Source organism: Coleofasciculus sp. B1-GNL1-01 (assembly GCF_040220235.1).
Lineage (GTDB): Bacteria > Cyanobacteriota > Cyanobacteriia > Cyanobacteriales > Coleofasciculaceae > Coleofasciculus.
Genome location: NZ_JAVJTO010000118.1, coordinates 1 through 97,643 on the forward strand (window position 1 = coordinate 1; position 97,643 = coordinate 97,643).

Here is a 97,643-nt window from a genome sequence, read left to right on the forward strand (position 1 = left end):
CCTTGCCGTAGTGCGTTTAGCGAAGCCATGCCGCAGGCTTTGCATCTTGCTCGCTACATTGAGCATCTTGCTCGCTACATTGAGCATCTTGCTCGCTACATTGAGCATCTTGCTCGCTACATTGAGCATCTTGCTCGCTACCCATTCCCAATTTAAATGCGTGACAGCTTAATCACCTTGATGGGTAAGGGCTTCTTCACTTGTGCAGCAAGCCCGAATTAACCTTACGCCCGGAAACCTTAGGGAACCCACGCTTTGCGCCCGATTCAATAGTAAAATCTATCCCTCCCAGAGGTTTATCCTCCGAAGCGTTGAATTTCAATGAGATAGCCATTGGGATCACGCAAGAAGCAGTGGTAAATCTTGTACGTTTCATTGAACGTCGGCGGCTTTTCAAAGACAACACCGTGCTGCTGAAGATAGTCAAACCACTCGTCCACCTGTGGTGTTACCAAGGTAAAAATTACATTTGATTGCTTGTCAGTGAGTGGTGTTTTGGTGCCGCTACTTTGGCACACACCCACGTACCCATCACAACTCACCTGATAAATCCGACAACTGCCTTGATCAAGCCATAACTCCAAACCCAACACATCTTCGTAGAACCGTGCCGACATGTCAAGGTCATGGGTGTAGAAAAAGGTGATTGAAGACTCAATCGGCGGGTGGGACATCGCTTCACTTGTTCCAATAACTGGTCAGATAATCGAAAGCAGCAATCAGTCTGTTATTTGTTCTCCAAAAGTATTAAATACCCACCAGCCAACATTAAATTTCACTGGTGGGATATGTTCGCTACGAAGGTCTAGCTTTTTTTCATAAAGCCCAACGTTAAGCTATCCGGTGCGAGGAAATGGTTCAAATGATAAGCCCGTTCCTCCGTTTTCAACAGGATTTGTTCATACAAATAGCGGGTGGCGCGATCGCCTAAACTTTCCGCTTGTGACGCCTGACGCCGAATTAACTGGATTATAGCTTGCTCGGCTGCCAAGTCATTCTCGATCATCTGACGCGATGAAAAAATGCCATCGGCTTCTGGAGAGAAGCAACATAACTGCGCCAGGGTGCTAAAACTAGCGGCGGGAACTCCACCTAATCCATTGAGTCGTTCTCCCAAATCGTGGACATATTCCTGCGCCTGTTCGTAGCTTTCTTGAAAGAAGTCATGCAGGGAAGAAAATTCTGCACCTTCTACGACAAAGTGATGTTTTTGGTATTGCAGATAGAGGGCTTGGAAGCTTGCTAATGCAATATTTAGTCCTTCACAAACCGGAGCGGTGACTCCTTGCTCCAGTAGGATGGGATTATCGTGGACTTCACCAAATGCCTGGACTAAACCCTGAGTATCTGGCATGGTTGTGTTCTCCTTCTCATTAAGTTGGCGTTATTGCCAGTGTCTAGAGTTACTTTAGCACGCTTGTTTGAATCAGGTTAGTAACTAAGGGAAGAGATTGGGAGAGGAGAGATGAGGGAGAGGGGCTTCCACCCTCCCGCTCTTTCCTGTGAGAGAATAAGAGACGGTGTTCTCCTATGTCAGCAGCAACTATGCAAACCAGCGATCGCACAGCTATCAATTCCCAGTCTCAGCATCCTCTATTCCCCGCCCGGACAGCAACCGTGAGACGTACCACGGGTGAAACCGATGTCCAGGTTAGCCTGAATTTCGATGGTACAGGAACTTGTCGTGCGGACACAGGTATCCCCTTTTTGGATCACATGTTGCATCAGCTATCCTCTCATGGGTTAATTGATTTAGACGTGAAAGCCACGGGTGACATCGAAATTGATGATCACCATACCAACGAAGACGTGGGCATTACACTGGGACAGGCGTTTGCTCAGGCATTAAGCGATCGCAAAGGGATTGTCCGCTTTGGTCATTTTATCGCCCCCTTGGATGAGGCATTAGTCCAAGTGGCACTGGATTTTTCGGGGCGTCCTCATTTAAGCTATGGCTTAGAGATTCCCACTCAACGGGTTGGCACCTATGACACGCAACTGGTGCGGGAATTCTTTGTTGCATTGGTGAACCATAGCCAAATGACGTTGCACATCCGCCAACTGGATGGAATTAATTCTCATCATATTATCGAAGCCACGTTTAAAGCCTTTGCGCGATCAGTCCGTATGGCAACAGAAATCGATCCCCGTCGTGCTGAAATGATTCCCAGTTCTAAGGGGGTTTTGTGACTTAATGGTCATTTGTCTTATGTCGTTTGTCAAGACTATTTTCGAGCCAGAGAAATAGAGTTATCCTCTAATCATCGACTTGTGATGCAAACCGATACTTGTCAAGACGAAATGATAAATCATCATATAAATCATCAAAAGTTATACAGTATATAATATATGCTTAGAATTCACGATCAGGTTTTGCTGACGCCAAGCTAACCTCGTTTTCTCTCTAAATTTTAAATTCTCATTCCTGCCAATAATGAGTAATCCCATATAGTCAATTGATCGGCTATTAAATCTGTTTTCATAATCATTTGTCTTTTCCAAGTCATCAAGCTTCCAAAACCAATCTATGATTTGGCTAATTTGCTATGAGCAAAGACTTCCAATCTCTCTTTCATCAAAATATCTAATATTTCGATTTGTGTAGATAACTGGTCACTTAATTGGCTTGGGTCGCCCTCTCTCCATGTTAACCCAGATAATAAAGGGTTGATGACAGGTAATCAAGTATAAACTATAGGTAACCATGGAGAATTGGCAACATTTCTTTTTTCTCTTGAGGAAGCGAGTCAACTTCACTCTTGTAGCACTCTTAACTTTTTGGCTTATACTCTTAATCGGAATTCGAGGTGACACCATTCTAGAAATTGATATCCTTCAAAACGCAGCCAACCAAGCCGCCTACTATCTGGTTCAACAGACAAAAGATGATGGCAGGTTTGAGTATCGTCTCAACATGAATTCTGCCGTGAAAGTCAAGGAAAAGTATAATATTCTCCGTCATGCTGGCACAATCTACGCCCTAGGGATGTATTATCAGCGACACCCCGATCCCCAGGTGCGTTCTACCCTAGAAAAAGCCAGTCAATATCTGCGAGATGAATCTATTTATCCTCTACCGGATCAGAATAACGTATTAGCGGTTTGGTCAGATCCCAAGGTTAATCACAGCGGAAACCCCCTCCAAGCCAAGCTAGGGGGGACAGGACTTGGGTTAGTCGCTTTATTAAGTATGGAGAAAATTCAGCCCGAATTTACCCCCCTCTCCGATTTACAAAGGTTAGGGCAATTTCTCGTGTATATGCAAAAAGAAGAGGGCAATTTTTACTCAAAATATATCCCGTCGCAGGGAGGACGTTGGAATAAATGGCAATCGCTTTATTATCCGGGTGAGGCGGCTTTAGGACTAGCGATGCTTTACGAACAGGATGGTTCTGAAATTTGGCTTAATGCGGCGGCTAAAGCGTTAGCCTATCTCGCTCATTCTCGTGAAGGGCAAACGAATATATCAGCGGATCATTGGGCTATCCTGGCGACGGCTAAGCTATTCTCCCTAACTAATCAAAAGAACTTACCTGTATCGAGAGAATTGTTAGTGAATCATGCTATCCAGATTTGCGAAACGATACTCCAAGAGCAAATTAAAGATCCTCAGCATCCTAACTATCACGGCGGCTTTTCCAAACAGGGTAAAGTTACTCCCACCGCCACCCGTTTAGAAGGATTGCAAGCGGCTCTGACGTTCCTTCCGGCTAGTCAGGAAATACGACAACGTATTGAGTCTACTATACCTGATGGTCTAAACTTTTTACTCCGCGCCCAGGTTAAGGACTCAAAATTCCTCGGCGCTTTTCCTAGGGCTGTCGATCAAATAGCCGCAGATACTCCTGATGCCGAAAAGTTTAATCGTCGCGTTACTGAAGTACGAATTGATTATGTACAACATGCATTGAGTGCGATCATTCAATATTTAGAATTAGTAGAAGGCTAAGCTAGCATGAAAATCCTATATCACAGAGCAGGATTGAGAATTTGGGCGGCGGTTAACCGCAACGCTTTGAATGTAGGCGATCGAATTTCATCACTACCCAAAAACTCTGTGGTATCGTAGAAGCCTTCCACCAGTTGACAAATTGTGATTTTATTCGCTAAGGGATCAACTACCCAGTATTCGGGAATTCCTAATACGGTGTACTCAGCGCGTTTGGCTCGATAATCTACAGTCTTAGTTGATTCGCTTACCACCTCAACAACTAGTAAAGGGGGGGGTTCATCCAACGTAATGACCGCTTCTTTTTTATCACGTAGCTGTTGCCATTGTTCTAGAGGTAAAACGGTTACATCAGGAATGCGAGAGGTGTGCCATTGTCCCCGTTGCGGCGACTGAATACCAACCGTCATTTGTTTACCTGTCCAGGGAAGTCCTAGCCGTTTAATTTCAGCGCGAAACTCGTCGTGTAGAAATTCCGCAATATCACCATGTAAACCACTACCAAGACTCATCGGAATTAATTTACCCTCAACTAGCTCATAAACCGTATCGGTTCCATCTGTATAGGTTAGATATTCTTGAAAGGTTAGCCGCTGGAGTGCAATTACCATCTTTATCCCTCTAGCGTATTCCGGACTATGATGAATCCATTATAGTTTTGTACCGTTTCGTTGACAAATGACGAATGACGTAGCTTGCTTCTCGATGAAAGCGAGTATGACAAATGACAAATGACAAATGACAAATGACAAATGACCAATGACAAATGACCAATGACAAATGACCAATGACCAATTAAGCCATTGGCGGAATCGTTAATCCTTTAAGCGATCGCGCTTTTTCCAGACTCAACCCCTTACCCTGCACTAGCACTGTAAAACCGCCCAATCCCGTGGGGTCAATCAGTTGATGTAATGCATCCCGACGCTGCATAATTCTAATCACATCCTGCGCCCCCGCGATCGCTTGTCCCTGATGGCTTCCTAATCCTGACAATGCCGAGATGCGATCGCCTAATCCTAATGCCATTAAAAATAATCCTTGTTTGGTCAATTCTACGGTTTGTAATCCAGACAATTCTCCTTGCCGTTCCAATGCCGTAAAATTCACATGAGCGGTAATATCTTGCTGTCCAATATTTACATAAGGATTATCATGATGGCGGTGACGATAATAGCATTTTAATGTTCCCTGATGTCGGACGGGTAAATAATAGCGATCGGCAGAATACCCATAATCAATCGTGAGCAAAAACCCTTGTTTCAGCTTATTAGCAATTGTCTTGATCCAATCCAACGCTGCCAAATTCACTTCAGTTCGATAGCCATCTGGATACGCCCCCGAATATAAATTAATTCCCATCCATTGAAAATACTTGTTTAACTCCAGTGTAGAAAGATCATCGATAACTTCCCCCAAATGAATCTCATTGGTTTCCGTCGTTACCGTTGTCACATACACTTCCTGAAGCTGTCCCTTCTCCAGCACAACTTGATGCACTGGAAATGCATCGACGAGTTCATTAGAAAAACAACACCCGATGATTGAGTTGTCTAATATTTCATCAAAGGTACACCAGCGTAACGGTAAACCAGGTAAGTTCAACTGCTTGAAAACTTGCTGCTGTTTACTGATCAATCCCGCTGCTTTTTCAACAATGATATAGTCTAACGCCGCAAAACAGTCTGGATACTGTCGATATAAATGACTCAAAACATCAGCCGCAACCAATCCTTGACCCGCCCCCATTTCCACCAATGTAAAGGGTTCGGGGTGTCCCAGAATCTGCCAGATTTGGGCAAACTGTTCCGCCAGTAACTCACCAAAATCATGACCCAGATGGGATGAGGTAAAAAAGTCTCCTTCAGAGCCAATATTAACTGCACCCGTAGCATAATATCCCTGTTGGGGATGATAGAGGACTAAATCCATATATTCGGCAAATGAAATACGCCGATTTGGTGTCGCCGCAATTTTATTAGCAATTAGGTGTCTCAAGGATTTCTCTTGGGGGGATAATGACATGAGTGCAGATTGGGTAACGAAGTAGCAATGTAGAGACGTGCCATGGCACGTCTGGGAGATGGGGGAGATGAGGGAGTTAGCTGAAAACTTAATCAGGGCGGGTTTAATACCATTAAGGTGACAAAAAAGGATAATAGTCAAACCCACCCCTACAAGCCCTTTTTAATACCTGTTCCCTGTTCCCTAACCCATGACGAATATTGTCAATCCGCCAAATAGCTGAAAAAAGTTACGAGAAATGGCTGAGGCAGTCGCATCCGGATGCCGAAGACAATTATAGATAACTTTCTTAACAAACTGAAGAATTAGTATCAGGGTTTTCTTTTTTCAGAGCTATATCATTCCTATAAAGTGTATCTGCTGTCGCCAGTAATTGCTTCCTTACCCCATAATAAAAATGACAACTGAAGGAAAAGTCCTCGCTATTCTTTTGATGCAATTTAGTCTTCCTCCTGTCCCCGCCATGAAAGCTGTGGACGCTTGGTTAAAAGAGCATCCCCAGGAAAATTGGGACAGGTTGAAAGAATTATTACACCAGAAAAAAATAACCCTGGTTAACGGAAAGCTGGCAACAATAACCCAACAGAGTGTCCCAAATTCAGGTAAGGGTGTCACCCCCTCTCAAGGGAAGCAAGCTGTCCATTATTCTCAGTCACGACAACCTCAGCCACCATCGGTTAAAACATTTCGATTTCGTGGGGTCACGTATCATAAAGTTGAAATGCCTCCAATTCAGCACTTTACGATGATTGATCCAACCATTCCACCGGACGTTTCCCAACCCAACCCTAATGATGATATACCCGCCTCTGATCCTCAAATCGTGAACTTTCATGAATACGCAGAACGCAAGAAGCGATCGCAGGAAAATCAGTTGAATCAGACAGAGCGATCGCAACAACAGGGGTAATCACAGGGAAACCGTTACCCGTTTTCTTTGAGAAATGCGTCCACCTCGCGTCGGGTTGGTTGAGCCGCGATCGCACCGGGTTTGAGTGTCGTTAGTCCACCCACAGCACTGGCGTATTTGACCACATCTCGTGCTGACTCTGGCGTCGCTAGACATTTTAATCCCTTCTGACACAGTTGGTGAATCAAGCCCGCGACAAAACCATCACCCGCCCCTGTGGTATCTTGCACATTCATAGTAAAGGGTGAGAATGTACCTTCCTGTTCACCGAGACAGTAGGTTATATCTTGATCTCCATTCGTCACCAACACACCTTCCACTGAATCCAGACGATGGGTAATCGCCCCTGCATCCGAGGTATCAAAGAATAACTCCCCTTCTTCTTTGGCTATTTTGAGAAAATCGATTTCCTTGACAAATTCTTCAATCAGTGGTTTTGCTTCACTGGGATCTGACCAAAACATGGGACGCCAGTTAATATCCACTAAAACTTTGACATCGTAGCGATTGGCGAGATCCAAGGCTTGGTAAATCGCTTGTCGGGTTTGGGGATAGGCTAACTCCAGGGTACCCAAAACTAAATAATCAGCTCCCTCAAATAAGGATTCGGGTAACTTAGACACATCAAGGAAAGAGTCAGCAAATTGGGAAGTGTCAAAATCACCAAATCCAGCAAATTCGCGATCGCCCTTTTCTGAGCGCAGGACGTAAACCTGTCGGGTTGGTGCGGTAGGATGGCGCTGGACACCACTACTATCCACCCCGACATCTTCTAATAATTGGACAAGCTGGTTTCCTGGCTCATCAACTCCCACAGCTCCGATAAACGCCGCTGGGGTTCCCAACTTAACCAATGCACAAGCCACATTCGCTGGCGCTCCCCCAGGATAAGGTGTCCAGGATTCGACTTGTTCTAGGGATCGCCCCACCTGATTAGCTAGGCGATCGAATAAAATTTCACCGAGGCAGAGAACACGAGGATTAGTCACGGCAATATACACCTCAACGTTTCCCTCAGACTACCAGAGGCTTAACCTTTGGTTAAAAAGAATCTCTCAAACCAGGATGAGTTATGGCGTGTAGGTATCCCATAGTTCGTTAGAATTAAAAAGGTATAAGTAGATTTACCAAGGGCAAAATACCTATGGCTGGTGGCAAGTCGGATAAGTCTGTTTCTCTCTCAGACCGGGAATTACAAATTGTAGACCTGGTCGCCGCTGGTTTAACCAATCAGGAGATTGCCCAGGACTTGGAAATCAGTAAGCGCACTGTCGATAACCATATTAGTAATATTTTGCAGAAGACCCATACCGATAATCGAGTCGCACTGGTGCGTTGGGCGTTGCAGTGGGGTAAAGTTTGTTTGAATGATATTAACTGTTGTACCTTACCTCCCAAGCCCAATAATAATGATGAGGTGGTTTCCTAGAACAGAGAGCCGGGGGAGCCATCACGAGACGCGCCATGACCCATCTATGTGTAGGGGCGGGTTTAGGGACAATATTGAATGTTATCCCCAGCTTGGCTACAAAACCCGCCCTGTCTAAATTATGTTGTATTCCCTGTTCCCTGTTCCCTGTTCCCTGTTCCCTGTTCCCTGACAAATGACTCAACTATCGAGCAAACCGTGGTGGAAAATTCCTCTATTAAATCGCTCCGGAGCCATCCGACTCGCTATACTGAGTATCATTCTCTTGATTGTCATTGTTGGCGCGTGGTTCCTAATGATCCGAATGCCTGGAGAAAGTTATAACGGTGAACTCCCACCCCTAACCCAGAAAGAAATCGCCTTGCAAAATGCGCTTCAGCAAGATGTGGAAAAACTGGCGGGGGAAATTGGGCGACGCAACTATTTGCACTATGACGGTTTAATCGCGGCGACTGATTTTTTGGAACAGCATCTATCAGAATCTGGGTATCAAGTCAAGCGACAAGGATACGAGATTGATAATCAAACGTATTACAATCTTGAAGTCGAAATTATTGGCACTGAAAAACCCCAGGAAATCGTTGTCGTTGGCGGTCACTACGATTCAGTCTATACCAGTCCGGCGGCGAATGATAACGGTACTGGCGCAGCCGCAACCTTAGAGTTAGCGCGTTTATTTGCCGGAAAACAGCCAGCTAGAACGCTGCGGTTTGTGGAGTTTGTCAATGAAGAACCGCCATTTTTCCAGACGGATCAGATGGGGAGTTTCGTCTATGCTAAACAATGCCGCGATCGCAATGAGAATATTGTGGCGATGCTGAGTTTAGAAACGATGGGATATTACTCCGATAAAATTGGGTCTCAGCGCTATCCGTTTCCCTTAGACAAGATTTATCCCTTACAAGGAAATTTTATCGGGTTTATCGGTAATTTAGGGTCAAGAAAACTCGTTCACAACGTCGTTGAATCCTTCCGCCGCCATGCCAAATTTCCCTCTGAAGGTGCGACGTTACCCCCGATGATTCCGGGTGTGGGTTGGTCAGATCAGTGGGCATTTTGGCAGCAGGGGTATCCGGGTGTAATGGTTACGGATACAGCCCCCTTTCGCTATCCTTACTATCATACTGACGAAGATACACCCGATAAAGTAGACTATGAACGATTAGCGCGAGTTGTTGCTGGGTTGGAGCAGGTAATTACAGAGTTAGCTGGAAGTAAAGTTCCCTAATAAAAATTCTTCAGGGATTATAGCAGACAAACTCAGGAAGACGGTTCTGAATCGCATTCCATTCCCTGGCTAGATTCGTTTCCCCCGGACGAATTTTGCGTTCATTAAGTTCAGGATGACGGGCGTAGAAAACGGCATCAGCAACTTCATTCGGATTATAATTAACCACATCATATCCATCCGACTCAGGCGGTTGTTCACAGTCTCGTGGCGTCCACCTAACTTTATCCGCGATCGCGCGACGAATAGCAACCCACTCTTGCTGTAATTGAGTTTGGGAAGGTTGAAGTTTCTCGCCTTGCATTTGGGGGTAAAGGCGATAGAAGAAAAAATCTGTCCAAGCGTTAACAGCGGAGGAAGGTGCTTCTGCTAAGAGTCTTCTACATTCATAAAGAATTTGTTGAAAATCAATATTAGATTGAATGTTTTCTAATGGTATTTTTTTGTAGTTGTTTAGATTGATGTTTTCGTTCTCATCAAATTCCCATGATTCACGGACAGAGTTAACAATTGGTTTGGCTGACGCAGCATCAGTGACGAAGTTGCCGTTTGCTGTGCCTCGCCAACAATAACTCAATTCAGTTCTATATTTATAGGTATAACCAACGACTAGGTTGCCTCTTTTTTCCAAAATCAGATAATTTTGGTCATCGGAAATGTCTCGGAAAAAATGAAAGCCGCTTGGTAATGCGTCAAGATTAACGCCTCCTCCTGATTGAGCCAACAGATCGCCTCCAGATTGAGCCACCCCAGGTTGAGGCTGGAAACCTTGGCTACTCGATTTGGCGGGCGCGATCGCGATCGCAGTAGTCAGGCTCAGGACAATGAGAGAAAGTTGGGTGATTGCGCGGGTGTTCATGTTTCAGCACCCCCATTACTGGACGACAACAATACTTTTACAAGTATATATATTCTACAATGAATCTCTATTTATCGAAACTCAGTAGTTCATAATCAACAATTCATTAATCTGTCCTCGCTGCATTGCCTTACTATTAATATTACGTTTCGCTTTTACTCGTTTTATAGCGTATCCTGCATAAGCACTGTCAAAAAACTCATCTGTCGAATCTTCATTTTTGGGGTCAGAGTTACTCAAAATTAACTTAGCCCCCTTCTGATCAAGCACTTGAAAAAAATCTCGTAATCTTAATTGTGACGAATCATCGAAAATTTCTTGAGAATAGGACGTAAAATTTGCCGTTTTGCTTAGAGGTCTATAGGGAGGATCGAAATAAACTAGAGAGTGATTATCCACAAACGCTTCAGAGTCGGTGAAATCTCCATAATGAATCTGAGTATTTTTCAGAATTTGAGCCACCGCTATCAGGTTATCTGTCTGACAAATTTTTGGATTTTTATAGCGACCGATTGGAACATTAAATTCTCCTTTGGAATTAACTCGGAACAATCCATTAAAACAGGTGCGGTTGAGAAAAATTAGGTGAGCGGTTCTCTCAACCCAGTCTGGATAATAGGTATGAAAGTCTATTTGTTGACGCTGTAGATTGAATTGAGAGCGGATTTGATAGAAATATTGCTTTCGTTCTTCGGCATCGAAAGATAAATATTTGTCTTGAAGCTTTGACAAAAGTTTAATCAAGTCTTCTACATTTTTCTGAATCGTCTTATACGCTAGAATGAGTTCAGGATTAATATCACAAATAAAAAACTCTTCAATTTTACCCAACTGGGCAATATATAGAAATACTGCCCCACCACCGACAAAAGGTTCAATATATCGATTGATTTTTCCCTGATTCAACTCCTCAGGCAAATTTTTATCAATTTCTTTAATGAGTTGGCTTTTCCCACCTGCCCATTTTAAAAAGGGTCTGGCTTGCATGGAATTTTTCATTAACTAGAGAGATAAGATATAATTTTTCCGAGAATAGTGAAACCTGTTTTATTTTAGAATAAAATTCTAAATAATGAAAGCAAGGCTTTACCCAAAATTTACACATAAACAAATCAGTCAATATTTGAGGAAGGGCGACCCGAAAAAATTGAGTGGATTGGAATTTCTCATTGGTGCGGCGGGTCGCCCCTACATATCTTAATTTTATTAAATTCCTGGAAACTGTGGAAGAGATTGATACCTCGGACAGTACCGCCTTTAATGATATCAATCTGTCCAACAAGAGTAACAATGGAACGTTCTACCCCCAATGTGTCATCCGGTGTAATCTGAGTCAGGGTGGGATCAGGGAAAGACGCGATCGCACTCAACATCCCCAAGCCCCCAATTAACCACCAGCACCAGGATTGGCGGATTGTAGCTGCTGCACTTTTGATATCCATGTTTCGGCTTTTGCACCCTCAGTGAAGATCTGGATTTGCGATCGCCTATTGCGATACTCTGTTATTTTGCGGTTATCGAAGTAATGAAGTATACTTGTTTTCTTTGTTCCCCGTTCCCTATTCCCTAAATCTTAAACCTTTATCTCTAGATGTTCGCGTTTCTGCCCATTTTTCACCTCGCCCAAGCTACCCCTACACCTCCACCCCCAGTGGAGATTGTACAGTCGCAAGATGTGCGTCCGTTACCGGGACAATTGGATCAGGTTCCGGTTTTCAATAGCAATAGTCCCGAACTTGTGCAAACCGAGGGAATTTTACTCTCGACATTTCCTGGAAACAACAAAGCCACTCCTAGCGCCCACTTAAACTTTCCCTTTCAGGGGCGTTTTGATATCTTTGCCCATCATGTTGCTAAAGCGCCAACACCGGATGATTTACGGACGCTATATTTGGGACTACTTGTGCATAATCCCGGTGAAGAATCGGTCACGGTTGATATTCTGCAAGCGGCTAGTTACTTAAGTCAACCCGATGCACCGTTTATCCAGTTACCGTCTCAGGTTAAGAATCCCCAAGGTACAGTATATGCAGGTCCTGGTAGTCGGGTAATGAGTGATATATTGAGAGGCTATCGCCAAGCCGAGTTTCCGCCGCAAGTGGTGATTCCGCCTCAACAAAGCCGCCTATTACTCAATTTACCGATTCCAGTGAAATCCTTGGAACCGCCAATTAATGGGCGTTCCACGTTAATGCGGTTACGCAGTAATGGACAGGTATATCTAGCCAGTCTCGCCCGTTATGCACCCACCGATGAGACGGGAAATGAACGCGCCCCCACCCTGGTAGAATGGCAACAGCTATTGGATACAGGGGAATTAGCTAGACCACGCGATCGCGCCCCAACTCCACCAGACTCAACTACGGGTAATATTATCTATGGGCGGGTTGCAGGTGTGGCTCAAGGATCACAGTGGCAAACTCAGTTAACTGATAGTCCGAGTTCCCAGGTTTTGACGATTCCTGAACCGGGAAAAGCCTTTTCTTATGGATTAAGTACCTTACCCGGTGGACGTTTAGGTACTGATCAAAGCCAGAGTGCGAGGATGCTGGTACGTTATCCTGATACTGCCTATTTTGCCCATGGTAATTATGGCGTGCAATATAGTTTAACCTTACCGTTGGTGAATCCAACTCAGGAGACAAAAACAGTTACCGTATCCTTACAAACGCCTCTAAAACAAGAAGAAATTGAGGACGGATTACGGTTTCTAGAACCTCCAGCCAACCAAGTCTTTTTCCGAGGAACAGTGCGACTCCGCTATAACGATGATGCGGGAGTTCCGCGCACAGGATATTGGCATTTAGTTCAACAGCGAGGACAAGAGGGGGAACCGTTAGTGACGCTAAAAATGCCCCCATCCAGTCAAAGATTAGTGCAATTTGATTTTTTGTATCCACCCGATGCAACGCCACCACAAGTTTTAACAGTGGAAACGTTAGGTGTTAAGTAGGGCTTACTGCACAACCCGGAAACCCTGATCCATCAATACTTTGAGGCGTCTGGACAGTGGATAAAGTGCTAAGTAAGCTGTTCGGCATTTAAACCTTAATGTCAATAATGGTGAAATCCTTGTAGTGCGTTTAGCGAAGCCATGCCGAAGGCTTTAGCGAAGCCATGCCGCAGGCTTTGCATCTTGCTCGCTACTAATACCCAATTTAAATGCATAACAGCTTATGGCATCACCTTGCTCAGGGAAAATGTACCCTTGCTCCCCCAGCTCCCCCAGCTCCCCCAGCTTCCCCTGCTCCCCCTCACCTCACCACTTATTCAGCAAGCCCTAAGTAGGTGGGGACAATTAAAGTTGTTATTTGTCTTATGTCTTATGTCATTGTTTTTTGATAAAATTGCCAGGTTTGTTCGATATCCTGTCTCATGCGCTGTCGCAACTCATTCGGGAACATGACTTCTACCTTGGGTCCCCAAGCGCGGAGTCGCATGATTACGGTATTGTCCTGATGCCGATAGCGAAGTGCGTAATAAGCGGCATCAGAATAGGTGTGAATATGAGCTAGGATCTGTCGGGGATTGGGTAAGTTTAAGTGTTCAATTAATACCAGTGCTTCTTGGTAACTATCCAGTTTCTCAAAAGTCGGATGACGGAAGGAGTTGTCGATGTAACGCTGGGCAAAATCAGCATCAAACCGCAGCAGGGTTAAGTCGGATTTTTCATAGAAATCAAAGCCATAAGCGGCGTCTAATTCCTGTTGAATATAAGCAGGCGCATAGTTTTCCGGATGGTTGATAATCTCTGATTTTGAGAAAGGGAGATCGGGAGTATCCCAAGGCAGTTTTTGATACTTGCTTATCCGTTCTAAACGGTAGTTATACCATCCCACTGGCGCTTGGGTTGCTGTTTTATGCGGTCTTTGACCAAAGGCGCAGAGGTAGTAAGCTCTCTGATAATAATACAGGCAAACTGGATAAATGGTGTAGTTTTTAGTTTGATTTAAGGAAGCACTGTGATAGGCAATTTGCAGCGGTGGGGTAGGCGTCTCTTGCCAAATTTCTTTGAGGCGATCGGCTAAATCCGCTGAGGTTTCCCGCAATTCTTCCTTAACTACATAGTCATGATGGATAAATAAGCGTTGTTCGCCATTAATTTTTGTGAATAACAGTTGGGCAATAGTCGATACATCATTGGTAAAAAATCCTAAGGTTCCTGCATAGGAAAAATTAGGGTCGGTCGTGAATGGTTCAAGGATAGCAGCCGTTGACCGTTTGCGGAATTTGTGAATTGGCTTTTTGGTTGTTGTTTGGGGATTGATCAGTTGTCGCTCTAGGAACGGAGTTTTAAGTTGAGACAACTGAGTTAGGTGATTGCGTAAGGTACGGTCAGTTGCCGAAAAAATGGCAGTTGATAAGAGTTTGTCAATATCATTTCCCTCTAACGTATATCGAGATTTTAAGGTAGCAATGAATTGATTGGTGAAGGATTCGGTATATTCGGGAAATAGCCAATCGGAGAAAGAACGAGTTTTATAATGATCAACTTTTTCCTTGAACTTCTTTAACCAATCCGCACAGTTAAAGAGTTCAGTTTCAAATTCGATAAAGAAGTGACTATCGCGGTCATACAACGACCGGATCATGACCCACCGTCGAGCGTCACAGGCTAAAAGTGTGAGGCAATTTTTGGATTGGGTTGGAGCCGATGGATGATTAGAAACTTGCAATAGTTCTGGTACAAGGGTTTCTAAGCAGTGGACGGTGGGCAGAAATTCTTCAGCAGACATGGAGTGATGGGAGGTAATGACTAGCTTCTGATTATAGTCGTTGCTGGTAGCCCCCTTTTCCAACAGATTTAATGTCTATATGTAGTGGACTGACACACAGGACTTACGCAAAAACGCTACATATAGTAGGGGCACGGCAATGCCCATTGGTGTCAACTTAAGCTCAACCCCTCTCCCCCAGCCCCTCTCCCACGCCGGGGCTATGCATTACCCACATCTTTCTTAAACATTGTGCGATCGCGTCGCGATCTGGCTGGACTGAGCAGAGTTGTGCAGTCTAAGTCAGTACAGTTTCTGGTTTTGGGATGCGATCGCGTTTCGGGATGGGATTGCCTGACTGGATGTATCAGGAGCCAGAGCCTATAATTCCTGCTTGTGGCATTCGCATCTGAAAATAAATAAATGAAAGAACTTCGATGGGCAGCCCAAGAATTGCGGTACACCAACTTAGGTGATGCTCGGCGAAATCAACGCCTGGTTAAAATTGTCGAAGACTTAGCCGAACAGCCTAATGAAAGCATTCCAACGGCTTGTGGAAATTGGGCAGCAACCAAAGCTACCTACAACTTGTGGAAATCACCACGCATCAAACCCGATGACATCCGTTCGTCTCATCAAATCAGTACTGTGGAGCGGTCAAAAGAGCATAGTATTGTCTTGGCAATACAAGACACAACAGATCTCAACTTCACTCACCATGAAAGTCAATGCTGGCTAAGTGCTTCCGTTGCGACCGAGTTAGCCTTACCTGAAGACATAGAGGTGGTGACGATTGCCGATCGCGAAGCGGATATTTACGATTTATTTGCCATGACTCGTCAAACGCGATCGCATCTATTGATCCGAGGTACTCATAATCGTCGTGTTGACCATCAAGCCAAGTATTTGCACGCCAGCATTGAGCAAGCGCCAGTAGCTGGATTTGTCACCATTACTGTACCTCGTAACGGGAGGGCGACCCCAGAGGCAAGCTACCCTAACCGTTCGCTTTGCTACCCTAGATATACAACCACCTCGCCATCATCTTCAAAGAGCTAAACTCTCTCCAGTTACTCTTCAAGTGGTATTAGCCACGCTCATCTAATCCACCCAAGGATACCACACCCATTTGCTGGTTATTGTTAACAACCCTACCTGTCAATAGTTTTGATGAAGCTGTCCAATGTATACGATGGTACTCTTTTCGCTGGCTGATTGAACGCTATCACTACGTTCTTAAAAGCGGTTGTCACCTCGAACAACTACAATTGGAAACACGAGAGCGTATTGAGTGTGCTTTGGCTACTTATTCCATTGTTGCTTGGCGCTTATTGTGGCTCACTTATCAAGCTCGCTCTAGTCCTGATACACCTTGCGATACGGTTTTACAGACCCATGAGTGGCAAGCTCTCTATTGTACTATTCACTCTCAACCTATACCTCCACAACAACCTCCTTCTCTCCGGCAAGCCGTTGGTTGGATTGCTCAACTCGGCGGTTTCTTAGGGCGTAAACATGATGGTGAACCTGGAGTCAAAACTATTTGGCGCGGTGAAGAGAGACTACAAGATATCGCTGCTACCTGGCAGTTACTTCACTCCTAGCTATTAAGTTCCATTTTAACTAACGGCTTGAAAACGCGATCGCACAATGTTTAAGAAAGATGTGGGTAATGCATAGCCCACCAGGGGAGAGGGGAGCAAGAAAGATAAAAGGGTGTTCTTTTCCCTGATACTAGAAGCGGTTTTATGTAATGGTTCCCCTTCTTTCCCCCCCCATTTCAAAGAGGTAGAAAGAAGAGAGAGGAGAGCAGCGATAACCTTTCAACACTATCCGCCCTTGCCTAAATTAGCAGTAGATTGGGTCGGAAATAATCGACAATAAACAAGAATTTATTTCAGCCTCAAAGAAGCGAAAAATTTGTGATAGCTTGCGCTTTTTTTAGGGGACGATGGAACAATAAGTAGTCGGACAAAAGAAAACGGTACGCTCCAACAAGTGCAAGTAAATCGCCGTCAAACCCTTACTGTTCCCGGTTAAGAGTTCCCTAATCTCATTTGAGTAACCGCCGCTACACAGACCGAATCCGTGATTTTTTTCTATTTCCGCGTCGGCGGACTTTTTTGGTAGGGTTCCGCGATTTTAATGGCTAAAGCTGTAATGCATTTAAATGGGGTATTAGTAGCGAGCAAGATGCTCAATGTAGTGAGCAAGATGCTCACACTACGACAAGGATCTCGCAATTCTTGACATTATGGTTTAAATGCCGAACAGCTCAAAGCTTTGTCAACACTGACATCATCTAGGTTCGTAGTCAGCACTTTAGTGCCTTAAGCGCTGAAGCGCTGACTACAAACTTTTAAATTAGCGACATTCACCTCCTAACAAGAGGTTATGACCCGACATTCGGATGTTCGTCAAGGCTGACTTTGCCAGGTTTTAACACCTTTACCTCCTCACAGAGGTCGTGACCCCTCCATTTAAAACCCTTACCCCGCCTAATGTCCAGAGGCAGTTTGCGAAGCTTACCGATTTTGTCCTTCCAAACCCCCCACAATTCCCGAAAAAAATCGCTAGAATCCTTACCAGACAAGGCGGCGAAGTTTCCAACGAAAGAATAGGCATTTCAGCGATTTTGGTTAACCCTCGCAATTTGTGCAATGGTCACAAGACCCGAAACAACCCATTGAGTCAAGCTATAGTTGAAAAAGTATCATCCGGCTACCCCCCAACTATCATGCTACCCTTACCCACAGAACTCCCCCAGTGGTACACCGTTGAACCCACAGAAGAGAAAGGATGGACTCCCAAAACCAGTGACATTCTAGAAAAGCCGGAAAATCAAGATATCATTCAGGCGTGGAAAGGAACATTTGAACCAAACCCCTCCCATACCTACACCATTCGTCTAGATAACCTACAAGTTATCAGTCCCATTCAAGTCGGAGGTGGACGCTTTCCTGAAGGTGGCATATTACCCGCCCAAATTAGCGGTGTTCCCTATATTCCGGGTTCCAGTGTTCGAGGTGCTTTCCTGCATTGGCTACAGGTGAAATGGCAGGATTTATCCACGGCTGAACAAGAATTTTGGTCAACTCTATTGACCGCTAATCGCCAAAGCTGGCAACCGCGAACGATTCGATTTGAAAGTATTCGTTTAAAAAACCTTAAACCCTTTCCCCTAAATCCGCAACAACCCTGGCAGGTTTTCAATCAAAAAAGCAACAAACTAGGGATACAATGGCAAGTTTCCCCTCACCATCCGCTTCGTCCTAGTCCCGATAGATTCTGTCTGCAAGTCTTACTCCACGATAATCCCACTCCTGAACAAAAATCTTGGCTGGAAAACCGACTCACAGAAATGTTACAAGAACAAGGACTTGGACGAGGTACAGCTTCCGGTTTTGGTCGCTTAGCCAAATCTGTACCATCGGGACAGTGGGAACTCCAATTAACTGGAATGAAACCCGGTGTTCAACCCCACAGTCCCAAAGATAAACAAATAGGCAAATATCGTTGGAGTCCGCAAGTGCTACGGGCTAACTTACGCGGTTATTTTACTCGTTTAGCCCTTTATTTATTAAACCGCGATCGCGCCGAAAAATTGACGAGTATAATTTTTGGGGGGTTGGGGTGTCCGGCTCAATTAAGGTTAACCAGTTACCTGAAGCAGGTTGTCAAACCCCGTCCTGGAGATATACCCAGCAATAGTTACACCAATATTCCCGCCCAAGATGCTCATCAAACCTGGCGAATTTCTGTTAACTGTAATTCCCCCTTTCAAGACTTAGTGGGTGGATTACTGGATTTAGCGAGTCGTTTGGGGGGAATGGGTCCGGGTTGGCGCAGACCCCCGCATCAGTTGGAACGGTTTAATGGGTTTCGGGGGAGTGAATTTACCGTCACGCCTGCGAACTCTGAGCAACTGTTAAATGAGTTAATTGATTCTCTCAAAGATGTGATTAGGAATTTGGCGCAAAGGTATGGCTTACGGCTTTTGCCTAATCCAGTTTCTGTTCCAGGTAGTATTATCAGCATTTGGCGGGGAAAATCAGACCAGTGGCGCGATATTGTCCATGGTGTTTGCAGTACCACGGCTAAGAATCGTCCGGATTGGTGTGGAAATACTCAGAATCGCCCGTCGGGTTATGCTGTGCGACACTATGAAAGTTATTGTCTGATTACTGTATTTGATTCTAGGGTGGAAGCGACGTTAAGACGACAAGGTTTTCAGTCGATTTGGTCGGGGATATCTTGATTGAGCAACGTAATAGGTTTCTAATGTAAATTAGGATGGGTGGCGAAGACAGCGCTTACTACGAACGCCTAAGTAATAGGTCTCTAGTGTAAATTAGGACAAGTAGCGCTAAAGCGCTTACTACGAACGGAGTTTGATCATGCCACGTTATTTAATTCTGCAAGTTTTGGGGAGTAGCGATATTCTTGTCGATTCGGAATCAGGGACTAAAAAGTTAGAGGCTTGTTATACTTTGGCAGATGTCCAGGCGGCACAACAATGGAATGATGAGGACTTTATTCATCAACTCGAACGGGTGGATTTTCCTCTGATTCGCCAAGTTTGGCAAGAACAGAAAAATCAGGCTGAACTGTATTGGGGAATTATTTTAACCAATCAGGTGGACTGGATGCAACACCAGGATGAGTCGGGTGAAGGGTGGAATGATATTGTTACCTCGGATGGATATTGGTGGCGCAATATCTTAGAAAACTGGTGTCAGCAGCAGGGGATTAATTATTATCCGATTTTCCTTAATGTTGGTGCTGATATTCCCAAAGGGGCGGCGGATTGGGACGGAATGGCAAAGCAGATTGATCCTTTATTAAACGGATTAATTCAATTTGAGTCGAGTCGGATAGTTTTTACTCCCCCAGCGGGACAAACAATTCCAGTTGATCAGATTCTTGTCCAGCACAGCAGTGGAACTCCGGCTTTGAGTAGTGCGCTGTACCTTTGGGGAATTGAGCAAAAGTTAGCTAAACGAGAGATTGAATTTATCTATATTTCTCGACAAGACTCAATTTCGTATTTCCATTCTGGCACTCATTGGCAGTGGCGATTAAAAGTGCCTCAAATTAGGCAGTTGTTGGCAATTCAAGATTTCGCTGGGGCGAATGAATTGTTAGCGGATCATCCCGATCAAACGCTGCGGGAAACCTGCCAATATCTCGATCGCGCGGTCTCCTTTAATCTCGCCCAACTCAATCTAGGCTTAACTCCCCAAGATGAAGTCATCGAACGGATCAGTATTGCTTTGTGGAGTGAACAAGCCTTTCGCGATCGCGGACAGTGGATGCATTGGTATTTGAGAGTGGCGGGGGCGTTTGAACTCGCGATCGCTTGTTTAATTATTCAGCGAGGATCGGGGAATTATCGATGGAATAAAGAGAAGGGTAAGACGTTCTTAGAGTACACTGACCCGAATACAGGAAATACGGATAAATTTAATCGGAATATTGGCATTAAAAAGAGAGTGACTGATTTATTAAGTCACGGATCAACGTCAAAATATAAGGTTGACAAAATTCAGTCTAACCCCGATTGGGATAAGTTCAAGGAGTTTTACTGTGATAACCAGTGGCAACTCGATGCTCAAACCCAAAACAGTTTTATCTATCTCAGAAATGACTTATACCATGCTTTGCTGGGGGACAGTATTGATAAAATTTTAGATGCTCAAAAAGAAGCTTGCGGATCAGTCAATCATCCCGATCATCCCTCAGAAGTTGCCGTGCAGCAACTGCGCTATATTATCGAATTGGCGGGGTTATCGTCCCAGGTACAGCAGCGAGTTCAGGCGTATGAATGTAAGGTTAATGATATTAAAATATGCCTCTAAGGTTAAAATACCAGAGGACGACCTGACCCCATGGAAAGGGCGACCCGATCCCATTGAACTGATATCTTGTACCTTTTTCAGTAAGCCCTAACATCCGCCAAGAACTCAAGTTCTTGGCTAAAAGCTCAAGTCCACTAAAGTGGACTCAAATTCTTAAGTAGTCGGATAAAAGAAAACAGGACTCATGAAGTTTTGTAAATAGCCCCTAAACCCTTAACAATGACGTAGCTTCTGGCGAAAGCAATTTCTCCACTGTTAACTTTAATGATATCCACTTACTTATCTAGTCAGCTTTAGCTGACTTTAGCTTTCAGCCTTGGGTTTAAACCCAAGGCGGTTGGTGAGACTTTTTTCTCCCATCTCCCTAATCCAAATCAACCTGATCTAAATCAAAGCCAATGAATCTGCAAGATTGGTTAATTAAGCAGCAAAACTTATATCCAATTCTTCCGCAAGCCGAACCTCTCCTATCTACCCATCCCGTGAGTGGAGAATGGCAAAATTCCTCTCATCTAAAAAACCAGGTTTGGTGGGGAGGTGGGGCGAGTCAGGAGGCTTGTCAGCAAATTGATTTGGGCAATACTCCTACCCTGACCCAGATTGGAGTAATTAGCTTTGGTCCAGTTCAATCCTTTCTGGGGGGTGGACAACGGCTGAGAGATTGGGCGGTGGCGTCTTGGTTGTGTCATTACCTATCTGCTGTTCTCATTTATCGCTGGGAGGAGTGGGGTGGTAAGGTGTTGTTACCCCTGCACCATTCCTCCCCCTTGGTCAATTGGTTGCGAGGTTCTACCTCAGTTGATCAGCGGTTTTGGCGTCCGGAATTGCCCAATGTGGTGACGGGAGTATTTCCCGAATCCGATAGTTGGTTAGAGAACGTCCAGTCACTGATCCAACAGGAATGGGGACGATTACTCAAAGGTTTAGAACAAGCCGCGATCGCACACAATTCCCAACTCCTCAATGGGATTGGCTGGCGGGTGATTCATCGCGATCATCAATGTCTGTGGTCAGTTTACACTGAGTCTACTCCCATCCGCGTGGGACAGATTGTTGAGGATATCGCCAACCTACACCAAGGAATTGAATCTCAGAAACTGGGTCGCGATTGGCAAGGAACCTGGTGGGGGGGACGAACTAGCCCAAGTGCAGGTCATTTATCCATTTGGCATCCCGGCTTGCAACCGATTGACCAAGGCGGAACCTGGGGATTAGAGAAACCCATCCTGGATCAATGGTGGGAACGGGCGGCAAAAGAGAGTAAACTCAAAGGACTCTTTTCAGAAAGCGATCGCCTCAACAGTATTGAAATGCTGAAGCGGTTAGCCTCAGTGCCAGATATTATTGTGCCAACCCTAAAACAACTCTGGGGGAAAACGCCACCGGATTGTCCTTGGGGACAATTTCCCGATCGCACAGCGGCGGCGGCGGCTTGGATACCCACCCAGCCTCAGGTTAATCTCGATTTGTGGAATCAAACCCTGCAAGGGCTAGAACGGGATTATTTTTCAACCTTACCCCAAAAAACCCAATGGGGTATGCCCAGGGCAGATCAAAACGGACAATTTACTCATCCCCGTAGCTTAGAACGGCGCAATATAGAGGATAAAGAACTCTTAGAAATTTGGCAAAGCGACATCCCCAACAGTTGGCAAAGCACCATTGAATGGACAGTCGGCTGGCGGGGAGATGGGGACAATATGGGCAAATGGCTGTCTGGCAAACAGTATCAAACCCTGAAATTACCTTGGTCAAAATGGCATCCGAACGCTGAACAGATCACCCACTATAACTTAGGCATCCAACCGCCGAACGTACCCAACCAAGCCCGACAACTAGAGTTACCCCACATCCTCGACTTGTCCCTATTATTCAGTTTATGGAATGAACTTCTCTATGCTTTAACCGAAGTGCATCACGATAGCAAAGTCATTTTTGCTGGTGGGGATGATTTCCTCTTACTCGGACCCCTCACCGAAGCCATTTCCCTAACCCATGACCTACACGCCCTTTGGACAGGCAAACCCTCTCCCTTAATTCAACCTCTCACTCCCCCAGTAGACGGCTGGGTACAGTATCAGGATCAACTCTATCCGATACCGGGGGAAAAAATGCACTTCAGCTTAGGTATTGTCATTGCCCAACGGCGAATTCCCCAATCCCTTTGGCATCGCGGCTTAAATCAGGCATATAAACAGGCAAAATCTCAAGGACGTAACCGCGTCTGTATCCAAGTTTTATTTAATAGTGGTCAATCATTACAGTGGGTTTGTCCCTGGTCTTTATGGAATTTACTCATGCCCATTGAACCCACAAAAGAAGGCAAAACCGAACTCAATGCTTGGGAGAAACTATTAACCTATTTGGAAAGCACCCGCTTGCGGGATGTATCTATCTTTACAGTGGGAGACTTAATCGATACTCTCTGGGCGAGTGTGGGTATTCCCCTCACCTGGGAACAGGTATTAACAGTAGGTCGCCGCGATTATCATGTTTATCTGCGCTGGTTGAAATTAAACAATGTCCAGCATTGCACCGATACTTTACCCCGACCCGAACAAATCCCCAATAATCGGCTGATTATAGTACCCGATGATAGCATTAACATCATCGTCGATATGGGATTAGTGCGGCAACCGAGGGTCAGTTTAAAAAACCTGGATGAGATTGATCAAGCCGCAGAACGTCAAGAGAATCCCGATGAAAACACCAGTTTAGTCAATAATCTGTTTTCAGTCGAAGGCTTTCCTCCAGGGGCAGTCTTTCTGATTAGTTGGACACCCAGGGGTAAGGTGGAAGAGATAGAGAAATGGGAGAAATTTCTCGACGATGAACATTTTCTGGGGGGATTGTGGAGTGTGGGGTATGGGCGAATTCAGATTTCTCAGATTGAGTAGGCTACGTTTCACTTACATTATAAAATGGTCTTATTTTAATTATTGATATGCCCAGAAAACCTGTCGAAACCTATGAATTAGATCGAGAAGTCTTTCAACGGCTTAAACAAGGAAAAGATACCTTTGATGATTGGCAGGGGGCAGCTAGTGGGATTGGGGATTATGTCGCGAGTTGGGGTGTAGAACGCTTCTGGGCGATGTCTCGTTCGCCAATTTTACGAGGAGGAGAAACCTCCAAAGAAAAGGATGAGAACGAGGGGCGGCGTTATTTTGCCTGGGGAGTGGCGCGAGAAGTCTTATGTAAAATTGTCGGGAATGATTTAAGAATTCGTCAGGATATGACGACAGAAGAGTTTCAGAATCGATTTAGAGATTTGGAGTTTAATCAGCAGGTTTTGTTAACGGATTTACTCATGGAAATTTCTGAAACGATTCAGTTTTGGACGATGCGATTAAAAGATGCCCGTGAGAGTAAAATTGAGCCTTAGTCGGTCAGTAATTGTAGGTTGGGTTGACGAAGGAAACCCAACTTATTAGCAACAGAAGCAGAATATCTCTCAAATTAGGAAACTGGCGACCAACCCAAGCCGGGACAAATTTGTTACCTGTTCCCTGTTAAGAGTTCCCTTTCCTAACCAAAATGTCCAGCCCTCATGGGCGAGGGGGTCTGATTTTGTGCCGACAAATGCCCAAAAATCTGCTCCAAAAATCGCTGAAACCCTTACAGGACAAGGCAGCGAGAGAGTCTACGAAAGAATCAGCCTTTCAGCCATTTGCCCACCCCCTCGCCGAAACTCTACTCTATGCGCGATCGCTCCCTATAGATACAACTTTCTCACCTCTAGGTTATTGCCAAGATTACATCCCAGGTGGCAAAATTAATTTAATCTATCAATTCAACGAAAACAATGCTGAAAGCCGTAGTTGTAGTTCTAGTGGTGGCAGAGCTAGTATTATTGACTGCGTTCCGACTAGCTCCAGCGCAAGCAACACCCTCTGATTCCCAAGTGTATACCTGGGGATTTTTACGTCCCGGAAGTCAACAATTAGTTTGTAAGCAGATTACTATCCATCCTGAAAAAGAGGTTGTTTCCCAAACCTCGCACCATAAATCGATAAAGATGTCCTCTAAATCTAAAATTGTTGAGGATAGCTACTGTTCCCATTTAACCAAACCGTTTGCATAGCGTCGATTGTTGTAACAGGCGGTTGACAATACAAGCAGAGGATGAACCAACTCCAGAAAAAGGGCGACCCGACCCCATTGAGTGGATTGGTGTTGTTCATTGATGCAGGCGGGTCGCCCCTACAGGTCGGATTAATTTGTATTACACGCTACATTATCCTTCAGAGGCAAAATGCGCGATCGCAAGCCGTTTCTGTCTACTGAATGTAAGAATAGTTTGATAAGCTATCTAGGAAGCTGACCTAGGGTCAGTCCTAAAGTTTTCACGGCTCAAAAATCGGGTTGGGATTGAGAGACACCATGGAATGGCACGGAACAGATGCTCAAAGTTTGGCAATTATCGATCGCGAAATTGGCGCTCATACCTTTTCACCCGCCGAATACGAAATTGTGCGCCGGGTGATTTATGCAACAGCCGACTTTGAGTATCAAAAGCTGATTCGGTTTTCCGAACGTGCGTTACAAGCAGGCGCGGCGGCGCTAGCGGCTCGGACTACAATTGTGGTAGATGTGCCGATGGTACAGGTGGGAATTACGCCTCACATTCAAGAAACCTTTGCCAATCCCGTCTATTGCAGCATGGAAGCCATCACCCGCCCGCAAAAAGACAAAACGAAGGCGGCTTGGGGAATTCAAACCCTAGCCAGACGTTACCCAGAGGGGATTTTTGTGGTGGGTCAAGCACAAACGGCGCTAACAGCATTGGTGGAACTGATTGAAGCAGAGGAAATCCGTCCCGCCTTAGTCATTGGCACACCTTCAGGATTTGTTGAGGTCGATGTTGCCAAATCCCGACTCGAAGATTCCTTAGTGCCTCATATTCGCATAGAAGGGCGTAAAGGGTCATCAGTTGTCGCGGCGGCTATTGTTAATGGACTGGTAGACTTAGCATGGCAGGCGTATGGGCAGGATAGTACCAGTGTAAATTGAATCCTTCGAGGGTATGGGTTGTAGGGGCGGGTTTAGGGAATTACATTTCGTTGATTGATAATAACGTTTGTTCAAAACCCGCCCTGACCAATTTTGTAGGGGCGGGTTTTATTACTATCGTTTCTTTCCTTACCCAAATGTAACTAAACCCGCCCTGACTAATGCAGCTTGGCAGAAATCATCAAACAGCTAAAACCTTCCCCGCTTCCCAGACGCGCCATGGCGCGTCTCTACATGCTTCCCCATCTCAACGCCGACGACGCCGAGTCTTGACCACACGGTTAGCTGGATAATCGTCCTCCTCGGTTTGAGTTAACTGGCGACTAACCTGATTAAACACAGTGCGCTGTACATAAGGATAGTCACTTACCCAGATATTCAAGCGAGGAATATAAATATCACTACTCTTAGCAATACGGGATAAATCAGGCTGATTCGACATCACCACCATCTGGGCAATTTGACCAGGAACAATGCCTTTGTGAGTGCGGCGTAGCGGTGCTTGTAGCAGAGTGCTAAATCCGCTCTCGTCACCGACTTCTAAATTCAGGCGTCGCTCCCGATTTTCCACAATCACCAACTCGCCCCGATTGTTGACATTTTCTTCAGTACCAATCAATTCTTCGGTGACAAAAACATCCAAGACTCGACCTTGCCAGAAGCCACTATATTTATAGCGACGTATCTCAATATTACGCCGACTTGCCCAGTAGACCGGACTCCAAAACCAGTACAACCCAGCGATAATTCCTAAGAGAAAGAGCAAGGGATCAAACCCCTCACCTAACAAGAGTCCTAAGAGCAATACAACGACAACAGCGACAACCGAAATCAGCAGTCGCTTTAAAAAGTCTGGGAATTTTCCCCAGTAATAAGCATACTGGGAACTTGTAGCAATCACAGGAATGAGTTGCTCAAAGCTCTGGCGGGTAAGTGGTACTAGCATGGGTTTTAGTCATTGGTCATTTGTGGCAGGGAACAGGGAACAGGGAACGGAGAATTCATTATTTATTACAATATTTTATCCAATCCGTAGACGAGAGATTTGAGCTGAGTCACTTGGCGAATAGCAAGCAAGACACCTGGCATATAACAAGAGCGATCGCTAGTATCATGACGTAGGGTGTAGATTTGACCGGTAGCTCCAAAGATGACTTCTTGGTGAGCGATTAAACCGGGTAAGCGGACACTATGAATGCGAATGTTGTCATTGGCGACACTTCCCCTCGCCCCCGCCAGTTTTTCGGTTTCTTCTACTTTAGCGGGATTATAGGTTTTGCCGAGTCCGGCTAATTGTTGAGCGGTTTGAATCGCTGTACCGCTTGGGGCGTCGGCTTTTTGATTGTGGTGGAGTTCGATAATTTCAACGTGGTCAAAATACTGGGAGGCTTGAATGGCGGCTTGTTGCAATAAGACCATGCCAATGGAAAAATTGGGAATGATTAGAGCACCTGTGCTAGCTTTTTCGGCAAATTCGCCCAAGTCTTTGATTTGATCACTCGTGAGTCCCGTTGTACCGACAACCGGACGAACCCCATAAGCGATCGCGGTGCGAACATTCTCATAAACGCTGTCAGGGTGGGTAAAATCCACCATCACCCCTTGCACTTGTTCCTGAGTCGCCATGACTAGCGTAGCTTGCAGATCATTCAGAATCGGAATTTCCAATGCACCACAACCTGCGATTTCGCCAACATCTTGACCCATATAGTTCGGGTTATGATCGACGGCACCAATCAAGGTCATATCATCGGCTTGACTGACCGCCTTAATCACTTCACGACCCATTTTACCCGCCGCACCGTTGACAACAACGGGGATGGGAGATGCATTTGTCATGGTTTTGCTCTATCCTTGAGACTCGTCAAGGGAATTTTAGCTTCTTTTGGCGATAGGCGGCGTTGTAGAACACAATGGTAGGGGCACGGCATTGCCGTGCCCCTACAGGTATTGCCGTGCTTTATGTCCAAATCTTTATCCATTATCGGCTGGCGGGAACGAGTCGCCTTGCCGGATCTAGGAATTTCCCAGATTAAAGCTAAAATTGACACCGGGGCGCGTTCCTCCGCCTTACACGCCTTTGATGTCGAAACCTTTTCACGGGATGACAAAACCATGGTTCGGTTCAAAGTCCATCCCTATCAACGCGATACCCATCGCACCGTATCCGCCGAAGCGGAACTGATTGACCAGCGACAGGTTCGCAATTCTGGGGGTCACGCCCAGTTACGACCCGTGATCCAAACTATGGTAGAACTAAACGGGGAGCGCTGGTTGATTGAACTCACCCTGACGAACCGAGATGTCATGGGATTCCGAATGCTGTTAGGGCGTCAAGCTGTCCGCAAACGCTTTTTAGTGGATGCGGGTCGGTCTTTTGTCCAAAGTGCAACCGGGAAGCGCAAACTTAAGCAAACGACTCTATAGTTCTTGATATGAAAATAGCTATCTTGTCCCAAGATGCTTCGCTATATTCCACGCGACGCCTCAAGGAAGCGGGGGAAGCGCGGGGTCATGACATGCGGGTGATTAATTACCTGCGTTGTTATATGAATATTACGTCTCATAAGCCCAAAGTGGTGTATCAAGGGAAAGTTTTGGAAGAGTTAGATGCGATTATTCCTCGCATCGGTGCGTCTAAGACGTTTTATGGGACGGCTGTGGTGCGCCAATTTGAAGTGATGGGGGTGTTTACGGCGAATGAATCCCAAGCCATTTCTCGTTCTCGCGATAAGTTACGCTGTCTTCAGATTCTCTCCCGTGAAGGTGTGGGACTTCCGGTGACGGGGTTTGCTAATTCGACTCAAGATATTGATGGGTTAATTGAGATTGTTGGCGGTGCGCCTCTGGTGATTAAATTGCTGGAAGGGACTCAAGGGATTGGGGTGGTTCTCGCGGAAACTCATCAAGCGGCGAAGTCGGTGATTGAGGCGTTTCGCGGTTTAGATGCCAATATTTTGGTGCAGGAGTTTATTAAAGAAGCGGGGGGTATGGATATTCGCTGCTTTGTGATTGATAACAAAGTTGTGGCGTCGATGAAGCGACAAGGCGCACCGGGGGAATTTCGTTCCAATCTGCATCGGGGTGGTAATGCTGCACAAATTAAGTTAACTCCTGAGGAACGTAGTACGGCGGTACGGGCGGCGAAAGCGATGGGATTGAGAGTGGCGGGTGTGGATTTGTTGCGATCTAATCATGGTCCGGTGGTGATGGAAGTTAACTCATCCCCTGGTTTAGAAGGGATTGAAAACGCGACGGGTGTGGATGTGGCGGGGAAAATTATTGACTTTTTGCAGAAAAATGCAGCATCAGGAAAAACCCGCGATCGCATTCAGTATTAGTTTGTCCTTTGTCCTTCGTCATTTGTCCTTTGTTGGTTGTATGCAAAAGTTTAGTTAAAGAAAGGGTGAGGGAAGAAATGATAATCGTGAAACCCGCCCCTACACACAGACGCGCCATGGCACGTCTCTACATTGAACTGTGAATCATGAAACTCTAACAATTGGTGGGATTACGGTTGCGCCTGGAGAACGGAAGCGCACAGAAATTCCGGTTGCCCGCTTACCTACGCAAACGCTGCTTTCATTACCGATTACTGTGATTAATGGTGTGCAGGCGGGTCCACGATTGTGGATGAGTGCGGCGATTCATGGGGATGAAATTAATGGGGTGGAAATTATTCGCCAAGTCTTAGAACGGATTAATCCGTCTCAACTTCATGGTGTCCTGATTGCGGTGCCAATTGTTAATGTTTTTGGCTTTATTGAACAATCCCGTTATTTACCCGATCGCAGAGATTTAAATCGTTCCTTTCCTGGTTCCCCCCGTGGTTCTCTAGCCTCTCGTTTGGCAGACTTGTTTATGACTGAAGTAGTGAGTCGCTGTACCCATGGGATTGACTTGCATACGGCGGCTCAACATCGCACAAATTTACCCCAAATTCGGGCGAATTTGGATGACTCAGAAACCTATTCCTGTGCTAAAGCCTTTGCTGCACCCCTGCTGATGCATTCAACGGTACGGGATGGATCATTGCGTCAAGCGGTAACCAAGCGAGGTATCCCGATTCTCTTGTATGAGGGGGGTGAGGCGTTGCGATTTGATCCGGATGCGATCGCAATCGGTGTAGAGGGTATCCTCCGGATGATGGTGGGGTTAAAGATGATTGAGTTGACGTTCTCTGAGTCTTTGCACCCATCACTAGAAGTTAAGCAAAGTAAGTGGGTACGAGCGCCTCGGAGTGGGATTTTGCGCCTCACTGTTAAATTGGGTCAGCGCGTTGACAAAAAGCAAATTTTATGCATTATTTCCGATGCCTTTGGTGAGAATAGCATTAAAGCGTATGCACCCTTTGATGGTTTAGTGATTGGTCACACGCAGAATCCGTTGGTGAATCAGGGGGATGGGATTTTGCATTTAGCGGTTTTGAGGGATTAGGGGGCAGGGAACACCTCGGCTTCGCTCGGTTTGTCTTAGGCAATAGGCAATAGGCAATAAAAGATGACACAACTCATTTAAAACCGTTACATTATAAATTGTTTTAGCGTTTTTTAGATTTTTGTTGCTAGAGGAAAAATTAAGCCGAACACTGGGATAAAATTCAGTTGGTCTGTGCCAGGAACAATCAACCTGATGAAATCTACTCAGTGGTGCAAAATCTGCCTGTTAACTCTCTTAGCTGGAACAGTAAGACTGGTAATAGCTGCTCCAGTATTGGCTCAATCCATTATCGAAGCCACAGGCGTTAACAGTACTGGAACAACTGTTATTCAAAATGGCGATAACTTTGATATTCAAGGTGGCAGTTTGTCAAAGGATGGAGCGAATTTATTCCACAGTTTCCAAGAATTTGGCATTGATTCAGATCAAATTGCTAATTTTCTGGCAACGCCGGAACTGAGAAATATTCTGGGACGAGTGATTGGCGAAAATCCTTCTATTATTGACGGCTTGATTCAGGTAACCGGGGGAACAGCAAATTTATATTTAATGAATCCGGCGGGAATTATTTTTGGCGCGAATGCTCAACTGAATGTCCCGGCTGATTTTACCGCAACAACGGCGACAGGAATTGGGTTTGGCAATAACTGGTTTAATGCATTGGGTGATAATAATTATCGGGACTTGGTTGGAGAACCCAGTCAATTTGCCTTTGATTTATCCCAACGGGGAATCATTATTAATGCAGGCAAATTAGCAGTTGAACCTGGACGGGATTTAGCCCTATTGGGTGGACAAGTGGTGAATACAGGAACGTTGACGGCATCTGGGGGAAGGATTGCAATCGCGGCGGTGCCGAATTCTCGTTTGGTGAAAATCTCTCAATCGGGACAAGTGTTAAGTTTTGAGGTGGAGTTACCGAGGAGTAATGCGGGGTTAATGTTACCGACAAACCCTCTGGATTTAGCCGCGTTGTTAACAGGTCCAGGGAATACCGTGGAAACTGGGGTCGAGGTAACCCCATCGGCAGAGATACAGACGGATGCTGGGGGAATTATACCGAATCAGGTTGGGGTTGCGATCGCGTCAGGAAAAGTTGAGTCGGGTACAGGTCATATTTCAATTATCGGTAGGGGTGGAACCGAGGAGAATACGATTTTAGGTATTCCCGGTATCCAAATTAGTCAGGGTAGCCGTGTCGAAGCAATTGGACAAGGAACAATTACTCTCAACGGTACAGGAGGAAGCGGGGGAATTTTCAGCGAAGATAATCCAGGAAATCGGGGAATTTGGATTAAGAATACTACAGTATCTTCCCAAGATGGCACCATTCATTTCATTGGCACTGGGGGTTCTGGGGACAATGGCTTACATTATGGTGTTTCTATTGGTAATCAGGGGGGAATTGTCCAGTCAACGGGAACAGGAACGATTATTTTTGAGGGGATTGGCGGGAATGGAGGAGAAGGCACGTTACATGGTAGTCAAGGGATCAAACTTGACCAAGCGGGTTTAGTTCGTACCCAAGATGGGGATATTCAGCTAATTGGTGAGGGGGGAACTGGTTCAAATCAATTTAACCATGGGGTTGAACTGTTTCGCAGTTCTATTGTTGAGGTAACCGGAACAGGAAGTATTACGATTGAGGGAACTGCTGGCGCGGGAATAACAGAAAATCATGGGATTAGGGTTCAGGAAATAGATTCTAACCAGAGTAATACCTCTCGAATTACCGCCAGGAATGGTGCGATTTCTCTAATTGGTGTGGGTAAGGGAACAGGAGACAATAACTATGGCATTGATTTAAGAGGGGGTGGTGTGGAGACAACCGTCGGTGGAAATCTAACCCTTGAGGGAATCGGTGCTAATGGTGCAGCCGGAATTAATGTGCAAGATGGTTTTATTCAAGCCAGAGGAACGGGAGAGAGTACGACAACGTTGATTGCGGATCAAGTTCAGGTGATTGATGATCCGAATTTCCCGCAAACGCCACAAGTCCAAGGAACAGGAATGGTGGTGTTATCTCCTCTTGACCCGACTGTCGATATAACCATTGGAGATACAACGAATAGTAATAGTAATACTTGGAATCTGGATGCCGAGAAACTGAATCTATTCCAAGATGGATTTGAGCAACTTGTGATTGGTGGGGAAGAGAATCAGGGTACAATTACGGTGGCAGATGACATCACCTTTAAGGTTCCAGTAATTTTGCGATCGCCTGTTGGTTCAGGGGCAATTGATACCACAGGCTTCACGATAACGGGTACTCAAGATGCCACGATTACACTGCAAGCGAATCAACGGATTACGACAGGTACAATTATTAATCCAGGTCGGGCAATTACTTTAACCAGTAACGGGTCGATTGATACTCGTAGCGGCATCCTCGATAGTCATGCTCAAACTAACAATGGGGGAACGATTAGTTTAAGCGCTGTTCAAGATATTACCACGGGCGATATTAATGCCAGTTCGGGAAATGGTCAAGGGGCAACGATTACATTAACCAGTCGTGATGGAGAAATTAATACGAATGATCTCAACAGTTCTGGATTCAGTGGCGGTGATATTTTAATTGATGCGGCGACAGCAATTACAACCGGAAAAATTAATAGTAGTGGTACTATCGGTGATGGTGGTAATGTTACTTTAGACCCTATTGGCGATATCCAAGTTACCTGGATCAACGCCCAAGGCGGAAATAATGGTCAAGGCGGTCAAGTTGATATCACTGCTGGTCAATTTTTCCGCGCTACGGGAACATTTATTGACCGGAATGGGATTAGCGCTAGCATCTCTACGGCTGGAGGATTGGGTGGAGATTCTATCACGTTGAGACATGGTGGAAATGGTGTCATTCCCTTTATCGTGGGTGATGGGACAACGAATGGAACCAGGGGAACGATTACCAGTGGCGATTTCACGATTTCTCCAACTCAATCTTTTCTATTTACTCATCAGGTGGGCAATATTCAAATTATCAGCGTTGATTCTCCACCAATTTTGCCTCCGGAGTCCCCCACTTCAGAAACTAACGCTTCTATCAATCCTGTTAATTTACTCAAACCTCTGACTGAACCCACTTTACCTCCCGACAAAGACGAACCGCCGGAAATCGAAATTGACACCCAGGTTGCTAAATGGGAGGAATCGTTAACCCGTGACTATGAAACCTATTTAGGACTCCAAGATACTGCCATTTTGACTCTGGCAGATGCCCGGGCAACTTTACATCGTATCGAACAAGCTACAGGGGCTAAACCTGCACTTATCTACGCCGTTTTTGTACCCACCACAGTAGCGCCCCAAACTCGCAGCCAAGACAGTCAATCTTCAGCCAAGGAGTCTCCCTCACGAGATAGTGATCAACTCGAAATTATCCTCGTCACCGCCAATGGAGAACTCATACGCCGCCCTATACCGGGTGCAACCCGCGAAAAAGTAATGGATACTGCCAAAAAATTGCGCCGCGCCGTTACGGATACTCGCATTCCTCGTCCCTATCAACGTTATGCCCAACAGTTGTATCAGTGGTTAATTGCACCCTTAGAAACAGAATTAAAGACGCAAGAGATTAATAATCTAGCCTTCATTATGGATCAGGGATTACGTTCCCTACCTCTGGCTGTTTTGCATGATGGGGATAAATTTATCATTGAACAATATAGTATCGGTTTCATGCCTAGTCTTTCGCTTACCGATACCCGCTATCGGGATGTGAGAGATGTGCAGGTTTTAGCTATGGGTGCGTCTCAATTTACGGATCAAAATCCCTTACCGGCTGTACCTACTGAATTATCCGCGATCGCGACTCAATTATGGCAGGGGAAATCGTTCCTTAATGAAACCTTTACCGCCGCTAATTTGAAAACAGCCAGGGCATCTCAACCCTTTGGAATCATCCATTTAGCCACCCATGGTGAATTTAAATCGGGTCAACCCAGTTCTTCTTATATTCAGTTTTGGGATCGTAAACTCAGACTGAGTGATATCCGCCAATTGGGATTACATGACCCCACGGCTGAACTGATGGTATTAAGTGCTTGTCGGACGGCTTTAGGGAATGAAGAAGCGGAGTTAGGATTTACGGGATTAGCGGTACAAACTGGGGTTAAATCTGCCCTAGGAAGTTTATGGTATGTCAGTGATGAAGGCACGTTAGCCTTAATGACAGGTTTTTATGAACAATTACAGCAATCACCTCTGAAAGCCGAAGCATTACGACAGGCACAATTAGCGATGATTCGCGGACAAGTGCGATTAAAAGATGGTTACTTGATCACGCCAAATCGTCGAATTGCTTTACCGCCAGCATTAGCTAATTTGTCAAAAAAGGAACTCACTCATCCTTATTATTGGAGTGCGTTTACTTTAGTTGGAAGTCCGTGGTGAGAGAGTTTTGAACCACCGCTAAGCCCTATTGCTGTCCAATATTATGGCAAATCAAACTAACAATTTAGCACACTAAGTATAGCAACCGCCATAGCGGTTAGGACACATCATTTATGTAGAGACGCGCCATGGCGCGTCTCTACAATGGTGCTATTGCCTATTGCCTATTGCCTATTCCCTGGCGCGTAGCGCTATAACTGCTCTCGACTCGCCCTGCTCGCCCTGCCAAATGTGGTAGTTTCCGATAATTAATTATACGCAATTTAGGGTTACATAGAGAAAATTAACACTTTATTTTTAGGCAATGGTTTATGTCGATTTTCCTTGGTTTTTCTGATACCTGATGTAGGGCGACCCGATAAAATTTATAGGTCAATTGTGTTCATTTTTGCAGCGGGTCGCCCCTACCATTCAATAAACGCTTACCTGACAAGGGATTGAGCGATTTAAATTTTTCTTGATATGTCCTAACCTTAATGCGTAGTGCTATACATAAGAAGAATGACGATTACTCCTCTGGATTAGTAATTAACCGAGTGCCACGATTCCGGGTGAAATAACTCCATGCCCATTGCACCATAACGATGATTTTATTATCAAATTCAATTAGGAAAAAGATATGCACAAAAATCCAGCTTAACCACGCCAAAAAGCCGGAGAATTTCACAAATCCGAGATTCACCACCGCCGCATTGCGTCCAATCACGGCTAAACTACCATAGTCTGTATAGTGAAATTGAGGTAATGTTTCTCCTTTGAGACGTTTTTGGATTAAATTGGCTACATATTGCCCCTCTTGCATGGCAACGGGGGCGACACCGGGTAAGGGTTTGCCGTCGTCGTATTGGTGGGGGAAATTGGCTAAGTCACCGATGACAAAAATATTGGCATATCCTGGTACAGTCAGATCAGGATTAACAATTACTCGTCCAGCGCGATCGCACTCTACCCCTGTAGCCTTTGCCAGTACCTCTCCGATGGGGGAGGCTTTCATCCCAGCAGCCCAGAGGATCGTTTTTGCGGTAATCTGTTCAGTGCGATCGCCGCTTTTAATCGTCACCTGATCCTCGTCTATATTGGTAACCAGCGTCTTTGTCTGTACCTGAACCCCTAAATGCTCAAGTTCCGCTTGCGCTTCGGCAGATAATTGGGGTGGATAGGGAGGCAATACTCGATCCATTCCTTCTAATAAAATAATCTGAGTTTCTGCGGTATCAATGTGGCGGAAATCCTGGTTTAATGTACTATGAGCCAGTTCTGCTAATGCCCCTGCCAATTCTACTCCTGTCGGTCCACCGCCGACAATCACAAAGGTTAACCACGCCCGACGTTGATCAGGATCAGCTTCTTTTTCTGCCGTTTCAAATGCCGATAAAATGCGTCGCCGTATTTCTAACGCATCTTCAATGGTTTTTAATCCAGGTGCTTTCTCTGCCCATTGATCGTTGCCGAAATAGTGATGACTTACACCTGTCGCCACAATTAAAGTATCATACTTAATCGTGTTACCATCCTTAAGTTTAATCAAGCAATCCTGAGGATTGATATCGATCACTTCTCCCATTAATACTTGCGTATTTTTCTGACGCTTCAGTACGGCGCGTAGGGGAGAAGCAATATCGCCAGGAGATAAACCACCTGTAGCCACTTGGTACAACAGAGGCTGAAATAAATGAAAATTACGTTTATCAATTAACGTTACTTGAACCGATGCCCTCGCCAGCGATTGGGCGGCATAAAGTCCACCAAACCCACCACCTATAATTACTACATGTTCAGGGGATTGATTATCAATTGCTGCATTAACCATCAGTTATCGTTTCGTTCCTAACTCAGTTGGCAAAATTATAGGTTGTCATTTGTTCCTGGTAAGATATTGAACCCGTTTTAACGGGTTTAATGCTCTCTCTAACGCCGCTTCAACGCTAAAGTTAATCCATCAGCAATCGGGACTAAACTTAAAATAACCTGTTCATCTTGACTAATGGCTTGGTTAAATGCTCGAATCGCGGCGGTATTTTTATCTTGCATCTGAGGATCAGCAACTCGTCCCCTCCAAAGGACATTATCAATAGCAATTAAACCCCCCGGACGAATTAATTGCAGCGATCGCTCATAGTATGCCAGATAATTTACTTTATCAGCATCGATAAACGCAAAATCAAACGTTTCTGCTTGCCCTGCTGCCAATAATTCATCCAAAGTCTCCAAAGCAGGCGCTAATCGTAAGTCTATTTTATCTGAGACTCCGGCGGCATCCCAGTAACGGCGGGCAATGGCGGTATAGTCTTCACTCACATCACAGGCGACAATCTTGCCATCCTTGGGTAAGGCTAAGGCGACAGCTAAAGCACTGTAGCCTGTGAATACGCCAATTTCTAAGGTTTTCTTAGCACCCATAAGCTGAATTAATAATGCCATAAACTGCCCTTGTTCTGGGGCGATTTGCATGGCGCTATCTGGATGGGTGGCGGTTTCTTGTCGTAATTTTTGCAGGATATCGGGTTCTCGCAAGGATACCGATAATAGGTATTTATACAGTGGAGTATCTAAACCGAGGGTTTTATTAGACATAGGCAATAGGGAACAGGGAATAGGGAGCAGGGGAAGCTGGGTTCGTAGTAGGCACTTTAGTGCCAGAAGCGCTTTAGCGCTTACTACAAACTCTAAAGTCAGTGACATTCGACTTAAGGGCGTAGCCGCGATCGCAGGATGCAGATATTGATATCTATCCGATCTAACTCTGTTATGTTGACTTTTAGCATATTTTCCAATACATGCCAATCTACCTAAGGGTCAAGTCAGGGCGGGTTTAGTTACATTGGGGTGAGATAAGACACAATAGTAGTCAAACCCGCCCCTACACCCTAGCCACTTTAGCGAGAAATGGAACCACAAACCTACGCCCAACTTCAACAACGAAACCAACTCTTAGAGAATATTTATCAAGGCGTTGCTCATCCGATTATAGTAATTGATGTTTTACCGTCTGGTGAATTTCGTGTCGTGGAGATGAATCGAGCATCTGAACGATGGATGGAAAAAAATCTGGCGGAGATGAAAGACAAGTCTCCTGAGCAAATTTTTCCGGCGGATGAAGCTACCGCTATTTTGGATAATTATACCCGATGCGTTCAAGAGGGACGTGTGATTGTCTATGAAACCTATTGCCAATCTCAAGATAGTTGGTGGTTAACCACGCTCACACCTTTGTATAATCAAGAGTCGCGGATTTATCGCCTAATTAGTAGTAGCCTGGATATTAGCGAACGCAGAAAAACAGAAGTTAACGTCTCTCATTTTTTCAACAAGATATTGATATCTAACCTGAATCAACGCACCATTGATTTACGCCATACCAGTCAAAAACTGGTTCAAGAAATTCAATATTGTCAGCACGTCAACCGTAAACTCAAAGAAAATGAACAGAACTTGCGCCAAATTGCGGAAACCCTTCGGGAAGTCTTATTTATCCGCACTGTTAATCAGATGATTTATGTTAGTCCAGCTTACGAAAAAATCTGGGGACTCTCTTGTGAATCTCTCTATCAACAGCCAGAATCTTGGCAAGATGTGATTCATCCAGACGATCGCGATCGCATAATTACCGAATGGCAAACTCACGTCTGGGACAAACCCTTTGAACAAGAATATCGGATTATCCAACCCAATGGTGAACAGCGTTGGATTTGGGCGCGGACTTTGCCAATTCTCGATGACTTTGGACAAGTTAACCGCAATGTGGGAATTGCTGAAGATATCACCGATCGCAAGCAAGTTGAGGAACATTTACGTCAAAGCCAAGCCAAACTTGCTGAAGCAGAAGAAATGGCTCATCTGGGTCATTGGCATTATGATATGATGACTCATAAAATTACTTGGTCAGCCGAAACATTCCGGATTTTTGGTCGAGATCCGGATCACGGTGAACCAACTTATGCACAACTGGTACACCAGATTACTCATCCCGATGACCGCAAATATTTTACTCAAACCGTTGCCCATAGTATCCAATATAAACAACCCTATAAATTAGACTATCGACTGATTCGTCCCAATGGTTCGATTCGCCACATTTTCGCTAAAGGGAAACCGATTTTAAACTCAGACAACCAGATAATTGGTGTATTTGGTACAATTCTCGACATCACAAATCTCAAGCAAACTGAATCAGCATTGCGCCAGAGTGAAGAAACGTTCCGTCAGTTTGCAGAGAATATTCAAGATGTTTTCTGGATGACAAATGTAGAGAAAACCCAAAATATTTATATTAGTCCGGCTTACGAAACAATTTGGGGTCAACCCTGTGCTTCTTGGTATACTGATTGCCTATCATGGTTGGATACAATTCACCCCGATGATCGCGATCGCATCCGCAGCGCTATCAACAAAGAGGTATTAGGCGAGTATGATGAAGAGTATCGGATACTACGACCCGATGGAGAAATGCGTTGGATTTGCGATCGCGCTTTTCCCATCTACAATGAACAAGGTGAAATGTACCGCATTGCTGGAATTGCTCAGGATATCACCGAGCGTAAACAAACAGAACTTGCCTTACAAAAAAGTGAGCAACGATTCCGGCAAATTTTTGATCATGCTCCCATTGGCATGTCTCTGATCAACTTTCATACCCATCAGTTTATTCAAGTCAATCCGGCTTATTATCAGACACTGGGATATTCGGAATCAGAAATCATGTCGCTTACCTTTGACGATTTTACCCATCCTGATGATCTAGGGCATGATTTACACTACATGGAACAAATTGATCAGAGGGAAATCGATAGTTTCCGGATGCCGAAACGCTATTTTAAAAAGAATGGTGAGATTGTCTGGGCAAATCTAACCGTTGCGGTGCTGCGCGACTTGATTGGCGAACCTGTATTTTGTGTTGCCATGATCGAAGATATTAGTCACCAGCAACAGTTACAAGATGAATTAACCCAAAGTGAACAACGATTCCAAACCTCGCTGGATAATATATTAGATTGCTTTGGGTTGTATAAACCTATTCGCGATGATTCGGGTCAAATTATTGATTTTGTCATTGAGTATGTCAATGATGCTACTAATCAGTATCACTGTTTTACTCAACCCGTACAAAGAGGTCAACGAATCTACTCGATTTTGCTTCCTCCTTATCAAGATGAGTTATTCGATGCCTACTGTCAGGTTGTGGAAACAGGTCAACCATTGGTTAAAGAATTACTCTTCTATGATGATTTATCCCATCCACAAAATTTGAGACAAGCCTTTGATATTCGTGCTGTTCGTTTCGATGAGGGGTTAGCCATAACCTGGCGCGATATTACCCAACGAAAGCAAGGAGAAGCGCAAATTAAAGCGTCCTTAATCGAAAAAGAAACCTTGCTCAAAGAAATTCATCATCGAGTCAAGAATAATCTACAAATTATCTCCAGCTTATTGCGCTTACAGGCAAGAAAAATGAAAGCACCCGAAATACTAGAACTCTTGCAAGAAAGTCAAAATCGCGTGCAAGCAATGGCACTGATTCACGAAAAACTATATCAGTCTGAGAATTTATCCCAGATTAACTTTGGCGCTTATATCCAAAGTCTGGTTGACTCTCTCTCTCGTTGCTATGGAGCAAGGCAAAAAGGAATTACCTTTAATCTGACAATTGCTCCCGTCTCGCTGTCGATTGATACCGCTATTCCCTGTGGATTAATTGTTAATGAATTAATATCCAATTCCCTAAAATATGCCTTTCCTGACTCTCGCAATGGTGAAATTAGCATCACTCTCCAGACGAGAGGAGGAACTAATGAAGGCGAAGGGGAGGATCAGGGAGATAGGGGGAATGTCGCTGACTTAAGCTGGGTTCGTAGTACGCACTTTAGTGCCATAAGCGCTGAAGCGCTGACTACAAACTCTAAAGTCAGTGCCATTGGAGATGGGGAAGATGGGGAAAACAACTTAACAAACGCCACTTCAGACTCTCTATCCTCTGTTCACCAAAAACAATTATGCTTGACCATCGGTGATAATGGCATTGGTTTCCCAGAGGACGTGGATTTCAGGCAAACCTCGTCTCTAGGCTTACAGCTTGTGTGTCGGTTGACTAAGCAACTCAACGGTGAGATAAAACTTGATCGCAATCAGGGAACTTTATTTATAATAGTATTCAACCGGAGTTGCTAATCCTCTCAGATCAGAGCAGATAAACTTTAAGTGGTTTGGGTTTCCCTATGCTATGTATCAAAAAATACATCGATAGTTCTTTGGGTATTCATAAGATACTATAACTTATAGCACCAACAATATAAAGCTGTCTAAAACAACCAATCTGAGTTAAGTTGACCAACTCTTTACTAGCAAGGAAACAATCATCATGATATCGAATGCGAGGCTGCTTATTGTCGAAGACGAAGAAATCGTGGCTTTTGATATTGAAACCACTTTGCAGACATTAGGGTATGACGTTGTGGGGATAGTGACGACGGGAGAAGAGGCGATCGCCACGGCGACTCAAACTAAACCTGACTTAGTTCTCATGGATATTCGACTCCCCGGAAAACTGGATGGAGTTGAAGCGGCTGAGGAGATTAGTCAACGTCTGAATATTCCCGTCGTCTATCTGACTGCCCATGGTGATGGACATACCTTAGAGCGAGCCAAAATAACCGCCCCCTTTGGTTATCTGCTCAAACCCTTCCAAGAAGACGAACTGCAAACCACGATTGAAATTGCCCTCTCGCGCCATCAGTCTGAAGAACGGCTGCGGTTTGCCTTAGCCAAAGAAAAAGAATTAAACCAACTGAAAACACAGTTTATCGCCATCACCTCCCATGAATTCCGCACTCCTCTCACCACAATTAGTTCCTCAAACGATCTGCTGGAACGCTATTGTCGAGATACCATGGATACTAAAAAAGAAAAGCATTTGCGGCAAATTAAACTATCTGTGAACCAGATGATTCAGTTGTTGGATGATGTTTTACTGCTCGGTAGAGCTGACTCGGGAAAAGTTGAACTACAACTTATTCCCGTAGATATCGTTGAATTTGGTCATAACTTAGTCGAAGAAATCCAGACCAATGCTGGGGAAGAATACCAAATTATCTTTAACCCCCAAGGTGAATTCACCGAGACTTGTCTGGATGTTAACCTATTGCGTCCCATCCTCTGTAATTTGCTGGCAAATGCGGTAAAATACTCCCCCCAAGGTGGCGTGGTCAAGTTTAATTTATTCAGTAGCGATACAAGTGTCACGTTCCAGATTAAAGACAGTGGAATTGGCATTCCCCCAGAAGCACAAAAGCACTTGTTTGAATCCTTCCATCGTGCCAGCAATGTCGGTAAAATTAAAGGAACAGGATTAGGACTTTCCATCGTCAAGCGCTGTGTGGACATTCATGGCGGTGAAATTAGCGTAGAGAGTGAAGTTAATGTCGGCACAACCTTTACCGTTACCTTACCGTTGAAATAGTGTTGATGGTTGATGGTTGATGGTTGACCCATACCTTTGATGGAACCGGGTGTCTGTGTAGGGGCGGGTTTCACTACTATCGTTTCTCACTTCACCCAGATGTAACTAAACCCGCCCAGACCGCACAACCTTTACCGTAACATCACCGTTGAAATAGTGTTGATTGTTGATGATTGACCCATACCTTTGATGAAGGTGTCTGTGTAGGGGCGGGTTTCACTATTATCGTTTTTCACCTCACAACAGATGTAACTAAACCCGCCCAGACCATACAAGGTTTACCGTGACATCACCCACGCCAGCCCTCACCCCCAGCCCCTCTCCCAAGCTTGGGAGAGGGGAGCAAGAGAATCCGATTTATCGCACTACGGGCATAGGTTAGGACATTCCCCTATTGCCTATTCCCTATTGCCTATTCCCTATTGCCTATTCCCTATTCCCTTTTTACCCAATTTTATTGTCCTAACCTCAATGCGTATTGCTATAACCAATGACAAATCATTTCACACAATTAAGCATTCGCACCGTCGCCGCCGCCGCATAATTTCGTTGGGCTTGACTATTGGGATAAAAAGCACTCCCCCTTTCATTCAACGGAGACGCCACTCGACAATAAGCCGACATTTGAGTAATCAGGGCATCTGCCCAATGACCCTGAATATCGCTAAACTCTAAAGCAGACTGATTAGCTGTCAGCGTCGGTTGTTGACCTTGCAGGGTTAAGGCAAACTCCGCCGCCCGTCGTTCCATTGCCATCAGTTCAGCGCGAGTCACTGGTTGTGTAGGTCGAAATTTTCCATCCGCATAACCACTGATGATATTATTATCCCGCGCCCATTGAATTTTTGCCGCACTCCATCGGGAGGGATTAACATCAGGATAAGGGGCAAAGGTCACTTGCTCAGGAAGTTCTAAATCGGCGTTGGGGAGTTGATTCAATGCTTCAAAAATAATCGAAACCAATTGTTCACGAGTTAACGCCGCTTGGGGTCTGAATGTGTTATCTTCTCTGAATCCAGCAATAAATCCCATTGCCACGGCTTGCTGAATTTCATTGGCATAAATGTCATTGGCAACATCGGGAAAGGTTACGACTGGATTGCCAGTCCCTGAACCTGTGCCTGGATTAGCACCTGTATTAGACCCCGTACCGGAACCTGTGTCTGGATTAGAACCTGTACCGGAACCGCCACCTGTACCAATACTGCTTAAGGGTTGACTACTTGCCAGATAAATATGACCCAATGGTTTACCTTGATAGGAACGTCGGGCAAAGTCCCAACCGGGTTCTAAAACTATCTTGACAAACCCATTGGCTAATCCTTGGGTTCTACCCACTATAACTTCTGGGGCGCTGCGATCGCGGCTATTGGTTCCTATCAGTACCAATTCACCATTGCGTTCAACGATTCTGAGTAAATAATCTAAGCCCAAATCTTCACCCGCCATGCGGATGGAATAGCCATTACTATCCGTACTACGTCCGCAAATCCCACTAAAGTCAAAGTTTAATAATAAGGGATCTACGGTAACCGGATTACTGCCACTTTCACTCCAACACTGCCGCGCATTGCTTTTTTGTTCAATAATCAGCAGTTGATGGGAACTCTCGCCAAAAGGTGCAGCCACGGCAATAAATTTATTTTGATCAACTGGAATTTGCTCAAATGTCGCCGCCACTGATTTATTCGCGATTAGGCTAGATAGGGCGATCGTGGCTAGGGTGGCTACTTGTGTAAAAAATGCACGCTTTCTCATCTTGTCTACTTCGATCCTTTGATTGTGTAGTCCTTCAACTTTCCTCTGCACAAAGCCTTTGATGACTCTTGTGTATAAAAGTTTCCCAGATTCCTCGGTACTTAGCGTGTATTTAATATCTCGTAACAATCAACCGGATCAGGTGTACCCCTGTGAAACAAAAGAAAGTATCACAAGCTGAACCCCTGTCCCTGGAACCCTTACCCATGATCGGGGAAAACGTTTCACACTTACAGGTCACAGGATATGTTATTTAACTTTATCGGATGGAGTGGCGCATTGGGAATCATCACCCTACTGATATTTGGCATCCTGCAATGGTTGCATATCAGCGCCGGACATTTTCTGGATTGGGTGATTGGAGTGGCTAGCTTTTGGTGGCTGTTGGTGGTTGTGACAGTTCCCTGGAATGTCCACTTTGAAGCCAAGTCGGTTTTGGCAGATGCGGCGCAATCGGCGGAAAAGGGGATTCAGATAGACACCAAACAGGTTAATTATGCTCAAGTGGTAGCAACGCGATCGCTCTGGGTGGCGATAGCCTTACATATTCTATCTGCGATTGGGCTTTATACGTTAGCGGCGATGGGGATTAGTGCGGTAGGGTATGTGAGTTCGGGTGCAGCATTGTTGTTAACCGCCTTACGCCCAGCGATTCGACTCTATGAGTATTTAGCCGCCCGTTTAGCGATGATTCGCCAGGAGTTTAAGTATCCGCGTGAGGATGTGTACCAATTGCGCGATCGCGTCTCAAATTTAGAACAGGATATCAGACAGATTCAACCCCAACTCGATCCCGAAAATGAGCATTCCTGGGTGGCGATGCAGAACCGTAACTGGGAAGAAAGCCGTAAAGATATCGCCCGACTCCGCGCTTCTTTTGATCAACTCGAAGCCCAGAATGAGGCTGAACACAGGCGTTTAGCCCGGGAAGCCCAACAAGCGATCGCGCAATTAACCACAGATAGTCAATTCCTGGATCATGTTCGCGAAATTATTCGCTTTTTCAAGACAGCTTAATTTGTCATTCGTCATTCGTTATTTGGTTCAAATCGAAACGACAAGAGGGCGGGTTTTGTTGATCAGTTGTGGGTACACCCGTTCAGTAAACGGCTAAACCCGCCCCTACAATTAACCGTCTCTAACCATCCAAATTAGAAATCCGAGAATCTGATCAACTGGGGGTAACGGATAATCAGTTAGCGCGATCGTTACCGTTTGTCCCTCCAGAAACAAAAAGAGGGCGGGTTTTGTTGATCAGTTATGGGTACACCCGTTCAGTAAACGGCTAAACCCGCCCCTACAATTAACCGTCTCTAACCATCCAAATTAGAAATCCCAGAATCTGATCAACTGGAGGTAACGGATAATCAGTTAGCGCGATCGTTACTGTTTGTCCCTCCAAAAACAAAAAGAGGGCGGGTTTTGTTGATCAGTTGTGGGTAAACCCCTTCAGTAAACGGCTAAACCCGCCCCTACAATTAACCGTCTCTAACCATCCAAATTAGAAATCCCAGAATCTGATCAACTGGAGGTAACGGATAATCGGTTAGCGCGATCGTTACTGTTTGTCCCTCCAAAAACAAAAAGAGGGCGGGTTTTGTTGATCAGTTGTGGGTAAACTCGTTCAGTAAACGGCTAAACCCGCCCCTACAATTAACCGTCTCTAACCATCCAAATTAGAAATCCCAGAATCTGATCAACTGGAGGTAACGGATAATCAGTTAGCGCGATCGTTACTGTTTGTCCCTCCAGCTTCTAACGTTCGGTTGAATACCCATAATTATGGTGAGGGGGTGAGGGGGTGAGGGGGAGAAGTTTTTATTATGGGTGATGAAGCCGGACAGCATATAACTTGTCCCAGTCCGTTTTAACGGACTTTAGCTATAAGCCTTTAAATTGATTTCAAGGCGGTGGAACTTATTTCTACTCTTCATTCAAATCTAGAGGAATCTCAATCACAAATTCTGTCCCTTTTCCCCGTTGACTATTCATCTGTAACTGACCTTTATGCTTTTCGACAATAATCTGATAACTAATAGCCAAACCTAAACCTGTTCCTGAACCCACAGGCTTTGTCGTAAAAAAGGGATCAAAGACTTGGCGTTTGACCTCATCCTTCATCCCTGAACCATTATCGGCAATTTTAATCACCACATTGGTATTGTCTTTAATTTCTGTACAAATCCAAATCGTTGGTGTTGGCGGATTCGATTCAAACCCATTGTTTCCTGTTCTCCATTTCTCTTTCTCCTGATCAATGGCTTCAATGGCATTGGTGATAATAGACGTAAATACTTGGTTAAGCTGACCCCCATAACAGCCAATTTTAGGCAGATCGCTATACTCTTTAATCACTCGAATAGCTGGTCGGTCTGACTGAGATTTAAGACAGTGCTGTAACAAAAACAGGGTATTATCAATTCCTTGATGAATATCCGTTAACTTAAATTCTGATTCATCCAAATGGGAAAAACTCCGCAGCAACAGAATAATCTGACAGATTCGTTCCGCCCCCACTTGCATTGAGTTAAGGATTTTGGGTAAATCGGACTGCAAAAAAGCCAGGTCAATGGCTTCAGTTTCTGCAACAATCTCGGGGCTAGGATTGTTGTAGGTACGTTGATAAGAATGAAGTAAATGTAAAAGTTCTTCCAGATAAGTTTTTGTAATCGAGGCATTACTGTAGATAAAATTCAACGGATTATTAATCTCATGGGCGATTCCGGCAACCATCCGACCCAAACTTGACATTTTTTCGGATTGAATAAGTTGAAGTTGGGTTTGTTGTAATTTCTTTAATGCCTGCTCAAGTTCTAAGGATCGTTGCCGTTCTTTCTCTTGTGAATATAATAGTTTTTGATTTTGGTCAAGGAGTCGCTTTTGTAGATTTCTCAAGGCGAGATGGGTTTGGACACGACATAATACTTCTTCGGGTTGTAGGGGTTTAGTGATATAATCAACCGCACCAATTTTAAATCCTTGAACTTTATCGACGGTATCGGAGAGTGCGGTCATAAAAATTACGGGAATATCTTGAGTCGATGGATCAGATTTTAGACATTTACAGGTTGTAAATCCATCCAATCCCGGCATCATTACATCTAATAAAATCAGATCCGGCTGGGCATATTGCACTTGTTCAATCGCACTTTCTCCATCTAAGGCGACTAAGACTTTGAAGTCAGATTTCGTTAAATACTCAAAGAGAAACCCTAAATTAGTGGGGTTATCATCGACAATAAGCAGTTTGCTTTTATCTGGAAGTTGAAGGATCATAAGGAATAATAAATGATGAAACAAGCAACCAACCAAGACATATAGTGATTAATAGGGTAATGGTTTGGCTAAAAAGATGTAATTAAGAATTCCCAGAATACCCCTGATGGCTGAATAATGGATTTGCCTTAGAGGAGAAGGAATACAATGAACCATGAACCATAAACTATCAACCATCACCAAGATGATCTTGAATCAGTTCCCGTAGTTGTTTCAATCGAAACCCTCTCGCTAACTGGCAAATTTGGCTGGTTAAGGGTTCAAATTGCGAATTGTGTTGGGCTAGAGATTCAGCGCGTTCGATAATGCCTTGGATATCCCCCATTTTAACTAAATCAGCTAACGCCTTAATTTCTGATGAAGGTAGGGAAATAATCGGCGTCTGCGTTAGAGTAGCCGCCTCAGTTGGGGAGGGGAATTGAGGTTGGGAATAAATCCATTCTAGGTTTAAATGGTGCGCGATCGCATCGAGAAGTTGCTGGGTTTCCACAGGCTTGGCGAGAAAACCTCGACACCCGGCGGCGAGACTCTCCTGCTGAATCTGGGGGTAGACACTGGCAGAAAGCGCGATCGCGACGATATCCTTATCCTGAAGTTGGGGTAATGCTAGCATTCGGCGTGTGGTTTCCAATCCATCCATTTCTGGCATCACTAAGTCGATTAAAATTAGATCAGGATAACATTCGACAACCTTCTGCAAACAGTCTAGACCATTAACCGCCTCTATTATTTCAAACCCTAAAGGCTTTAGCATCGCCCGCAAGAGAGTACGATTCACTCTATTATCATCTACAATCATTAATTTCCGTTTGTCCCCTTTGAAGCCTGTAATCCGGCGTTTATTAGAAGGATTCGGTTCGTGCCATCCTGAGACTAAGGGTAAATTAATATCAAACCAGAATGTACTGCCGTTACCGGGAATACTCTTAACTTTAATTTCACTCCCCATCAGTTGAATTAATTTCTGGCTAATCGCCAATCCCAATCCCGTTCCTTCAGTCGCATGGCTATGATCACTGACTTGATGGAAGGGTAAAAAGATTTTGGTTAATTGACTCAAATCAATGCCCACACCTGTATCTTTAACTTGAAAACGAATGGTTTGAAAGTGTTGACCCTTCCCCACCATCGAGTAAACCGAGTTTGTCGGGGCGGGTTTAGGGACTTGATTGTGACTATTGATGGTATCCTTTGTATAAAACCCGCCCTGACTAAGTTTTGATTCAAGGGCAGAATTTCTACAAGCCGATTTTACATCGGTTCGATTAACAACACTCACCGTAAATGTTACCTCACCCCCATCCGTAAACTTAATCGCATTACTGAGTAAATTACACAGAACCTGTCGCAATCGTTTGTTATCTGCCATCACCCCATTAGGAAGTGGTGAAAGCACTTGATAGGTAAAGATAATATCTTTTTGTTGGGCACGTAACTGGAACAAATCAGCCAGACTATGGAGAAAGTTGGGCAAGTGAAACTCTGTGGGATAGAGTTCCATCTTTTGCGCTTCAATTTTAGCTAAGTCGAGAATGTCATTAATTAACGTGAGTAGGTGTTCACCACATTGGTGAATAATGTTCAAATTATGGTGCTGTGGATTGGTTAACGTTGTATCTTGTTTGAGCAGTTGAGCATACCCTAAAATACCATTCAATGGCGTGCGGAGTTCATGACTCATATTAGTCAAGAATTCGCTTTTGGCACGGTTGGCAATTTCGCTGCGTTTGGCTTCTCGAACTGCCACTTCTTTCGCTTGCTGGAGGGCTTCTTCGGCTTGCTTGCGTTCGGTAATATCTAAATAGGCAACAACGACACCCGAATCGCGTAACGGAATCGGTGAAGCTGTCGCACTAATCCAGGTAATTTTTCCATCTGGCTTAACGATTCCAGCTTCATGGTTTTTGATCACTTGGTTTTGAATTAAGGCTTTGACATTGGCAAATTCTGATCGGGGCATTATTGTGCCATCGGGTCGGATCACGTTCAATTGTGGCGTCACATATTTAGCATTAATTCGGTCAGAAACCGATAAGCCTAAAATTTTCTCACTCGCCGCATTCGCTTCAATCAAATTCCCCTGTTTATCGGTGATTGAAATCCCAATCGGTAAGATTTGAAACAGGGTTTTATATTTTTGTTGGCTTTCCCGTAATGCCTTTTCCATGCGCTTGCGATCGCTAACGTCAATGTAGGCAATGGCAACGCCATAATCAGCGAGAGGAATGGGGGCGGCGGTGACGCTAATCCAAGTGATTTTATCCTTGGCTTTAACGATTCCCATTTCCATATTTTCAATGACTCGGTTTTCGGTTAAAGCGCGAACACTAGCAAATTCAGAGGCTGGCATGGGCGTACCATCGAGTCGAATAATAGACCAATTGGGAGCATCATAAGTGCGACTGGTGTGTTCTTGGCGGGATAATCCTAAAATTTCCTCACTGGCGGAATTGGCTTCAATAATATTTCCCCCTTTATCAGTAATGGAAATACCAATCGGAAAGATTTGAAACAGGGTTTTATATTTCTGCTGACTTTCTCGCAATACTTCTTCCATTTGTTTGCGATCATTGATATCCTCACAAACCACGGCAATATATCGGGGTGAACCCTCTTCATCTTTAATCATCGATACCGTGATCCGCCCCCAAACACAAGCACCATCTTGGCGCAGATAGCGTTTATCAATGGTGTAGTTTGTGCGTTTTCCGCACACGATTGAATCAAATAAGTCGGTATCCAGAGATAAGTCTTCCGGGTGAGTCAAACCCGAAAAATGCATCCCGACGATTTCATCCGGGGAGTAGCCTAAGAACCGACAATTGGCTTCGTTTGCTGTCAGAATATACCCGTTGAGATCTAGCAGGGCAATTCCCACCGAGACATTCTCAAAAATAGATCGAAATTGTTCTTCACTCTCTCGTAACGTTTTTTCCGCCTGTTGGCGATCGCGAATTTCCCGTTTGAGTTCTTCGTTAGCTTGCTGTAAGGCTTCGGTGCGTTCTTTCACCCGTTGTTCTAATTCAGCATTCAAGCTTAATATTTTTGCTTCGGCTAATTTTATTGTGGTAATATCGGTAGCGACACCTAAAATTTGTTGGGGTGTGCCATCGGGAGTTTTGGCAAACACTGTATCTCGGCTATAAAGCCAGCACCATTCCCCATTCGCCCGACGCATTCGGTATTCAGTTTCAATAATTTCGCGATCGGAAGCTGTCGCCAAGCGTTCAATTCGTGCCGACAATTTGGCTAAATCCTCCGGGTGCATCAGTTGAGGAAACAGGCTTTCTCCCATGGCTTGTACTGTTTCCGGAGAATAGCCCAAAATTTCAGTAATCGTCCGATTACTATAGATATTCCGCTGTTCGATGATGTCGTAAATATAAACAATAGCGGAAATAGATTGACTGATTTGTTCAACGAAATTCTGGGATTGCCGTAATGCCTTTTCCGCTTGCTGATGTTCAGTTACATCTCGCAACACTAATAGATGATGATCCGGCAACATATTGGCAGTACCTTCTAACTCTACATCTCGTTGAGTTCCATCGGCACGCCACAGACAAAAGTTATAGGTGATTCGCCCTTGGGCGAGAAAGGAACGCCAGTTGTGAAGACTAATTGGAGTAGTTTCCACTATAGTGCGATGCAGCAGTTGATCCTCAGACAATTTAAATAACTCACCCGCCGCCCGATTGACTCTGAGGAATTTTCCCTGGCTATCAGCAACCACCATAGCATCCAGGGAGTCATTGAAGATTGCTAGAAACGCACAAGCCTCAGAATCCCCCTTTTGTTCCTGAAACGGGCATGACGTCGGGTTGGCGGGTTGGCTTTGACTGGGGTTGCTAGCAGAGTAATGGATAACCATACTGTATTCTTGCGATCGCGTGCGTAACGTTTGCCCAAACCCGGCATTCCGCCATTGATGCGGCAGATCCTGGGTCGAGGCATACTATTATCTACAGTGCGATCGTCATCGAATCCCTATTTTGACGCCCCAGTTTAACACTGTGACCCCTGAGCCGCCTGATTGCCTACCACAAAAATAAATGGAATAGCTTTTATTTAATATTCTTTTAATACTCTTGTCTAATTCGCTACAGTCAAGACACTATAAACTTTTGAAACAGCTTTGTATCCTCAGAATTTCCTCAGATTTCGGTTTTAGTCTAGAGATAAAGCAGAGTTGTCGTAGATTGTATCACACCCTACAGTCTCGTCAAACCACGCCAATAACGGTATCGTACCGGAATTGAACTCTACTGCAAATAGGAAGGAAAAAGATGTTTAGTCATACTTGTCTTTGTTGTTCACACACCTTACTCAGGCACATTCGATCTCACCAAATTTACTGGTTCTGTCCCCATTGTTACCAATCCATGCCTGAATCCATTGAACCCTACTCACGGCTGAATGCATCCCAGCTTTTCGAGCTTTCTGTTGTCAAATCTTATAAAGTTGGTAATAGCCCACGCCAACAAGTGACCCAAGTTCCTCAAACATGCAATGTCGCCTAAGGATGAAAACGTTAATTCAATCCTTTTCTTGAAAAATTAAGATCATATTCGGTTCAATATATATAATCGAAACAAAGGAGAGAGCAGACAATCAATATCGTTTTTTAGGTTCCCCCATCGTCTAATCGTTGATTCAACCTGGGGGAACGTTTTCTAAAATACAATCTGCCTGTAAAACCACAGTTTCCTCAGTTTGGAAAATCGTACACCGTTCCATCATTGTCGCCAAAACAGGTATTTTTCCTTGCTGCAATTGGGTCAATGCTTCAGTGGCAATCGGTTGATACTGTTGCAGCCAGCTATTATTCACTAAATAATCCGATGTAAAGGCTGAACGATCCAGTAACCAGAAGTCTATTTCATATTTTTTAATCACGTCCTGTACCTGGGCTAAATCTGCACTATATTGAGCGGTTAGCAAATCGATCACTCGTTGACGAAACGGCTGGTAGTAGCCCTGATGATAAGGAATTGCATATTCCCGACTCACCAAAATTGAGCGCCCAGAAAAGGTGGGTAAGTTATCCGCTTCTCGCGACAGGGAGGCGATCAGGCTATCCTGAGGCTGACTCGCGAAAAATTCGTAGAGTTCGGGGGCGTTTCCCTGTTTGTAAGCCGTTTTGGGAAACTCTTCGACAAAACTGGGATACCCAATCAGCAAAACTCCCACGAATGCAGCAAATCCTAGCGCCAGCGATCGCGATCCGATTTTAGAAAGACGAGATTGGGTTGTTTGTGCCGCCCAATGGAAAATCCCATCCAATAAAATAGTCAAGGCTATCCCAGCCGCTAGGGAAAGAATCAGTCGGAAACTATGTTGAGTATAGCGACTGGGTAAATGCAGTTTGAAGAGTAAGGCATGAGCCACAAAAAACAGACTGAGGGAGACGAGGAGGGTTTGCGGTAAAAGGAATACCCCAGGTTTAACCCGCCGACTCAGAGGAAATTGAGACGGATATCGCAGCAGCAACGGCAAGAGAAACGCCGCGTAAAGCAGGATAGGCAGAGACTCGCGACGGGGAAGAATACCACTGCGATCGCCATTCAGCCAGAACTCCCAGAAATTATCCTCAAAAAAGGTAGTGCGTCCTCCGGGCAAAAACTCAGCCATGTTCCTCGCTTGAGTCGCACTAACAATTGGACCAAACTCCGAGGTTGTCAAAGCATAGGGTAACATAACCACAAATGCTACAACCAATCCCGACAGACAAAATAGATAATCCCCCCGTTTTTGAGACCAATGAATTCTCCCCCCTTCCCACTTAAATAGCTGTAGAATCAGTATTCCGGCTGAAATGAATACTGTTTGAGGATAAAACAGTCCTTGCAGCGCCAATGCGCCTAGACAAGGCAGGAGCGATCGCCGTAGACAATAGTACCAAAATGCCAACAGCAACGGATAAACAAACGCCCTAGGTGTAGCTGATACTAAATCATTGTAACTCCACAGCGTTTGATTTAACAGCAGTGAGCTAATAAATGCGGCTATTGGTACAGGTATTATTTGTAAAATAAACTTAAAACAGTAACCTGTAGTAATCAGCGTCAGGAATAGGGGCAGAAATTTGTTAAAAATCAGAGGTTCAATTCCAATACCTGCCATGAATCGATACAGGCTAGTATACCCAGTCGGTGCCACAGATTGAAAATAGTTAGCAATCCAGTTATCCGGAAATAGCTGGGGTTCTAAAAATCGCTGCATCCAAAATACATGTTGTCGTGCATCATCTTGAACAACATACGGACTACTGAATGCTTGCTGTAATCCTAAAATTCCATAGACTACTGCAACGGTTAGGCTTAAAGTAATCCAGAACTTAGTTTTTGATTTGTTAGAGAATTTTAATATTGAACAAATGTCCACTTCACCTCATTTTAATTTTAGAAATAGAATAACAATGATACCAAGCTTGAGCGCATCAAGATAATTGGCTTGTACCTGTCGTTTCTTTTTGTTGAAGGGGACTAATTGTCTCATATAGTATCTGCACCGTAGCCGTCATATCATGTTCTGATTGATGATTTGATTGGATTGCCCCTAGTTGCAACGCCCTATACCAAGGAGTTTGAGCCATTTTCATTGTAGTTGACATGAGATGCGATCATTTGACATAATCAAAGTCAATATTTGAGACTTTATCTGGCATCATTTCAGAGTAAGTTAATGTTATGTAGACTGGGCAATAGTGAGCCATTTTTGAAAACTTATGTTGTCATTAGTTATGCCTGCTATTTTTGAGTAGATTTAACTATACATTTTGTTTGTAAAACAACCAAGTTTTTCGTTTCAAACACCGAGCATTTATCCAGAAAACCAGACAAGACTGGTAGAGTTCCTTGCTCAAGAGTTGCCACGGCTTCTCTTGATACGGAAAACTGCATCAGCCAATTATTCCCCCTAATATATTCAGGTGTAAACGCTCTACGATTCAACAACAAAAAATCTACTCCATAAGTTTTAATAAACTGTCGCACATCAGTTAATTCTGGACTATACTGAGCGCGAATTAAATCAACTGTTCGTTGACGAATCTGATTGTAGTAACCGACATGATAGGGAATCGCATACATTTCACTGACTAAAACCGGCTGCTGGGAAAACGTCGGCAAATTATTAGCTTCTTCATCAAGGGAAGCAATCAGACTCGGCTGCGGTTGTTGAGCCAAAAATTCGTATAAACTAGGATATTGACCTTGTTTATATCGGGTAAACGGGAAACTCACAAAACAGGGATAGAAAATCAGTATCATCCCCAAAACTGCTGTAACTGCCCAGGCGAAGTATCGTCTAAAGCGGTGAGAGGTAACCCTTGCCCAATAAACCAATGCATCTACGACTACCACAAACGCGATCGCACTCGCCAATGCCATGACGATTCGCAGGCTATGGGTAGTATACCGAATCGGCAGATGCAGCCTAAACAAGAAGATGTGGGCGAGAATAAACGTCACACCCGCCGTTATCACCATCTGAGGTAAAATCGCCACACCCCTCCTCACCTGTTTCACCAACCGGAAGCGGGAAGGATAGCGCCACAGCAGCGGAAGTAGCAACCCCAGATACAGTAACGGCGGTAGAGACAATCCGCCCAAAAAACTACTACGCTTACCAAACAGCCAAAACTCCCAAGGATTCTCATCAAAAAAAGGGGTTCTCCCCTCCGGCATAAATTCCGGTAACCCTCTCGCCACAGACGCCGCGATCGCAGGTCCAAATTCATTAGACTGTAAAGCGTAGGGTAGCAGTACCAGAATCGCCACCGCCAATCCCAACCCGCCCAACCAATAATCCCAGCGATTCCCCGAAAGCCGCCATCGCCCCCCTTGCCAGTCTCCCATCTGTAAAAGCATGATTCCCGCACAGATCAACACATACTGAGGATAGAATACCCCCAAAAGCGCGATCGCACCCAGACAAGGAAATAGTGAACGCCGCAACACATAGTACAAAAACGCCAACACAATTGGATAAACAAACGCTCTCGGCGTACCCGAAATTAGAGTATAGGTTGTCCAAAGATTTTGATTCAGCAGTAGAGATGCCGTAAATCCAGCAATTGGCACAGGTAACAATTCCAAACCAATACCAAAACAGTAACCCGTAGTAATCAACCCCAAAATAGTCGGCACCAGCTTATTAAATACCAAGGGATGAATCCCAAAACCTGCCATAATCTGATACAGCGTTGCATATCCAACTGGCGCAACCGACTGATGATAATCGGCAATTAAATCATCGCCGAATAGCCCTGGCTCTAAAAACCGTTGCATCCAGAATACATGTTGTCTGGCATCACTATCCACCAAATAGTCACTACTAAACGCCTGCTGAAGTGCCAAAAGACTATAAACCACAGAAAATGTCAAACTGAGACTTAACCAAACGATAATCTGAGAACGGGATACCTTATTTGTCATTTGTCAGTGAACAGTTAACAGTGAACAGTTAACAGTAACGAATGTCCTAACCTGCCTTAATACGGCTATAAAACCCGCTCCTAAACCAAAACATACCATTTTCATTGAGAACATCCTCCTCCCCAAAACCGCGACTCGCCCTATTAACATACCGCAAAAACCTCTGCGCCCCTCTGCGCTTCCCTCTGCGTTCCTCTGCGTTAAAAATAAAATCATGAGACAACAGACTTAACCCAACAAAATACTAATAACTAATCCCCCAAACAATCCGCCGACAAAACAACCAACCCCTCCCTCTCAAACACCCGACATCGTTCCATCCTTGCCGCCAAAACCGGAACCCCTCCTCCTTGCAAACTCAACCTCGCCCCCGTCGCCGCCGCCTCATACTCTTGAATCCAACGATTACCCATCACATACTCCAGCGTAAACGCCCCCCGTTCCACTAACCATAAATCCACCCCATACCGCCGAATAAAATCTTGCACCACTCCCTTATCTAAACTATACTGAGCCTCAATCAAATCAACCGTCCGTTGATACATTTCATCGTAATAATCCAAATGATAAGGTAACGCATATCCCTCTCCCCCCACTAAAATCGAGCGCTGGGCAAACGTCGGTAAACTATTCGCTTCCTCCGTCAACGAAGCAATCAGTGTATTTTTCGGTTGTTGTTGCATAAACTCATAAAGTTCTGGCATAGTTCCCACCGTATAACGACGTATCGGAAACGGATAATCATTGGCTTGCAAAAGACTGGGATAACCCAAAAGAATAGCCATCAAACCCCCCGTAAATCCAACCCCCAAAAGCGGTTTTCCTTTCGTTTGAGCCACCCGTAAACCCGCATCTAACAAAAGAGTCAGCGCCACAGCCGCCGCCAACGCCACCACAATCCGCAAACTATGTTCTGTATAACGATTAGGAAGATGTAACTTAAATAGAAACAAATGAGCCGCGACAAACATACCCATCGATACCAGCAGCATCTGAGGTAACAGCCTAATCCCCCCACTCACCCGTTTAACTAAAGGAAACCGCGAGGGATAGTTCAACAAAAACGGCAACGAAAAACTCACCCAAACCTGTGGCGGTACTAAAAGAATCGAATACTTTGCCATCAACCGACACCATTCCGTTGGCAACATACCACTGCGTTTACCACAAACCCAATAATTCCAGGGGTCATCATTAAAAAAACTTGACCATCCTTCCGCCGAAAAAGCCGATAATCTCCTCGCTTGTGTTACCGTAATTACAGAACCAAATTCCGATGGGTTTAAATAGGGGAAGAGAACCAAAAATGCGACTCCTAATCCCCACCCACAGAACCAATAATCTGAGCGCACTGGAGATAAACGAAACCGCCCCTGTTCCCACCGCCCTAGCTGAACAATCAATAATCCAGCCACAATAAAGACACACTGAGGATAAAATACCCCCAAAAGCGCGATCGCGACAAGAGTTGGTAGTAACAACCGTCGCAACCGATAATACAAAAAAGCGAGAAATAGCGGATAGACAAAGGCAACAGGTGTAGCCGATACCAAATCATCTCTCATCCAGAGATTTTGATTCAACAGCAACGACGCGATAAATCCCGCCACGGGTACAGGCAAAAGTTGCAGAGTAATGCCAAAACAGTAGGCAGTAGCCACCAATCCCAACCCTAAGGGTAAAATCTTACTTAAAACAATCGGATCAATTCCTACCGTGGCAAAGAGGTGATAAAATGTTGCATATCCCCAAGGTGCAACTGATTGAAAATAATCGGCAATCAAATCCCCAGGAAACACCTGTGAGTCAAGAAACCGACGCATCCAAAAGACATGCTGCCGCGCATCATCCTGCACAATATAATCATGACTCAACGCCTCTTGCAGTGCTGGATATGCATAAATAGCCGCAAAAGTCAAGCTCAAACTCAACCAAAACACCTGCTGAGTGCGAGAGACTTTGCCAGTAAGTAGGTGGGAAAACTTCAAGTTAACGGCTCTTATCGTCATTCGTCATTTGTCTTATGTTGATTGTTCATGGTTCATGGTTCATTAGTCTTATGTCTTATGTGTAAAGCAATGTCCGACTATTTTCTGCCACATTTGGCATACCCCATCAATTCTATTGATATCAATTGAACTGTAGGGGCGACCCGCTGCAAAAATGAACACAATTCACCCATAAACCTTATCGGGTCGCCCTGCATCAGTTATCAGAAAAACCAAGGAAAATCGACATGAACCATTGCCTAAAATTAAACCGTTATAGCCTTACAAAGGCAGGTTAAGACATTCTGTACTATTGCCTATTGCCTATTCCCTATCTGAAGACCTAGCATAGAGAATATAGCGCGAATTTTGATACGCGATCGCAAAATCTAGATGGTGAGTGGTACTTGTCAGCAGATAATCAGCGTCATCTTATTCATCAAAGCCTGGGCTTGGTCAGTCGTTAAGCTGTTATACCCCGCAATCAGCGCCTGCTCCATCTTACTGAATGTGACTCGTTCACCTGGTTGGGGCCAAGGGTTGAGAGTACCACTCAAGTCAGTAAGACGTTCATACCAGTCCAGCACTCCCACCTTGGTTGGGGGGATAAACTTAAATTTGGCGACAGTGGGGCGTTCTGCTACCCAAGTAAAAGGGGTAAGTTCTGCGGGGGGTGTAACAATCAGCGCATCATCCGGTGTGTTAGTGCGAATCCAATCACTTATAGCTTTGCCTTCCGGCTCTATCTCCTGTTGTTCACTGGGAAACTCAGATGGTGCAACTAAAGCTTGGTGAAATTGTACAGCCTGAACAGTACAAGCCCCACTCAATAGCACAATACAAACAAATAACAAAATGGGTCGTGCTTTACCGATAAAGCTTTGCTCCAGGGCGCAGGCAAACAGCAGACAAGTAGTTAGGGGGAGCATCACATCCCCCAGCCGAAACGGGTAATATTGTAAGAACGTACCCTGAGCATCAAACGGCGCGATCGCAAGTCCTAAGCCAAAGGGTATCAACGTCAGCAGTGTGAACTCTGCCAGCCCCATCCGCACCGCATGTTCCTCAGACTGTCGCTTGCGCCAAAGTATTCCCACACTCAGCGCCAACACTAGTAAGTAAACAACAGGTTTTATCCACCACTGTGAAGACCAATCAAGAGGATTTAGGTGGTGAGGAGAACGGATAAATACGTAAACATAGGACGGTTCTACAGCGCCTCTGGGACTAGGAGTCCATAAATGTTCCACAACCGTGTAAATCGATAGCGCGCTAGCTATTAGGTAAATCCCTACAACCGAACCCAGATACCGGATATTCCCAAAATGGCGGCGACGTCTGAGTAGCAACCATCCTCCTATCACCAAAAACGCCCACCCCCCGACAAGAGTGTGAAATGATGTGGCTAGCCCTAGCAAGAGTGCCATCACGCGATAGCGACCCGTTAACATTAGCCCAATCGCGAACAGCAATAGACCATAAGCTACAACTTTCGGTTCAATTCCTCCCACCAACCATTCACGGGCAACTATACCTTGACGGTAATCTACATACAGAAACAAACCAACCGCTAGCAGCAGCAAGGGCAAACTCAACCCCAGCTTTCGACCCAGAAAGACTAACCCTGAAGCCATCAAGGTGTAACACAACAGTCGTCCGATTAAAGACGTGGCTAAAAACCCCCAAGCCGCTGCCATTGAGCCAAACAACGCCAGGAATGGTATCCGATAACCCGGGGGCTGATTGAGATACCAGTCTCCGGGAATCCAAGTTGGTTCAGCATACTGTCTCGCAAAGGGTAAGATATCTACCTCGTTGTTGATACCCATATTGCCATCCAGCAGAAACCCCAAACTGAGAAATGCAGTTACTACCACAATTTGAACGCTGACTTTCTTCCAGTGGGTTTGGTTGTGCTCCACTGCATTGGTTGGAATGGAGTGGTTAGATATCATATTGTTGGTCATTTGCGTGATACTTCCCAGAATTTAAACATTAATCGTTGCCGAGTATAGTATTGTCAGCGTATCGCGAATAACTTTCCCATTGGACGAGGTATATCAGTCTAACCAATCCCGACGTTTACAAGAGGAATTCAAGTGTGGTCAATGTTTTAGTTACAGGTGCAGCCGGCTTCATCGGATACCACCTCAGTCAACGGTTACTTGCCCAGGGTGATACCGTGATTGGACTGGATAACCTGAATGCTTACTATGATGTCTCCCTCAAACAAGCCCGACTCAAGCAACTGGAGAACCAACCGGGGTTTCGCTTTTATAAACTCGACCTAGCCGATAGAGAGGGGATTGCCCAAGTATTTGCCCAAGAATCTTTCGAGTGTGTTGTCCATCTGGCGGCGCAGGCGGGGGTTCGCTATTCCCTGAAAAATCCCTACGCTTATGTGGATAGTAACCTGGTGGGTTTCACCAATATCCTGGAAGGGTGTCGCCATTCCGATATTAAGCATCTGGTGTTTGCTTCATCGAGTTCGGTGTACGGCGCGAATACGAAAGTGCCGTTTTCAGTACAGGATAATGTCGATTCTCCGGTTAGCCTTTATGCGGCTACCAAGAAAGCCAATGAATTAATGGCTCATGCCTATAGTCATTTGTACAACATCCCGACAACAGGCTTGCGCTTCTTCACTGTCTACGGTTCGTGGTATCGTCCCGATATGGCACTCTTTCTATTTACCAAAGCTATCCTCGCTGAACAGCCGATTAATGTGTTTAATTATGGTCGGATGCAACGGGATTTTACCTACGTTGATGATGTTGTCGAGGGTGTGGTGCGAGTCATGGGTAAGATTCCGCCGCCGGAAGCATCAGGAAACGCTTCGCCTGGTTCGAGAAGTTCTGCACCTTACAAACTCTACAACATTGGCAATAATCAACCGATTGAATTGCTACAACTCATCGAAACCCTAGAACAATGTTTGGGCAAAACGGCGGTGAAAAATATGCTACCTATGCAACCGGGAGATGTGCCAATTACTTATGCGGATGTGGATGATTTGATGCAAGATGTGGGATTTAGACCGAATACGCCGATTGAAGTGGGTGTGGAACGTTTTGTTCAGTGGTATCGGTCTTATTACAATATTTAGGGGCTGTTGAATAAGAGGCAACAAGGAACAGGCAACAGGCAGCGGTTTCACCCCCCAGTAATCACGAAGATTCTGCGATTAGCGAGAGCGCTTTGTTTTTATATCAAGTCCGTCTAAACAATGTTCCAGATGTAGACTGTTACGTTTGGAACAATCGGGGCGGGTTTAGCCGTATTTGGATGAGGGAATAAACGATAGTGTCAAACCCACCCCTACACAGACCTTAATTTTCACGGGATCTGGAAAACCTCTCTCCAAACCTCTCTCCGAACCTCTCCCTAGCCCTCTCCTACAAGGAGAGGGAAGCGGAATATATTTTTTTATTTGGAGAGGCTTTGAATTCTCCCCCTTCCGTGCCAAAAAAGCAAAGCATCCTTTGTCATCCCCCATGCAAAAAAAAGTGAAACATCTTTTGTCCTCCCCCCTCGCAGGGGAGAACCGAGGCGGGTTGGGAAGGGGGCTGGGGGGTTAGACTGAAGTTCCCCCCATACAGATGTACTGCACCCAGGCTAAAGCCTTATACCGTAATGGTTTGAACGCTCAACCCCCTCCAAAATCGTACCCATGTAGCCCTTGCAAAAATACCGCGATACGTTCCTTCGGAACAGGCTCCGCCAACGCGGTATTTTTGCAATATGAAAAGAGATCGGCTGAAACCAACGCCACATCAGGGTTTCAGCGATTGTACCCATGTAGGGCGGCTAAAAAATCGCGGAAAGCCGCACGGTGAGGCAGTTTTGATTTTTTGGTTGGGGGAACTTCAGGTTAGATCTGATATAGATTTTTCTAGATGGCGTGAAAAGTCAGACACAGACGCCATTCCTGACGAACGCAGTGAACGTTAAACCTTTTTCATTGGTTATCCTTCTGGTTTTCGTCATCCGGCTGGATGTTTTCTTCCATCCGTTTCATCAAGAGCTGTTTGGCTTTGAGAATATCGGATTCGGTTCCATAGTGATTGTGATAGTAATAGTAAGATCGGGTGGTATACCCTTTAACGCCGTTGGCAACCACTCCTAACACGGTAGCGTTAGAAATTCTCATACTATCTAGGGCTTGCATTAATGCCGAGCGATCGCTCTTACCCAAGCCCACTACCATCATCACACCATCAGCGTGAGCCGCCAAGAGACGACCATCTGCTAGTCCTAATACAGGTGGTGTATCGTAAATCACTAGGTCAAAAACCGCATGAAATTGTTCCATCAAATGTTGCATCTTCTTGGAACACAGCAGCCGACTGGGATCAGGGGGGACTTGTCCGGCGGTGAGAACATACAACCGATCCCACATCGGTAGGCGTTGGATTGCTTGTTTCGCCGTTAATCCAGTGGCAATGACGTTACTTAAGCCCACTTGGTTGTCTAGGTTTAAATAGTGATGAACTTGAGGGCGTCGTAAGTCCGCATCCACCAGCAACACTCGTTGACCCATGGCGGCGGCGGCTTGGGCGAGGTGGACGGAAACAGTAGATTTTCCTTCTGAGGGGGTAGCTGAACTAATAATAATGGAGTGAACGGGGGTATCGCTACCCAGAAACCGAATATTCGTCTGTAGCGAACGGAATGATTCTAAGAAGGGAGAAGCATTGTAGCTGCGGGATGAGCGGCGAGATTTTTCACCATTGGCGGAAGGGGAAGCTGATGCCACCTGGGTTAAGTTTGCCGTAGACATCATCTGTTGTTTGAGTTGTTTTTGGTAGGGGATAATGCCCAGTAGGGGAAGTTTGGTTAAGTCTTTAAGTTCATCGGGAGAATGGAAGACATTATCCAACCGTTCGATCAGCAACGCCACGCCCATGCCTAACAATAATCCCGCGATCGCACCTAATGTGATATTGCGCTGGGTATTGGGCCACACGGGGATTTCTGGAACTTGCGGTTTGACGATAATCTGCCAGGGTAAGGCTTTCTGGGCGGCTTCAATTTCCAGATTTTCCCGCACCGCCAGAAAGCGATTTAAGCTATCGGTGGCGACTTGGAGTTCTCGCTGTAAGTCTGTGTAGCGGCGGGCGATGACGGGAATTTGTTTGACCTGGAGGTTGAGCATTTGAGCCGATCGCGCGATCGCACTTTGTTTGACTTGCAAGACTTGCAGTTGATTAGTCGCTTGCACCAGTTGCTGGGTCAAGTTTGTGCGAATCGAATTGGGGGAAGCACTGGAAACCCCAGCCTCGGTCAGGCTTGCGCCCAATACGTTTTGGGATTCTTGGTTGAGTAAGGGTAAGAGATTATCCCGTTTCTGGCGCAAGGCTTGCATCGTGGGACTTTGTGGCGTAAACCGCGCCGATTCGAGGGCGATCTGGGATTCAAGTTCCGCGAGTTGGTTGAGTAACTGTTGGTAGCGAGGGGCTTCACTGAGGGTTACAGTAGCAATGGCTTGCTGAGGTGATAATCCCAACTGTTGTAAGAGCGTGTTATAAAGCGATCGCGTTTCTTGATACTCAACCTGAGTTTGCAACTGCTGCTGTTCGATCGCACTCACCCGTTCGGATAACTCTTGGGCTTGGATTTCCGGGTCGAGGAGGTTATGCTGTTGGCGAAAGGCTTGCAATTGTCCTTGCAGTTTATTCACGCGATCGCGCAGCACAGGTAATTGGTCATCCACAAACTGAATTCCCTGTTTCAGGTTCAGTTGTCGCTCTTGCAGGGAGTAGCGTAGATAGCCTCTAGCAACTTCATGTAAAACCCGCCGTACTCTTTCCGGCTCAGTATCCCGATAACGCCCTTCCAGAATCTTGGTGTCCCCCAGTCGGCTGACAATTAGCTGACTCATTAAGGACTCGTAACCGACCTCAGGATAATGCTTATGGATCTCTTGGACAATAGCCTCCATTAGCTGAGGACTGCGTAACACCTGAATCTGGGTATCATAATCCAGTGTGGAATTCCGTCCATCACCGCCACCCACCACGTCTGTGAGTTTGTCTAAGTCTCCTTCCTCCGTTACGGGTTCGACCAACAGTTGAAACTTGCTCTCATACTTCGGTGTCTGATTCAACGTCCAAAAACTGATCCCCGAGGTCACTGCGATCGCGACTCCAGCAATCACTAACGCCCGACGCCGAATCACGTTGACCAACTGTCGCAATGTCCATTCATCCGGTTCAGGTTCCGGAGGTGGAGTCCGGTAAACCATCGGTGGTGAATACTGTGGCTGTTTCCCGTTGCCGTTGGGTGATAATGGTTGTTGAATCTGACCGATCTCCATCTTCCCCCTACTCCTTCTGCGTGGATTGAGCGCGTTCGTCAAAAAATCATTTTACCTTGTTTAATTGTGTATCAGGTTGGCTCAAAATCGTCACGAATACCGCTGAAATTTACAAATTTGATCGGAGTAGGGAATCAGCCATCAACAATCAACCCTTGATTCCCTCTCTCTCCTACAATACTGATAATACTGATTCAGGCATCAAATTATCGACTGAAATTCCTCAAAAACGGTAACACAAGCGACAATATCCCTCTTTTCTGTAGAGACGTTGCATGCAACGTCTCTACTAACGGCTATTACGCCAGCCGACGCTCTAGAATCCAAAAAATCTAAACACAGAGAACACGCTGCCAATAGGACTGACAATTGTACCCAAGGTATCCGTGACTCGGGTCAAACCGGAACGTCTGACGATAATCACATCATTGGGGCGCAATGGCGGATTGCTTTCATCGTTAACATCGGCAGTAAAATCCACCTCGATTTCCCGTTTTTTAACAGTACCATTGGGTTGGAGACGAACCAACTCCACAGAACTCTTACGGGCGCGGCGATTATCAAATCCGCCAGATGCGAGCAAGGCTTGATTTAAGGGAGCGTTAGCAGGGATGGATACTGTACCTGGTTTCTCGACTTCTCCCACTACATTGACATTGATAATTGCCGCCGAGAAGCTAGCTGATGCTAATTCCGTCGCTTCTAAAGCAGTCAGGGTTTCGGCTTCAGGAACTCGAATCGTGTCTCCCTGTTGTAAAATCACATCTTCGGAAAGATTCCCTTCTTGTAGGAGTTCCCAAAGATTGACGACGATCACTTGCTCAGTACCATCTCTGGTGGTGCGTCGCACTTCAACGTTGCGAATATCGGCAGATTGAGTAATACCTCCCGCCACTTGAATTGCTTGAGTTACCGTTGGTGGTTCTGTATTATTACCACCGCCGCTACCCGCCTGATCAGCCGTAGCCGCTCCCGATGTAGCGGCTGTTACCGTATAAGGACCCGGACGCACCACTTCCCCGACGACGGCAACTTTAATTGGCTTAACCGCCTCTGGCGAAAAACTCGCGGTTGCCAGTTGACGGCTTTCTAGGGGGTCAATTCCGGTAGTGGTAGGGATAAAGATTTCATCACCATCTCTCAACGTCACGTCTTGGGATAGATTGCTATTTTGTAATAAGTCCCAGAGATTAACCGTATAAGTTTGTCGGGTATCTGAATTCGTCAGACGGCGGATTTGCACATTTCGCACATCAGCCGAGCGACTAATTCCACCAGCAAGCTGAACCACTTGAGTCACGGTGGGAAATTGTTGCCCTTCGTTCAGGGTGACGCTGTAGGAACCTGGACGATTGACTTCCCCGGCGACGGCAATTTTTAGGGGGCGAGCATCAATCAGGGTGAGGGTAACTAGAGGGCGTCTGACATAGGGAGCGTATCGCTGAGAAATCCGTTCACTAGCCGCATTAATGGTTAATCCTTCCACAGGGATACTGCCAGCAACGGGTAAGTTGAGGGTACCATCGACTAAAACCTGGTAGTCTCCACTGTATTCGGGAACATCAAAGATGGTTACGCCCACGCGATCGCCTGATCCGAGGGTATAGGGTAAATCTGGTGGTGGATTCGTAACCGTCGTTGGTTCTATGGGTGAAAATGTCGGGACTTGCGCCATTCCCGGAAGCGGTGCGGTTACGGCAAAAAAGGCGAATAGGGTTAAACCTGCCACAGATGGCGTTAAATGCTTGCTCAAGTTGATCCTCCCGATCCCCATGGTGCGAAAATTGTCAATGGGTCTTTTAATTCTCAGTTTAGTCATATTTATTACAGATGTCTTGGCTCATGCGTGATCAGCTCACATTACCGTTGAAGCCAATGGGGACGAAAAAGTTCATTTTGCCAAACCGTTAAACTCTCAAGACCTGAATCAGAATTCCCTGCTGAATCAGATGGTCAATATGCTGTTTAACTTGACCCCCAATGCTGTGATATCCAGGGTTTCGGCGATCCCCAAAGGCTTATTTCAGTGCCATGGTTTGAGGGGCTTTACACAACGTAACATCATTCCGTTTAATTTTGCCAACCCAGCGATATTCCTGTCAATGTTAGGGAGAAGGCTCGTCTCAACTATGATCAATATATAGACTCGTTTCGAGAATACCTGTCGGTGTAATTGGAACCGTCTGTTCCAGCAACGTAATCGACTACGTCTTCCCAAAAAGCCAATTATGCTAAACAAATATTTTTATATTTTTAATATTTTAATTTTTGATAAATTATGACCATGAAATTTATTAGTCCAAAAACTGATTTTGCCTTCAAAAAAATATTTGGCTCGAAGGACAGCAAAGATATCTTGATTAGCTTTTTAAACGCTTTAATCTATAATGCCAATCCAGTGATTCAGGATTTAGAAATTATTGACCCGTATAATCCTGGGGATGTTGTCGATTTAAAAGACAGCTATCTGGATGTTAGAGCTGTACTGGATAATGGATCAACGGTGTTGATTGAGATGCAAGTGCTTAACGTGGCGTCCTTTGAAAAGCGGGTCATTTATAACTTGACGAAAACCTATGCTAACCAATTAAACTATGGGGAAGGATACTCCCATCTTAAACCCGCGATCGCCTTAACGATAACGGATTTCCAGCTCTTTGACCAGACTCAGCGGTTCCTGACTCGTTTTGGCTTAAAGGAAAAACAGGAATTATTTGACTATACCGATCCGGAAATCGAACTAATTTTTGTCGAATTAACCAAATTCAATAAAAAGCTTGAGCAGTTAGACAATTTAACCGATAAATGGATTTACTTTATTAAAGACGCTCCCAGCTTGGAAGTCATTCCACTCACGTTTAGACAGGTTCCCGAACTCGAGAAAGCCATGAATATTGCTAACCAAGCGAATTTAAGTGTAGAGGAATTAGAAAAAATACGTAAGCGAGAGGTATTCCTTGAAGATCAACGGGGATTTATTGTTAAGGCAAAGCAGGAGGGACGAGTAGAAGGACGAGTAGAAGAAGGAATCCGATGGACATTACGTTTACTGGAGCGTCAGTTTGGGTCAATTCCGCCAGCAATCATTAATCAGATTCAAAACTTGTCTGTTGAAGAATTAGAAAGTCTAGGTGATGCTATTTTAGATTTTAACGATTTAGAGGAATTATCGGTTTGGTTACAAGACAATACAAAGGGCAGGTAAATAAGAGCAGTATACCGATCCAGCAATCGAGAAAGCCATGAATATCGCTAACCGCTAATTTATCGGGATGATCGGGATTATCGAGGTTGTAGGGGCGAGTCGCTGCATATCGTAGGCGGCGTGAGAATTCAGGTATCTCGACTCGCCCTCATCTGATGTATGCGGTGTCAGATAATTATGAGCCCTTGCAGGGGGCGACCCGATAAAATTATTTATGCTTAACTAATGGCGTAGGCGGGTAATTCTCTAATCCCTAATCAACAACAAACTCAGCTAATCCTAAATAGCGAATCCCTTGGGGAGTAATCTCAAAACGACAGGGTAATACCTCAAGTCCCTGGAGAACCGCTTCTCGCAAAAGTTTTCCGTAAACAGGATCAGTACTATCACCCGGACTAAAGCGATCGCAGTCCCCCCGATTGATAAAATAAAGCATGATTGCCTTGGCTTGGGGGAGTAACTGCTGGAGTTCTTGTAGGTGCTTTTGTCCGCGTGTGGTTACGGTGTCGGGAAATAAGGCTAAGGTTCCCTGCGCCCAAGTCGTATTTTTCACTTCCAAATAAATGGGAGGCGCTTCATTCTCCCCCGTCAGTAAAAAATCGACCCGACTTTTCCGATTTGCGCCATAAACCACTTCGGGGCGAATTTGGCTGTAGCGATTGGCTAATTCCGGAATCAGCCTTTGTTCCAGGATGATCTTCATCACCCGATTGGGTAGGGCAGTATTAATCCCCACCCAAGTTGGTTGGGTGTCATTGACTTGGATCATCTCCCAGGTGTAGGCTAATTTGCGCTTAGGGTTATCACTACGGGAGACCTGAACTAAACTTCCAGGGGTGGAAACCCCTGTCATTGGACCCGTATTCGGACAGTGGGCGACAATGGTTTCCCCGGATGTAAGCTCAATATCGGCAAAAAACCGCTTGTAGCGTCTGAGTAGCGTCCCCGTCTCTAGTGTCGGGTAACTGTAAATCCAATCGGAGCGATCGTCCATTAATTTTGGGGAATTGTTCACATTACTTAACTAATATATTAAAATGACTTAATATACAGTAACATTCAATGGACTCAACATGGCTAACTCAGACCAACGGAAACAGCGGATCATGGAACACATAAAGCGCTCGATCACCATTCCTCAGCGAGGCTTTTCGATGAATTCCGATTCTAGAAAACAACAGATTATGGATCATATCAAAATGACACGAGGTTAGGATCAATTGTGATCGATTGAAATCAGCCAGTCTGTCAGGGATAGTTCTGGTTCCCCTTCTCCCCTCCGAAAGAGAAGAGGTTACAAGTAAGTTAGGTACACAGACAGATCCCCGACTTCTCCCAGAAGTCGGGGATCTTGCTTGAGGCTGTACCTCATCGACCTGAAATCTGCTGTAAATATGTGGCAGCGTAAGTCTTGAACAGAGCTAAATTCACTCAATCAATTACGCTTTGATTCAAATAGATTTTTCGATTTTAAAATAAAAATAAGTTAACCTAAACACAAGAGATCAACGAAACTTTTTGAGTCTTTTTGGCGTCCCTTAAAACGAAATGGATGACTAAAATTCAAGGCTGACTCATGTTTTCAGGAAAACCCAACACGAGAAAACCCCTTTGGATGTCTCTCGCTTCATTAAGCTTACTGCTGATGATGGGTAGTTTAACGATGACCTCCTGCGGACTGGTAAAACCTATCAGTGAAACCACGCCACAAGAAGAAAATCAGTCAACTGAGAACGATTCAGTCATAGATGCTGATCAAGACGCCGCCGAAGAAAAAACGGAGGCAGAAAAACGGTATGAAGCGGAAGGGATAGACACCACTGCTGATGATGATCCTGAATAATCTTAGATGCGAATTTTACTTATATACACCAACAGTTTTGACTCATAGGATAAAAAAGTAGCAGGCTCTCACCTCCAAGTTACAGGTTGGACGTCTAAGATATAACAGTTTTGTTATCATACAGTGATGGGTTAACACCACTGTTAATGGAAAGTCAGCCAAACTACGATAGCCTAGCTACAATCCTGCGAGATCGCCGAGTTCGTCTCGCCCAGCTTATTGATTTTCCCGTCATTCTCTGGGCGGGACAATCTTGTCCACGCAACTTCCCGGCAAATCCGTTTCCATTTCGCGCCAGTAGTCATTTTCTCTACTTTGCCGGTTTACCGTTGGAAGGTGCTGCTATTTATCTCAACAATGGCAGGTTGGAACTGTTTCTGGATGAACCCTCGCCAGCCAGTACCCTTTGGCATGGCGAAATGCCCAAACGAGAGGAGATTGCCCAACAAATTGGTGCTGATGCGGCATTTCCATTATCAGAATTAGCCTCACGCACAGCCGATGCTGCAACGTTGGCGGTGCAAGATATCGCCACTTATCAGCAGCAAGGACAACTGTTAAATCGATGCGTCAACCGGGCTAACGCCCCCGAAGGAATTGACCGAGACTTAGCCAAAGCGATTGTATCCTTGCGCCTGTGCCACGACGCGGAGGCATTATCCGAGTTACGCCAAGCCGCCGCTGTGACGGTAGCTGCCCATAAAGCGGGAATGCAGGCAATCGGGGGTAGAGATGTGGCAACAGAATGCCTCTACGAAGCCACAATCCGGGGGGCGATGGAAGGGATGATTCTTGCCCACAACATGAGTTGTGCGTATGGCAGTATTGTCACCGTTCACGGTGAAGTGTTGCACAATGAACAGTATCACCACCCTTTACAACCTGGAGATTTACTGTTGGCAGATGTGGGGGCGGAAACGGAGAGGGGATGGGCAGCTGATGTGACTCGTACTTTCCCTGTAACGGGAACGTTTTCTTCGACGCAACGCGATATTTACGATACTGTTTTAGCCGCCCATAACGCTTGTATTGAGAAAATTCATCCCGGTGTCGAATATCGCGACATTCATCTGTTAGCCGCCGCCACCCTGACTCAAGGATTAGTGGATTTGGGGATTCTGCGGGGACAGGTATCGGATTTAGTGGAACGAGATGCTCATGCTTTATTTTTTCCTCATGGCGTTGGGCATTTGCTGGGCTTAGATGTGCATGATCTGGAAGATTTAGGCGATTTAGCCGGATATGCAGAGGGTCGAGTCAGGAGCGATCGCTTTGGTTTAGGATTTCTGCGATTGGATCGACCATTACAACCGGGAATGCTAGTGACGATTGAACCGGGATTCTATCAAGTTCCAGCTATTTTAAACGATCCAGAACGACGCGCCAAGTATCAAGATGTGGTTAATTGGAATCGTTTAGCTGAGTTTGCTGATGTGCGTGGGATTCGGATTGAAAATGATGTTTTAGTCACTCCGGAGGGTAGTGAAGTTCTCACCGCCGCTTTACCAACTGAGGCAGATGCGATTGAAGATTTGGTTCTATAGGTGGAGAATTTTAAAGTTAATGGTGGGGATCGTCATTTGTCATAAGCTGTTCGGCATTTAAACCTTAATGTCAATAATGGTGAAATCCTTGCCGTAGTGCGTTTAGCGAAGCCATGCCGCAGGCTTTGCATCTTGCTCGCTACATTGAGCATCTTTGCTGTTGGCTTTTGCATTTGTCCACTGTAAGTTCCACAACTCAAATTAAAACGCTATATGTACGGATTTGAGGAATATTTACAGTAGAATTTGGACAACAATTGTCCCTGAATTACTATCGACTATTTCCTCCACTCCTGAATCAAGAACTTGAATCAAGGATAAGTCGCTATCAACTGTTCCTTTTAGATAAATATCTCCGGGTAACTCACCGCCAATATCAATTGAACCGATAAAGTCTTGAGTCATCGTATTAAAGTTAAACTGAAAATACTTGCCCGTTGATACACCATCGTTAATATTATCGTAAGTTTTGATCGGGTGATTCGATGGATCAGCAAAAGAAACGGTCAAGCTTTCTAAGGCTTGAGTTGTACCCACTCCTTTTTCTGATAGTATAGCAGGAGCCGTTTTTTCATCATAATTGAAGGTTCCTGTCGCCGAATAGCCCTGATTGCCTTGCCAAGTAAAATTAACCGTCATTGCTTCAGCGGGAGCGATGCTAGTCAGGAGGAGGCTTAAGGTTAAACTGGTTACGATAACCAGTTGGACAAAAATACGTTGCATTTTATGGATTTGATCTAAAAAAACAATTCTATGGTAATCAACAGTTCAGAACAGCTTCAAGACGCTGTTAAAGCACTCCGCCCAATTTTTGAAGAGATTGACATCAACGTCAAGCAAAATCTGAAAAAAGTCCTGACGGCTTTTCGTAATTATCGCGTTGGGGTGCATCACTTTGCTGGAGTGAGTGGTTATGGTCATGATGATTTAGGTCGGCAAACCTTAGACCAAGTATTTGCAGAAGTTATGGGTGCTGAAGCAGCAGCCGTGCGAGTTCAATTGGTTTCTGGAACTCATGCGATCGCCTGTTGCTTGTTTGGGGTGTTGCGTCCTGGTGACGAGATGGTATCTGTGGTGGGTGCGCCTTACGATACCTTGGAAGAAGTGATTGGTGTTCGGGGTCAAGGTCAAGGATCATTACAGGAGTTTGGTATTGATTATCGTCAGTTAGAATTAACCGCTGATGGAACCATTGATTGGCAGGCGTTAAAAACAGCAATTGGACAACGGACGCGCCTCGTCTTAATTCAGCGGTCTTGTGGTTATTCTTGGCGTCCTAGTCTCTCTATAGCGGATATCGAAAAAATTGTCCAATGCGTTAAACAGCAAAACCCGAATACAATTTGTTTTGTCGATAACTGTTACGGCGAGTTTATTGAAGACAAAGAACCTCCAGCCGTTGGTGTGGATTTAGTAGCGGGATCGTTGATTAAAAATCCGGGTGGCACAATTGTCACTGCTGGGGGATATATTGCCGGAAAAGCCGAGTTAGTCGAAGCCGCAACCTGTCGCTTAACCGCCCCCGGAATTGGCAGTTCGGGTGGGGCGACATTTGAACAGAATCGGTTATTATTTCAAGGACTTTTTCTCGCCCCGCAAATGGTGGGAGAGGCAATTAAGGGAACGCATTTAACCGCTTATATCTTTGATCAGTTAGGCTATCCCGTCAATCCTCAACCCATGGCACCTCGCCGGGATGTTATTCAGGCAATTCAGTTAGGTTCACCGGAGAAATTAATCGCCTTTTGTCGGGCGATTCAGCAATATTCTCCCATTGGTTCCTATCTCGATCCTGTACCTGCCCAAATGCCGGGATATGAGAGTCAGTTAGTTATGGCGGGAGGCACATTTATTGATGGGAGTACCTCGGAGTTTTCTGCTGATGGACCGCTGCGAGATCCTTATATTGTATTTTGTCAAGGGGGAACCCATTGGACTCATGTCGCGATCGCACTGGAAGCGGCGATAGAAGCAATATAGGGTGGGAGAATTCGTCAACTTGGACGCCAGGAAATAAATTTCTTATCTTTAAGCTCAAGTAAGAATGGAGCTTACTGGATAAAACTTTGAACGGAGCATCCCAATTTGGCGCGTTGGCTCTTTGAATGGGGCTGAAACCATTGCAATTGCGTTACTTTAGGTAATGCTTTGTCCAAAAGGGGATGCTCCCACTTTGAACCCGTTTTAACGGGTTTTAGCTTTAAGCCAGAACTTTAGTTCTAGGCTTAAGGAGCTTACATCGAAGACAAAGGTAAACGCCCTGCCAAAAGCGCTTTCGTGGCAGATTCTCCAGCTAGGCGCAACTGTCGCCTTAACTGCCAATTCAACCCACCCAAGGTAATCACTTGAATCAGAAAGGCTTGCAACACCAATCCCACAGATGCATGGCGCATCACATAATCCCAAGGAAATGCTGTAAATAGCCATAACCCGCCCCAGTTTGTTCCGGGAAAAATCGATAACACACTCAACACAGTTGGTGGTAAAACAATCGCTGCGACAACTATTCCAGTTGCCCAGATTCCCCGCTTGGGCGTTTTCATCAACAGCATCAACTGCGCGATCGCGCTATAGATTAAAATCATACTCAGGCTGAGAATTAGACTGGCAAAGACTTGCAGTTTCAAGTCAATGTCCACTGAAGCTAGCCAAATCCAACCGATTAATGGGAGTGCCACAATCATACAATTCATCGCAATCGTCAATAAAGCGGGACTCTTTTCACCCCAAAGTAAATCTGCCATCAACGAAGACTTCACAGTGGAACGATTTTGATGTCGATAACGCGCCCAATCCTGTAAACTTTGACGCTGAGGAGATAGGGCAGCGATCAACCCCAAAAACAGTACCAGATTTAATCCCAGTACGATGTAGAAGTTATCAGGAAACGGATAAGAATATCCTGAAGTTGGCTCTTGCAGGGCAAAACCTAGGGTGAATGTTATCCAGCAAGCTGTGAGTAAATAGCTTTGGCGTTTACTCAGTAGCGTTGTACCCGGATTCCGAAACTGCCGATTAAAGGCTTGTCCAATCCAGTATGTCCATAAACCATAGTTAAGTAGTGCCAAGACAACAATGCTAAACCCCATCATTCCTAATGGCAGGTTAAAAAATTGCCACGCTTGAATTTTTCCTAAGTGAAAGGGAAAACTTGTATAAAGTGAATTAGTTTCATCGACAAGATAAGGAAATAACACTGATGGAGAAAACAGACTTAACCAATCGAATGAACTGTTGTTAATGGGTTTAACATTCGCCATCAACAAAAATGTAAAAACTGCCCCACTGCCTAACCACGCTTGGAACCCACTAAACCAGGAACCAAACAAGCCAAATAACAGCGCTGCACTGAAGAAAAACCCACTACTGGCGATGAGAATCACCCAGAAACTAATAATTTCTGCCAGGGGAATTTTGCCAGATAAACCTGACCACAGATGGAAAGGTAAAGCGATTGCAATTGCCAGATAAAGGAGAATGGGAACGCCTAGCAGTTTACCTAGCCAAAACTGTGATGTTGACTGAGGGCTGAGTCGGATGAAATTTAATGTACCGCGTCGTTCTTCATGACCCAGGTTAGCAATTAGCATGTAACTACCAATAACTAAGAGGGCAAAGAAAACAACCAAACTGAGAGATATGAACATGTCGCGATAGTGATCTTGCCACCAAAGCTGTATATCCAGTTCACTCAGGTGGCGACGAGGGTGATCGCCTGACCAAGACAAGAACAGCAGGAATTGACCGACTAAGGATATAATCAGTGCGATCGCGACATTCCGTCCCTTAAGACGACCTTTCACTTCCCGCAATAGCTGCGGGTTCCATTCGCCAATGCGATCGATCCAAGTTAGTCGCATAATTGAGAATCTCCTAATGGGATAAAGAGGTAAGAAGTTGTAGGTTGGGTTGAGGAACGAAACCCAACTTATCGGCTTAGCTTGAATATTGTAGGCAAACCTGACATGATTCCCTCAGCGTTAGTGGGCTTTCGCTGAATTAGGCAAAGCATTAGGATTGGCAAATAGCGGCTTTGACGCCGATTCACCGATACGTTTTAACTGACGAGTTAATTGCACAATTAATCCTGCCATTATCACCCATTGACCCAATAAACTAAACAAGACGGTGAAGACAGATGTCTGTTCCAAAATGATCCAAGGCGCACCAAATACTGACACAAGCCATAATCCCGGCAATTGTACTCCTGAAGTGGAGTCCACTTGTATGACAGATAAAATAAATAGAGGGACAAAAATCGTCATACTCAAGGTACTTCCTGCCCAAATCCACGGCTTTTTGCGTCGGATTATCAACATCAATTGAATGAGAAGGGCGTAAAATCCAATTAAATTAGCACACAGTAACAATCCCGCGATCGCTTTCACTTTATCATCGACACCGACGGGAAACCGCAGTAACCATGGGAACCAGACAATTGCTGTAATTGCTAAATTTACCGCGATCGCGACAGATGAAGGACTCTTTTCACCCCAAAGCCACTCCCGCCATGACATCTGCACATTTTTAACCGTTGAATTCTGACGTTGGAATTGCCCGTACCTTGACCAATCTAACAAACTTTGTCGTTGCGGCGAAATTGCAAAACTAACCGCTAATAAGACAACCAAGCTAAACAGAGAAATTCCAAACAGACAGCCAAATAGTGCATCTTGGCTAGTTAAAAACTGGCGGGGAAGTGACCAAAATAATCCCAATAGCCAAACTTGAACACTTCCTACTAACCCGTAACTCTGTTGTTTACTTAATAGGGTTCCATTGGGATTGCGGAACATACGATTAGTTGCTTGCCAAACCCAGTAGGCGCTAACGCTAATAGTGATTAGCATCCACAACTTTAGCTGTAAAGGTGTTTCACCCAGATTCCAAAGAAACCAAGACCAATTTCCTAAATCCCTGTAGATCAAGTTTTGCCAATCAAAATGCCAATCCAGAACACCCAGAAAAGAACTCCCTAACCACGCCCCCACTAGACTAGCTGCTAACCCTTGATAGGAGGCTTGAGTTAAGGAAGCATTGAGTAATCCTACACTATAGAACAACCCACAAGTGACCGAGATTAAAGCATAAAAACTGATGATCCAGCCTAGAGGAACCCCGGCGGCAATTCCTGCACCCAAATGTAGAGGGATAGCCAAACTTAATGCCAGGTAAACTAATATTGGTACACCGAGTATTTTTCCCCACAAAACACGCTGACTGGATTGGGGCGTGAGGCGAATAAAATTGAGCGTACCGCGCCGCTGTTCTTGCATCCAATCCGAAACCAGCAAGTAGACGCCGATAGAAAATAAAGACAGAGGCAAAATCCAATTGAGGGTTCTGAAAATCATCAGCCAGTCAAATTCCCAGACGAATTCGACACAGCGATTATTAACATAACTCGTACAGTTTTGGCTAGAAAACGATAACAAAATTAACGCTTGAATCATTAAAGACGTTGCCACAACCAGGCATCCATTGCGGAGTTGCAACCGTCCTCGAAGTTCTCGCATCAACTGGGGATTCCAGTCACCCAGTCGGTTGATCAGTGTAGAAAACATGGGGAATATCTCCAAATTAACTGTTCGTTCGTAGTTGCGCTTTAGCGCCTAAAACCTTGAGTCCTAACAACAAACGCTGAAATCATACTCTCAAGTTTAACGGGTCTTTTATCAGTTTGTAGTCAGCGATGCGATCGCTTATGGCACTAAAGTGCCGACTACGAACGAAATTTACCTTGAGTTTCATCTAACGACGACTTGAGGAATGTCCCGCTAACAAAGCTTGAGTCGCTGACTCACCCGCTTTATGTAATTGTCGTGTTAACTGCACCGTTAATAATCCCCAGATCAGACATTCGCTAAGTAATGCCAAAGCCATCATTGAGGTAGCCGCATATTCAATTCCTGCCCAAGGAAAGGAAGAAAATAGCCAGGGAATAGGATTATCAGAAGGCTCAACTCCCAAAACTAACAACAGAATTGAAGGCAAGATAAGAACAGCCCCAATCGTCCCTGTTGCCCACAGCGATCGCTTAGGTGTTTTCATCATTAAAATTAGCTGCGCTAGGGTGGCACAAATTAGAGTAATGCAGATGAAGAAAGCGACAGCTAACAAGGCTTTGAGTTTGTCGAATCCTGGTTCATTCCACAGTGAAATCCAAAGCCAAAACGGAGTTGTCGCAATCGCTAAATTAATCCCAATGGCAACAATAGCTGGACTCTTTTCCCCCCAAATTAAATCCTGAACGATTCCCCCCTGTTTGCGATTTTTCCCTTGTTGCTGACGATAACGCGCCCAATCCTGTAACACTTGGCGATGAGAGGAAAGGGCGGCAATTAAACCCAGGAATAGCACGGCATTAAAGCAGAAAATGATCCACAGATGATCAAGGAGTGAATAAGATATATAGATATCCTGCTTTTCTTGCACGGCAAATCCTAACACTAAGATTTCCACACAAGCAACTAGCCAATAACTTTGTCGTTTACTCAAGATAGCTGTATTGGGATTTTGAAACCGTCGCTTTAGGGCTTGCCAAATCCAACCTGTCCATAAGGCATAATTCACGAGGGCAAAACTGATCATACCTAATCCAGTCAAACCCACGGGAATGTTGAACCATTGTAGCATTTCTACTGAGGTGCTATAGTCCATAAATTCAGGGCTATAGTATTCTGTTTGATTGTAGAGATAGGGAAGAACAACATTAGGAGAAAATAGTTTCATCCAATCCAATGGAGTTTGAGTAATCCAAGTCCACTTATTGAACGCGATTAGCAGAAAGACCAAAACAGCGCCACCACCTAACCATGCCTGAAAACCGTTCAACCACGAACTCATTAACCCAAACAGTAGGGCGGCACTGTAGAAGAATGCACAACCTGCGATTAAAACAGCATAGAAACTGAAAATCTCTCCTAGGGGAATTTGAGCAGATAAGCCTAACCACAACTGCAAGGGAATGAGCAAAATCGCGGCAAGATAGAGTAAGATGGGAACGCCTAACAATTTGCCGAATAAAATACTCTGGGCAGATTGGGGACTAACGCGAATAAAATTAAGTGTGCCGCGACGTTCCTCTCCAGCTAAGTCAGCGATTAGCATATACGTCCCCACGATTAGCAGGATGAATAGGACAATTACACTTAGCCATGCAAACATTTGTCCATGTTGATATTGCCACCACAGAGGAATATCGATGGCATCTTGTGGGCATTTGTGGACAGTTTCAATTCTTTGTAGATGGGTGATTTTTGTCTTAACGTCCGCTATACTGCCTTTGAGTTGATTAATTTTGTCCAGATCAAAGTATTCGGCGCTACTATAGCGAAATAATTGGTCTTGTAGTGAGCGATATTGCTCCTGAAGTTGGGACAGTTTGTCCTGATTAGCGAGGAAACTATCTCGTAGTTTACAAAATATCTCGGTGCTGCGAATGTAGGGGTAAGTATCAGGACCACTCAAGCGAGTCAATTGATTCAATCCATAGAGGAACATCGCTAGATAGCCCAGTACCGATGCGCCAACTGCGATCGCGATATTCCGCCCCTTCAATCTTCCCTTCAATTCCCGCAACAGTTGCGGGTTCCAGTCTCCTAGTTTGTCTATTCCTTTGAATAGCATGAAAACAGTCTCCTAAATGGATCATTGGATATTTATTATTTGTCCTTTGTCTTGCGTGAAAACCTTGGTAAGGGCGAGTTTAGTTATATCTGGGTGATGTCAGCAACGATAATAGTAAAACCCGCCCCTACAGTTCTGAAAACGTTTTAAGAGACTTGCTGATGTCCTAGCTTTAAGAATATAGTTTCTAAGTCCTCTTGGGTACAGTGAAACTCAGTTAACGGAATTCCGGCTTCAACAAGCGATCGCAACAACATCGCACTCTCTTCTGGATTCCCGGAAAAATCAACCCGTACCTGGTTCTTTCCCGGAATCGGTTCGATTTCTTGCACTAACGGATAATTTTTCAATTCAGCCGCCAATGCGTCCATATCTCCTAAACTGGAGAGAATAATCTTCTGACGGCTAAGGCGGCGATAAAGTTCAGCGAGAGGCGCACTTTCCACCAGATAGCCGAGTTCCATAATTCCCACCGAGGTACAGAGTTCGGCTAAGTCACTCAATACATGGGACGAAATCAGAATCGTCATCCCCGCTTCTTGTAACGTTTTAATAATTTCCCGAAACTGCATCCGGGCGATCGGATCTAATCCGGAAACGGGTTCATCCAGTAGCAGCAGAATCGGTTCGTGAATAATCGTTCTCGCCAAACTCAGGCGCTGTTTCATCCCCCGCGACAGGGTAGCAATTAAACTTTTGCGCTTACTGGTAAGCTGTACCAGTTCCAACACTTCCCGCAAACGTCGAGTACGCCGGGGTTCTCGCAGGCGATAGAGTCGGGAAAAATAGTCCAGATAATCCCAAACCGTTAAATCCTCGTAAACCGGGAAATCATCGGGGAGATAACCAATGCGCTGCTTGAGTTTGGGGTTGCTTTGATCTCGCAACAAGCGATCGCCATTAATATAAATTTCACCCGTCGTCGGTTCCTCAGCGGCGGCTAACATCCGGATTAGCGTCGTTTTCCCTGCGCCATTGGGACCAATCAATCCATAGACTTCACCAGCGGCGACTTGCAAATCGATATCATTGACGGCGATATGTCGGTCAAATTGCTTCGTCAATCCATGGGTAGAAATGGCTAAGTCTTGACTTAGGGGGGGTGGGGATGGGAGAAATGTTCCTGCTTCCATAGTTGATGCTGATGGGATCTAATGTTCGCCAGTTTAACCTCTTTAAAGCCAAGGTATCTCTCATCCGGTGACACTTATGCAGTTTGGGCGGGGGATTGGGGAACAGGAAAAGCGTCCCATGAGATTAGGGAACAGGGAACAGGGAACAGTAAGAATTTGAGGCTTCTTAATATTCCTTAAATTTACTTCATCGATTGATATCACGCCCAATATAAATAATATCCTGTTCGTCTTCTAATTCGCTCTCAATTCTAGAACAGGAAAATGCCACGATAATCTTGTCTCCTGTCTTAGTCTGACAAACCACTTTAGTTGTGTTGATGCCATTGCAATAAGATCCATTTTTCTGTGCCACTAAATTTGTCACCTGAGACTCATCAATAATTAAAGATAAAGATTTGCCAATTAACTCAGAATTGTTATAGCCAAATAAGGCATTAGCCGCTTTATTGACAATTTTTATCATAGATAACGAATTGGTAACGAATAAAGCATCTCCTATATATTGAATGATTTTATCAAGATATTGACTTGATGCTGCCCAAGCATCTAATAATAAGGTCGTTTCATTTGAGCGTTGAACTAAAGTCTGTTCTAAATTCATCCGCTCAGTGACATCCTCACATAAAATAATTAGTTTATTTCCTGCCTGATAGTCTTCACTGTCATTAATAATATACATATCAAAATAGAGAAGATTACCTCGTCCAGAAAATCGTCCAATTCCTTTTAAATCAAAGTTTAACTGTCGCCCCTGAAGGATATTGCTTAAAATCTCTTCAATCCCTACAAGTTCCGGGAAACTCAGACGCACATCCTTACCGAGACTTAAATCCTGAGGACGGTCGGCGAACTGAGCGATTTTATGAGATAGTTCTAAAATATTGAATGACTCATCTACGGCTAAGTATTCAATATGACGAGAAAATAATAATTTTTTAAACAGGGGGTGCATAGGAATTTATATTACCTAGATTGGCTAATCTCTTCAGTTTTATTTTATTCCTAATATTTTTTGGTCTCAACAATTACAGCATAAAAATCACATATAGCAATTATAAAATTTCACAGGATTAATGATTTTTCATTCATTATTCTTATCCTGCTTTTATTAATCACCGCCGTAGCTGGCTACGTCTCTACCTGATCAGCGTAGAGTTTAACAGAGCTGGAAAAAAGCAAATACCTCCTCGCTTGAGTGGGTTGATTGGCTATCCGATTATAATAATTTATTTTACAGCAAGAAGAAAATAGGTAGTCATCTTGCCTTTACCCTTCACGTCAATCATACCTCGTTGCTCAAACTCAAATGTATCCTTTAATTTTTCGTAGATTGCCGCTGTTACTTGGATACGTCCGGGTATACTCTGTGACTCCATGCGGCTGGCAATGTTCACGGTATCTCCCCACAAATCATAACTGAATTTTTTTAAACCAATTACGCCAGCAACCACAGGTCCGGTGTTGATGCCAATTCGCATATTAAACGCCTGTCCCGTTTGATCCCGAAACTGGGCGATCGCGGCTTGCATATCCAGTGCCATTCGGGCGATCGCGTGGGCATGGTTGAGGGGCGATCGCGGCAATCCCCCCACCACCATGTACGCATCCCCAATGGTTTTAATCTTCTCCAATTGATGGTGTTCGCACAGTTCGTCGAAAATCGAAAAGATTTGATTGAGTAAGTTAAGCAGCGTAATCGGAGGCATTGAGGAAGAAAGTTGAGTAAACCCGACAATATCGGCAAAAAGAACCGAAACTTCAGCAAAATCCTCGGCGATGATCTGATGTTCATGTTTCAATCGCTCGGCAATCGGTTCAGGTAAAATATTCAGGAGTAACTGTTCAGATTTTTCCTGCTCTTGTCGCAATGCGGCTTCTGCCTGTTTACGCTTTATAAACTGTCCTAACTGATTACCAATTGTTACCATAACCTGCGTCAGTTCCGGATCTGGGGGTTGCACGTCATAGGAATAGAAGGTGATCACACCCAGAATTTGCTCATCGTCTTGAATTGGAAAGCCAAAAGCACTGTGTAATTCAGCAATTGGCAAGATTGGGGATAGCGATTCTGAGGTGATATCGCTAATCCATTCAGGAGAACGACTCGTCCAAATTTGACCCAGTAATCCCCCCGTAGGGGATGCGATTAATGGCTGAGTTATCGACATCGATTCTGGAATCGCACGGCTAACCCAAGTGTGTTCGCACCGCAACTGAGGTGTTATCCTATCTATCTCGCGATCGCCTATCACTTCTGAACTCCCGCCTATCACTTCTGAAACCCAAAGTTCACCCAAATCCCACGCCAACGTTTCACCAATTACAGGCAAAATTTTGGGCATAGCCTCATCGATTGTGCCTGAATTCGAGAGAATGTGGGTAATGGCATGTTGAGTTGCTATCCGCTTTTGTGTGCGCTGACGTTCAGTAATATCTCGACCAATATAAATAAAATGGGGGCTACCTTCTGTTTCCATTTGAATCGCTGAACAGGAGAAGGATACCATTATTTTATCTCCCGTTTTTTTCTGACAGACAACCTCCCAATTATTGATTGATTTTTGCTCAACACAAAGCTGCTGTTGATGTTCGGTGAGTAAGTCGTCAGCTATAGACAAAATTAAGCGAATAGAGTTGCCAACTAACTCAGATTTGTCATAGCCAAATAAATTTTGTGCCGAACGATTAACTGTTTTAATGGTTCCAGAAGGCTTCGTCACCAATAGTGCATCTGCCATAGCTGTAATAATTTGATCAATATACGCTTTCGATGCCGATAAGCGACTCAATAATAAGTTGGTTTCATTAGTGGCTTGAACTAAGGTTTGTTCTAAAACCATCCGTTCCGTGACATCTTCCAATAAAATAATTAATTGATTGTGGTTATCAGGGCTAGACGGGTCAAAAGCCAACGGATGTTTAATCACATACAAATCCATATACAGCGATTCGCCTGTCGCTGAACACCGGGTAATTCCTTTTAATTCAAAAGTATCCTGTCGTTCGTCCAGAATATCGACTAAAATGGCTTCTAACCCGATAAGTTCCGGAAATCCTAGACAGATATTTTGTCCTTGGCTAACCTGATCCGGGTCTTCGGCAAACCGCTTGACTCCCAGAGAAGTCTCCATAATTTGACCGTCTTTATCTATTAATAAATATTCCCTGTGGCGTGGTGCGAACAGGGATAGAAGTTTATTTAAACGGATACTCATATCAGCTTATTTTGGTGCTGTAAGCTGAATCGACGTCTTCGGTGCAGATTCCTATAGCAGAAGACAGGAGGCAAAGGACAGAAGGGTTTTTTACGTCGTTTCAGCGATTTAATCTGTCCTGTAAAGCCTATAGTAATGTATTTCATTGTTATACATTTGGCGATTTAGTAATACAGCCGATGAAATCTTGTTCATTCAACCATTCGCTGCGCCAGTATAAAAAAAATATCATCAACATGTTTCCCTGTTTTAGCTGATGTGGGATAGATAGCAGCGATTTTGTCCGGATAATTCAATTGGCACTTGTCTAGCAAATCTTGCTGTTGTTTTTCCGAAAGAAGATCGGCTTTATTTAACGCAACGATACCGAATCCTTTGGGATTGACGGATAAAAACGCCTGTAAGTGATCTAAAATATGATCGATTGTGACTTTCCGACTGACATCAGCTACGATTACCGCACTGGTTGCGCCTTGTAGGTACATCGGCGTCACCGTTTTAAATTTAGTATTTCCCTCCAAATCCCAGATTAGCATTTGTACCTGGAGCGTCTTTTTTGGCGTCTTGGCTTGCACTTCAACCGTTTTTCGGGAAATCTTTACCCCCACAGTGGACAAATACTTATCACTAAACTGTCGTTCTACAAAGCGACGAATTAAGCTGGTTTTACCAACACTAAAATCACCCAGCATACATATTTTTTTAGAGATCAGAGAAGTCATCCTTGTTGTGTAACTCCAATTGATAGGGAATAGAGTATAGTATATTTAGAGTTAAGCGATATAAAATAGTTCTAAAATTATTGGTTATTTGTGTTTCTTATCACTGACGAATGACCAATGATGGGCGATTAATTACCCAGATATGATCTCCAAAGAAGGGCAATTGAGTTAAGTAAAACCCGCCCTTACAACAATGTAAAGACGCGCCATGGCGCGTCTCTACTTAAATGCTGCCATAAACGGGAACAGCCGCACCGCTTACATCCTGCGCGGCGTCTGAGGCTAAGAAACAAATCACCTGGGCGATAGATTGGGGTTTCACCCACTGATTAGCATTTTCTTCCCCCATCGCTTGACGATTAGTTGGTGTGTCAATCACACTAGGGAGTACACTATTGGCGGTGATATTTGTGCCTTTGGTTTCATCCGCGATCGCTTGAGTCAGGGCGACAACGCCAGCTTTTGCTGCACAGTAGGCGGCTAACTGTCCCCCCGGTTGCACAGCCCCCCGCGATCCCACGGTAATAATGCGCCCATAATTCTGGGGCAGCATTTTCGCCAAACTGTGCTTGCACACCAAAAAGGTGGTATTTAAGTTCAGGTTAAAATCGTTTTTCCAAGCTTCATAACTGTATTCGTGGGTTTTTCCCATGGAAAAGCCACCCACTAAATGGATCAGCACATCCACCCCTTCCATATCGTCGATCATCTTGCTGACATTCGCCTCATCAGTAAGATCGGTAGGGACAAAGCTAATCCGGGCAAAATCCGCCGGGGATAGGATTTGTTTCAGGCGTTCTACATCTTGAGGATTGCGATAAGGAATGGTTACCGTTTTGGGTGTAGAGGCTAATACGGCTGGAGTCACCCCTATTCCTAGTCCGCCAGTACCGCCAGTGAGTAAAACGTGTTTGCCTTTCATTAAGTTGAACGGGTGGGTATCTTCATTTTCCACCATATCGTGATTTGAGCAGCAATTAAGCTGCCCTTACTCTATTCAAGCACGAATTGGCTTCACCTGATCGGGTGGATGTCTAGGATAGGCGGCGCAAATAATAAGGGTTTGGTAACCAAACCCCTGCGAGTCCACTTCTAAGACTGTTGTTCCAGTTCCGATTTCATCCGCTCTAACGTCATTTGCATTTGATCAAACATTTGCTGAGGCGTGATGCCAAACTGACCAAGTTGTGTATTAAGCTGCTCAACTGTCATCTGAGCCATAAAATCCTCGGATAACTCGAAGCGCTTCATAAAAATTCGATAGCGCTCCATCATCGCTTCCATCTGATCAATGAAAATTTTCTTCCCTTCTCGGTCAAATTTACCGTAGCTGCCTCCCAATTGGACAAGGGACTGATAATCTTCAAACAGTTGTTTAGCTTCTTGTTGGACTATATCTGAATCAAAAAACCCCATAGCTCTTACCCGATCAACCGAGTGGGTTGTACTGCCGTTTCCAGTCATATTCTAGTGCAGTGTTGCACTTAGAGGAAACTTCGGTTATCCGTATTGGCGATACAAGGGAGTAGAGGTGTGGGGGTGCAGGGTGCAGGGAGGAGAGGAAATTAAATTAGAGATTCCTGCCAGTAGTATTGAGCAGCATCTCTCTATCATAAAAGTATGGCGTTCCTCTTTCTTGATTGATAACGGTGTCCTTTCGTCTGGTGTTAGAACCACTATGTTAAGCAAGCCGAAAAGTCGAAAAGTCGCTTCCTTACTGGCGTTTAGTGGGGTAGTGATACCTGTTTCTGGACTGCACAAGTTTTATCTGGGGCAACCTTGGTGGGGAGTTTTGTATTTGTTGCTGTCCTGGACACCAATTCCCAGAGTGGCGAGTGCCATTGAAGGGGTATGGTATTTGTTGCAAAATTCGGAGCAATTCGACCAAAATTTTAATGGCGATTTGATCCCAACTGGGACATCAGCGCCAAGTCAAATCCCAGAGGTTGATCCGGCGCAAGTGGGTGCGATCGCGGATGCACTGCGACAACTGGACAAGCTGCGTCAGGAGGGATTGATGTCAGAATATGAGTTTGAGCAAAAGCGTCGCCAATTACTCGATCGTATCGCCTGAAAAGAAGATGGCATTGTTTGACTGGCTGTTATCGACAGAACGATTAAACCCAACCTGGCGCTCAATCCAAGCCCGGATTCAGAGCGATCCTTACTATCGGCTGCAATCGGCACAAGACATTGAGGTGGCGGTAGCATTAGGGATGAGAATTGATGTCAATCAAGCGACGGTGGATGACTGGCTAAGATTACCAGGGATATCTATTCATCAAGCGCGATCGCTGGTTGAATTGGCAAATAGTGGGGTACAGTTTTGCTGTTTGGAGGATATTGCGGCGGCGTTAAGTATCCCTGTGGCGCGGTTACAGCCGTTACAACCAATTCTCAGCTTTTGTTACTATGACGCCGAAAGTCCAGCAACACCCATGTCGATTCCGGCGAATACAGCATCCGTGGAACAACTGAGCCGAATTCCTGGGGTTGACTTGTTTGTAGCCAGAGCGATCGCCCAAAATCGGCAAGAGATGGGTAACTATCGTAATTTAGCCGACTTACAGCGACGCCTTGCCCTTCCCCCAGACCTGATATCTGAGATAATGTACTATCTGCGGTTTTGAGTAAAAAGCAAATGCCCTGGTTCGTCAAGATAGAAGAAGGCATCGTCGATAAACCTACGTTTGACCAATATGTTCCGGCTCATAAAGCCTACGTCCAAGACTTGATTGCCAAAGGACACCAAGCCAAAACAGGTTACTGGGCTGAGCGAGGGGGTGGAATGCTCCTGTTTGAGGCGAATTCAAAACAAGAGGCACAGGCGATCGTTGAGCGAGATCCGTTGGTGGCAAATCACTGTGTCAAATACCAGCTTCACGAATGGCGGATTATTGCCGAATGAAAAAATATCTCCGTGAACTGATCAATGGGGTACAAAGCTGTTATACTGATAACTGACTCGGATTCATGCAATCCCAACGCTCAAACCTTGTCAGAACCGGAAGGTAGCAGCAATACGAGATGCTTGGGATAGGCGTGAACTCCGGGTCTTCTCGTATATATATCCCTACAGTGACGCATTATTTTTCATTCATTATTTTTCCTCAGTACTCTTTTCCCTATCTTCCTCATCTCCCCCATCCCTTGCCGTATTCCGTTGAATCCTGACAGCTAGGTAAAAACAAGGCAGAGAGCGAACTCGCTATACTGCCAAATGATACCCTTATTTATTGGTTTAAGTTTCCTGGAGGCAGATCTATGACATCCTATGCAACCTCTTCTGCCAAAGCCGAGATGAGTGAACTTCGGCGTCTGAAAACCTTACTCCCCCCAGAATTGCAAAGCTGGGTCATGGTGGAAGGAACGACTGAGGTCAATCCCCCATTGTTACGCACCGAAGAAATTGGTAGCGATGAGGTGGAGGTGCAAATTGACTTAGTGAAATGGGAGCAGTTTGCCCTTGACCAACGTAATCTCCTATTTTGGCACGAAGTTGCCCGGATTCAGAATGACACGATCCCCAAAGAAGGATGGGAAATGGCAGCCCTAGCCATTGGTTTGGGAGGGGCTGTTGGGGAACTTTGGGTACAAGATGGATTGCTACTGCTGTTGGCACTTGCCCTCTGTGGTGTTTCTGGATGGAGACTCTATCAGAAAAACAACGGCGAGAAAACTCTCAAGGCAGAAATTGAGGCAGACGAAAAAGCGATCGCTCTGGCTACTCGCTTTGGTTACACTCTCCCTAACGCCTACAAGAGCCTAGGCAGTGCCTTAAAAACATTAGTTGAAGTTACACCCGGTCGCCGTCAACGTCGCCGCTACGAAGCCCGCCTAGCTGCATTGAAAAAAAGTGCGGCTAAAGCCAAAGCCGAAGCGAAAAGCAAACGGGAATCCAGAGCGTGAATTACCCAGCGCTGATCCTTTTGGGTACAGCGTGGGGCTTCTCGCCGAATCATGCTAAAGCTGACCGATCATCTTATGGGTTTGGGGGATGACGCGCACTGATTTGAGATGGCGCTTCATCAACGCTTGCCATTCTAAAACTTGAGTCGGCGTTGGCGGAGTCATTGGCGAATGATCAGATTTCGCTAGGGGCGTTACCGGTTGTAAAAACACGGGAATACTGGGGTTACACGCTGCAATTAATTCGGCGGCTAACTCCAGTTCGGCGGTGTTCGTGGTTTTGGAAATAATCAGCTTGACAAAAATCTCAACATCTGCATCGCCACAAACCTGGAGAAACTGACGATGAGCGTGCCAACAGTCTTCCCCACTTACACTCGGCAACTTCATATCCATACCGATACTATTTAAATAGGGTAGAATCTGGTCTAGTTGCTCCGGACGATGCCCACCGGTTTCCAAATAGATGGGTAACCCGGTTCGATGTCGTACTACGGGCAAGAACTCTCTTAAAAAGGGAGCCTGCAACAGGGGTTCACCCCCCGTTATGCTAATGCTTTCATGGAGTCCTGGATAATTTTGCCGCTCAACCCATGCCAGTAACTGATCAACGGTTACGGGATTAGGATGAGCTTCAAAGTCCCGATTTCCGGGGGTTTGTTCCACAGCAGCTAAATCTGGAACTGTCCAGGTATTCTGACTATCGCAAAAATGGCAGCGCAAATCACACAGAGCCAAACGGATGAATAATTGACGGATACCAACATTGAGTCCTTCCCCTTGAATGGCAGAGAACAGTTCAATGAGCCGTGCGGTGCGTCCAGTCTTAGCTGACATTTTTTTACATTGAATCAGTAAATTCCAGTGAGTTTTCGGTTAAGTTAGCAATTGTACGACACAATATTGGTCAGAAACACAGGTGCATACCAACAATACAGGTCGTTATGGGTGACTCAATGTCAGAAGCGGATTTTAAAGTAATACTATTGCACGAAACTCCCGTCATGCAACTTCCGGCTCGCCTGAGTGTGCTTGAAGCTGTGGCTTTCAAAGAAACCTTCCAGCAAGTTCTGCACAACCACCCCCTACCGCCAAAAATTCTTTTAGACTTTCGTCAAACAACTTTTATCGATAGCTGTGGGATTGGGGCATTGGTCAACAATTACAAAAATGCGACCAGTAAAGAGGTTGAACTGGTACTCACCAATGTTAGCACTCCGGTCATGGCAGTTTTGAAAATGACGGGACTCGATCAAATTCTCACCGTGGAACTCCTGTCTGAATCAAGTCAGCTCCCAGCATTACCACCCACTCACCCCTCTACCCGCTCTGGGATCAAACGCGGACTCGATATTATCGGCGCAATTGTTGGCTTAGGAATTACAGCACTGCTGTTTATTCCCATTGCTATTGCCATCAAACTTGATTCGCCAGGTCCCATCTTCTTCAATCAAATCCGTAAGGGATGGATGGGCAAAGAGTTTCGGATTTGGAAGTTCCGCTCTATGTATGTCGGTAGTCAGGATATTAGTAAGGGTAAGATTAGAGTTAAACTGTTGGATGAAAATGCCCCAGATCCCCGAGTAACGCGAGTGGGTCGGTTTTTACGGAAGACTAGCCTTGATGAACTGCCTCAATTTATCAATGTCCTGAAAGGGGAAATGAGTTTGGTGGGAACTCGACCCCCAACACCGGATGAAGTAGATTACTACGATGTCCCCGAATGGCAGCGTTTAGATGTCAAACCGGGTATGACAGGGGAGTGGCAGGTCAATGGGCGAAATCAAATCCACGAGTTTAAGGATATCATTGACCTAGATTTACGCTATCAGCATCACTGGAGCTTGATGTATGATGTCAAATTAATTATTAAAACAATTTTAGTGGTTTTTTCTAAAAATAGTGGCGCGGCTTAAAAAAATATGGGACTAGCTTTCGATTGATGCACCCTGACAAACCCATTAAACAATCGCATCTCAAGGTAGCCACAGACATCAATGCTGTTGCTGAAATTTTCGCCTGGTTTGATCGGTTAGCTTTGCGCCAATTTCCTGACCAATTTTGCAGGGATTGTAAAGTGGCACTAGACGAAGCCTTTGCCAACGTGGTTCACCACGCTCATCGCCACTTGCCTCAAACCACACCGGTTGAGCTAGAGCTGAAGATATTTGCTGACCGCTTAGAAATGCGGATTTGGGATTATGGACAACCGTTCGATTTGCAGGCTAAGTTGGACGCTTTACACCAAAAAGGCTGTAACCTTCTAGAGGAAACAGGCAGAGGATTAATTTTGATGGAGCAATTCACGGATGAACTATTTTATCAACGCTTATCTGATCAGCGCAATTGTTTATTTATGGGAAAACGACTCGTACCAGTGAGCCATTGAATTTATCCAGCCTCTAGGCTGATTGCACTTACTCTTACGATGCGGCATTCTGATAAAGGCAACTACAATAGGTAGATTCTACAATAATGGTGTTTCCTTAGCAATTGAGCCGTGCAATGTCCTTGAACATAAGCCTAGATATGCTGATTGATAGGCACTCGGCTAGTTTGGCGAAAAAATTAGCCCCAACTGGGTAAGTCCCACTTGCTTTCCTAAAATTTATGAGAATTCTGATTTATTCCTACAACTATTTTCCCGAACCCATTGGCATTGCCCCACTGATGACCGAACTCGCTGAGGGGTTAGTGAAACGAGGACATCAGGTTCGGGTGGTTACGGGTATGCCTTGGTATCCTCAAAAAGAAGTCTATAAAGACTACCAAGGCAAATTATACTGTACCGAAGTTATCAACGGTGTAGCGATTCAACGCAGTTATGTCTGGATTCGCCCTGAACCCAGTTTAATCGACCGATTATTATTGGAAGTTAGCTTTGTGGTGACGAGTTTTGTCCATGCTCTAAAGGGTAAGCGCCCCGACATCATTTTCTTGACAGCACCACCACTACCTGTTGCCGTACCCGCAGCACTCCTAGGATGGTTACACCGGGTTCCAGTGGTTCTAAATCTTCAGGATATTTTACCAGATGCTGCCGTACACCTGGAAATTCTGACCAATCCCAAGCTGATTCGCATCTTTTCCATTTTGGAAAAATTTGCCTACCGGACAGCGACCAAAATTAGTGTTATTGCTGATGGGTTTATTAAAAATTTGCAGAATAAGGGAGTTAGTGAAAGCAAAATTGAGCTGATTCCGAATTGGGTGAATGTTGATTTCATCAAACCTTTACCTAAAGAACCAAATGCATTCCGTCAAGAGCATGGACTCAACGGCAAGTTTGTGGTCATGTACTCGGGGAATATAGCGCTGAGTCAAGGCATAGAAACCGTTATCCAGGCTTCGATTCGCCTGCGCCACGTTCCCGAAATTGCCATTGTCATTGTGGGAGAAGAAAAAGCGTTAGAACGATTGCAGAAAGAAGAAGCGAAGGCGCTGGTAGAATGGCAAATTGAGATCCAAAAGAAAGCGCGATCGCTGGTGAAAGCCGAAGCTAAAGCCTTGCAACAATTACAGCTATACAAACAAACCTGTAAAGCTACCAATGTTCTCCTCCTACCGTTTCAACCTCGGGAAAAACTCCCGGAAATGCTAGCCGCCGCCGATGTGGGCTTGGTTTTGCAAAAGCATAATGTTATTGACTTTAATATGCCCTCAAAAATTCCAGTTTTGATGGCAAGCGGTCGTGCCATCATCGCCTCGGTGCCAGCCGAAGGTACAGCCGCTAGTGCCATTCAAAGAAGTGGCGGTGGTATTATTGTCAAACCCGAAAATCCCAAAAATTTAGCCGCCGAAATTCTGGATCTCTATCTCCATCCGGAAAAAGTCAAAGCTTTGGGTGAGAAAGGCAGAAAGTATGCCGAAGAAAATTATGCGTTTGACCGAGCGCTTGATCGCTATGAACAACTCTTTGCTTCCCTTCAGAAGCGTTGAGATAAAATGGATTCAATACCTATAGTATAGAGTCAATCTTAGCCTTGAGGAGTTTTGTGACCGAATGCGGGATCAGGTTTTAACCTGGCTAAACGATAATGTTCCGACAGCCCGGATGCAACACATCCTGAGGGTTGAGCAGATGTCTGTGGAATTAGCTCGACATTATCATTTAAATGTGGAGCAAGCCGCTCAAGCCGGATTGATGCATGATCTGGCTAAATACTTTAAGCCAGAGCGACTCTTGCGAATGGCTAAGGAGGGAGGTATCGATATAGATCCAATCTGTGCGGCGACTCCCCATCTGTTACATGCTGATGTCAGTGCTATCGTGGCTAAAGAGCAGTTCGCTATCCAAGAGGACGCTGTACTCAATGCGATCGCGCTGCACACGTTAGGAAATCCAGGAATGAGTGAGATGAGCTGCGTTGTGTTTTTAGCCGATAGTCTAGAACCAGGTCGTGGTGATACACCGGAGTTGGAGAATTTGCGTAAAATTGCTCGCGTTGATCTGCACAAAGCCGTTTGGCTAACCTGTGACTACTGTGTCAAGCACCTGCTCAATACTCGTCGCCTGATTCACCCCCGCATGATCTTAACTCGGAACTGGGCAGTGCAACGCTTTAGCCAAAAACCAGAATTGACTCAGTAGGTCAATGGACATAAACCGAAAAATGTTACGTTTTATAAAAAAATATCAAACTCTAACAAATGACAAATGACAAAGGACAAATGACAAAAGACCAATTTCAACGCTCATCTACCTTATTTGTCAATGAAAACCAAGACCAAAAATCTAGACCCGATCTGGCATTAACCATTGCCCAAGCTGCCGATGATCGCAAAGGTGAAAATATCGTCATCCTGCGCGTGGCAGATGTTTCCTATATTGCTGATTATTTTGTGATTGTAACAGGCTTTTCGCGGGTACAGGTGAGGGCGATTTCTCAGTCGATTGAAGATCAAGTGGAAACGACTTGGCAACGGCGTCCTCTACGAACCGAAGGACAAGCTGATGGAAGCTGGCTGCTTCAGGATTACGGTGAAGTGATTGTTCACATTATGCTGCCTCATGAACGGGAGTTCTATAATCTAGAAGCATTTTGGGGTCACGCCGAACATGTTGAATTCAATTCGCAACAATCCTAACCTGAACAAATACTATGAGGGAATCGTCCGTTTCTTTCTGTCCCGTACCGACAGAACAACAACCGATTCATGAGTACCAACAATTAAAAGACTCTTGGTTTTTCCGTTGGGCGAAGCTAGAATTGAGAAATTATGGACTCAAGCTGGCTTGGGTTTGGGGCTTAAGCTGGTTAATAGCCGGTCCAGTCGCCGCCGCTAGTTTTGCGCCGCACCAGCATCTGGTACAGTTTATTTTGGCAGGTGGCGCAGGTGCTGGCGTGTTTTTGATATTGGTGTTACTGCGACTGTACTTAGGTTGGTCTTACGTGTGCGATCGCTTATCTCAGGAAACCATCGGCTATGAAGAGTCCGGCTGGTATGATGGTCAAACCTGGACGAAGCCGCCAGAAGTCCTGAGTCGCGATCGCCTGATCGTCTCCTATCAAGTTCAGCCCATTCTGCAACGTCTGCAACGAACATTGGGCATTATCGCTATTCTGATTATAAGTGGCAGCTTGCTATGGAATCTTTCTTGATAATTTATGGTTGGGTTTTTCCTCAAAACGATTAAGTTGGTTGGTGGAAATAAACCCAACACTATTAATTTCTGTCAATATTCCCTAAACTCTTACAAATGACCAATGACCAATGACCAATGACGAATAACGAATGACAAGGGTAAAACGTAATCAAGCACCAGCGATCGAAGTCCGTTTACTCCGGGAAGGCATAGCCGAATCCGTCCACCACGCTCAAGCTGTCCTCTGTGACGAGCGAGGGCGTGTCCTATCTGTAGCGGGCAATTCAGAAACATCAACCTTTATTCGTTCGGCACTCAAACCGTTTCAGGCTCTGGCAGTTACCACAACGGGAACCCTGGAACGATATAATCTTAACGACCGGGATTTGGCAATTATTTGTAGTTCCCACCAAGGTCATCTGGAACAGGTTCGTCAGGTTTTTAAGATTCTTTGGCGCTGCGATGTTGACCCATCAGCCTTGCAATGTCCTATTCCTCCGGGCAAGCAAAGTGCCTTAGAATACAACTGCTCTGGCAAACATGCAGGTATGCTTGCTGTCTGTCGCCAACGCAATTGGTCTATTGATAGTTATTTACAGTACAATCACCCCGTTCAACGACTCGTTTTGAGCAAAGTCGCGGAATTGATGCGGATGCCACCAGAAGAGTTGATTTTGGCACACGATGACTGTGGCGCACCGACGTATTTTTTGCAACTCGCTCAAATCGCCACCCTCTTTGCTCAACTCGCTTCTGGTGACAATTTGGCAATGGAGCGAATTGTTCGGGCAATGACCCATCATCCTACCTTAGTGGCAGGAGAAGGGGCATTTGATACGGAATTAATGCGATTGACCCAAGGCGAACTGGTGAGTAAAGCGGGATCAGAAGGGGTTCAATGTATCGGTCGTGTGGGTGAAGGACTGGGTATGACAATTAAAGTCATGGATGGAGCCAAACGCGCTAAATATGCGGTAGCGATTCAGCTTTTGAAGCAAATGGGTTGGATTAGTCCCGCCGTGGCGGAAAGTTTGGCGGAAACCTTTATGCATTTCGGTGAGTTCAAGCGTCTAGAGGTGATTGGCGAACTCTCGATGAGTTTTTGAATTTTTAGGGAACAGGGAACAGGGAACAGGGAACAGGCAATAGACTCCTACTCCCTCCACTTTTTTGATCAGAGTTGCCACATTTAGAAAATAGGTGTTATGCTGTTTAAAGCGACGCGGGATAGAGCAGTCTGGTAGCTCGTCGGGCTCATAACCCGAAGGTCGGTGGTTCAAATCCGCCTCCCGCCACCAAATATAAAGGTAAGCCCTGTAAACCGTTGAGTTTACGGGGCTTTGTGTAGGGCTTGCTGCATGAGTGTAGATGGCATACCACACAAGGGTTTTAATCCATTTTTTGACCCAACAAGTGCTTTCGTTTTGATGCCTAAACGGTCAAAAACCTTGCAATGCAAGCCTAAAAGCAGCATCTTCCCCATCTTCCCCATCTTCCCCGCACCTCACCACTTATTCAGCAGCCCCTAAGGAGCGATCGCGGGAGTTATGCCCACAGTCTCTTGAACTGTTGTATGACAGGTCGGCATAAGTTCCAGCACCATGTTATAAAAGGCGCGAATCGGCGGGATTTGCAGTCGATCTTGTGTCGTGACTAACACCACTTGCCGGGTCAAGGTTTGTTTCGGGGGTGATCCATTTTCAGTAGCAGCAGCGGCAATCGAACGCACAGCCAGAGTCGGATCACCTAGGGCTTCTACCAAGGCAGATCGGGGTAACAGCGAAATTAAATGTCCCTGACGCACAACTCCCCGAAAAGCATCCAGGGAATTTAATTCTAAGCTAGCGTTAAGGGTGCCACTTTGCCGGGAGAACAAGTCTTGTACCAATCGCTGCATTCCATAGCCATCTTTAAATATCACATGGGGATAGCACGTTAGGGCATCCAAAGGCACGAGGGTATATTTTGTTAATGGATGATCGGCTGCCATTAAGACTTCGATGGGTTCGTCATACAATTGCTCCGTCACCATTTCGGCGCTAGCGGTTAAATAGCGGTTATTCATGACAATCGCTAAATCAACCAAACCATCTTTCAAGACTTTCAGGGCGCGATCGCTCCCTAATGCCGTCACCCGCAGTTGCACGTTGGGATAATCCTGACAAAAACGCTGTAAAACAGGGGGCAAATAATGGGCGCAGACGGAGTGAATCGCGGCGACACAGAGTTCAGGTTGTTTTCCCTCTAACAACTCAGCTAATTCTTGGGTAGCTGTTTTCCATTCATTGCAGATTTTACGGGCGCGAAATAAAAAGCGATCGCCTCCTAAGGTTAATGTCGCCCGAGCCGTTCGATGGAGCAAGGGTAACCCCAGTTCAGCTTCCAACGCTTGAATTTGGCGGCTAATTGTCGATTGGGTAACACCGCATTCACGGGCGGCTTGTTGAAAGCTGCCTGTCTCAGCAACGGCTAAAAAAGCTTGTAACTGCTCTAGACGCATGATGGTGTAGCGGAGATATATTAACGTGAGATTAGCTTAATCGATATCTCACCTCAACTTAGTAATACTTGATACGGCAGCTTCATCTCCGAACCGTAGGTAAGGTGGGTATTGCCCACCCTACTGTTTAGACGCTATCAGTGACGCTGCTGAAATTAAATGCCTTAACTCGTACCCCTGGCATCACCCGACCCCCGAAACGCTGTACCGTACTCAGAGCATCAATATCCCGTAACATGTCCGGCAGACTTTGGTTAAATCGCAGGTTTTTAATCGGATAAGCAATTTTCCCATCTTCAATCCAGAATGTACCATCACGGGTCATTCCTGTCACCTCTAAGGTACGTGGATTGACATAGCGCACATACCAAGCGCGATTAACCAAGATTCCCCGTTCCGTTTGAGCAATCAAATCGCTCAGGCTTTGCTCAGATCCAGACATAACGATGGGAAACAATGATCCTGTCGGTTCTTTTCCCTGCTGTTGCGCCCAGTAGCGACTATAGGATAAGGTTTTAGGCACTCCATCCTGAATAATCTCCAGGTAGTGATTGCTCAATCCATCACTAAAGCAGGTTCCTCTCTGCAACAATGGATGAGCGGGATGGCGTTGCACTTGTACCAAGGGACTAAATAGGGGTTCGCCAAGGCGATTCCCCGCAGGTTGACCTGTGTCATCGGTGCGAGACATAAATGATCGCCCTTCATCGGCGGATCGGGCATTTAAATTGAAGATCACCCAGGGGAGTAAATCCGCAAACGCCGGATTATTAAAGATGACAGGGTAAACACCCGGTTGAATTTCACGGGGATTACGGGCGGCAAACGCCCGCTCAATCAGGGGTTCAATCAGGGAATCTAGGGGTAACTGAGCAATAGCAAACGCTGTGCGCTGACTCCAACTCGATCCATTCTCAATTCGAGCGGTAAAACTCAACTCCGCCTCGGTTCCGCGATCGCAGGCGCGTAATCCCAGGGAATTTCCTACAGCTTGAGCAAAGGCTTGAGTACTCAATCGTCCAGAACCTTCCACTCCAGCTTTAGCACTCTTAGCACAGATTTGTTGTACCATTTCTCCGCGTGCTAAGGGTGATAACGTGGCTGTGGCGTCGTCAAAGGCAGGAACACGCGACTCGTAGACTTGGGGTTCAAGCAAGGGCACCCATTCTGGATCTTCGGGTGCAATCCGAGCTAATTCTTCGGATCGCTGGATGGTATCGGTAATTGCATCGGGTAAAAATTCTGTGGTGGAAGCTGATGCGCTGCGTTTACCGAAATAACTGGTAACGGTGAGAGTAAATTTATGGCGGTTAATATTCTGGCTAATTTGATTTTCTGAGAAGCGGCTGAGAGCAGATTCACTGGAACTAACGCTGACGAACACGCCTTCAGCTTGGGATTGCTGAATCACCGAATCCACTAGGGATAAGGCTTGGTCTTCGCTTACTAATGTAGAGGCTGTAGCTGGGGTCACGGCGGTTTACTCCAAGTTAAACGTTCTGCAAAAGTTAATTCCACTTAGGTTTTGGGGGGCTGGCAGTATGTCCACACTCCACGTAGATGTAGATGACCTAATTGTACAAAATCGTGAGTCAGAGAACACACTTAAGCAATTCAGTGGTAAGATGTAGCCTATCAGAGTTTCTCTTGAGTTAAAATGAAACATTACATGAAAACCATCTTTCACAGGTTAGGTCGCAAAATATATAAAACACAAACTAGATACTTACCAGTCGGTCTGGATTTGGTAGCCGATATCAATAAAATATATCCAAATTTAGGGCAAATCAAGACGATTTTTGATGTTGGAGCTAATATTGGTCAGACAGCACGCCATTTTTACAAGAGTTTTCCTAATGCAAATATCCTGTCATTTGAACCTATTAAAGAAACTTTTGACGAGTTACATTATAATACAGAAAAATTAAATAGAGTTAGCTGCTTCAACCACGCCCTTGGTAATATTAATGAATCTAGAAAAATTTATCTCAAAGAAAAATCTAATTTGAATTCATTGGTAGAAGATATTATGCCGATATCAGAAAATTATGATATTGTAAATGTAAAAACTATTGATGAGTTTTGCGAGAATAATGACATTGAAAATATAGATATACTAAAAACAGATACAGAAGGTTGGGATCTTAATGTTATTCAAGGAGCTATAGCAGCCCTAAATAGGTCGCAACAGATATAATAGTAATAATACATCCCTAGGAAAAGGACACAAAATGAACATTATAGATGAATTAGCTAATTTTATCAATCAGACAAAAGAGTCCAAAGAAATTAAGAGGGCTTTG

At 45.0% G+C, this 97,643-nt stretch carries 75 protein-coding genes, 1 tRNA gene, 1 other RNA gene and 1 pseudogene; 40 read left to right on the forward strand and 38 right to left on the reverse strand.

Features of this window, described 5'->3' with window-relative positions; translation table 11 throughout:
* Nucleotides 1-296: 296 nt before the first annotated feature.
* Nucleotides 297-674, reverse strand: a complete 378-nt coding sequence (locus RID53_RS28495; protein ID WP_446391307.1) for a VOC family protein — start codon at nt 672-674, stop codon at nt 297-299.
* Between the two features lie 131 nt (nt 675-805).
* Nucleotides 806-1,354, reverse strand: a complete 549-nt coding sequence (locus tag RID53_RS28500; protein ID WP_446391308.1) for a Dps family protein — start codon at nt 1,352-1,354, stop codon at nt 806-808.
* 191 nt (nt 1,355-1,545) lie between these two features.
* Here RID53_RS28500 and hisB point away from each other — a divergent pair, with 191 nt between their 5' ends.
* Nucleotides 1,546-2,190, forward strand: a complete 645-nt coding sequence (gene hisB, locus RID53_RS28505; RefSeq protein ID WP_446391372.1) for an imidazoleglycerol-phosphate dehydratase HisB — start codon at nt 1,546-1,548, stop codon at nt 2,188-2,190.
* A gap of 141 nt (nt 2,191-2,331) precedes the next feature.
* Here hisB and RID53_RS28510 read toward each other — a convergent pair whose 3' ends face one another.
* Entirely contained in the window at nt 2,332-2,541 is a 210-nt protein-coding gene (locus RID53_RS28510) for a Shedu anti-phage system protein SduA domain-containing protein (RefSeq protein WP_446391373.1), read from the reverse strand.
* Nucleotides 2,542-2,704: 163 nt separating this feature from the next.
* On the opposite strand from RID53_RS28510, the gene RID53_RS28515 reads away from it, so the two are divergent.
* Nucleotides 2,705-3,949: a hypothetical protein gene (locus tag RID53_RS28515; RefSeq protein WP_446391309.1), complete on the forward strand. Its 1,245-nt coding sequence runs from the start codon at nt 2,705-2,707 to the stop codon at nt 3,947-3,949.
* Between the two features lie 20 nt (nt 3,950-3,969).
* Here the strand turns inward: RID53_RS28515 and RID53_RS28520 are convergent, their stop codons facing one another.
* Nucleotides 3,970-4,560, reverse strand: a complete 591-nt coding sequence (locus tag RID53_RS28520) for a Uma2 family endonuclease (RefSeq protein WP_446391310.1) — start codon at nt 4,558-4,560, stop codon at nt 3,970-3,972.
* Nucleotides 4,561-4,744: 184 nt separating this feature from the next.
* On the reverse strand, nt 4,745-5,974 hold the full coding sequence (locus RID53_RS28525) for a class I SAM-dependent methyltransferase (RefSeq protein WP_446391311.1): 1,230 nt from the start codon (nt 5,972-5,974) through the stop codon (nt 4,745-4,747).
* A 397-nt stretch (nt 5,975-6,371) separates the two neighbouring features.
* On the opposite strand from RID53_RS28525, the gene RID53_RS28530 reads away from it, so the two are divergent.
* Nucleotides 6,372-6,884 carry a hypothetical protein gene (locus tag RID53_RS28530; protein ID WP_446391312.1) on the forward strand — a complete coding sequence of 171 codons (513 nt, stop codon included), beginning with the start codon at nt 6,372-6,374 and terminating at the stop codon, nt 6,882-6,884.
* A gap of 14 nt (nt 6,885-6,898) precedes the next feature.
* Here the strand turns inward: RID53_RS28530 and RID53_RS28535 are convergent, their stop codons facing one another.
* Nucleotides 6,899-7,873, reverse strand: a complete 975-nt coding sequence (locus tag RID53_RS28535; RefSeq protein ID WP_446391313.1) for a carbohydrate kinase family protein — start codon at nt 7,871-7,873, stop codon at nt 6,899-6,901.
* A 155-nt stretch (nt 7,874-8,028) separates the two neighbouring features.
* Between RID53_RS28535 and pedR the strand changes: the two genes are divergently transcribed.
* Nucleotides 8,029-8,313: a photosynthetic electron transport-dependent transcriptional regulator PedR gene (gene pedR / locus RID53_RS28540; RefSeq protein WP_446391314.1), complete on the forward strand. Its 285-nt coding sequence runs from the start codon at nt 8,029-8,031 to the stop codon at nt 8,311-8,313.
* A 175-nt stretch (nt 8,314-8,488) separates the two neighbouring features.
* Nucleotides 8,489-9,541, forward strand: a complete 1,053-nt coding sequence (locus RID53_RS28545) for a M28 family peptidase (protein WP_446391315.1) — start codon at nt 8,489-8,491, stop codon at nt 9,539-9,541.
* Between the two features lie 10 nt (nt 9,542-9,551).
* Here the strand turns inward: RID53_RS28545 and RID53_RS28550 are convergent, their stop codons facing one another.
* The 3 genes from RID53_RS28550 to RID53_RS28560 form a co-directional block, all read right to left on the reverse strand.
* Nucleotides 9,552-10,400, reverse strand: a complete 849-nt coding sequence (locus RID53_RS28550) for a hypothetical protein (protein ID WP_446391316.1) — start codon at nt 10,398-10,400, stop codon at nt 9,552-9,554.
* A gap of 81 nt (nt 10,401-10,481) precedes the next feature.
* Nucleotides 10,482-11,399, reverse strand: a complete 918-nt coding sequence (locus RID53_RS28555) for a DNA adenine methylase (protein ID WP_446391317.1) — start codon at nt 11,397-11,399, stop codon at nt 10,482-10,484.
* A 167-nt stretch (nt 11,400-11,566) separates the two neighbouring features.
* Nucleotides 11,567-11,842 (reverse strand): hypothetical protein, encoded by a 276-nt coding sequence (locus tag RID53_RS28560; protein ID WP_446391318.1) that lies wholly within the window; start codon nt 11,840-11,842, stop codon nt 11,567-11,569.
* Between the two features lie 149 nt (nt 11,843-11,991).
* On the opposite strand from RID53_RS28560, the gene RID53_RS28565 reads away from it, so the two are divergent.
* The gene (locus RID53_RS28565) at nt 11,992-13,353 is read left to right on the forward strand and encodes a DUF3370 domain-containing protein (protein ID WP_446391319.1); all 1,362 of its coding nucleotides are present in this window, start codon (nt 11,992-11,994) and stop codon (nt 13,351-13,353) included.
* Nucleotides 13,354-13,723: 370 nt separating this feature from the next.
* Here the strand turns inward: RID53_RS28565 and RID53_RS28570 are convergent, their stop codons facing one another.
* Nucleotides 13,724-15,136, reverse strand: coding sequence for a TIGR03985 family CRISPR-associated protein (locus RID53_RS28570; RefSeq protein WP_446391320.1), 1,413 nt, complete (start codon nt 15,134-15,136; stop codon nt 13,724-13,726).
* Between the two features lie 402 nt (nt 15,137-15,538).
* On the opposite strand from RID53_RS28570, the pseudogene RID53_RS28575 reads away from it, so the two are divergent.
* The 8 genes and pseudogenes from RID53_RS28575 to RID53_RS28610 all read left to right on the forward strand — a co-directional run bounded on the left by RID53_RS28575 (nt 15,539) and on the right by RID53_RS28610 (nt 25,986).
* A pseudogene (locus tag RID53_RS28575) lies at nt 15,539-16,719 on the forward strand (IS4 family transposase).
* Nucleotides 16,720-17,852: 1,133 nt separating this feature from the next.
* On the forward strand, nt 17,853-19,373 hold the full coding sequence (locus tag RID53_RS28580) for an RAMP superfamily CRISPR-associated protein (protein WP_446391321.1): 1,521 nt from the start codon (nt 17,853-17,855) through the stop codon (nt 19,371-19,373).
* A gap of 139 nt (nt 19,374-19,512) precedes the next feature.
* Nucleotides 19,513-20,973, forward strand: a complete 1,461-nt coding sequence (locus tag RID53_RS28585; RefSeq protein ID WP_446391322.1) for a hypothetical protein — start codon at nt 19,513-19,515, stop codon at nt 20,971-20,973.
* 398 nt (nt 20,974-21,371) lie between these two features.
* Nucleotides 21,372-23,870, forward strand: a complete 2,499-nt coding sequence (locus tag RID53_RS28590; RefSeq protein ID WP_446391323.1) for a Cas10/Cmr2 second palm domain-containing protein — start codon at nt 21,372-21,374, stop codon at nt 23,868-23,870.
* Between the two features lie 47 nt (nt 23,871-23,917).
* The gene (locus RID53_RS28595; RefSeq protein WP_446391324.1) at nt 23,918-24,358 is read left to right on the forward strand and encodes a hypothetical protein; all 441 of its coding nucleotides are present in this window, start codon (nt 23,918-23,920) and stop codon (nt 24,356-24,358) included.
* 152 nt (nt 24,359-24,510) lie between these two features.
* The gene (locus RID53_RS28600) at nt 24,511-24,870 is read left to right on the forward strand and encodes a hypothetical protein (protein ID WP_446391325.1); all 360 of its coding nucleotides are present in this window, start codon (nt 24,511-24,513) and stop codon (nt 24,868-24,870) included.
* 228 nt (nt 24,871-25,098) lie between these two features.
* On the forward strand, nt 25,099-25,260 hold the full coding sequence (locus tag RID53_RS28605) for a hypothetical protein (RefSeq protein ID WP_446391326.1): 162 nt from the start codon (nt 25,099-25,101) through the stop codon (nt 25,258-25,260).
* 96 nt (nt 25,261-25,356) lie between these two features.
* Complete coding sequence (locus RID53_RS28610) at nt 25,357-25,986, forward strand: precorrin-8X methylmutase (RefSeq protein WP_446391327.1); 630 nt, start codon at nt 25,357-25,359, stop codon at nt 25,984-25,986.
* A gap of 247 nt (nt 25,987-26,233) precedes the next feature.
* On the opposite strand, the gene RID53_RS28615 is transcribed toward RID53_RS28610, so the two are convergent.
* Both RID53_RS28615 and dapB read right to left on the reverse strand, forming a co-directional pair.
* Nucleotides 26,234-26,932, reverse strand: coding sequence for a phosphate ABC transporter permease (locus tag RID53_RS28615; RefSeq protein ID WP_446391328.1), 699 nt, complete (start codon nt 26,930-26,932; stop codon nt 26,234-26,236).
* Nucleotides 26,933-26,997: 65 nt separating this feature from the next.
* Nucleotides 26,998-27,825 carry a 4-hydroxy-tetrahydrodipicolinate reductase gene (dapB, locus tag RID53_RS28620; protein WP_446391329.1) on the reverse strand — a complete coding sequence of 276 codons (828 nt, stop codon included), beginning with the start codon at nt 27,823-27,825 and terminating at the stop codon, nt 26,998-27,000.
* A gap of 123 nt (nt 27,826-27,948) precedes the next feature.
* On the opposite strand from dapB, the gene RID53_RS28625 reads away from it, so the two are divergent.
* From RID53_RS28625 to RID53_RS28640, 4 genes are all read left to right on the forward strand, one after another.
* Complete coding sequence (locus RID53_RS28625; protein WP_446391330.1) at nt 27,949-28,413, forward strand: ATP-dependent zinc protease family protein; 465 nt, start codon at nt 27,949-27,951, stop codon at nt 28,411-28,413.
* Nucleotides 28,414-28,421: 8 nt separating this feature from the next.
* Nucleotides 28,422-29,327, forward strand: coding sequence for a 30S ribosomal protein S6--L-glutamate ligase (gene rimK / locus RID53_RS28630; protein WP_446391331.1), 906 nt, complete (start codon nt 28,422-28,424; stop codon nt 29,325-29,327).
* A gap of 139 nt (nt 29,328-29,466) precedes the next feature.
* Nucleotides 29,467-30,423, forward strand: a complete 957-nt coding sequence (locus RID53_RS28635) for a succinylglutamate desuccinylase/aspartoacylase family protein (protein ID WP_446391332.1) — start codon at nt 29,467-29,469, stop codon at nt 30,421-30,423.
* A gap of 195 nt (nt 30,424-30,618) precedes the next feature.
* Nucleotides 30,619-34,821: a CHAT domain-containing protein gene (locus RID53_RS28640; RefSeq protein WP_446391333.1), complete on the forward strand. Its 4,203-nt coding sequence runs from the start codon at nt 30,619-30,621 to the stop codon at nt 34,819-34,821.
* 508 nt (nt 34,822-35,329) lie between these two features.
* On the opposite strand, the gene RID53_RS28645 is transcribed toward RID53_RS28640, so the two are convergent.
* Nucleotides 35,330-36,631 carry an NAD(P)/FAD-dependent oxidoreductase gene (locus RID53_RS28645; RefSeq protein ID WP_446391334.1) on the reverse strand — a complete coding sequence of 434 codons (1,302 nt, stop codon included), beginning with the start codon at nt 36,629-36,631 and terminating at the stop codon, nt 35,330-35,332.
* 98 nt (nt 36,632-36,729) lie between these two features.
* Nucleotides 36,730-37,395, reverse strand: a complete 666-nt coding sequence (locus tag RID53_RS28650) for a class I SAM-dependent methyltransferase (protein WP_446391335.1) — start codon at nt 37,393-37,395, stop codon at nt 36,730-36,732.
* Between the two features lie 312 nt (nt 37,396-37,707).
* Between RID53_RS28650 and RID53_RS28655 the strand changes: the two genes are divergently transcribed.
* Both RID53_RS28655 and RID53_RS28660 read left to right on the forward strand, forming a co-directional pair.
* Nucleotides 37,708-40,986, forward strand: coding sequence for a PAS domain-containing sensor histidine kinase (locus RID53_RS28655; RefSeq protein WP_446391336.1), 3,279 nt, complete (start codon nt 37,708-37,710; stop codon nt 40,984-40,986).
* A gap of 190 nt (nt 40,987-41,176) precedes the next feature.
* The gene (locus tag RID53_RS28660; protein ID WP_446391337.1) at nt 41,177-42,274 is read left to right on the forward strand and encodes a hybrid sensor histidine kinase/response regulator; all 1,098 of its coding nucleotides are present in this window, start codon (nt 41,177-41,179) and stop codon (nt 42,272-42,274) included.
* A 498-nt stretch (nt 42,275-42,772) separates the two neighbouring features.
* On the opposite strand, the gene RID53_RS28665 is transcribed toward RID53_RS28660, so the two are convergent.
* A complete protein-coding gene (locus RID53_RS28665; RefSeq protein WP_446391338.1) occupies nt 42,773-44,032 on the reverse strand; it encodes a DUF3747 domain-containing protein in 1,260 nt (419 codons plus the stop codon).
* Between the two features lie 246 nt (nt 44,033-44,278).
* Here RID53_RS28665 and RID53_RS28670 point away from each other — a divergent pair, with 246 nt between their 5' ends.
* A complete protein-coding gene (locus tag RID53_RS28670) occupies nt 44,279-45,049 on the forward strand; it encodes a hypothetical protein (protein WP_446391339.1) in 771 nt (256 codons plus the stop codon).
* Nucleotides 45,050-45,955: 906 nt separating this feature from the next.
* On the opposite strand, the gene RID53_RS28675 is transcribed toward RID53_RS28670, so the two are convergent.
* From RID53_RS28675 to RID53_RS28705, 7 genes are all read right to left on the reverse strand, one after another.
* Nucleotides 45,956-47,308 (reverse strand): hybrid sensor histidine kinase/response regulator, encoded by a 1,353-nt coding sequence (locus tag RID53_RS28675; RefSeq protein ID WP_446391340.1) that lies wholly within the window; start codon nt 47,306-47,308, stop codon nt 45,956-45,958.
* 169 nt (nt 47,309-47,477) lie between these two features.
* Nucleotides 47,478-51,179: a PAS domain S-box protein gene (locus RID53_RS28680; protein WP_446391341.1), complete on the reverse strand. Its 3,702-nt coding sequence runs from the start codon at nt 51,177-51,179 to the stop codon at nt 47,478-47,480.
* 782 nt (nt 51,180-51,961) lie between these two features.
* The gene (locus RID53_RS28685) at nt 51,962-53,692 is read right to left on the reverse strand and encodes a hypothetical protein (protein ID WP_446391342.1); all 1,731 of its coding nucleotides are present in this window, start codon (nt 53,690-53,692) and stop codon (nt 51,962-51,964) included.
* A gap of 55 nt (nt 53,693-53,747) precedes the next feature.
* On the reverse strand, nt 53,748-53,921 hold the full coding sequence (locus RID53_RS28690; protein WP_446391343.1) for a hypothetical protein: 174 nt from the start codon (nt 53,919-53,921) through the stop codon (nt 53,748-53,750).
* A gap of 136 nt (nt 53,922-54,057) precedes the next feature.
* Nucleotides 54,058-55,746 (reverse strand): hypothetical protein, encoded by a 1,689-nt coding sequence (locus RID53_RS28695; protein ID WP_446391344.1) that lies wholly within the window; start codon nt 55,744-55,746, stop codon nt 54,058-54,060.
* A 251-nt stretch (nt 55,747-55,997) separates the two neighbouring features.
* Nucleotides 55,998-57,755, reverse strand: a complete 1,758-nt coding sequence (locus tag RID53_RS28700; RefSeq protein ID WP_446391345.1) for a hypothetical protein — start codon at nt 57,753-57,755, stop codon at nt 55,998-56,000.
* Between the two features lie 389 nt (nt 57,756-58,144).
* Nucleotides 58,145-59,656 (reverse strand): DUF6798 domain-containing protein, encoded by a 1,512-nt coding sequence (locus tag RID53_RS28705; RefSeq protein WP_446391346.1) that lies wholly within the window; start codon nt 59,654-59,656, stop codon nt 58,145-58,147.
* Between the two features lie 179 nt (nt 59,657-59,835).
* Here RID53_RS28705 and RID53_RS28710 point away from each other — a divergent pair, with 179 nt between their 5' ends.
* Complete coding sequence (locus tag RID53_RS28710; protein WP_446391347.1) at nt 59,836-60,840, forward strand: NAD-dependent epimerase; 1,005 nt, start codon at nt 59,836-59,838, stop codon at nt 60,838-60,840.
* An 852-nt stretch (nt 60,841-61,692) separates the two neighbouring features.
* Here RID53_RS28710 and RID53_RS28715 read toward each other — a convergent pair.
* Entirely contained in the window at nt 61,693-64,050 is a 2,358-nt protein-coding gene (locus RID53_RS28715) for a GumC family protein (protein ID WP_446391348.1), read from the reverse strand.
* Nucleotides 64,051-64,366: 316 nt separating this feature from the next.
* Nucleotides 64,367-65,803 (reverse strand): polysaccharide biosynthesis/export family protein, encoded by a 1,437-nt coding sequence (locus tag RID53_RS28720; RefSeq protein WP_446391349.1) that lies wholly within the window; start codon nt 65,801-65,803, stop codon nt 64,367-64,369.
* A 531-nt stretch (nt 65,804-66,334) separates the two neighbouring features.
* Here RID53_RS28720 and RID53_RS28725 point away from each other — a divergent pair.
* Nucleotides 66,335-67,255: an Rpn family recombination-promoting nuclease/putative transposase gene (locus RID53_RS28725; RefSeq protein WP_446391374.1), complete on the forward strand. Its 921-nt coding sequence runs from the start codon at nt 66,335-66,337 to the stop codon at nt 67,253-67,255.
* 253 nt (nt 67,256-67,508) lie between these two features.
* Here the strand turns inward: RID53_RS28725 and sfsA are convergent, their stop codons facing one another.
* The gene (gene sfsA / locus RID53_RS28730; protein WP_446391375.1) at nt 67,509-68,249 is read right to left on the reverse strand and encodes a DNA/RNA nuclease SfsA; all 741 of its coding nucleotides are present in this window, start codon (nt 68,247-68,249) and stop codon (nt 67,509-67,511) included.
* A gap of 621 nt (nt 68,250-68,870) precedes the next feature.
* Between sfsA and RID53_RS28735 the strand changes: the two genes are divergently transcribed.
* Nucleotides 68,871-69,098 carry a hypothetical protein gene (locus RID53_RS28735; RefSeq protein ID WP_446391350.1) on the forward strand — a complete coding sequence of 76 codons (228 nt, stop codon included), beginning with the start codon at nt 68,871-68,873 and terminating at the stop codon, nt 69,096-69,098.
* Nucleotides 69,099-69,244: 146 nt separating this feature from the next.
* Complete coding sequence (locus RID53_RS28740; protein WP_446391376.1) at nt 69,245-70,642, forward strand: aminopeptidase P family protein; 1,398 nt, start codon at nt 69,245-69,247, stop codon at nt 70,640-70,642.
* A gap of 234 nt (nt 70,643-70,876) precedes the next feature.
* On the opposite strand, the gene RID53_RS28745 is transcribed toward RID53_RS28740, so the two are convergent.
* The gene (locus RID53_RS28745; RefSeq protein ID WP_446391351.1) at nt 70,877-71,365 is read right to left on the reverse strand and encodes a hypothetical protein; all 489 of its coding nucleotides are present in this window, start codon (nt 71,363-71,365) and stop codon (nt 70,877-70,879) included.
* Between the two features lie 30 nt (nt 71,366-71,395).
* Between RID53_RS28745 and RID53_RS28750 the strand changes: the two genes are divergently transcribed.
* On the forward strand, nt 71,396-72,622 hold the full coding sequence (locus tag RID53_RS28750) for a methionine gamma-lyase family protein (RefSeq protein WP_446391352.1): 1,227 nt from the start codon (nt 71,396-71,398) through the stop codon (nt 72,620-72,622).
* Between the two features lie 254 nt (nt 72,623-72,876).
* On the opposite strand, the gene RID53_RS28755 is transcribed toward RID53_RS28750, so the two are convergent.
* From RID53_RS28755 to RID53_RS28795, 9 genes are all read right to left on the reverse strand, one after another.
* Complete coding sequence (locus RID53_RS28755) at nt 72,877-74,502, reverse strand: ABC transporter permease (RefSeq protein WP_446391353.1); 1,626 nt, start codon at nt 74,500-74,502, stop codon at nt 72,877-72,879.
* A 120-nt stretch (nt 74,503-74,622) separates the two neighbouring features.
* Nucleotides 74,623-76,206, reverse strand: coding sequence for a hypothetical protein (locus tag RID53_RS28760; protein WP_446391354.1), 1,584 nt, complete (start codon nt 76,204-76,206; stop codon nt 74,623-74,625).
* A 187-nt stretch (nt 76,207-76,393) separates the two neighbouring features.
* Nucleotides 76,394-78,271, reverse strand: coding sequence for an ABC transporter permease (locus RID53_RS28765; RefSeq protein WP_446391355.1), 1,878 nt, complete (start codon nt 78,269-78,271; stop codon nt 76,394-76,396).
* 146 nt (nt 78,272-78,417) lie between these two features.
* On the reverse strand, nt 78,418-79,404 hold the full coding sequence (locus RID53_RS28770; protein ID WP_446391356.1) for an ABC transporter ATP-binding protein: 987 nt from the start codon (nt 79,402-79,404) through the stop codon (nt 78,418-78,420).
* 187 nt (nt 79,405-79,591) lie between these two features.
* Entirely contained in the window at nt 79,592-80,359 is a 768-nt protein-coding gene (locus tag RID53_RS28775; protein WP_446391357.1) for a PAS domain S-box protein, read from the reverse strand.
* Between the two features lie 274 nt (nt 80,360-80,633).
* On the reverse strand, nt 80,634-82,622 hold the full coding sequence (locus RID53_RS28780) for an adenylate/guanylate cyclase domain-containing protein (protein ID WP_446391358.1): 1,989 nt from the start codon (nt 82,620-82,622) through the stop codon (nt 80,634-80,636).
* A gap of 191 nt (nt 82,623-82,813) precedes the next feature.
* Nucleotides 82,814-83,344 (reverse strand): Rab family GTPase, encoded by a 531-nt coding sequence (locus tag RID53_RS28785; RefSeq protein ID WP_446391359.1) that lies wholly within the window; start codon nt 83,342-83,344, stop codon nt 82,814-82,816.
* Nucleotides 83,345-83,567: 223 nt separating this feature from the next.
* A complete protein-coding gene (gene fabG / locus RID53_RS28790; RefSeq protein WP_446391377.1) occupies nt 83,568-84,266 on the reverse strand; it encodes a 3-oxoacyl-ACP reductase FabG in 699 nt (232 codons plus the stop codon).
* Nucleotides 84,267-84,436: 170 nt separating this feature from the next.
* On the reverse strand, nt 84,437-84,760 hold the full coding sequence (locus RID53_RS28795) for a DUF1825 family protein (protein WP_044206685.1): 324 nt from the start codon (nt 84,758-84,760) through the stop codon (nt 84,437-84,439).
* A gap of 262 nt (nt 84,761-85,022) precedes the next feature.
* On the opposite strand from RID53_RS28795, the gene RID53_RS28800 reads away from it, so the two are divergent.
* The 5 genes from RID53_RS28800 to RID53_RS28820 all read left to right on the forward strand — a co-directional run bounded on the left by RID53_RS28800 (nt 85,023) and on the right by RID53_RS28820 (nt 87,253).
* Nucleotides 85,023-85,418, forward strand: coding sequence for an NINE protein (locus RID53_RS28800; protein WP_446391378.1), 396 nt, complete (start codon nt 85,023-85,025; stop codon nt 85,416-85,418).
* A gap of 7 nt (nt 85,419-85,425) precedes the next feature.
* Nucleotides 85,426-85,974: a helix-hairpin-helix domain-containing protein gene (locus RID53_RS28805; protein ID WP_446391360.1), complete on the forward strand. Its 549-nt coding sequence runs from the start codon at nt 85,426-85,428 to the stop codon at nt 85,972-85,974.
* Nucleotides 85,975-85,985: 11 nt separating this feature from the next.
* Complete coding sequence (locus RID53_RS28810; RefSeq protein ID WP_446391361.1) at nt 85,986-86,252, forward strand: YciI family protein; 267 nt, start codon at nt 85,986-85,988, stop codon at nt 86,250-86,252.
* A gap of 54 nt (nt 86,253-86,306) precedes the next feature.
* An RNA gene (gene ffs / locus RID53_RS28815) (signal recognition particle sRNA small type) lies at nt 86,307-86,403 on the forward strand.
* Nucleotides 86,404-86,608: 205 nt separating this feature from the next.
* Complete coding sequence (locus RID53_RS28820) at nt 86,609-87,253, forward strand: DUF3318 domain-containing protein (RefSeq protein WP_446350078.1); 645 nt, start codon at nt 86,609-86,611, stop codon at nt 87,251-87,253.
* A 54-nt stretch (nt 87,254-87,307) separates the two neighbouring features.
* Here RID53_RS28820 and RID53_RS28825 read toward each other — a convergent pair whose 3' ends face one another.
* The gene (locus RID53_RS28825) at nt 87,308-88,090 is read right to left on the reverse strand and encodes a 7-carboxy-7-deazaguanine synthase QueE (RefSeq protein ID WP_446391362.1); all 783 of its coding nucleotides are present in this window, start codon (nt 88,088-88,090) and stop codon (nt 87,308-87,310) included.
* 107 nt (nt 88,091-88,197) lie between these two features.
* Here RID53_RS28825 and RID53_RS28830 point away from each other — a divergent pair, with 107 nt between their 5' ends.
* The 8 genes from RID53_RS28830 (at nt 88,198) to RID53_RS28865 (ending at nt 94,138) form a co-directional block, all read left to right on the forward strand.
* Complete coding sequence (locus tag RID53_RS28830) at nt 88,198-89,169, forward strand: anti-sigma factor antagonist (RefSeq protein ID WP_446391363.1); 972 nt, start codon at nt 88,198-88,200, stop codon at nt 89,167-89,169.
* A gap of 26 nt (nt 89,170-89,195) precedes the next feature.
* The gene (locus RID53_RS28835) at nt 89,196-89,642 is read left to right on the forward strand and encodes an ATP-binding protein (RefSeq protein ID WP_446391364.1); all 447 of its coding nucleotides are present in this window, start codon (nt 89,196-89,198) and stop codon (nt 89,640-89,642) included.
* Between the two features lie 221 nt (nt 89,643-89,863).
* Complete coding sequence (locus RID53_RS28840; protein ID WP_446391365.1) at nt 89,864-91,192, forward strand: glycosyltransferase family 4 protein; 1,329 nt, start codon at nt 89,864-89,866, stop codon at nt 91,190-91,192.
* Between the two features lie 64 nt (nt 91,193-91,256).
* Nucleotides 91,257-91,844, forward strand: coding sequence for a bis(5'-nucleosyl)-tetraphosphatase (symmetrical) YqeK (yqeK, locus tag RID53_RS28845; protein WP_446391366.1), 588 nt, complete (start codon nt 91,257-91,259; stop codon nt 91,842-91,844).
* An 80-nt stretch (nt 91,845-91,924) separates the two neighbouring features.
* Nucleotides 91,925-92,341, forward strand: coding sequence for a ribosome silencing factor (gene rsfS, locus RID53_RS28850; protein ID WP_446391367.1), 417 nt, complete (start codon nt 91,925-91,927; stop codon nt 92,339-92,341).
* A gap of 14 nt (nt 92,342-92,355) precedes the next feature.
* Nucleotides 92,356-92,856, forward strand: coding sequence for a CGLD27 family protein (locus RID53_RS28855; protein ID WP_006100659.1), 501 nt, complete (start codon nt 92,356-92,358; stop codon nt 92,854-92,856).
* Nucleotides 92,857-92,989: 133 nt separating this feature from the next.
* Nucleotides 92,990-93,946: an asparaginase gene (locus tag RID53_RS28860; protein WP_446391368.1), complete on the forward strand. Its 957-nt coding sequence runs from the start codon at nt 92,990-92,992 to the stop codon at nt 93,944-93,946.
* 115 nt (nt 93,947-94,061) lie between these two features.
* Nucleotides 94,062-94,138: transfer RNA gene (locus RID53_RS28865), tRNA-Met, on the forward strand.
* Between the two features lie 227 nt (nt 94,139-94,365).
* Here the strand turns inward: RID53_RS28865 and RID53_RS28870 are convergent.
* Nucleotides 94,366-95,340, reverse strand: coding sequence for a LysR family transcriptional regulator (locus RID53_RS28870; protein ID WP_446391369.1), 975 nt, complete (start codon nt 95,338-95,340; stop codon nt 94,366-94,368).
* Nucleotides 95,341-95,467: 127 nt separating this feature from the next.
* On the reverse strand, nt 95,468-96,814 hold the full coding sequence (locus tag RID53_RS28875; RefSeq protein WP_446391370.1) for a TldD/PmbA family protein: 1,347 nt from the start codon (nt 96,812-96,814) through the stop codon (nt 95,468-95,470).
* 195 nt (nt 96,815-97,009) lie between these two features.
* Here RID53_RS28875 and RID53_RS28880 point away from each other — a divergent pair, with 195 nt between their 5' ends.
* Nucleotides 97,010-97,537 carry an FkbM family methyltransferase gene (locus RID53_RS28880; protein ID WP_446391371.1) on the forward strand — a complete coding sequence of 176 codons (528 nt, stop codon included), beginning with the start codon at nt 97,010-97,012 and terminating at the stop codon, nt 97,535-97,537.
* Nucleotides 97,538-97,643 lie beyond the last annotated feature (106 nt).

Bases quoted from the DNA above. Each gene is read 5' to 3' on its own strand.
- RID53_RS28495 (WP_446391307.1), bottom strand. From the start codon at position 674: ATGTCCCACCCGCCGATTGAGTCTTCAATCACCTTTTTCTACACCCAT.
- RID53_RS28855 (WP_006100659.1), top strand. From the start codon at position 92,356: ATGAGGGAATCGTCCGTTTCTTTCTGTCCCGTACCGACAGAACAACAA.
- dapB (WP_446391329.1), bottom strand. From the start codon at position 27,825: ATGACAAATGCATCTCCCATCCCCGTTGTTGTCAACGGTGCGGCGGGT.
- pedR (WP_446391314.1), top strand. From the start codon at position 8,029: ATGGCTGGTGGCAAGTCGGATAAGTCTGTTTCTCTCTCAGACCGGGAA.
- RID53_RS28755 (WP_446391353.1), bottom strand. From the start codon at position 74,502: ATGCGACTAACTTGGATCGATCGCATTGGCGAATGGAACCCGCAGCTA.
- RID53_RS28760 (WP_446391354.1), bottom strand. From the start codon at position 76,206: ATGTTTTCTACACTGATCAACCGACTGGGTGACTGGAATCCCCAGTTG.
- RID53_RS28805 (WP_446391360.1), top strand. From the start codon at position 85,426: ATGGCATTGTTTGACTGGCTGTTATCGACAGAACGATTAAACCCAACC.
- RID53_RS28565 (WP_446391319.1), top strand. From the start codon at position 11,992: ATGTTCGCGTTTCTGCCCATTTTTCACCTCGCCCAAGCTACCCCTACA.
- RID53_RS28625 (WP_446391330.1), top strand. From the start codon at position 27,949: ATGTCCAAATCTTTATCCATTATCGGCTGGCGGGAACGAGTCGCCTTG.
- RID53_RS28880 (WP_446391371.1), top strand. From the start codon at position 97,010: ATGAAAACCATCTTTCACAGGTTAGGTCGCAAAATATATAAAACACAA.
- RID53_RS28800 (WP_446391378.1), top strand. From the start codon at position 85,023: ATGTTAAGCAAGCCGAAAAGTCGAAAAGTCGCTTCCTTACTGGCGTTT.
- RID53_RS28650 (WP_446391335.1), bottom strand. From the start codon at position 37,395: ATGTCTAATAAAACCCTCGGTTTAGATACTCCACTGTATAAATACCTA.
- RID53_RS28560 (WP_446391318.1), bottom strand. From the start codon at position 11,842: ATGGATATCAAAAGTGCAGCAGCTACAATCCGCCAATCCTGGTGCTGG.
- RID53_RS28775 (WP_446391357.1), bottom strand. From the start codon at position 80,359: ATGCACCCCCTGTTTAAAAAATTATTATTTTCTCGTCATATTGAATAC.
- RID53_RS28715 (WP_446391348.1), bottom strand. From the start codon at position 64,050: ATGGAGATCGGTCAGATTCAACAACCATTATCACCCAACGGCAACGGG.
- RID53_RS28675 (WP_446391340.1), bottom strand. From the start codon at position 47,308: ATGATCCTTCAACTTCCAGATAAAAGCAAACTGCTTATTGTCGATGAT.
- RID53_RS28600 (WP_446391325.1), top strand. From the start codon at position 24,511: ATGTCCAGCCCTCATGGGCGAGGGGGTCTGATTTTGTGCCGACAAATG.
- RID53_RS28585 (WP_446391322.1), top strand. From the start codon at position 19,513: ATGCCACGTTATTTAATTCTGCAAGTTTTGGGGAGTAGCGATATTCTT.
- RID53_RS28840 (WP_446391365.1), top strand. From the start codon at position 89,864: ATGAGAATTCTGATTTATTCCTACAACTATTTTCCCGAACCCATTGGC.
- yqeK (WP_446391366.1), top strand. From the start codon at position 91,257: ATGCGGGATCAGGTTTTAACCTGGCTAAACGATAATGTTCCGACAGCC.
- rimK (WP_446391331.1), top strand. From the start codon at position 28,422: ATGAAAATAGCTATCTTGTCCCAAGATGCTTCGCTATATTCCACGCGA.
- RID53_RS28640 (WP_446391333.1), top strand. From the start codon at position 30,619: ATGAAATCTACTCAGTGGTGCAAAATCTGCCTGTTAACTCTCTTAGCT.
- RID53_RS28780 (WP_446391358.1), bottom strand. From the start codon at position 82,622: ATGAGTATCCGTTTAAATAAACTTCTATCCCTGTTCGCACCACGCCAC.
- RID53_RS28680 (WP_446391341.1), bottom strand. From the start codon at position 51,179: ATGGTTATCCATTACTCTGCTAGCAACCCCAGTCAAAGCCAACCCGCC.
- RID53_RS28670 (WP_446391339.1), top strand. From the start codon at position 44,279: ATGTTATTTAACTTTATCGGATGGAGTGGCGCATTGGGAATCATCACC.
- RID53_RS28515 (WP_446391309.1), top strand. From the start codon at position 2,705: ATGGAGAATTGGCAACATTTCTTTTTTCTCTTGAGGAAGCGAGTCAAC.
- RID53_RS28570 (WP_446391320.1), bottom strand. From the start codon at position 15,136: ATGTCTGCTGAAGAATTTCTGCCCACCGTCCACTGCTTAGAAACCCTT.
- RID53_RS28735 (WP_446391350.1), top strand. From the start codon at position 68,871: ATGTCTCTCGCTTCATTAAGCTTACTGCTGATGATGGGTAGTTTAACG.
- RID53_RS28525 (WP_446391311.1), bottom strand. From the start codon at position 5,974: ATGTCATTATCCCCCCAAGAGAAATCCTTGAGACACCTAATTGCTAAT.
- RID53_RS28695 (WP_446391344.1), bottom strand. From the start codon at position 55,746: ATGACAAATAAGGTATCCCGTTCTCAGATTATCGTTTGGTTAAGTCTC.
- RID53_RS28725 (WP_446391374.1), top strand. From the start codon at position 66,335: ATGAAATTTATTAGTCCAAAAACTGATTTTGCCTTCAAAAAAATATTT.
- RID53_RS28750 (WP_446391352.1), top strand. From the start codon at position 71,396: ATGGTAATCAACAGTTCAGAACAGCTTCAAGACGCTGTTAAAGCACTC.
- sfsA (WP_446391375.1), bottom strand. From the start codon at position 68,249: ATGGACGATCGCTCCGATTGGATTTACAGTTACCCGACACTAGAGACG.
- RID53_RS28740 (WP_446391376.1), top strand. From the start codon at position 69,245: ATGGAAAGTCAGCCAAACTACGATAGCCTAGCTACAATCCTGCGAGAT.
- RID53_RS28615 (WP_446391328.1), bottom strand. From the start codon at position 26,932: ATGCTAGTACCACTTACCCGCCAGAGCTTTGAGCAACTCATTCCTGTG.
- RID53_RS28545 (WP_446391315.1), top strand. From the start codon at position 8,489: ATGACTCAACTATCGAGCAAACCGTGGTGGAAAATTCCTCTATTAAAT.
- RID53_RS28645 (WP_446391334.1), bottom strand. From the start codon at position 36,631: ATGGTTAATGCAGCAATTGATAATCAATCCCCTGAACATGTAGTAATT.
- hisB (WP_446391372.1), top strand. From the start codon at position 1,546: ATGCAAACCAGCGATCGCACAGCTATCAATTCCCAGTCTCAGCATCCT.
- RID53_RS28520 (WP_446391310.1), bottom strand. From the start codon at position 4,560: ATGGTAATTGCACTCCAGCGGCTAACCTTTCAAGAATATCTAACCTAT.
- RID53_RS28745 (WP_446391351.1), bottom strand. From the start codon at position 71,365: ATGCAACGTATTTTTGTCCAACTGGTTATCGTAACCAGTTTAACCTTA.
- RID53_RS28580 (WP_446391321.1), top strand. From the start codon at position 17,853: ATGCTACCCTTACCCACAGAACTCCCCCAGTGGTACACCGTTGAACCC.
- RID53_RS28700 (WP_446391345.1), bottom strand. From the start codon at position 57,755: ATGACGATAAGAGCCGTTAACTTGAAGTTTTCCCACCTACTTACTGGC.
- RID53_RS28590 (WP_446391323.1), top strand. From the start codon at position 21,372: ATGAATCTGCAAGATTGGTTAATTAAGCAGCAAAACTTATATCCAATT.
- RID53_RS28605 (WP_446391326.1), top strand. From the start codon at position 25,099: ATGAACCAACTCCAGAAAAAGGGCGACCCGACCCCATTGAGTGGATTG.
- RID53_RS28665 (WP_446391338.1), bottom strand. From the start codon at position 44,032: ATGAGAAAGCGTGCATTTTTTACACAAGTAGCCACCCTAGCCACGATC.
- RID53_RS28660 (WP_446391337.1), top strand. From the start codon at position 41,177: ATGATATCGAATGCGAGGCTGCTTATTGTCGAAGACGAAGAAATCGTG.
- RID53_RS28550 (WP_446391316.1), bottom strand. From the start codon at position 10,400: ATGAACACCCGCGCAATCACCCAACTTTCTCTCATTGTCCTGAGCCTG.
- RID53_RS28655 (WP_446391336.1), top strand. From the start codon at position 37,708: ATGGAACCACAAACCTACGCCCAACTTCAACAACGAAACCAACTCTTA.
- RID53_RS28825 (WP_446391362.1), bottom strand. From the start codon at position 88,090: ATGTCAGCTAAGACTGGACGCACCGCACGGCTCATTGAACTGTTCTCT.
- RID53_RS28690 (WP_446391343.1), bottom strand. From the start codon at position 53,921: ATGTCAACTACAATGAAAATGGCTCAAACTCCTTGGTATAGGGCGTTG.
- rsfS (WP_446391367.1), top strand. From the start codon at position 91,925: ATGACAAAAGACCAATTTCAACGCTCATCTACCTTATTTGTCAATGAA.
- RID53_RS28530 (WP_446391312.1), top strand. From the start codon at position 6,372: ATGACAACTGAAGGAAAAGTCCTCGCTATTCTTTTGATGCAATTTAGT.
- RID53_RS28820 (WP_446350078.1), top strand. From the start codon at position 86,609: ATGACATCCTATGCAACCTCTTCTGCCAAAGCCGAGATGAGTGAACTT.
- RID53_RS28785 (WP_446391359.1), bottom strand. From the start codon at position 83,344: ATGACTTCTCTGATCTCTAAAAAAATATGTATGCTGGGTGATTTTAGT.
- RID53_RS28795 (WP_044206685.1), bottom strand. From the start codon at position 84,760: ATGGGGTTTTTTGATTCAGATATAGTCCAACAAGAAGCTAAACAACTG.
- RID53_RS28835 (WP_446391364.1), top strand. From the start codon at position 89,196: ATGCACCCTGACAAACCCATTAAACAATCGCATCTCAAGGTAGCCACA.
- RID53_RS28500 (WP_446391308.1), bottom strand. From the start codon at position 1,354: ATGCCAGATACTCAGGGTTTAGTCCAGGCATTTGGTGAAGTCCACGAT.
- RID53_RS28870 (WP_446391369.1), bottom strand. From the start codon at position 95,340: ATGCGTCTAGAGCAGTTACAAGCTTTTTTAGCCGTTGCTGAGACAGGC.
- RID53_RS28595 (WP_446391324.1), top strand. From the start codon at position 23,918: ATGCCCAGAAAACCTGTCGAAACCTATGAATTAGATCGAGAAGTCTTT.
- RID53_RS28555 (WP_446391317.1), bottom strand. From the start codon at position 11,399: ATGAAAAATTCCATGCAAGCCAGACCCTTTTTAAAATGGGCAGGTGGG.
- RID53_RS28770 (WP_446391356.1), bottom strand. From the start codon at position 79,404: ATGGAAGCAGGAACATTTCTCCCATCCCCACCCCCCCTAAGTCAAGAC.
- fabG (WP_446391377.1), bottom strand. From the start codon at position 84,266: ATGAAAGGCAAACACGTTTTACTCACTGGCGGTACTGGCGGACTAGGA.
- RID53_RS28830 (WP_446391363.1), top strand. From the start codon at position 88,198: ATGGGTGACTCAATGTCAGAAGCGGATTTTAAAGTAATACTATTGCAC.
- RID53_RS28810 (WP_446391361.1), top strand. From the start codon at position 85,986: ATGCCCTGGTTCGTCAAGATAGAAGAAGGCATCGTCGATAAACCTACG.
- RID53_RS28610 (WP_446391327.1), top strand. From the start codon at position 25,357: ATGGAATGGCACGGAACAGATGCTCAAAGTTTGGCAATTATCGATCGC.
- RID53_RS28765 (WP_446391355.1), bottom strand. From the start codon at position 78,271: ATGCTATTCAAAGGAATAGACAAACTAGGAGACTGGAACCCGCAACTG.
- RID53_RS28860 (WP_446391368.1), top strand. From the start codon at position 92,990: ATGACAAGGGTAAAACGTAATCAAGCACCAGCGATCGAAGTCCGTTTA.